Below are 115,343 nucleotides of genomic sequence, written 5' to 3'. Positions count from 1 at the left end.
GCTCGCCACGCTAGCCGGAAGCAGCAGGCCCCGTGTGGCGTTGACATGCAGTAGAAATAGGGCCGCTGGTCCGACGGGCGGACCGGCGTTCGCGCGTGGGTAGAATTCGTGTTGACGAAGGGGTATCAGGTGAAGGATCTGGTCGACACCACGGAGATGTATCTCCGTACCATCTACGACCTCGAGGAAGAGGGCGTGGTGCCGTTGCGGGCACGCATCGCCGAACGCCTCGAGCAGAGTGGTCCGACGGTGAGCCAGACGGTCGCGCGGATGGAGCGCGACGGCCTGTTGCTCGTCGCCGGCGACCGCCATCTCGAGCTCACCGACAAGGGCCGGTCCATGGCGGTGTCGGTGATGCGCAAGCACCGGCTCGCCGAGCGGTTGCTGGTCGACATCATCGGTTTGGACTGGGAGAACGTGCACGCCGAGGCGTGTCGCTGGGAGCACGTGATGAGCGAGGAGGTGGAGCGGCGCCTGATCGAGGTGCTCAACCACCCGACCACCTCGCCCTACGGCAACCCCATTCCCGGCCTGGACGAACTCGGCCTCACCGACGCTCCCGCCGCCGAGGAGAAGCTGATCCGGCTCTCCGATCTGCCGCACGGTGCCCTGCACGCGGTGGTCGTGCGCAGGCTCGCCGAGCACATCCAGACCGACCCCGAGGTCATCGGGCGGCTGCGCGAAGCGGGCGTGGTGCCCGATGCCCGCGTGACCGTGGAGACCAAGCCGGGTGCGGTGCTGATCACGGTGCCGGGGCACAACGGTTTCGAACTGTCCGAAGAGATGGCGCATGCCGTCCAGGTGAGGCTGGTCTGATTCGTGAAATACCTTGTCACCGGCGGTGCCGGCTATGTGGGTGGCGGCTGTGCCGCCGTGCTGCTCGAAGAAGGCCACGAGGTCGTCGTCGTCGACGACCTCTCGACCGGTAACGCCGACGGTGTCCCCGCCGGTGCCCGGTTCGTCGAGGGCGATATCGCGGTGGCGGCCCCCGATCTGCTGCGTGCCGAATCCTTCGACGGTGTCCTGCATTTCGCGGCGCAATCGCTGGTCGGCGAGTCGGTGGAGCAGCCGGACAAGTACTGGCAGGGCAATGTCGTGAAGACGCTGACCCTGCTCGAGGCGATCCGTGAGACCGCGACCCCGCGTCTGGTGTTCTCCTCCACCGCAGCGGTATACGGCGAACCGGAGCAGGTTCCGATCACCGAGGCCGCGCCCACTCGCCCCACCAACCCCTACGGTGCGAGCAAGCTGGCGATCGATCACGCCATCACCTCCTATGCGGCAGCCTACGATCTGGCCGCGACCAGCCTGCGCTACTTCAATGTGGCGGGCGCCTATGCCGGGCTCGGCGAGAACCGGGTCGTGGAAACACATTTGATCCCCCTCGTGTTGCAGGTGGCGCTGGGCCACCGCAAGGCCATTTCGGTGTACGGCACCGACTGGCCGACGCCGGACGGTACGTGTGTGCGCGACTACATCCACATCCGCGATCTGGCGCAAGCGCATCTGCTCGCGCTGTCGTCGTCGCAGCCGGGCACGCACCGGATCTGCAACCTCGGCTCTGGCACCGGTTTCTCGGTGCGCGAAGTGATCTCGGCGTGCGAGCGGGTCACCGGCCTGCCGATCGAGACGATCGACGCACCGCGTCGCGCGGGCGATCCGGCCGTCCTCGTCGCTTCCAGTGACCGCGCGGTGGCCGAACTGGGCTGGCGGCCCGAGCACAACGATCTCGACGAGATCGTCTCCGACGCTTGGGAATTCCTGCGTTCGCTCGGCACGAAGGCCCACAGCGCGCGCTGAATCGTCGACCGCGGCCGCTGAATCACCTGTCGCACCCGGCGATCGGGCCGATGTCGACACCGAGGTCGGCCGCGATCTGATGACCGCAGTGCGCGAGTCTGCGCAGCCGTTCGGGCCGCAACCCGGTCTGCAGCGAGGTCTCGAGGAGCACCGCCATCGCGTGCTCGGCGTCGGCTTCGACGGCGGCGGCGATCGCGACGCCGGCGAACGGTCCGTCACCGCGCAGGTAGGCGCTGAAACCGAGCAGGGCCGCCGCCTCGGCGCGGTCGCTGCCCGGTGTCGCCCTGGCCAGCTGCCCCCACAGCAGTTCGGCGGCTTCGGCGTGATCGCCCAGCGCCAGCCCATACATGGCGTCGCGGATCGGTCGGTCGCGCAGGGTCGCGGCCAGCCGGGCGAGTTCGCGTTCGGCGCGCGGTGCGCCGGAGGCGGTGTCGGCGATCTGCCACAGCACCCATTCCAGCGCCTGGCGCTGGTAGGCGGCTGCGTTCCCAGCCCGGGTCGCCGCGGTGAGCCCGGTGCGGTACCTGGCATCCGCCGCCTCGAGCTGGGCGCGCACCCGGGCACTGAGCAGGTCGTCGGGGATCATCACCGCGGTCATCTCCCGGCGAGAACCGCGAATCTGCTTGCCTTCCAGCACATGTGACACCGTGACGATCGAGGACGACGGGTCGGCGACCAGGCCGGTCGTGAACGTGTCGAACACGCTGCAGTAGCGCTCGCCCGCCGCGATCGCGGGCACCGACCAGGCGCCGCGTATCTCGATGCCCTCATCGGCCAGTACCTCGATCAGGTCCACCGCGCGCAGGACTTCCTCGCCGTCGAACTCGGCGCGGTCCTCGACGAGCACGGCGAGTACCCCGGTCGACTCCTCACGCAGGCAGATCGAGGTGAGGCAGGCGATGAACTGGTCGAACAGTCGGGTGTCGGTGGCCACGTCCAGGTCGAATCGCACCACCGCCTCGATCGCGTCGGCGGCCCCGCCCGCGATGTCGTGCAGCACGGCGATGACGAGGGATCGTTCGGGAACGAAGCCGAGCAGGGCGGGCAGGGCGGCGATCAGTGCACCGGGATCGTCGACGCGCAGCGGGGGGCGCCGGCGTTTGCCGGGATAGCCGGGGGTGGATTCAGCGCAGCCGAGTGCGCGAGGAAACGGTCCGGTGCGCTTGGCGCGGCGGGTGGAGTTCGTCGATGGCGTCATGGGTCCACCGTGCCCGTTGCCTATCGGGTCACCAGTTCGGCGACCTGGGCTTTCATCTGCCCTGTGCACAACGCCGAAGCTGTGGACAACCCCGGTTCCGGCGCTGCGCGACGGGTGAATCTGTCAGAGCCTCGTGATAGGCGCTTCAGCTACCGCGCACGGCGGCCACAGCGGTCGCGAACATTTCGTCCACGGCGGCCGTATCGGGTTGTCCCGCACCGAAAGTCATCGAGGTGACCGTGATGCGGACGTCGCCGATCTGCCCGATCGAGGTCTGCATGGTCTGGGTCAGTCCGGCACCGCCGACATCGGGAACCACGGTGCGCCGCAACGCTATCGCATCGTCGGTACCGGGAGGGACGGCCTGGTCGAGCACGGTCGTGACAGTCGATCCCGCACCCGCCCGCGAGACCTGGATCTGCCCGCAACCGCGGAGCTGATCGCGCAGTCGCGACACCAGTTCGGGGCTGCGTGCCAGTTCGACGGTGAGGGTCGCGCGGCTGGCATCGTCGGTGCCGACCGCGACCGCCGCGGATTCGCCGCCCGGTTCGACTTCGGGTGGGGCGCAGTGTGTGGGGCTCACGGTGTCGCCCATGCCGACCCCGTCGAGGTCGCCCGCGGCTGCCGTCGCCACCTGCGCGGGCAGCACCACGGCCGGATATCGCGCGGGAAACTGCGCGGGTGACGGCAGCAGCTCGGCCAGCGGACCGTCGATGTGCCGTACCGACACCGCACTCTCGGCGACCGGCGTCCCACTGACGCTCTCCGCGCACCCCGTCATGGCACACGTCACGGCCACCAACCCCAGCCACCAGCGGCGCAGGCCCGGATCACCCGCGCGGATCGGTGTCGCACGCGCCACATTCACACCGTCCACTGTGCCCCACCACCGCCGACTGCCCGGCCTTGCCACGCCGTGCGGGAATGCATCCATCGCGCAATACGACTGCCAGCGCAACGCCCTGTGGGAATGCATCCAGCGCCCAATACGACTGTCAGACCGCGGCCCTGCAACACCCGACGGGAATGCATCCAACGCCCAATACAACTGTCAGACCGCGGCCCTGCAACACCCGACGGGAATGCATCCAACGCCCACGCTGTTGCCTACCAGGACGAGCCGTCCCCGGCCGTGTGCGATGGCACTGCTCGCGTGGGGGACAATGGAGATCCGCTTCCCCACCCCGCGAGCGATGGTGGACCGCGCAGGAAGGAGAAACGCGATGGATGACCAGTCGCATATGTACGAACTGGAGTTCCCGGCACCGCAGTTGTCCTCGGACGACGGTGCGGGCCCCGTGCTGGTGCACGGCCTGGAAGGTTTCACCGACGCCGGCCACGCCGTGCGCCTGGCGACCACCCATCTGCGCGAGAGCCTCGAATCGGAGCTGGTGGCGTCGTTCGATGTCGACGAGCTGCTCGACTACCGTTCGCGCCGCCCGCTGATGACGTTCAAAACCGATCATTTCGCCGATTACGCCGAGCCGGAACTGAACCTGTGGGCGCTGCGCGACACCGCGGGCACCCCGTTCCTGCTGCTCTCGGGCCTGGAACCGGATCTGCGCTGGGAGAAGTTCACCACCGCGGTGCGGCTGCTGGCCGAACAGCTGGGCGTGCGCCGCACGATCGGCCTTTCGGCGATTCCGATGGCGATCCCGCACACCCGTCCGCTCGGTGTCACCGCGCATTCCTCGGACAGTTCGCTGATCGGCGAGCATCAGCGCTGGCCGGGCGAGCTCCAGGTGCCCGGTAGCGCGTCGTCGCTGCTCGAGTACCGGATGGCCCAGCACGGTCACGAGTCGGTCGGTTTCTCGGTCCATGTGCCGCATTACCTGGCTCAGACCGATTACCCCGAGGCCGCGCAGACCCTGCTGGAGAATCTCGCCGAGAACGCCGACCTCGATCTGCCGCTGTCGGCGCTGGGTGAGGCGGCCGCGCGGGTGCGTGAACAGGTCGCCGAGCACATCGCAGGCAACGAGGAGGTGGAGACGGTCGTCACGGCACTGGAACGCCAGTACGACAGCTTCGTCACCGCGCAGGAACGCCAGTCCAGCCTGCTGGCCGCCGATGGTGAGCTGCCCAGCGGCGAGGAGCTCGGCGCGGAGTTCGAGCGCTTCCTGGCCGAGCAGGGCGGTTACGACGACACCTCCGGCGACGGTAAGGACCGACCCGCCTGACCCACTAGGGTTGGCCGAGTGGATCTGACCGACCTGCTGGAAATTCCCGGAACCGACGCCGACGCACTCTACGAGTCGTTCGCGCTGTGGGCCGCCGAGCGGGGCACAACGCTGTACCCAGCGCAGGACGAGGCGTTGATGGAGTTGGCGTCGGGGTCCAATGTCATTCTGGCGACCCCGACCGGCTCCGGGAAGTCCCTCGTCGCGGTCGGCGCGCACCTGTTCGCCATGGCCAACGGTCAGCGCAGCTACTACACCGCGCCGATCAAGGCCCTGGTCAGCGAGAAGTTCTTCGCGCTGTGCGATGTGTTCGGCGCGGAGAACGTCGGCATGGTCACCGGTGACGCGGCGGTCAACGCCGACGCCCCGATCATCTGCGCCACCGCGGAGATCCTGGCGAACCTGGCCTTGCGCGAGGGCGCCGACGCCGAGGTCGGCCAGATCGTGATGGACGAGTTCCACTTCTACGCCGACCCCGATCGTGGCTGGGCGTGGCAGGTGCCGCTCATCGAACTCCCCCGTGCCCAATTCCTGCTGATGTCGGCGACTTTGGGTGAAGTGGACTTCTTCGCAGGCGATCTCGAGGCACGCACCGGCCGCTCCACCACAGTGGTCGCGGGCACCGAACGTCCTGTCCCGCTGACATTCTCGTACGTGCGCACCCCCATCACCGAAACCCTCGAAGAGCTGGTGACCACCCACCAGGCGCCGGTCTACGTCGTGCACTTCACCCAGGCCTCCGCTCTCGAACGGGCCCAAGCGCTGACCAGTGTGAACTTCGCCTCGAAGGCCGAGAAGGAGGCGATCGCCGCCGCCATCGGCGATTTCCGGTTCGCGACCGGCTTCGGCAAGACCCTCTCACGCCTGATCCGCCACGGCATCGGCGTGCACCATGCGGGCATGCTGCCCAAATACCGCCGCCTGGTGGAGAAACTCGCCCAGGACGGGCTGTTGAAGGTGGTGTGCGGCACCGACACCCTCGGCGTCGGCATCAACGTCCCGATCCGCACGGTCCTGCTGACCGGCCTCACCAAATACGACGGTGTGCGCACCCGCAGGCTCAAAGCCCGTGAGTTCCATCAGATCGCCGGTCGCGCGGGCCGCGCGGGCTACGACACCATGGGCACCGTGGTAGTCCAGGCGCCCGAGCACGAAGTCGAGAACACCCGCCTCATCGCCAAGGCGGGCGACGACCCGAAGAAGCAGCGAAAAGTGGTGCGCCGCAAGCCACCAGAGGGTTTCGTGTCGTGGAGCGAGGAGACCTTCGACCGTCTGATCAGCGCCCCGCCCGAGCCGATGGTGTCGCGCTTCGCGGTGACGAACTCGATGTTGCTCAACGTGATCGCCCGCCCCGGCAACTGTTTCTACGCCATGCGACACCTCCTCGAGGACAATCACGAGCCGCGCCCCGCGCAGCGAAAGCACATCCTGCGAGCCCTACGGCTCTACCGTTCGCTGCGCGATGCCGGTGTGGTGCAACAACTTTCCGAACCCGACGCCAAGGGCCGGATGGCGCGGCTCACCGTCGACCTGCAACGCGATTTCGCGCTCGATCAGCCCCTGTCGCCGTTCGCGCTGGCCGCCTTCGACCTCCTCGACCGCGAAAGCCCCACCTACACACTCGATGTCGTCTCGCTGATCGAGGCCACCCTCGAGGACCCGCGCCAGTTGCTGATGGCCCAGCAGCACAAGGCCCGTGGTGTCGCCGTCAACGAGATGAAGGCCGACGGCATCGAATACGAGGAGCGCATGGAGCTTCTCGAGGAAGTCACCTGGCCCAAACCCCTCGCCGAGCTGATCGATCCGATGTTCGAGACCTACCGGGCAGGCCACCCCTGGGTGTCGGAATTCGCGCCGTCACCGAAGTCGGTGGTGCGCGACATGATCGAACGCGCGATGACCTTCGCCGAACTGATCTCGCACTACGAACTCACCCGTTCCGAAGGCGTGGTCCTGCGCTATCTCGCCGACGCCTACCGCGCCCTGCGCCGCACCGTCCCCGACGCCGCCCGCACCGAGGACCTCGACGACATCACCGAATGGCTCGGCGAACTCATCCGCCAGGTCGACTCGAGCCTCCTCGATGAATGGGAACAGCTCACCAACCCCGGCGCCGAGAACGACACCGAGCAGATCGCCTTCGGCGCCGAAACGGTGCGCCCCATCACCGCCAACGAACGCGCCTTCCGGATCATGGTGCGCAACGCCATGTTCCGCCGCGTGGAGCTGGCCTCGCGGCGCCGCTGGTACGAACTCGACCAACTCGGCACCGGCCCCGACTGGGCCGAGGACTTCGCCCCCTACTTCGACGAGTACGCCACCATCGGCACCGGCCCCGACGCGCGCGGCCCCCAGCTGTTCCAGATCGAACAGCGACCCGGTTTCTGGCACGTGCGCCAGGTGATCGACGACCCGGCGGGCGACCACGGCTGGGCACTCACGGCGATCGTGGATCTCGAGGAGTCCGACGCCGCGGGCGAGGTCGTGTTCGACGAGGTCACAGTCACGGCGGGCTGAGTTATACCTGTTGCCTATGGCAAATATGACGGATGTTTGACGGATTCGTTGTTGGGTAGGCGCCGCTGATAGTCTCTCCCGGCCCCCGAGGAGAAAGTTCACCGTGCCCGATTCGCCGTACCTTGTCATCGACCCCGAGCGGGTACGTGCCAACTACCGAACCCTCGACGCCGCTGTCGCCGCAGGCACCAGGATCAGGTACGCGGTCAAGGCGGCACCGGTGGCGGAACTGATCACCCTCCTCGACGACGAGGGCGCCGAATTCGACGTCGCCAGCATCGGCGAGATCGAGCAATGCCTCGACCTCGGTGTGGCCCCCGAGCGGCTCTGCTACGGCAACCCGATCAAGAAGAGCGCCCACATCGCGCGCGCCTTCGCTCTCGGTGTGCGCCGCTACGCCTTCGACACCGAAGACGACCTCGACCGCATCGCCGAGCATGCCCCGGGCGCCGAGGTCGAATGCCGGTTCCTGTCGAGCGCCCCCGAATCACGCACCCCCTTCGGCACCAAGTTCGGCTGCGCGCCCACCGAGGCCCTTCGCTTGCTGGTCCGTGCCCGCGATCTCGGCCTCACGGTCGGCGGACCCTACTTCCACGTCGGCTCCCAGCAGCTCGACCCGGCCGCTTGGCGGATCGGCATCGAGCAGGCCGGTGCGATCGTGAAAGCCTTGGCGGACAAGGACATTCCGGTCGTCGCGGTGAACGTGGGCGGCGGCCTGCCGATCTCCTACGTCGACGCCGCCCCCGAACTCGACGCGATCGCGGCCGCCATCTCGAGCGCTGCCGCCGAGTTCCTGCCCGCGGCCACCGGCCTGATCGTGGAACCCGGCCGTGCGCTGGTGGGCAACGCGGGCACCATTCACGCCGAAGTAGTCGGCGTTCGTTTCGCGCCGGACGGTCGGCGCTGGGTGTATCTCGACATCGGCCGATACAACGGTATGGCCGAGACGGAGAACGAGTACATCGCCTACCGTTTCGTCACCGATCGCGACGGCGATCCGGTGGACGAGGCGGTGGTCGCGGGTCCGACCTGCGACGGCGACGATGTACTGTATCAACGCACGAAGGTCCTTCTGCCGACCACGTTGCGAGCCGGTGACCGGATTCAGATCCTGCACACCGGCGCCTATACCGCGAGTTATTCGTCGGTGTCCTTCAATGGTTTTCCGCCCTTGACCGTTCATGTCTCGGGCGCTGAGCGAGAGTGAGTTTGCCCATGACGGCGGAATTCACCGGTTGGCACGTGCTGGCCGAGTTCGGTGGCGTCGACACAGCCCTGTGTGACGATCTCGAACGACTCGAATCGGCGTTGCGAGAGTCTCTGATCGCGGCGGGCGTCACCATCTGCGAAGTCGTTCACAAAAAGTTCGATCCGCAGGGGGTGACCGTCCTCGCGCTGTTGTCGGAGTCTCACGCCTCGATTCACACTTATCCGGAGTCCGGCGACATCTTCGTCGACGTCTTCACCTGCGGCAGCATCGGTGCGGGCGCGACGAAAGCCGTCGAGCTGCTCCGAGACAAGTTGTCCCCCACCACAGTTCGGATGCAGACGGTCCAGCGTGGCCACGGCGCCGAGAAGATCTACGAACCGGTGGGCGACGGCCTGACCCGGATCTGGGATCTGCACGAGGTGATCGTCGACACCAACACCCCGTTCCAGCACATGGTGATCGCGCGCACCGATCAGGGCATCTCCCTATTCTCCGACGACGATCGTCAGTCCACCGAGTTCTCCCAGGTCACCTACCACGAGGCCATGATGGTCCCGGCGTTCGTGCTGGCGGAGAAGCTCGATCGGGTGCTGATCATCGGTTCCGGTGAGGGGGTGGCCTCGCAGATGTCGGTGGCGGCCGGGGCGACCCTGGTCGACCACGTCGACATCGATCAGCGCGAAGTGGAGCTGTGCGCGCAGCACCTGCCCTACGGCTACACCACCGAAGAGCTCACCGCCGCCGTCAAGCACGAGGGCCCGATCCACGTGCACTACGCCGACGGCTGGGACTTCCTGGCCAAGGCGCAGGAGGCGGGCACCCGCTACGACGTGATCGTCATCGATCTGCCCGACGAGCGCGTCGAGGACGCCCAGCACAACCGCCTCTACGAGTCGGAGTTCCTGTCCCGATGTAAGGCACTGCTGGCCCCCGGCGGCGTGCTGTCGGCCCAAGCGGGTTGCGCGACCATGTGGCGCAACGAGACGCTGAAGCGGTCGTGGGGACGTTTCCACGAGCAGTTCGACACCGTTGTCCCCTACGGCAGCGACGAGCACGAGTGGACCTTCCTGTTCGGCCTGAACGAGAAGATCGACGACCCGGTCCGCGGCATGCGCGACCGTCTCGCCCTGCTCCCCTACCGCGCCGAGACCATCGACGCGCGGGCACTGGAGCGCGGCGCGATCGAGCCGTACGCCTTGCGCGGCTGAGTGATCACGTAACGGGCCGGAACGCTGTCGAGCGTCCGGCCCGTTGCCGTTTCGCCCGGGTGCAGGACTTCGATACCCGTCGGTCGCGGATGTTTGGCACTATGCGAGGGTGCTCGACCCAACAGATTCGCCTTCGCCCACCCCGCTGCCTCCCCTGTCGGGGACCGGTTCAATGCCGGTAGGGCGACCGTCCGCCCATCGCCCGCGCCTGGATGCGTTGTCCGCCGCCGGCATTCCCGCGCTCGCGGAGATGTTCACCGCCGCGCCGGAGACCGTCGACTTCACCCACCTGACCGGCGATCTGGTGATGCGGACGTTCCCGGTGCCCGGCACCCGGGTCCTCGGGGCGCTGATGAAACGCCCCGGATACTTCTGGATGGGCAAGTCATTTCGTCACGTGGACGGCGGGATGGCCTACGGACACAACGTCTTACGTCTGCTCGGTGGGATGCGTGCACTGAATTTCGTTGCGACGGTGGGTGAGTCCGAGTTCGACGGCCGGGCGGTAGTGCGTCTGGACTACGCCGATCGCCGCGTGGGCACTCCCGGTCCCCTGCGCCGGGTCTACGACGAACTGCGCGAGATCGAACCGGGACTGTGGCTGGGCCCCACCTACGCCAAACGGGGCGACAAACTGAAGTCGATGGGCTGGTTCGCCCTCGACGCCTCGGTCGAATTCGACGGTCCACTCTGAAGTGACGCGCGGCCGCCACTGCCGAGCCATGGACGAACTGCCCACGGCTCGGCACCGGTGACTCAGCCCTGTGAGGCGTGCTTGGCCCGATACTCGGCGACGTTGAGCCCGCCCACACCCCAATCCGTCAGTGGCACTTCGTCGATCACCACAAAGGTGAGATTCGGGTCCTTACCGAGGACGTCGTACAGCAGATCGGTCACGCCCTTGATGAGCTGTGCCTTCTGCTCGACGGTGACCCCTTCATCGGTGACCTTGATATTCACGAACGGCATGAGCGTGTCCTTTCGATGGGTGCAGCTCTCACAGGATGACCGGAGCTCGGGCGGCTGCGGACCCGAATCCATTGGGTACGAGGACTTTTCGGTGTGTCAGGCCGCGCGGCCGGAAATGAACCCGCCGTCGACGGGCAGGATGTGGCCGGTGACGAACTCCGCGTCGGCCAGATACAGCACGGCCGCGGTGGTCTCGGTGACCTCGCCCAGCCTCTCGAGCAGGGCGAACCCACCGAACACCTCGGCATTGGCATCCTGCAGGAGCGGTGTGCGCACGAAGCCGGGTGCGACAGCGTTGACGCGGATCCGGTCGACTGCCAGTTCAGCTGCCAAACTGGTGGTCAGCGCGTGGATGGCGCCTTTGCTGGCCAACGGCGCGGAGGCGGGAATCGCGGCGATCGGGTGGGTGACGAGCACCGTGCCGATATTGACGATGCTGCCGCCGCGACCCTGCGCACGCAGCTGACGAACCACCGCCTGGGTGGTGAAGTAGGCGCCCTTCAGGTTGCCGTCGAGGTAGCCCGTCAGTTCTTCCTCGGTGACCTCGGTGAACGGCGTCGCCGCGAATGTGCCGGCGTTGTTGACGAGCACATCCACCCCACCGAACCGCTCGACCGCGGCCGCGACCAACGCCGAACCCGTTACGGGCGAACCGATATCGCCGACGACGGTCGCCGTGCGTTCCGGCGCGCCCAACTCCGCGGCCACCGCGGCGAGCTTGGCCTCGTCGCGCCCGTTGAGCACGACATTGTCGCCCCGTGCCACGACGGCACGGGCGACATCGCGCCCGATCCCGCTGGAGGATCCGGTCACGATGACCGTCTTGATGGTGGACATATTCGTCTTCCCTTTCGTTTGATACGACCGGTCGTCTTGGAATGAGCAGCGGACAACCGGGCGCTCCACCCGACCCGGATCAGGGCCGGAAGTAGTCGTCCAGCAGACGTTTCAAGCACTTGTGCAGCGGCTCGACGGTGCGCTGCAGCTTCATGCGGATCACAGCGCCCTCCCACGATTCGAGCAGCAGGTCGGCGAGGTCGACCGCGTCGATGTCGTCGCGCACCGACCCGGCGGCCTGTGCGGAGCGCAACGCCCCCGCGACACCGTCGCGCCAACCGGTCCAGGCAATCGAAAGTTCTTCGCGCAGTACGTCACTGCCCTCGAGTTCGGCGGCGAGATTGGCGAGCAGGCAGCCGCCCGTGAACTCGGTGCGCACGAACTCGGCGGTCTGGCGTTCGAAGAAGGTGCGCACGCCCGCCAGGGGGTCGTCGGTGGAGCCGAAAGCGTCGGCGAGGTTGCGCTGGATGCACAGGGCGTGATGCTCGATCACGGATTGCGCGAACGTCTCTTTGCTCTCGAAGTAGTTGTAGAACGAGCCTTTCGGCACGCCGACCTTGTCGAGCACCTGCTTGATGCCGGTGCCGTGATAGCCGTTGGCCAGCAGGTCGGCCGCGCCCTCCTCGATGAGAAGTGCGCGAGTGTCATCGCTGCGCCGTGGTCGTGCCATGCGACGAACTATACGACCGGTCGTCTAGGAATTGCAAGACATCGAGCGATCCTCCGGACGCCGACCCTCGATATCGGAGCCTGCGTGCCGACGTCAGTCATCGTCGACCCCCCGCGCAGCCAGCGCCTCGCCCATCGCGTCGGCGGTTCGCAACGCCCGCACCAGAACCGGGGTGACCAACGCCGTCGCCGACCATGACACCCCGCGGGCCCGCCGTGCCTCACCGACCTCGTGGACGATCTGCGCCAGCAATGGAACACACCGAATGGCCAGTGCGAGAAGAAGACTCACGCGCTCCGGGTTGACGCCGACTCGGCGCAGTGGGCCGAGTGCACGAGTCAGTGCGTCGAGCATGGCGGTGACCCGTGTGGTCACCGTGACCAGCGCCGCGAGCGCCACCGACACGAGCAACACCCCGCACACCACCACCGCTCGCGCGGGCGAGGTGGTGAGCAGCTGGAACACTCCGATGATCGCCGTCATCCACAGCACCGGCCGGATCTGCGCGAAGGCCACCCGCCAGGAGATACGGGCGAGCGCGAACAAGCCCGCGACCAGGGCCACGGCGATCAGCACGCCGAGCGGGCCGCGCACGAACACGGTCATCGCGAGGATCGCGACCACCAACAGCGCCAGCTTCACCCCGGCCGACATGCGGTGCAGCGGCGAGTCGCCGGGGCAGTACAGGCCGATCATTCGATCAATTGCCGATATGCGTCGATGGCGGGCACGGGCGGACCGTCGAAGACGACGGAACCGTTGTCCAGCACCACGACTCGATCGAAACCGTCGAGCAATCCGAGCTGGTGGGTCACCACGATCACCTGCTGATCGAGGGAGTTCAGCGCCTGCGACACCCGGCGCGCGTTGCGCAGATCGAGCAGCGTGGTCGGTTCGTCGGCGACGATCACCTCGGGTTCACGGATCAGCGCGGAACCGATGGCGAGTAGCTGTTTCTGGCCGCCGGAGAGCAGGTGCGCCGGATGGTCGGTGTGGGCCGCAAGGCCGAAGCGGTCGAGCATGCGCTGCACTCGTTCGGCGACCTCGGCCTTGCTGAGACCGCTGCGGCGCAGAGAGAAGGCGAGGTCTTCAGCGACCGTCGGCATCACGATCTGGGTGTCGGGGTCGGTGAACACGAACCCGACCTTGCGCCGCACCTGCGCGCCTTTGCGGGCGGAGTCGAGTCCGTCGACAGTGACCGTGCCGGTGGACGGCTTCAGCAGGCCGTTGAGCATCCGCGCCAGGGTCGATTTGCCCGACCCGTTGGCGCCGATGAACCCGACCCGACGTTCGGTGATCCGCAGATCGATCTCGCGCAGCACGGTGCGCTCACCGAAACGGTGACCGACCCCGCTGACGACGATCTCGCTCACGACGTCTTGGCGCCGATCAGTCCGGGGTACGCGCGGTGCACGCCCTTGGCGACGACAGTGGCGATCACGACCTTGGCCAGGTCGCCGGGCACGAACGCGAAGTTGGTCGACACCGCCGCCCACACCCCGAGATCGGTGCGCACCAGCAGGCCCGCGGTGCCGAACAGGTAGATGACCACGATGCCACCGAGGGCATTGATCAGCAGACCGAATGCCAGCGGATACTTGGGCAGGATCATGGCGGTCAGCAGCCCGATGACCAGCGTCGCCGGAATCCAGCCGATCAGGTAGCCCGCCGTCGGCGAGGCCAGCGCGGTGAGTCCGGTGCGGCCACCCGACAGCAGCGGCAGGCCGATCATGGTCAGCGCGATGAACACCGCCACCGCGGCCGTGCCCTTGCGGGCGCCGAGGATCGCGCCGGTGAGGATCACCCCGAGGGTCTGCAGGGTGATGGGGACACCGCTGAAGCCGACGGTGATCGCACCGGGCAGGCCCAGGGCGGCGATCAGCGCCGCGAACACCGCGATCTGCGCCAGATCCCTGGCGGCGAATCCGGTGGCCCGCTTCGGGGAGTTTTCGACTTCGGGCACGGCAGACATCCTTCACAGCAGAATTGAACGACGTTCAAAATAACAGGCGAGCTGCGCGGTCGCGCGGACGGAACAGCGACGTGCGCGCACGTGCGGCACCTTCGCGCGGGCACCGACGGCACCCACCTCAGCTCGGGTGCGGCGTCAGAAGGGGCGTTTGGAGCGGATGACGGCCGCCAGGAACTCATAATCGGCGGCACGTGCCGACGACGCGCGGAATGCCAGCCCGATCGTGCGGCCGGGCGCGGGGTCGGCGAAACGCGCGGTGTCGAGGGTGCCGCGCGCGGTCTCCGACGGCACCGCCATCTCCGGAATGAGTGTCACGCCGAGCCCGCCCGCCACGCACTGCACCACCGTGGTCAGCGAGGCGGCGCGGGTGTCGCCGACCGAACCGGGGTGAATATCGGCCGAGCGGCACAGATCGAGGGTCTGATCGCGCAGGCAGTGGCCTTCGTCCAGCAGCAGCAGCGGCAGGTCGGCCAGCGCAGGCGCGGCGAGGTCGGTGCGCCCGGCCAACTCGTGCCCACGCGGAGTGACGAGGACGAATTCCTCACTGTAGAGCGGGATTTCGACCAGTCCGCTCGCCTCGGTCGGCAGCGCGAGCAATGCCACATCGAGCACACCGGTGCGCAACCCGTCGAGTAGGCGCGAGGTCTGGTCCTCGACCACCTGCGGCACCACCCCGGGTAATTTCCGGCTCAATTCGGGCAGCAGCTCGGGCAGCACATAGGGCGCGACCGTCGGAATGATGCCGAGGCGCAGCGTGCCGCCGAGGGTGTCGCCGGTGGCCGAGGCGACGAATCGGTCCGCCGCTTCGAGGGTCGCCATGGCTTGCGGAAGCAGCCGCATTCCGGCCGCGGTGACCAGCACGCGCCGGGTGCTGCGCTCGATCAACTGCAGTCCGAGTCCGTTTTCCAGTGATGCCAGTGCCTGCGATAACGTGGGTTGACTCACAGTCAAACGCGCTGCGGCGGTGCCGAAATGCCGGTATTCGGCGACGGCCACGAACGCACGCAGCTGCGACAGGGTTGGCTGATAAGTCTGATCACTCACACCTATCAGTCTACGGGCAGCAATCGGCTTTACCTTTCAGTAGGCTGACACCAACCACACCACCAATGAGGAGACGAAGCATGGCTCTGCTGACCATCGGCGACCAGTTCCCGGCATACAACCTCAAGGCCGTCATCGGAGGCGATCTCTCCAAGGTCGACGCACAGCAGCCCGACGATTACTTCACCCAGATCACCAGCGACGACTACGCGGGCAAGTGGCGCATCGTGTTCTTCTGGCCCAAGGACTTCACCTTCGTGTGCCCGACCGAGATCGCCGCGTTCGGCAAGCTGAACGACGAGTTCGCCGACCGCGACACCCAGGTGCTCGGCGCCTCGGTGGACAACGAGTTCGTGCACTTCCAGTGGCGCGCCCAGCACGAGGACCTCAAGACCCTCCCGTTCCCGATGCTGTCGGACCTCAAGCGTGAACTGGCCACCGCCACCGGCGTGCTCAACGCCGACGGTGTCGCCGATCGCGCAACCTTCATCATCGACCCGAACAACGAGGTGCAGTTCGTCTCGGTGACCGCCGGTTCGGTCGGCCGCAATGTCGACGAGGTGCTGCGCGTGCTCGACGCCCTGCAGTCCGACGAGCTGTGCGCCTGCAACTGGAAGAAGGGCGACCCGACCATCGACGCGGGCGAACTCCTTTCCGCCAGCGTCTGATTCACCCTTTCCCACCGAAACACCCCAGAGGAGCCCCACTGTCATGAGCATCGAGAACCTGAAGAACTCTCTTCCCGAGTACGCCAAGGACCTCAAGCTCAATCTGTCCTCGCTGGCACGCACCACGGTGCTCAACGAGCAGCAACTGTGGGGCACCCTGCTGGCCTCGGCCGCCGCCACCCGTTCGGCCACCACCCTGCGCGAGATCGCCGAAGAGGCCGCCGATGTGCTGTCGGCCGAGGCGTACGACGCCGCGCTGGGCGCCGCGTCGATCATGGGCATGAACAACGTGTTCTACCGCGGTAAGGCGTTCCTGGACGGTCGTTACGACGACCTGCGCGCGGGTCTGCGGATGAACATCATCGGCAACCCTGGCGTCGACAAGGCCGATTTCGAGCTGTGGTCGTTCGCGGTCTCCTCGATCAACGGGTGCGCGCACTGCCTCGAGGCGCACGAGAAGACGCTGCGCGAGGCCGGTGTGTCGCGCGAGGTGATCTTCGAGTCGCTGCGGGCGGCCGCGATCGTCGCCGGTGTCGGCCAGGCGGTGGCGTCGACCGAGGCGCTGGCCTCGGCGGCTGTCTGATATTTCGCCGTAAAGCGGCCCCGATCCGGATCTTCCGGGTCGGGGCCGCTTTCGTCGCCGGAGTCGCTGCAGGGTTGCCCCGTGCCACCGGACGGCCGGTAGGCTCGCGATCATGAATGCACATGATGTGCCCGATGCCCCGGATATCCAGGTCGAGGTCGTCCGAGTGTTCACCGATCCGGCCGGAAATTTCGGCAATGCGCTGGGGGTTGCCCGCGCGGGCGATGTCGTCGCGTTGGACAAACAGGAGCTGGCCGCGCGACTCGGTTTCAGCGAGACCACAGTGGTCTCCGATCCCGTCGACGGCGTGGCCGATGTCCGCATCTACACACCCGCCGTCGAACTGCCCTTCGCCGGGCATCCCACCGTCGGCACCGCGTGGTGGCTGGACGTGCAGCGCACGCCGGTACACACACTGAACGTGCCCGCGGGGCCGGTGGCCGTCACCCAGACCGACGGTCTCACCTGGATCACCGCGCGTGCCGAGTGGGCGCCGAAATTCGACTTCCAGCAAGTGAGTTCGGTCGATGAACTCACCGCGCTCACGCCTGGCGACTTCACCGAAGGCCAGCACTATTTCTGGGCCTGGGTCGACGAAACGCGCGGCACGGTGCGTTCGCGGATGTTCGCGCCCGCGATGGGCATCGCCGAGGACGAGGCGACCGGGGCGGCCGCGGTCGCGCTCACCGCGCAGTTGCGGCGCGGACTGATCATCACCCAGGGGCAGGGCTCGCAGCTCTACACCGAATGGGACTCCGACGGTTGGGTCCGCCTCGGCGGGCGGGTCGCCGAAGACCACGTGGTGGTGCTCTAACTCTCCGAACCACCGCCGAAGCGGCGCAGCCAGGGCGGTCTGGCCGTCCAGTGGCCGCGCCGCGGCGGTGCGGCCCCCAGGTCTGCGAGGATGCGGGTTTCGAGATTGCGGGGCGGGGTGTGCTGGTCGTCGGCCGCCAACCGGGCGAGCACTTCGTGCACACCGCGCACGCGAGAGGCGAACTGCGACAGGCTGTTCGGGGTGGTGGCAGTGAGCTTCGCCTCGATGTGGTGCTGTTCGAGTTCGGCGACCGCGTCGAGTGCGTACGCGTCGGCCAGGGACAGGACCGAGCCTGGCGGGCACCAGGACTGCGTGGCTGTCCACCGGTCGATCCGCTGTTCAGCGAGGCGTTCGATGCCCTCGGCCAGCAGTCTGGTGACCATCGGCACGCGTAGGCCGAGTTCGCGACCGATGGCGCGGTAGGTGCGGCCGCCGTAATAGGCGAGGACGAAGATTTCGCAGCGGCTGTCGAGCGGGTCGTCGAAGCCGAGTCTGGCCGCGGCCGCCAGCCATGGCATGTCGTCGCCGCCGCGACGGTCCAGGCGGAGGCGCTGAACGGCGAGGCGGTGGATTTGGGCCAGTAGCCAGGATTGGTCGGGGGTGAATGCCGGGATGTCGGTGGCGGTGTGGCTCGTCCCGGGGAGCTCTGTGCCGGGATGACCCGTACTCGACCATTCGGCACCGAGGGGGCCGAAGCCCGGCGTGGCGATGTCCGGACGTTCCGCCCGCGTGCTGCCGTGATCAGCGCCGGGAGTCGCGGTTTCGATCAGGTCCGGCCGGGAAAGGCCGGAGTCAGCAGGGCCTCGGTGGTGGGGGCCGGGGTGGTCGTCGGCGCCGCCGTGGCGAAACTCCGGATAGCCGGCATCGAGAGAGCCCGGGTCGTGGGAACGCGGGTCGGCATCAGCGTGGTCGGCGGGCACGCGGGTGCCGTCGTGGGTGTAGACGACACCGCGGCCGAAGGCGATGTCCATCGAACCGTAGGTGGGGGTCACCAGATCGGAGCGCTGTTCGGTCGCGACGAATGCCGAACGGCCCCAGGGTGTCCCGAGGTCGGGACCAGGCCGCGATACCGGGTCCTGCGCGCGGTCTGGCGTGAATTCCGCCGGGCGGGAATCGGATTCGCGGTCGTCTTCGTCGACGATCCACTGTGCGTCTCTCGCCCGGCGATATCCTTCGCGGACAACATCTTCGGCGGCACCCCGACGGTGCAATACGCGCAGCGCCAAGCCGAACGCAGCGGCGCCGGTGGCGCGGTAGAGCTCGCGCATCTCCTCCCGATCGTCGGCGCCGATGTCGGGTGCGCGCGTGGCGGCACCGCGAACCCCCGGTATCGATCCGGGACCGCGCTGCCCGCTCATCGTCGAATTCCTGCCCGCACTAATGGAATTCGCAGCGCGAGCGGTTGTGGATCGGTATTCACCGGCCGATCGCGGCGATCAGCATGAACGCCGTCCCGATATCCATCACCACATGGGGCACCAGCGCCGAGGTCAGCGGGTGTGCGCCGGCCGGGTGGACGAAGCGGTGCCAGCCCGGTCCGTGACCGACGGTACCGAGCGCGAGCAGCGCGTCGAGGCCGAACAGCACCGCCAGCGCGACGGCGGGCCAGGTCGCCACGCCTTCTCCGTGCACTGCCCCGTGCCCGGTCATCGCGTAGAGCATCGCCGCGGCGGCGAGGGTGTGATAGCCCAGCGCGAGCACACCGTCGGGTCCGCTAAGCCACTGCACGGCCCGTTCGACGAGCAGGACGGCGAACGCGACGGTGAGGCCGGTGAGCAGCCCGCGCATCGCGTGCGGGTCGACGGCCGCGGGAAACACCAGCATGGCCAGCATCACCAGGCACATGAGCAGGTGCGCGCCCTCGGACGCCGCATCGACCCGCGAGGCGGGCGGTGGCCGCCTGGTCAGCCGGGTCGCCACGATCAGCGACGCCAGCACGAACGCGGCAACCACCGGCCACCGCACGAACGCATACTGCTCGACGAATTCGGCCACACCCCACCACTTCCGAGTCGACACCCGCTCGACCATGCTCGCACCCCCGCGATGCTCCCGGGTTGCTTTTCCGCGGTCGGACATGCCCGCTGACGTTCGCAAAGTCACACTGCCGTCGGTCGACCCGAGTCGACACCGACCCGCAAACTGGACCTATGACCGATAACCGAACCGCCGCGGTCGACCAGCTCCGCATGGTGGCCGATGATCTCTCAGGCACGGAGGTCCGCGCCCTGCTGGCCGCGCACCACGCGGAAATGGCGGACGCCTCCCCCGCCGAAAGCATGCACGCCCTCGACCTCACCGCGTTGCGCGATCCGGCAGTCACCGTGTGGAGCGCGTGGTCCGGCGAGGACCTCGTCGGGTGCGGTGCGCTGAAAGAACTCGACCCCGAACACGCCGAGATCAAGTCCATGCGCACCGCCGACGGGCACACCGGCCGCGGCGTCGCCGCCACCGTGCTCGCCCACCTGATCGCGGTCGGCCGAGAACGCGGCTATCGGCGGCTGAGCCTGGAAACCGGCACCCAGGATCTGTTCGCCCCGGCCCGCCGTCTCTACCTGCGCCACGGCTTCACCGAATGCGAACCCTTCGGCAGCTACTCCCTCGACCCGCTGAGCCAGTTCTTCACCCTGCCACTGGATCGTTGCTGACTCCCCGCGACATGATGTCGACATAGCCGCGCCGACTCCGACGTACCGGGTGAGGATGGGTCGACGGGACGCATCCGCGACGCTGTAGGGAGTCACGATGAAGTACGTGATCATGATCCATTCCAATCCGCAGCCGTGGGGTCACCCGACCGGTGACTACCTGCCCGAATTCCAGGCGCTGCCTGCCGAGCAGCGTGATCGGCTGAACGCGGATTTCGAGGCCTTGCTCGGCGAGCTGCACGAGCGGGGCGAGTTGCTGGGCGGTGAGGCGCTCGGCGCGCCGGAGTCGTCGCGGTTGTATCGGTGGAACGATGCGAAGCCCCTCGTCACCGACGGGCCCTATTCCGAGGCCAAGGAGCATCTGGCCGGGTTCTTCCTCATCGATGTCGAGAGCCGGGCGCGGGCCGAGGAGATCGCCGCGCAGTTCATCGGACCGGGTGAAACCGTGGAACTGCGCCCGACCATGCAGCTGGGCGAACACGACTGATGGACTCGCGAGCGGTCGAGGACGTGTGGCGGCAGGAGGCGCCGCACGTCCTGGCGGCTCTCCTGCGCAGGCACGGCGACCTGGGCGACTGCGAGGACGCGGCCCAGGAAGCGGCGGCCGCGGCGGCTACACAGTGGGCTCGGGACGGGTTGCCCGACAGTCCACGCGGCTGGCTCATCACGGTGGCCTCGCGACGACTGATCGACCGCGCCCGTGCCGACCACGCCCGCGCGGAACGCGAACAGGCGGTCGCGCTCGCCCAGCCCGCCGGCACCTACGTCGCGGCCGCCGCCGACGCAGCATCCGACGACGGCGACGACACCCTGCGACTGCTGCTCCTGTGCTGCCATCCGAGCCTGAGCCGCTCCTCCCAGGTCGCCTTGACCTTGCACGCCGTCGCCGGGCTGAGCACCGCCCAGATCGCCGCCGCCTACCTCGTCCCCGAACGGACGATGACCCAGCGATTGACCAGGGCTCGTTCGACATTGCGTTCGGCCGGTGCGGTTTTCGGGCTACCCGCTGACGCCGATCTACCCGCCCGGATCGTCGCCGTCCTCGATGTCTGCCACCTGATGTTCGCCGAGGGGCACACCCGCTCGGCCGGTGGCACGCTGGTCGAGGAGACCACGGCAGCCGAAGCCATCCGGCTGACCCGCCAACTCCACGCGGCGATTCCCGACCACGACGAAGTCGCCGGCGCCCTGGCGCTGATGCTGCTCACCCATGCCCGCTCCGCGTCCCGGATGCGCGACGGCGACCTGGTGCCACTGGCCGAACAGGACCGCACGCGCTGGGATCAATCGATGATCGCCGAGGGTGTTGGCCTGCTCGAGCGCGTCCTGCCTCGCGGTCACGTCGGCCGGTTCCAATTGCAGGCGGCGATCGCGGCGGTCCACGCGGAGGCTCCCACTTGGGCGAGCACCGACTGGCGTCAGATCACGATCCTCTATGCCATGCTCGACCGCGTTGCCCCCAGCCCGATCGTCACCCTCAACCGCGCGGTCGCCGTCGGTACCGCGTTCGGTCCGAAAGAAGGCCTGGCACTGGCGGATCCGCTACTCGACGACCCGGTGATGGTCCGCCACCATCGCACCCACGCGGTCCGCGCCCATCTGCTCGAACTGATCGGCGACAAACTCGCTGCCCTCGAAAGCTACCGCCGCGCAGCACAACTCACGGCCAGCATTCCCGAACAGCGCTACCTCAACACCCGCATCCGCCGCCTCACCGACACTGCCTGAAGCCTCGCGGCTCGCTCAGCGCAGGCGGAAGACCGGGCCCTTCGGGGTGAACGGGAGCGAGGCGTTCGCGGGGACAAGGAAGGCGTGTTCGCGGCGGATTCGTAGTGCGTCGCACTGGCCGTCGGTGATCACCAGGATCGGGCCTTCGGCGGGGAAGTCGTCGGCGCGTTCGAGCAGGCGGATACCGGGCTGCAGGACCGTGCCGCCGCGCCCGCGGACCCGCACACCGGCGGCGATTTCTTCCACCGGGAGGTAACCGGCGTCGTAGGCGGCGGCGTCGCAGTAGACAACCCTGGCTCGCGGCACGTCTCTGGCCAGCGCGTACGAGGCGATGGCACCGAGCCCTTTGCCGAGCAAGGTCACGTCCATGGAGCCCGAAGTATCGAGGACCACACCGAAAGTCGGTAGGCGCACGTTCTCTTCGGGCCGCACCCATGCCGGGCGCGGGATGTCGGGTGTCGAGGCCTGGCGGCGGGAGGCGCGCGCGTAACTGCGCCGTTTGTCGACGGTGGGGACGTGTTCGTCGAACCACTTGGCCAGTTGCGCGTCCCACGGCAGTGGGGGCTGGTCGAGGGCGCGGATCGCCTGTTCCAGGGCGGCGGGGACGTATCCGCGGCCGCTGTCGGTGTGGTACGCGAGCCCGGTCATCAGCGCGCTGCGGTAGTACTCGTCGAGGTCGATATAGCGGCCCGCGCTGCCGGGGTGTGGCAGCGGTTCGTCGAGGACATCGCCGAGGCCACGGCCGCGCAGGGTGGCGAGTTTGCGCAGTCGGCGCAGGTCGACGGCGATGCGGTCGTAGATCTCTTCGGCCGAACACCCTTTCAGCGCCGGGTCGTAGAGCAATCCTTCGGGCATCTCGCCGACACCCATCTCGACCAACCAACCGTTGACGACGTAGTCGCAGGCGATGTTGAACAGGTAGTGGTCACGCCACTGCGCGCGTTCACCGTGTCGCAGTGCGGCGTGCAGCATTTCGTGTGCGAGGACGAATCGCCACTGTTCCTCGCCGAGTCGGAGCAGCGGATTGACGTAGACCTCGGCGGCTTCGGCATTCACCGCGGCGACCGAAATGTCCCAGCTGCGTGCGAGATCGGCGTCCGCGACAACCGTCATGCCAGCGGCGAGGGCTCCGAGCAGCGGAAACGAGGACACGAACCAGCCGAGCGCACTGTCCCACGGCCCACGGTGACGCAGCACACCGTCGGCGCCGCGTTCCCCACCCGCGGTGGCCAGTGCCGCGCGGGCGGCGTCGGCGATGCCCTTCGCGAATCGGGCGGGCGCATCCACACGTTTCGCCGTCTCGGGCGAGGTGAGCAGGAAATCGGCGATCCCCGCGCGCGCGAACGCGTCCGGCACCGCGGTGTCGCGCCACCGGGCGGCAGCGGCGTGCTCGTCGGTCAGCGCAGGCGTCGGCGGGAAAGCGTCGGGCCTGGTGCCGATCTTCATCGTCGCCAGGTAGGTGTCGACGGCGGCACAGCAGGCGGCTCGATAGGCCGGATGTGGTGCGCGCGCCTCGGGCGAGTTCTCGGTGTCGCTGGAATCGAGGTCGATGATGTTGTCGGGCACCGTGTTTCGCGGGTCGAGGTGGCCGAACCCGGCGTGCAGCAGGCAGTGCGCGAACGCCCACACCCATTCCTGCGCGCTCGCACGACGTTTCGGGTGATAGTGCATGCCGGAGCCGGTCAGGCGCGCCCACACCTCGCGCGGGGTCCGCTCGTCGAGTCGGTACAGATAGGTGGTCACCGGCCCTGTGCTCGACGACCCGGTGATCAGTGGCTGCAATGCCGGATGGTCGCGCACCGACTTCCACCCGTCATCGATCGCCTGTTCCCACGGATCCACGGCAGTGCGGCGCTTGCGGGTGGCGGCCATAGTCAGCGCCGCGCTGCCAGGCGCGGGAGGTCCCGCGAGACCTCGACGAGAAACCACGACGGCAACAGTGGCACCCCGTCGGTGTCCGCGGCGATCACCAGTTGCGCACACTCCACCGAGATCTCGGCGAGTTCTATCAGCAGGGACTTGACACGCAGCACGAAGCGCTGCAGCGCGGGCGAGGTGTGCGCACGGTCGCCAGGGAGTTCCTTGATCAGCCGGGCGCGCATCGTTTCGGACAGGAAGTACAGCAGGTCACGGTCGGCCGGGTCGCGCGGCCATGAGGCATCACCCTTGATGACCGCGTCCAGGTCGTAGGCGTGGCGGATCGTTTTCACGAACGCCCGGAAACCGGAGCTGTGGCCGAGGGTGAGGGTGCCCGCGGCGAGGACCTGCAGGGTCGTGTCGTCGATGTCGTCGCCACAGGAGTGCAGGGCGTCGGAGAGCATGTGCCAGCCGCGCGGCGTGGAGAACGGGGCCTCGGTTTTGGGCGGGGCCGACCACAGGTGATCGGGGCGCTGGGTGAGGTAGCGGATGATCCAGGGGTGAATGTCGTTGGTGGCGGCCCACTTCAGCCAGTCGTCGACATCGGCGCGCAGGTGCAGATGCACCATGCGGTTGACCAGCGCGGATGCCATCGGCCGGGCGAGGGCGTTGTCGGTGGCGCGATTTCCCGCGCCGATCACGACCGAGCCCGCGGGCAGTTCGTAGGTGCCGATCCGGCGATCCAGGATCAGTGAGTAGAACGACTTCTGCACCTCGGGCGCGGCGGCATTGAGCTCGTCGAGGAACAGGCAGTACGGCTCCGGCCGCGCGATCATCTCCGGCGGCGCGAAGCGGCTGCGATCATCGACGATCTGCGGGACCCCGATCAGATCCTCGGGGGCGAGCTGGGTGCCGAGCAGGGTGACACAGTCGAGGCCGAGCGATTCGGCGAAGGTCCGCACCAGGGAGCTCTTGCCGATTCCCGGTGCGCCCCACAGGAATACCGGTCGCACCACCGCGACGTGCAGCAGCAACTCCGGCAGTTGATCCGGTGTCACGGTCACCGATGATTGCACGCAGGTCCTCCCCCTGTTCGATCAGAACAGAGCGAGGCTAGCCCGCACGACTCCGGGCCCGCCAGCGAGTTTCGCCGACAGGCCCGGTGCGTGGATCAGTGCTGCGGCTGGATCAGTCGAGCGCTCGAACGCTCGAGCAGATCAGTGTCCGAATCAGCCGAGAGCGCGGGCGAATCCGTCCGCCAGCTCAGCTACCTGGGCGTCGGTCATGACGAACGACGGCGAGATCTGCATGGCGCCCGCACCGGCGGCGCGGCCCGAGATGCCGTGTTCGCGAAGGGTTTTCACCAGCGCGGGGCCCTCGGAGGGGTCGGCCAGCTGGACGGCCGCCACCGCACCGAGGCCGCTGCGGACCTCCGCGACGCGGGGGTGGTCGGCCAGCGGGGCCAGGGCGGTGTGGAGGGTGGATTCGAGGCGGGCGGCTTCCTCGAGGAGTCCTTCGCGTTCGACGATGGCGAGGTTGGCCAGGGCCGCGGCGGCCGCACCGGCGTGGCCGCCGTAGGTGTAGCCGTGGCGGAACCAGGTGCCGCCCGCGTAGAAGGGTTCGGCGATGTGGGGGGCGATGAAAACCGCGCCCATCGGGAGGTAGCCGGAGGTGAGGCCCTTGGCGGTGGTCATCAGGTCGGGCCGCAGGTCGAAGCGGGTGGAGGCGAACCAGGAGCCGCCGATGCGCCCGAAACCGGTGACGACCTCGTCGGCGACGAACAGGATGTCGTGGTCGCGGCAGATCTGACGGACCTCGGCCAGGTAACCCTGCGGCGGCAGGTACACCCCGCCCGCGCCGATGATCGGTTCGCAGAACAACGCGGCGATCTTCTCGGCACCAACCTCTTCGATGAGGGCGAGCAGCGACTTGGCGTCGTTCCATTCGACGGTGCGGGTGTCCTCGACCAGCACGCCGTAGCCCTCTTTGTTCGGCGTCAGGCCGCCGAGCGCGGTGCTCGCGTAGTGCATGCCGTGGTAGGCCAGTCGGCGTCCGACCAGGATCTTCTTGTCGGGGCGGCCCTGCTCGTGCCAGTAGCGCCGGGCCAGCTTGGCCGCGGTCTCCACCGAGTCCGAACCACCGGAGGTGAAGAAGATCTTGCTGCCGGGAACGGGCGCGATCGACGACAGTTTCTCGGCGAGTTCCTGGGTGGGGGCTTCGGTGAGATCGCCGAAGTTGGAGTAGTGCGCGATGGTGCGCAGCTGGTCGGCGACCGCGTCGGCGATCTCGCCACGACCGTGGCCGACATTGGCGAACCACAGCCCGGCGGTGGCGTCGAGGTACCGCTTACCCGCGGTGTCGAAGACGTAGGCGCCCTCGCCGCGAGCCACAACGAACGCACCGTCACGATTGACGGCACCCATATCGGCGAATCCATGCCAGAGCGCATTCATGGGTCCACATTTACCCCACTCGGGCTACGGCGCGCGCATCGGGCCCACCGCTGTCTCACAGCGTGTCTGAAAACCGGGTGGTTTCAGACACCGCCCTTCTCGGGCGTCGTCGGTTCACGCCACCAGTGTGGCGTGGACCTCGGTTCCCGCGTCAACCGGGACGGTTTCACCGGCACACGTAGGGTGTCGGTCAGCGCCTTCCCGTCGGCGGACTTTGGTAACCCGGCCTCCTGCCCCGGCATGCCGTGTGAGCACGACAGTCTGATCGACCGTGGGGTCGAGGCAGTACCGGAATGTGGTGTGGCGGCTCATCATCGACGAGTGTGACACAGGGCACCGACATCAATTTCCGCGAACTCGCTGTGTCTATCCCCTCGGAGTCGTCGGCGCCATTCCGTTGAGACCTGGGGGCAGGCTCACGCTGTTGCTCGAAGGCTCGGAAGGGGTCGACCCATCACGGAGTTCTCAAACACGCTCTCAACCTTCGGACTTGCGTTCACGCCATCGGGCGGGCAGGTCGCCCAGCGAGGCCATGGCCACCGCGAGCACGACGAACACCACCAGCAACACCACCAGCCCGATCGCGAGCGACACATAGCCCTGAACGCGTGGGTCGATGAAGGGGTAGGGGTACCAGTCGACCATCGGGCCGCGGATCAGGCTGTAGACGCCGTAGGCGACCGGGAAGATCAGCCACAGGCCGACCAGTTCCGGGGTGGGGCGCAGGCGTTTCGCCATGGCGACGAACAGCCAGTCCAGGAGCAGGACCAGCGGGACGATGCGGTGCAGGACGTCGTTGATCCACTTGTCGGTGAGCATCACGTCGACGTCGGCCAGCAGGATGGCGTAGACGACCATCGTGATCAGCATGTAGAGGGTGACGGCGCCGCGGAAGGTCTGCCAGCGTTGGCTCTGTGGGGCGAGGGTGCCGCCGACGAGGAGCACGATCACCGACAGGACATTGGATTCGATGGTGAAGTAGCTCAGGTAGTTGGTGAGCGAGAAGGTCGCCGAATCGATGTTGCGGATCGGGATCCACACCAGGGCGAGAATCCCGAGCAACCCGAACGCGATCCGGTACGCCCTGATCCACCACGCCGTTCGTACCGATGTGCTCATGCTGCTCCCTTTCCGAACACTCGGACGCCGGCCGCGGTGACTCCTGTGCGCGTCGATCGCTTCGGCCTGCTGCGCGGTGACACTTCCACACGTCGGCGGCTCATGCCCGGATCTTCGCACGGCCCGACCCTGCTGACCAGGAGTTCAGGCTCGCACACCTTGTCGCGTCACGGGCAGCTGTGCGGACTCGCGGACCTCGACGGCCACGCGACACGGTGTGTCCTTGGTCTCCGCGAGAGCCCAAGGCAGCCGCACCGGGAAAAACCGGTAGCGCCCTTCGCTAGGCTGGTAGCCGCAATGACCAGGACATCCAGCACCGGAACCCGCGCCCTTCGCGATCGTTTGGCGGAGGTCTCGCTGCGCGACGAACATCGGCTCCGGCGCAAGCTCGACCGTGCGCGCCCCGACGACCTGCCCGCTCTCGAGGCCGAGATCGCCACCGCCGAGACCCGCGTGGACAATCGTCGCGCGGCGCTGCCGCGGATCACCTACCCCGAACAACTCCCGGTCTCCGCGCGCCGCGACGACATCGCCGCCGCCATCGCCGCCAACCAGGTCGTGATCGTGGCCGGTGAGACCGGTTCCGGCAAGACCACCCAGATCCCGAAGATCTGCCTCGAACTCGGTCGCGGCATTCGCGGCACCATCGGCCACACCCAGCCGCGCAGGCTCGCCGCGCGCACGGTGGCCGAGCGCATCGCCGAGGAACTGGGCACCGAACTGGGTGACGTGGTCGGCTATACGGTCCGCTTCACCGATCACGCGTCGGATCGCACGCTGGTCAAGCTCATGACCGACGGCATTCTGCTCGCCGAGATCCAGCGCGACCGGATGCTGCGCCGCTACGACACGATCATCATCGACGAGGCGCACGAACGCAGCCTCAATATCGACTTCCTGCTCGGCTACCTGAAGCAATTGCTGCCGCGGCGGCCCGATCTCAAGGTGATCATCACCTCGGCGACGATCGACCCGGAGCTGTTCGCCCGCCACTTCGCCGATGCGCAGGGCAAACCGGCGCCGATCGTGGAGGTGTCAGGGCGGTCGTATCCGGTGGAGTTGCGGTATCGGCCGCTGTCGCTGGAACTGCCGGGCGTCGACGACGACGAGGACACGCGCGTTGTCGACCGCGATCCCACCGACGCCATCGCCGACGGAGTCGTGGAACTGTTCGCCGAGGGCGACGGTGACGTGCTGGTGTTCCTGTCGGGCGAACGCGAGATCCGCGATACCGCCGACGCGCTGCGCGACCTGAAACTGCCCCGCACCGAGATCGTGCCGCTGTACGCGCGCTTGTCGGCGGCCGAGCAGCACAAGGTGTTCGCGCCGCATACCGGTCGCCGGGTGGTGCTGGCCACCAATGTCGCCGAGACCTCGCTGACCGTTCCTGGCATCCGCTACGTCATCGACCCTGGTACGGCCCGTATTTCGCGGTATTCGATGCGCACGAAGGTGCAGCGGCTGCCGATCGAGGAGGTTTCGCAGGCCTCCGCGCGACAGCGGTCCGGGCGCTGTGGTCGTGTCGCGGACGGTATCTGTATCCGGCTGTATTCCGAGGATGATTTCGAGGCGCGGCCGGCGTTCACCGAACCGGAGATCCTGCGCACCAACCTCGCCGCGGTCATTCTGCAGATGACGGCGCTGGGGCTGGGCGATATCGAGAGCTTCCCGTTCGTGGAGGCCCCCGATCGTCGCGCGATTCGCGACGGCATCGCACTGCTCGAGGAACTCGGTGCGCTGGCGCACGGGAGTTCGAAAACCATTGACGCCGAAGCGGATTCGGGTGGTCATCTCACGCTGACCCCGATCGGCCGGGAGATGGCCCAGCTGCCGGTGGATCCGCGGATGGCGCGGATGCTGGTGGAAGCGCAGCGCAACGGGTGTCTCGACGAGGTGTTGATCATTGTGGCGGCGCTGTCGATTCAGGATGTGCGCGAACGGCCCGTCGAACATCAGCAGGCCGCCGACACCCAGCATGCTCGGTTCGTGGTCGAGGGCTCGGATTTCCTGGCGTATCTGCGGCTGTGGGATTACCTGACCGAACAGCGGAAGTCGCTGTCTTCCAACCAGTTCCGGCGGATGTGCCGGGACGAGTTCCTGCACTATCTGCGGATCAGGGAGTGGCAGGACCTGCACGGCCAGTTACGCACGATCGCGCGCGGGATGGGCTGGAACGACGCGGGTGCGGGTCGCGGACAAGCGAATTCCGAGACCACTGGGCTCAGTGAGTCGGTCGGTTCCCGGCGCACCGGCGCTACCGACCGCTCGGCCGACGGTATCGGCGGCAATCGCGGACGCCGCGGTCGTGGACGCGGCAATTCCGCACGCCCGGCGGCCGCGTCGAGTACGGACTCGGTTGACATCCACAGCGCATCCGACGTGACGGACGCCGAGGACACCGGCTCGCACCAGACGCCCGACCGCTCTCGACGCAACGGCGGCAACGGCGGCAACGGCGGCAACGGCGGCAACGGCGGCAACGGCGGCAACGGCGGCAACGGCGGCAACGGCAAGCGTGGACAGCACGCGGCGGTTGCGAAAGCTGGTGGCGGGTCGCCGGATTCGGCTGACGACGACGCTATGCCGTGGCCGAGCACGCAGATCCATCAGTCGCTGCTGGCAGGCATGCTCTCGCATATCGGTGTGCGCGAGGCGGAGTCCCGGGAGTTCCTCGGGGCGCGCAATGCGAAGTTCATGATCTTCCCCGGGTCGTCGCTGGCCAAGAAGGCACCGCGCTGGGTGATGGCGGCGGAGCTGGTGGAGACCTCGCGGTTGTGGGGGCGGATCGCGGCGAAGGTGGAGCCGGAATGGGCCGAGCGCCTCGCCGGTGATCTGGTGAAACGTACCTATTCGGAACCACATTGGTCGGCCAAGCGTGGTTCGGCGCGCGCCTATGAGCGGGCCACGCTGTACGGGGTGCCGTTGGTGACCGGGCGGCCGGTGGACTTCGGACGGATCGACCCGGAGCTGTCGCGGGAGCTGTTCATCCGCCACGCCCTCGTCCAGGGGGAATGGCAGACGCGGCACGGGTTCTTCGCCCGCAACCGCGCCCTGATCGACGATGTCGCCGACCTCGAGCACCGCGCCCGACGGCGCGACATCCTCGTCGATGACGAAGTGCTGTTCGAGTTCTACGACAAGCGTGTGCCCGCCGACATCGTGTCGGTGCGCCATTTCGACAGCTGGTGGCGCAAGGCCGAACGCAAAGACCCTGCTCTGCTGGACTTCTCGACCGAGACCGTGGTCAATGCCGGTGTCGCCGCACTCGACCCGACCGACTTCCCCGACGCCTGGCGGCAGGGTGAACTCAGCTTCCCGCTGACCTACCAGTTCGAGCCGGGCCAGGACGACGACGGCGTCACCGCCCGCATCCCGGTGGAGCAGCTCGCGCATGTGCGGGCGGTCGGGTTCGACTGGCTGGTGCCGGGCATGCGCGAGGAACTGGCGGCCGCGTTCATCAAGACCCTCCCGAAAACGTTGCGGCGCGCGGTTGTTCCCGCACCCGACTTCGCGGCGGCCGCCCTGCGCGCGCTGACTCCGCGCGCCGAACCTCTGCGCACGGGGCTCTCGCGAGAACTGTCCCGGCTGGGGTCGGTCACCATCAGCGCCGACGATCTTCCCGCCACCGCGCTGCCGGATCACTTGCGGATGACTTTCGCCGCAGTCGACCAGCAGGGCAAGGTGCTCGCCAAGAGCAAGAGTCTGCAGCAGCTGAAAGCACAACTGGCCGAACAGGTTTCGGCCTCGGTCGCGCGGGCCACCGCTGGTGCCGAGCGCGCGCCCGCGATGGTGTGGACCTCGGAATCGCTCGGCTCGGTCGCACCGACGGTGAGTCGCGAGGTCGCCGGACAAACGGTGACCGGCTACCCGGCACTGGTTCCCGAGGGCGAAGGTGTGGCGGTGCGCGTGCTCAGCTCACCCGCCGAGCAGGCGGCCGCGATGCGCGCAGGTGTGCGCACGCTGCTACTCGCCGCGATCCCCACCTCGACCCGCGCGGTCACCGCCGGGCTGCCCGCCCGCGATCGGCTGGCCCTGAGCCAGAACCCCGATGGCTCCCTGGACAAGCTGGTCGAGGACTGCCGGGTCGCCGCCGCCGACGAACTCATCGCCAAGGCAGGCGGTCCGGTTCGCACACCGGCGGAGTTCGACAAGCTGGTCGCGGCTGTTCGACCGCAGCTGTCCACGGTGGTCGTCGCGCTGATCCGGGCGGTAGTGCCGGTTCTCGCCGCGGCACAGCAGGCACGTTCGGCGCTGTCGGACACCGTGGAGAAAGACATCGCCGACGATGTCCGCCAGCAGCTCGACGACCTGCTGTTCCCCGGTTTCGTCGCCGAGTGGGGGCGGGTGCGGCTGCGTGAGCTCCCCCGCTACCTGCTCGCCGCAGCGCAGCGGGTGGAATCGCTGCCCGGTTCAGCGGTGCGTGACCGGCAGGCGATGGTCGAGGTGGACCGGATGCTCGCCGCCTACGACAAGCTCGTCAGCGCGCTACCGCCCGGCCGCAAGAACGCCCGCGACGTCACCGAGATCTGGTGGATGATCGAGGAACTGCGCGTCAGCCTGTTCGCCCAGAAGCTGGGCACGCCTTATCCCGTGTCAGCCAAACGCATCGAGAAGGCCATCGGCTCGATCCGACGCTGAGACTGCTCAGTCGGCCGCGGCGACGGCGGCCGCGCGAGCCGCCCGCATCTCGGTGATCTCGCGTTCGAAATCGGCTGCGCTGGTGAAGGATCGGTAGACCGAGGCGAAGCGCAGGTAGGCCACCTCGTCGAGGTCGCGCAGGGGGCCCAGGATGGCGAGGCCGACCTCGTGGCTCGGAACCTCGGGAGAACCCTTGGCGCGCACCGCGTCTTCGACCTGCTGGGCCAGGAGGTTCAGGGCGTCGTCGTCGACTTCGCGGCCCTGGCAGGCGCGGCGCACACCGACGATCACCTTTTCCCGGCTGAACGGCTCGGTCACGCCACTGCGCTTGACCACCGACAGGATCGCGGTCTCGACCGTGGTGAACCGGCGCCCACAGCTCGGGCAGGAACGACGGCGACGGATCGCGGTGCCCTCCTCGGCTTCCCGCGAGTCGACGACGCGCGAGTCGGGGTGTCGGCAGTACGGGCAATGCATCCGAGGATTCCTTCGTCGATGCGCATTTCTATTCCATGGCTCTTGACAGGATACCGCTCAGGATGACACAACCTGCCACTGCGTAGTCAGGTCCGCGAGGACGGCGGGCAACCGGGTCAGCAGTCGGCCACGGTCGAGCTTGGCGGCGAACGGCTCGCGATACACCGTCGCCGACCGCGCGGTATCGGCGGCGAGCTCGAGGTGGCGGGGCAGCAGGTCGGCGGCGAGGTAGTCCCAGCGGGTGTCGCGGTCGGCCCAGTTGAACGCGGGCAGCGGCATCCGCAACCCCAGCGGGCGACCGGCGGCGACCGGCGACCACACCGTGACCGGGGCATACACGCCGGGCGCGCGGGTGCCGGGAACTGCGGGTTTGCCGGCGACCGTCGTGACATAGGTGAGCACCCGGCCCATCCCGTCGCGACCGTTCGCGGTCACATCCCACTGGTCGGCGACGATCTCGTTCTGTTCCCGATCGGCCATGGCGGTCAGCGCGTCGACGCGGCCCGCTTCGGTACCGCCGTCGATCCCCCGCCATGCCGCCCGCATGCGGTCGCCGATCACGCCGGCCGCATACATCTCGTCGATGGCTGCCATGCCCTCGGCGAGGTAGGCCTCGTGCATCGAGACCAGGTCGATGAAGATGTGCTTTTGCATGGTGATCAGCCGCGTCTGATACCAGGCCAGATCGGCGGCGGTCAGGCGTGGGCCGAGGGTCGCCAGGGCGGTGATGTCGGCGGGGACACCGGTGAGCAGTTCGGGCGGGGTGGCGCGGAGCAGGTCGGCGACCGTGTTGCCGAGTTGGTGGATGCCACCGACCGAGACGATGTCGCCGACATCGCCGACGTCGAAGAAGCCCGCGGCGAAGGAGGCGCCCGCGATGCCTGCCATGCCTGCCCAGTAGAGGTCGGAGCGGGTCGCGGCGAGGCGGAAGTAGTTCACGTACACCTGGTTGAAGGTGGCGGAGTTGGCGGCGGCGCCGCGCTCGGGCACCCACGCTTCGAGGTCGATGGCGGCGTTGTCGGTGGCCACGACGAGCCAATACTGGTGCAACAGGGTCGCGTACCGCGTCGGGTCGATGTCGTCGGCGCGTGCCTGGGTGAGTGCGTCGAGCAGGGGCGGCTGCGTCGAGGGAAGGTCCGGGTGTAGCCCGCCGCCGTATTCGCCGGCACCGTTGAGCGCGGGCAGGTCGAGGTATTCGGTATACGCGGGAGTCGCGTGCGCGGCGGGTGCCAGCAGGGCGCCGAGCACCACGCAGAGCAGTAGTGCGATCGAGCTGCGGCGCACCGAGACCTCGCCTCCGGGGTTGGCGTCGAGGCCCCCGCCCCGTCTCAGGCCACCGTAGCAACGTGTTCTAGTTTTGGGGTGCGATTCGTCGATACCGGCCACTGCGCACGCCGACCGACACTTCCCGAAAACGTTTGCGCACAGCTATTTTCAGCTCATCGGCCGGATTCGAACTGGGAGCCGGACGGGATACCCGCCTGCTCCGAGATTCCGGGGACGGTCGAGTCGACATGGTCGACGAAACTGCCCGCGCGTACGTGCGCGAGCCCGAGGAAAGCCACGACGATCAGCGCGGTCACCAGCGCCGTCACAGCTAAAGCGGCGAAGCCGACCTTGGCCTGTTCGACCCGGTGCAGCGGATGCACACCCTGCACACGGCCGACGCGCACCGGACCTCGGGCGTAGAGCGAGAGTTCGCTGTACGGCGCGCGGTGCTGCGGGCCGCGATCGGCCGACGGGCGAACGACCTCACGGGTTCGGCGCGCCGGTTCACTGCGGGGCACAGTCGCGAAAGCGAGATCGAGTTCGGCGTCGGTGAGTTCGATCCGCCGGGCGACGCGCACGATCTCGGCGGGTTCGCAGGCGGACCGACCGGGGGCGTTCAGCACCCCGGATCGGACGATACTGCGCGTCACATCCGCGATTCGACGGGACGAATCAGGGCTTGCGACGGTTGAGGTTTCGACCGGCCGCTGTTCGACGGCCGCGGGCTGAGAAGCCGGCCGGACCAAGGCGAAAGGCCGTGGGGCGCGGGCGGTCCGGCATCGGCGGAGCAGCGGCTCTGGGGCCGCGGCGGGGTCGAAGGAACGCAGGGCGCTGGTTGCTGTGCTCATCGGAAGAACCTCCGGGGTGGTGTGCTCCGCTGCTGCGAGAAAGTACTGGTGAGGCGACTACGCCTCGCGTTGTTCGAACACCTGTGCGACGAACTGATGTTCGATTTCTACCAGATTCCAGCGCGACTGTCAGCACGAAACGCCCGACATGCTCGAACAGATGTTTGATAGTTCGGCGTGGCCCGACTAGCCTCGAGATGGCGAATTCGACAACTCAGAAGGGCGGGACACGGTGACCCACACAGACGACACGGGTGACGAAAGCGGCACCGGCACCGTCACATCGGGATCCGGAACGGATCTCACCGTGCGTCAACGCACGGTCCTCGATGTCATCCGGTCCTCGGTGACCGAACGGGGCTATCCGCCCAGCATCCGCGAGATCGGCGACGCGGTCGGTCTCACCTCCACCTCCTCGGTGGCCCATCAGCTGCGCGCCCTCGAACGCAAGGGGTATCTACGCCGCGATCCGAATCGACCGCGCGCGGTGAACGTCCGCGGGCTCGACGAGGCGGTGCGCTCGGTCACGACGCTGCCCCAGCCCGACGAGGCCGACCCGAATCGCCCGACACCGACCTTCGTGCCGGTCCTGGGCCGGATCGCCGCCGGTGGCCCGATCCTGGCCGAACAGGCCGTGGAGGACGTGTTCCCGTTGCCGCGTGAGCTCGTCGGCGAGGGTTCGCTGTTCCTGCTCAAGGTCGTCGGCCAGTCGATGGTCGACGCGGCCATCTGCGACGGCGACTTCGTGGTGGTGCGTCAGCAGAACGTCGCCGAGGGTGGTGACATCGTCGCCGCGATGATCGACGGCGAAGCCACGGTGAAGACCTTCAAGCGCATCGGCAAGGACGTGTGGCTGATGCCGCACAACCCGCACTTCGAGCCGATCCCCGGCAACGACGCGCAAATCCTGGGCAAGGTCGTCACCGTCATCCGCAAGATCTAGCGGTCGCGGTCATCTCCCAGATCAGCAGCTCGGCGGCGGTCACGGCGGTGACGCGGTGGCCGCCGGTCGCGGTCAGGCGCACGGCATCGCCCTGTTCGAGGGTGCCGGAGCCCTCGTAGTCGACCGTGCCACGGGCAACGAAGACGTGGCCGTAGGGTGCGTCGGGGACCGTGATCGATTGACCGGGATCCAGTCGTGCGACGTGGAAGGCGGCATGGCGGTTGCCGATGCCGATCGCCGCCTCGCCGCGATGACGTGACATGCCGGATGCCACCAGGACCAGGGTGTTGCGGGCGAGTTCGCCCTCGATGTCGAGTTCCTGGTAACTCGGGGCGGCACCGATGGTGTCCGGCGGGATCCACATCTGTACGACGTGCAGGCGCTCGCGCTCCCGGTAGCCCGCCCCATTGCGCTCCGAATGCAGGATGCCCGTCCCCGCGCTCATCCGCTGGGCGAGGCCGGGGCGGATCAGGCCCGCGTGACCGGCCGAATCCTGGTGCACCACAGTGCCTTCCAGCACCCAGGTGAGGATCTCGGTATCGCGATGCTGGTGGGTGTCGAATCCCTCGCCGGGGTCGACGATGTCCTCGTTGTGCACGAGCAGCAGTCCGTGCGCGTGGTCCTCGAGCACGAAATTGCCGGTGACCGGGAACGACTGCCGCGAGTCGAGCCATTCGTTGCGCCAACGCCTGCGGTCGGCGCCGGGCATTACCTGCACCAGTTCCGTCATCGTCACCCTCTCATCATCCGGACCTCGGTCCGTATAATTGGGTAACGGAATCGGCGCCGCGGGCATTCCGTGACGCCGATCCAGCCGATCAGCGAGTGCCCGTCACCAGGGCAGGGCGTTGCGCAGGCGACCGACCAGGGTGCGGCCGGTGTCGCGTTCGCGTTCGTTGAACAGGAACTGCAGTTCTTCTTCGAGGCCCTTGCGCACCACGTCGCGCAGGTCGGCGGCGGCGCCGTCGAGGTCGTCGGCTTCCATCCACGGGGTGGGGTCGATGGGGGCGCCTGCGGAGAAGTAGAAGCGCTCCGGGCGGGGCAGCGGGGTGGGGCCGATGCCCTTGACCAGCGGCGGGCTCAGTTCGGGATTGATACCGAGCAGCCGGCAGGTCCAGCGCAACGGGGACATCACCGCGTGCTGGCCGTCGAAGACGATGTCGTAGGCGTCGTCGATGCCGATCATCGCCAGCGGCACGATCGGCACGCCCGCCTGGATCGCCATCCGCGCGAAACCGGTGCGGCCCTCCCACTTGAGTTCGTACTTCTCGCCCTTGCGGCGGATCGCCTCACGGCCACCGCCGGGGAACACCACCACCGCTTCGCCGCGTTCGAGCAGCGCCAGGCAGTTCGAACGGGTGCCGCGGACGGCGCCGAAGTGGTGCAGGAAGTCCCGCACGACGGGCACCATCAGCACGTGTTCGGCCAGACCGCGCACCAGCCTGCCGCGCTCGCGTAGGATCTCCGGCATGATCAGCGGGGCGTCGATCCCGCCGAGCAGATTGTGGTTGGCCACGATCAGCACCGGACCGTCGGCTGGAATGTTGTCCAGGCCGTAGAACTTCGGGCTGGTCCACGCCCGCAGCGGCGCGAGCACCGCCTCGAAGGCGCGGATGTCCCATTCGCTGGGCGCCGGGTTCAGCGGCGCACCGTCGGAAAGAACAGGGCCGCCGTCGGCAACCCTGTTCTCCGTCACATTTTCCGTACGTTGATGGTCGTTCGACATAACACCCTCCTGCTGTCGATATTCGACCATAGCGTCCGAAAATGCCTGTGTCGCATCAACAATTGTCCGCTATCGGCGGGCAAATCAGCAGAAAAGATCAGCTGTGCGCCGGTTCGGCGGGGCCGGAGTGGGCGTATTCGGACAGGGCCGCCGCCAAGGCGTGCGGCACCCGCGCGCGCACCCGCGTACCGCCCTCCTCGTGGTCGGCGGTGACGATCCGGCCGTCGGCGTGGATGCGGGCCAGCAGGTCGCCGCGGCTGTAGGGCAGCAGCACGCTGATGTCGACATCGAGTCCGCCGAGCACCTCCGACAGCCGCTCGCGCAGTTCCTCCACGCCCGCACCGGTGTGCGCGGAGACGAAGGCCGCGTTGGGCAGCATGCCGCGCAACCGGGTGAGCTCGTTCGGGTCGGCGGCGTCGATCTTGTTGACCACCAGCAGTTCCGGCGGCGCCTGCGTGCCCTGCTCCTTGATCACGTCGGTGATCACCTCGCGCACCGCCCTGATCTGCTCGAGCGGGAGCGGGTCGGCGCCGTCGACGACGTGCAGCAGCAGGTCGGCGCCGGTGACCTCTTCGAGGGTGGAGCGGAAGGCCTCGACCAGCTGGGTCGGCAGGTGGCGGACGAAGCCGACGGTATCGGTGAACACCATCTCGCGACCGTCGTCGAGGGCGGCCCGGCGGGTGGTCGGGTCGAGGGTGGCGAACAGCGCGTCCTGCACGAGCAGGCCCGCGCCGGTGAGCGAGTTCATCAGGCTGGACTTGCCCGCGTTGGTGTAGCCGACGATCGCGATCGAGGGCACACCGCTTTCGCTGCGGCGTGCGCGCATGGTGTCGCGAGCGGTTTTCATCTCCCGGATCTCGCGGCGCAGCTTGGCCATCCGCTCGCGGATGCGGCGACGGTCGGTTTCGATCTTGGTCTCACCGGGACCACGCGTACCGACACCGCCACCGGCGCCGCCCGCGCGACCACCGGCCTGACGCGACATCGACTCACCCCAACCACGCAGGCGCGGCAGCATGTATTCCATCTGCGCGAGCGCGACCTGGGCCTTGCCCTCGCGGGAGGTGGCGTGCTGGGCGAAGATGTCGAGGATCAGCGCGGTGCGGTCGATGACCTTCACCTTCACGACCTTCTCCAGCGCGGTGAGCTGCGCGGGGGTGAGTTCACCGTCGCAGATCACGGTGTCGGCGCCGGTGTCGAGGACGATCGTGCGCAGTTCCTCGGCCTTGCCGGAACCGATGTAGGTGGCCGAGTCGGGCTTGTCGCGGCGCTGGATCAGCGCCTCGAGGACTTCCGAGCCCGCCGTCTCGGCGAGTGCGGCCAACTCGACCATGCTCGCGTCGGCCTGGGCGGAGCTGCCGGTGGTCCAGACACCGACCAGCACCACGCGCTCGAGGCGCAGCTGGCGGTACTCGACCTCGGTGATGTCGGTGAGCTCGGTGGACAGCCCGGCGACGCGGCGCAGCGAGGAGCGCTCGTCGAGCTGCATCTCACCCTTGGTCGGTTCGGCCGCCCAACCGGGCTGTCTCATGCGGGCCGCGTGGCGGGCCAGCGCATCGTCGACGTCACCGCGCTCGGCGGCGACGTCGGGATCGGCCGCGTGGTTCTGCTCGGCCGATGTGGATTCTGTGGGTTCTACTGGTTTCGTCATACGTTCTCCATGCTGCCACGTCGGGGTGACAGCGTGCACGCGGTTATCGGTCCTACTGCGCGTCCCACCAGTCCCGCGACAGTGTTCCCGAGGCCAACAGCACCGAGGGACCACGCATCCAGGCCCTGCCCTGCACGATCGTGACGCGGACCTGACCGCCCGGCACCCGCACGGTGACCTCGCCGGTTTCGGTGGCGACCGACACACCCGCGGCAGTGAGTGCGGCGGCTGCGGTGGCGACGGTTCCGGTGCCGCAGGAACGGGTTTCGCCGACGCCGCGTTCGTAGACGCGCATGTCGACTGCGTTGTCGGCGTCGAGCGGGGTAAGGATTTCGACGTTCACACCGTGGGGGAAGAGGTCGGGGTCGAAGCCGGGTGACACGGTGAGGTCGAGTTTGGCGAGCGCCTCGGCGGTCAGGCTCTCGTCGACGCAGGCCAGGTGCGGATTGCCGACATCGATGCCGACACCGGCCAGCGCCCAGCCTGCCAGGGTGGCGGTGGAGGGGCCGAGTTCGCGAACGATGCCCATGTCCACGGTGACTTCGCCGGCGGTCCGGCCTGCCGCGTGCACGACCACCGGCCGGGCGCCCGCGCGGCTGCCGATGACGTACTCGGTGCGCGTTTCCAGGCCGTTGGCGTTGAGGTAGTGCGCAAAGACCCGGATGCCGTTGCCGCACATCTCGGCGATCGACCCGTCGGCGTTGCGGTAGTCCATGAACCAGTCATCGGCGCCGACACCGTCGGGCAGCACCTCGAGAACACCGGCGGCCAGCAGCGCACCCGCCTTCGCGACGCGCAGCACACCGTCGGCGCCGAGGCCACGCTGCCGGTCGCACAGTGCAGCGACGCGGTCGGCGGTCAGATCGAGGCGCACCTCGAGGTCGGGCAGCACCACGAAGTCGTTCTGCGTGCCGTGGCCCTTACTGAATTCGATGTCGGACACGCTCACCATTGTCCTCTGCGCCGCAGTCGGGTCCACTACCGGGCGAACGTGCGTCGCTGCCGGGCGATCTCGTAGAGGCTGATCGCCCCCGCCGAGGGCGCGCCCAGCGAGCTGGCGGTGCCGCCCATCGGGATGGTGACCAGGTCGTCGCAGGCCTCGGCCCAGGCCGAGCTCATGCCGGTGGTCTCGTTGCCGACGACCAGGATGGTGGCCTCGGTGAAGTCGTGGTCGTAGATGGTGCTCGGCGCGTGTTCGTCGGTGCCGACGATCCGGGTGGGGATGCCACGCGCCACCTGGCGGTCCCGAAATTCGAGAACCTGACCGGGGCCCGCCGCGCGCAGCACCGGCATGGCGAACAGGGAACCGGTGGAGGCGCGCACGGCTTGCGGGTCGAACTGGTCGGCGCCGTGACCGGTGACGATCACCCCGGACGCACCGAACGCGTCGGCCGAGCGGATCAGGGTGCCGAGGTTGCCGGGCGAGTTCGGGCGGTCGAACACGACGACGACCGGCGCGTCCTCCCCCGGTTCGCCGGGCTCGTAATCGGCCAGATCCGGCTGCTGCGACACCGCGACTGCCACGATCTCCGGCGCGCTCGCCGTCTTCTCCCCCAGCTCGGCCATGAGCTCCGGCACGAGACCGACCTGCGGCACGTCGGCGGTGTCGAGGATCTCGCGTGCCCAACTCGACAGTTCGGGGCCGCCGAGCCGGTACAGCAACGTTTCCAGGGGCCAGTCGTTGGCGACCGCCTGGGTGATCGGGCGCACGCCCTGCACGAGGAACCTGCCGTCACGAGACCGTTTGCTCCGGTTGTTGAGGTAGGCCTCCCACACCTGGACCGAGGCGTTGCGGGTACTCACTCGTCGCGTCACTGCGCTGTTGATCCTGTCTGTTCGGTGTTCGCTTCGCGGAGCTTGCCGAGCGCGGTCGCGGCGAGCGCGGGGTCGGCGCCGTCGAGCCAGGACACCCGGGGATCGCGGCGGAACCACGACCGCTGTCTGCGCACGTAGCGGCGGGTGCCGATCAGCGTGCGTTCGCGGGCGTGGTCGAGGTCGTATTCGCCGTCGAGGTAGGCCAGGACTTGGGCGTAACCGATTGCGCGGCGGGCGGTTTGGCCCTCGCGTAGGCCTACGGCCAGGAGTCCGCGGACCTCGTCGACCAGGCCGGTGTCGAACATGAGCGCGGTGCGCAGTTCGATGCGGGCGTCCAGGGCGGCGGTCTCGCGGTCGACGCCGAGGATCGCGGTGTTCCAGCGAGGGGTGCCGATGGTCGGGGCCGAAGCGGCGAACGGGCGTCCCGTCAGTTCGACGACCTCGAGCGCGCGCACCATGCGCCGTCCGTCGGTGGGCAGGATGGTGGCAGCGGCGACCGGGTCGGCTTTTTGCAGTGCCGCATGCAGTGCGCCCACGCCGCTTTCGTCGAGGAGTGCTTCCCAGCGGGCACGGATCTCGGGATCGGTGGCGGGGAAATCCCACTCGTCGAGCAGGGCCTGCACGTACATCATCGAGCCACCCACGATGACCGGGGTTTTCCCGCGCGCCATGATGTCCTCGACGATGGTGCGGGCCGAGTTCTGATAGGCGGCGACGGTGGCGGTTTCGGTGACATCCAGGACGTCGAGAAGGTGGTGGGCGATGCCGCGACGCTGGTCGGGCGGCAGTTTCGCGGTGCCGACATCCATCCCGCGATAGAGCTGCATCGCATCGATATTGACGATCTCGCCGTCGAGTTCCTGCGCCAGATCGAGGGCGAGATCGGACTTTCCGGTGGCGGTGGGACCGACGACCGCGATCGGTCTGGGAATCACTGGTCACCGTCCTCGGGTTGCCACACACTCACGTCATAACCGACGCCATAGGGTGCGCCTTGGTACAGCGTACGTACCCGCGGATCGGCCGAATCCGCCGCGAACAGCCCGCCGAGCACCTGGTAGGCGGCCCGCCCGTCGACGAGCAGTTCCGCGCACAACGGCGGGTCGAGCGCGGCCAATCCGGCCCGTGAACCTGCGTGCAAGGCGGCATCGATATCGTGCTGAACTGCGGGGGCCCGTTCGTCGAGGTAGCCCGGTGCCTTGACCGTCAAAGTGGCGGCACCATCCGCGACAACGAGTACCGCGCACGCCTCCCGCTCACTATCGAGCTCGGCTCGCAGTGCCGCGCCCGCCTCGGCGCACTCGGCGGCCGACGTATCGGCCGCGTACAGCCGGGCCTGCACCGAGATCCCCGGCGCGACCCGCTCCCGCAACCATCCGGCGACCAGTACCGGAAGCGGAAGCTGGGCGTCTGCTGGACCGGGATCGTCGCCCACCGGGCCGAGCCCGACGACGACATCGGCACCGAACCCACGAAACGTCCCCCGGGTCCCGGAACCGTAGATCCGGTCATGGCTGTCGACCCCGATGACGATCCACCGGTCGGCGGACGCGGCAAGGGTGGCCGCGGCGTCGAGAGCGGCCGCGCGCAGCACCACGATCGGATCGTCGGGATCGCTGCCGGACACCGGGACTCGCCCACACAGTTCGGGCACCAGCATCGGCGGCGACGGGACCAGGGCCGCTATCGAGAACACGCGGTAACCGTAGCGGCAGCGCGGGTACGCGCCGCATCCGGCGCGGCGCGGGCACGCGGGGACTCTGCGAGTGTCCGGCGTCGGGTTGCTCGCCGAGATTGCTAGTGTTTTCAGGTGCGACTACCCACGTCGTCCGGGACGAAATCCCAGGAAATCCGCTCTTCGATCCACCGGATCGATGGTTTCCGCGGCTCGAACCGGGTTCAATGGGATGTGCTAGGGCGTAACCAGGCAGCCGTGACGCGCGGCAGGGACGGAGAGCAATGACCGACAGCAACGGAACCGCGAAGCCCACCCCAGGTCCGGCTCCGCGACCGTCCGGTACCCCCAAGCCCGGCGGGAAAGCTCCGAAACCGCATGCCGTGAAACCGGCGCCGGGCCCCGATCAACCGCATCCGCACGCCGTGGTCGTGCCCGCCGTCACCGACCCCAGCAAGTGGGGTCGCGTCGACGAAGACGGCACCGCCTGGGTGCGCACCGCCGAGGGCGAACGCGTCGTCGGCTCCTGGCAGGCAGGCGACGTCACCGAGGGCCTTGCCCACTTCGGCCGCCGCTTCGACGATCTCGCGACCGAGGTCGCCCTGCTCGAAGCCAGGCTGGCCGCAGGCGCCGACGCCCGCAAGACCAAAGCCGCCGCGCTCGCACTGGCCGAAACGCTGCCGACCGCGGCCGTCATCGGCGATCTCGACGGTCTCGCGGCCCGCCTGCAGGCCATCGCCGAACATTCGGAGGAAGCCGCCGCGCACGCCAAGGAGGAGAAGGACCGCGCCCGGCACGAGCACACCGAGCGCAAGGAAGCCCTCGCCGCCGAGGCCGAGCAGATCGCCGCCGAGTCCACCCAGTGGAAGGCCGCGGGCGACCGGCTGCGCGAGATTCTCGACGAGTGGAAGTCGATCCGCGGGGTGGACCGCAAGGTCGACGATGCACTGTGGAAGCGCTACTCCAAGGCCCGCGAGGCGTTCAACCGCCGGCGTGGCGCTCACTTCGCCGATCTCGACCGCGAACGAGCCACCGCGAAGACGCGCAAGGAAGAGCTGTGCGTACGCGCCGAGGAACTGGCCGACTCCACCGACTGGACCGGCACCGCCGCGGTGTTCCGCGACCTGCTCTCGGAGTGGAAGGCCGCGGGCCGGGCACCGCGCGAGGCCGACGAGTCGCTGTGGCGGCGGTTCAAGAGCGCCCAGGACGTGTTCTTCGCCGCCCGCAACGCCGCCGTCTCCGAACGCGACGCCGAGTTCGATCAGAACGCCGCCGCCAAGCTGGAACTCCTGGCGGCCTACGAGCACATCGACCCGGCCAACGGCATGGACGCCGCCCGCAACGCTCTGCGTGAGCTGCAGGACAAGTGGGACGCCATCGGCAAGGTCCCGCGCGAGCGCATGCAGGAACTGGAAGCCAAGCTGCGCGCCATCGAGAAGCGCGTCCGCGACGCCGCCGACCAGCAGTGGCGCCGCTCCGATCCCGAGGCGGTCGCGCGGGCCGCGCAGTTCCGTGAGCGGGTCGCCCAGTTCGAGGAGCAGGCCGCCAAGGCCACCGCGGCGGGCAAGAAGCGTGATGCGGAGAAGGCCATGGAACAGGCTCAGCAGTGGCGCGAATGGGCCGAGGCCGCGGAAGGCGCCGTCAGCAATTTGTAATGCGAATCCCGACCCACGACAACTGGTTTCGCTAGAACATCGGTAACTCACCGGGTACGCCCAGAACTTACGTGGCAACCCCGGTGAGACCGGCGGCCGAGCCAGCCGCCTCCCTACGACCGGCAAAAGTCACGGGGAGGCGGGAGGGTCGGTGAGACGCTTGCGGTCGCGGTCCTCCGCTTCGCGGGCGGCATTCCGGCGCTGTTCTTCGGCGGCGAGTTGCACGGCGGTGCGGCTCCAGACGACGCGGATCCAGTGGAAGGTGAGCACCATGATCGCGATGGTGCCGAGGATCAGGCCGATGCCGGGGCCCGCGCCCACGTAGTTGCCGAGGCCGGGGGTCTGGCGGTGCCAGATCGACAGGACGCCGAACACGGAGCCGACAGCCGAGCCCGCGCAGGCGATCCAGGCCAGCACCCAGCGGCGAGTGGTCAGGGCCAGCAGCGAGAAGCCGACACCGAAGATGATGACCATCCACACGAAGATGCGCGACGGCAGACCGATGTGTTCGACACCCGCGGCTTCGGTGTTGAGCAGCACGTCGAAGCCGCGCGCGGAGCCCGCGGTCGGGAGGACGAGGGAGATCAGCAGCGCGAAGACCGCGCCCGCCACCACCAGCGCTCGCGCGCCGGGGTCGATCTCACCGGCGATGCGGCGTTCCACCGCGTCGAGTTCACCGCGGAATTGTTCGAAATCCTGGTCGTTGCGCGCCGGGTTCACCGCGTGTCCGCTCCTGTCCACAGGCTGATCGTTGGCGGGTCCCACTGTGCCATCACCGGACTTGCCGTCCGCATCCGACCCACTACGACCGGTAGTAGAGCCACTCACGACGAGCAGCCCGTCGAACAGCCGCTCTCGACCGTTTCGACGACCGGAGCGCCGATGCGCGGCAGGCCGAGCCCGACGCCGATCGGCGCGGTCTTGGGCGTGATGCCACGTTCGTGCGCGTCACCGGCGGCGGTCCGGCGATGCGACTTCACCGCACTGTCGGCGATGAGGTGGTGCGGCGCCGCCGCGGTGATGTCGACGGTGACGATGTCACCAGGTCGAATGCCCGTCACGTCACCGGGACGGAAATGCACCAGCCGACCGTCGCGCGCCCGTCCGCTCATCCGCGCGGTCACGGCGTTCTTCTTGCCCGCGCCGTCGGCGACGAGCAGTTCCACCTCGGTCCCGATGAGCGCCTGATTGTTCTCCCACGACACCTGGTCCTGCAGCGCGATCAGCCGTTCGAACCGTTCCTGCACGACCGCTTTGGGCAGCTGATCGGGCAGTTCGGCGGCCGGTGTGCCGGGACGCTTGGAGTACTGGAAGGTGTAAGCGCTGGTGAAGCGGGCGCGGCGGACCACGTCGAGGGTTTCGAGGAAGTCCTCCTCGGTCTCGCCGGGGAAGCCCACGATGATGTCGGTGGTGATCGAGGCGTGCGGCATCGCGGCGCGCACCTTGTCGATGATGCCGAGGAAGCGTTCCTTGCGGTAGGAGCGGCGCATCGCCTTGAGCACCCGATCCGAACCCGACTGCAGCGGCATGTGCAGCTGTGGGCAGACGTTCGGGGTACCTGCCATCGCCTCGATGACGTCGTCGGTGAACTCCGCGGGGTGCGGCGACGTGAATCTCACGCGCTCGAGGCCTTCGATCTGTCCGGTCGCGCGCAGCAGTTGCGCGAAGGCGCCCCGGTCGCGCGGCTGGTCGGGGTCGACGAAGTTCACGCCGTAGGAGTTCACGTTCTGACCGAGCAGCGTCACCTCGAGGACACCCTGGTCGACCAGGGCCTGCACCTCGGCGAGCACGTCACCGGGACGGCGGTCCACTTCTTTGCCGCGCAGGGCGGGCACGATGCAGAACGTGCAGGTGTTGTTGCAGCCCACCGAGATCGACACCCAACCCGCGTAGGCGGACTCCCGCTTGGCGGGCAGCGTCGACGGGAACGCCTCGAGCGATTCGAGGATCTCGACCTGGGCTTCGTCGTTGTGGCGGGCCCGCTCGAGCAGCACCGGCAGCGAACCGATGTTGTGGGTGCCGAACACCACGTCGACCCACGGCGCCTTGCGCACCACGGTCTCGCGGTCCTTCTGCGCGAGACAGCCGCCGACTGCGATCTGCATGCCGGGGCGTCCCTGCTTGACCGGGACGAGCTGGCCGAGGGTGCCGTAGAGCTTGTTGTCGGCGTTCTCGCGCACCGCGCAGGTGTTGAACACCATCAGATCGGGAGTCTCACCGGCCGCGGCCTTCGTGTAGCCGGCGTCCTCGAGCAAACCGGAGAGTCGTTCGGAGTCGTGCACGTTCATCTGGCAGCCGAATGTGCGAACCTCGTAGCTGCGCGTAGCCGCGTTCTCCGTCGCGTTCTGAACCGTCGAATCCACCCGTCCAGGGTACGGCCCGACCCACCTGTGACGCGCATCACGGTTGCGTTCGGGTAATAATACGCAAAGGTAACCGACTACCGCTGGGTTACCAGCAGGTGTCGTTTCGGCGTGCCGTGACGGCATGTCTCCGAAAGCCGGGCAATTCTCCAGATTGGACATAAGGTTTCTCACCATGACCGACGACGCCGCACCCGCGATGGGGAAAGCCGACGCCGCAGCCGCGACCGCTGCTGTGCCGATGATCTCGATGCGCAACGTGGAAAAGCACTTCGGTGATCTCCACGTCCTGCGCGATATCCACCTCGAAGTGCCCCGTGGGCAGGTAGTGATCGTCCTCGGCCCGTCGGGCTCGGGTAAATCGACCCTGTGCCGCACCATCAACCGCCTCGAACCGATCGACTCCGGTGACATCGCCATCGACGGCGTCGCACTGCCCGACGAGGGCAAAGCTCTCGCCGCGCTGCGCGCCGAGGTGGGCATGGTGTTCCAGTCGTTCAACCTGTTCGCGCACAAGACCATCCTCGAAAACGTCATGCTGGCGCCGACGAAGGTCCGCGGCAAGAAGAAGGACGAGGCCCGCAAGCACGCCCTCGCCTTGCTCGAGCGGGTCGGCATCGCCAACCAGGCCGACAAGTACCCGGCCCAGCTCTCCGGCGGTCAGCAGCAGCGCGTGGCCATCGCCCGCTCGCTGGCGATGGACCCCAAGGTCATGCTGTTCGACGAGCCCACCTCGGCGCTGGACCCGGAGATGGTCAACGAGGTGCTCGACGTGATGGTGGCACTCGCCAAGGAGGGCATGACCATGCTCGTGGTCACCCACGAGATGGGCTTCGCGCGCCGCGCAGGCGATCGCGTGCTGTTCATGGCCGACGGCGAGATCGTCGAAGACGCCGCACCCGAAGCATTCTTCACCGCACCGAAGTCCGAACGCGCCAGGGATTTCCTCGGCAAAATTCTCAGTCACTGACTCTTCGAGCATCATCGTCACAAGGAGAAGGAAACCAATGAGGATCAATCGTGCATTGCGCGTCGGGATCGGCGCTGCGGCACTGGCATTGGCTGCCACTGTCACCGCGGGTTGTGGTGGCGGCAGCGACAAGTCGGCCCTTGACAACGCCAAGGACGGCAAGCTGACCATCGGCATCAAGTTCGACCAGCCCGGCCTCGGGCTGCGCAACACCGACGGCACCTACAGCGGCTTCGATGTCGACGTCGCCAAGTACGTGGCCGACAAGCTCGGCGTGAAGCCGGAGAACATCACCTTCAAGGAAGCGCCGACCCCGCAGCGCGAGACGTTGATCGAGAACGGTCAGGTCGACTACATCGTCGGCACCTACTCGATCAACGACAAGCGCAAGGAAAAGATCGATTTCGCGGGCCCGTACTACATCGCGGGCCAGGACCTGCTGGTGCCTGCCGCCAACACCGATATCACCGGACCCGATTCCCTGGCGGGCAAGAAGGTCTGCTCGGTGAAGAGCTCCACTCCGGCTCAGAATATCGAGAAGAACTACCCGCAGGCACAGCTGCAGACCTACGACACCTACTCGCTGTGCATCGAGGCGATGCGCAGTGGTGCCATCGACGCGGTCACCACCGACAACGTGATCCTCGCCGGTTTCGCTGCCCAGGTCCCCGGCACCTTCAAGCTGGTGAACAAGACGTTCACCACCGAGAAGTACGGCATCGGTCTGAAGAAGGGCGACTCGGAGCTGCGTACCAAGGTCAACGACGCCATCCAGGCGATGATCGATGACGGTTCGTGGAAGGCCGCGCAGGAGAAGAACTTCGCGGGTACCGGTTTCGCGGTTCCGGCACCGCCGACCGTCGACCGCTACTGATCAACCACTGACCCTCGGTGGCCCGGATCTCTCCGGGCCACCGAGGCGGTGTTGTCCCGCTGACCTTTACACCGATCGGAGGACGCGCGTCCGTGTTCGACCTGATCTCGACGTATCAATCCCAAATCCTCGATGCGTTCTGGGTAACAATCAAACTCACCTTCTTCTCGGCGATCGGTGCGCTCGTCATCGGCACCGTCGTCGCCGGCATGCGCGTGTCCCCGATCCCGGTCGCGCGCTGGGTCGGCGCGGCGTATGTGTCCGTATTCCGCAACACCCCGCTCACGCTGATCCTGGTGTTCACCTCGATCGGCCTGTACACCACCCTCGGGTGGAAGCTGGGCAGCGACGATATCAAGATCATCAACTACCGCTGGGCCATCATCGGCCTCAGCATCTACACTGCGGCCTTCGTGTGCGAATCACTGCGCTCGGGCATCAACACCGTTGCGCTCGGCCAGTCCGAGGCGGGGCGATCGCTGGGCTTCGGGTTCGCACAGAACCTTCGGTTGATCGTGCTGCCCCAGGCGTTCCGCGCGGTGATCGCGCCGCTGGGTAGTGTGCTGATCGCGCTGACCAAGAACTCCACCGTCGCCTCGGTCATCGGTGTGGTCGAAGCGGCTTACCTGATGAACGACATGATCGAGAGCGAGGCCGCGCTACTCACCATCGGGGCGATCTTCGCGCTCGGCTTCGTTATCCTCACCCTGCCCACCGGTCTGTTCTTCGGCTGGCTGGCCAAGCGTTACGAGGTGGCACGATGAGCAGCGCTTCGGTTCTCTTCGACGCTCCCGGGCCCCGCGCGCGGCTGCGTCACAACCTGTACTCGGTCCTGGTTGTCCTGGTGCTCGTCGGCGCGGGCTGGTGGCTGTACGACGCGTTCGCCGACAAAGGCCAGTTCACCGCGGCCAAGTGGAAACCGTTCGTGGATTCCCAGGTCTGGGAAACGTATATCCTGCCCGGCCTGCAAGGAACCCTCACCGCGGCCGTGCTGTCGATCATCGGCTCGCTGATCTTCGGCATGATCTTCGGGATTCTGCGCCTGTCGGATCACGCGTGGGTTCGGGGGGCCGCCGGCACAGTCGTCGAACTCGCCAGGGCGATCCCGGTGCTGATTCTGATGATCTTCCTGTTCAAGGTTTTCGGCGTCTACGATCTGTTCCCGTCCGATCGGCTCGCACTCGCCGCGGTCGTTATCGCACTGATCATCTACAACTCCGCGGTCATCGCCGAGATCGTGCGGGCAGGCATCAAGTCGCTCCCCAGAGGACAGACCGAAGCCGCTGTCGCACTCGGTTTGCGGAAGAACCAGCTGATGCGGCTGATTCTGCTGCCGCAAGCCGTGACCGCGATGCTACCGGCGCTGGTGTCGCAGATGGTCGTTGTCCTCAAGGACACCGCGCTCGGCTACCAGATCACTTTTGTGGAGCTGGTGCGGTCCGGTGCGCAGATCGGCGCGTCGTTCTCGAACCCGATCCCCGCGCTGATCGTCGTCGCGGTGATCATGATCTCGCTCAACATGGCGCTGAGCTTGCTGGCCACCACGCTCGAGAAGAAGTTGCGCTCGCGCAAGAAGGGCGGCGGTACGGTGCTGGCCGCCGATTCGGTCCTCGCCGACGCCACGCCGGGCGTCGACATCACCAAGAAGTAGACATCCGAACAGAAAGAGGCCCGATCCGGTGCGGATCGGGCCTCTTTCTGTTGTCGAGCCAGTTGTCGGGGCGCACCTCGCTGGTACAGGTTGCCGCGGTGGATCAGCCCGCGGTGATCAGGCCCTCGGCGACCATCCAGTCGCGGGCGACGTCGGCGGGTTCGCGGCCGTCGATGTCGACCTGACGGTTGAGTTCGGTGATCACCTCGTTGGTGAGGCGGGCCGAGATCGGGGCCATCACCTCGGCGACCTTCGGGTGGGCGTCCGCGAAATCGCGGTGCATGACCAGGGCGGCGTTGTACTTCGGGAAGAAGGCCTTGTCGTCTTCGAGAAGTACCAATTCCAGGGCCGGGATGCGGCCGTCGGTGGCGGCGACCGAGCCGAAACGGCACTGCTTGGCATCGGCGGTGGCCTGGTAGACGAGCGCGTCCTGGACGATCTGGCGCTGTGACTTGCCGAGGTCGATCCCGTAGGCGGCGGCCAATCCGGGATAGCCGTCGGGGCGGACATTGAACTCGGTGCCGACGCAGGTGGCCGCGGCGCCAGGGTCTTTCGCGAGCAGGGCCGCGTAGTCCGACAGGGTGCGGACCCCGGTTTCCTCGGCGGTGCGTTTGCTCGTGACGAGGGCGTAGGTGTTGTTCATCGGCGCCATCGCCGCCCACACCATGTTGTGCTCGGCGAGGTCGGCGTCGCGGACCGCGTCGAACTGCGCCTGCTCGGTCGGGATCGGTTTCTCCTTGCCGAGGTAGTTGATCCAGCCGGTGCCGGTGTAGTCGTAGGCGATGTCGATCTGGCCGTGCAACTGGGCATCGCGCAAGCTGTTGGAGCCCTGGATATTGGTCAGGTCGCGCACGTTCGCACCGGCGGCGGTGAGCGCGAATTCGATCATGTAGCCCAGGATGTTGGCCTCGGTGAAGTCCTTGGAGCCGACCGTCACCGCGACGCCGTCGAGTTCGGGGACCGGCCCGATACTGCCGGGGCCGACGGGCAGCGGTACCGAACCACCCGACTGCAGTCCGCAGCTCGCGAGAACCAGCGCGCTCAGTACCGGGGCGACCCAGCGCAATCGTGCGGTGAACCTCAACGCAACCCCCTCGGGCCGAGGAACTGCTCGGCCAGCGCGCCGAGCCAGTCGACGAACAGTGCGAGGGCGACCGCGAGCACCGCGCCGAGGGTCAAGGTGACGGTGTCGCGCAGTTTGTAGCCGGTGTCGATGAGGATGCCGAGTCCACCCGCGCTCACCATGAACGAGAGGGTGGCGGTGCCGACGGCCAGCACCAGCGAGGTGCGCAAGCCCGCCAGGATATAGGGCACCGCGAGGGGAAACTCGATGCGGCGCAAGACGAGTCCCGCCGACATGCCCTGCCCCCGGCCCGCGTCGATCAGGGTCGGGTCGACCTGCTGGTAGCCCAGGATCGTATTGCGCAGCACGGGCAGCAGCGAACAGAACGCGATCGGCGCAACACCCACCCAGAACCCGGTGGTGCGAGTGACCAAGTAGCACAGCACGATCAGGCCGATCGCCGGCGCCGACGCCCCGATATTGGCGATGCCGACGAAAAACGGTGCGAGACGGCGGAATCGGGCCCGGGTGAGCAAGGTCCCGAGCGGCACGGCCAGCGCGACGACGATGAGCACCACCGCCGCCGTGATCAGGATGTGCTGCCAGGTCACCTCGGCGATATTGCCCACGGTGATGGTGGCCTGCTGGGTGACGGTGAGATCGCGCCGGAACGCCCACACCAGCACGCCGACGGTGAGGATCACCACGATCACCGGTTGGGCGAGCAGTCGGAGGTATTCGGCGCGGCGCTGGGTTGCGGGAGCGGCGGTCGCGGCGGGGACGTCGACGATCGAATGCGCGGCCGTCATGCCGGTGCCGTTTCGGTCGCGGCCAGGTGGCCGATCAGGGTGTCGACGGTGACTGTTCCGGCGTAGGTGCCGGTGTTGTCGACGACGACCGCGGAGGCGGTGCGTTCGGTGAGCAGCGCCGCGAGGGCGTCCTGGAGGGTGGCGTCGGCGGGGAGGGTGGTGCCGATCGGGGTGCCGAGGTCGCGCAGTGAATCCGCGTGGGCGAGTTCGTCTGTCGAGACCCGTCGGAGCGGGCGGCGCTGCGGGTCGAGGACGATGCCCCAGGTGCGGTCCGCATCGCGCAGGGCGGTGGTCAGTGTTGCCGGGGCGGCGTCCTCGGCGACGGTGACGCCCTGGTCGAGGTCCATGTCGGCGAGGACTGCCAGTCCGAGGCGGTCGATGGTGGCGGTGGCGCCGACGAAGCCGGCGACCGTCTTGTCGGCGGGGGCCGCCAGGATCGCGGCGGGGGTGTCGTACTGCAGGATGCGGGAGCGGTTGCCGAGGACGGCGATGCGGTCACCCAGCTTCACCGCCTCACCGAAATCGTGGGTGACGAACACGATGGTCTTGCCCAGTTCGCTTTGCAGACGGAGCAATTCGTCCTGCAGCAGGGCACGGGTGATCGGGTCGACGGCGCCGAACGGCTCGTCCATCAGCAGGACCGGCGGGTCGGCCGCCAGCGCCCTCGCCACCCCGACGCGCTGCTGCTGGCCGCCGGAGAGCTGGCGGGGGTAGCGGTTGCGGTAGGTGTCGGGGTCGAGGCCGACGAGGGTGAGCATCTCGTCGGTGCGTTCGGAGATGCGGCGGCGGTCCCAGCCGAGCAGGCCGGGGACGGTGGCGATGTTCTTGGCGACGGTCATGTGCGGGAACAGTCCGGCCTGCTGGATCGAATAGCCGATGCCGCGCCGCAATTCGTCGGCGTCCATCGCACCGGCATCACGGCCGCCGATGGTGACGGTGCCGGAGGTGGGTTCGATCAGGCGGTTGATCATCCGCATGGTGGTGGTCTTGCCGCAGCCGGACGGGCCGACCAGCACCACGATCTCCCCGGCCGGAATGGTCATGGAGACCTCTTCGACTGCGGGTTCTGGCTGTTCGGGATAGCGCTTGGTGACCCGGTCGAGGACGATCTCCTCCCCGGAGACCGCGGACGCCGTTGTCGCCTTGGTGGTTTCGATGTCAGTCACGAATTCCCCTCGGAATAGTGAGCCGTCCGAGCAGAACAAGGACGCCGTCGAGTGCGAGCGCCAGCACGACGATGAGAACGGTGGCGGTGAGCGCCTGCGGGATCGCGTTCGGGCTGCCGAGGCGCCCGAGCCCAGAGATGATCAGGTTGCCCAGACCGGGGCCCTTCGCATACGCCGCCAGTGCCAGGATGCCCATGATCATCTGGGTGCTGACCCGCATGCCGGTGAGAATGGACGGCCACGCCAAGGGCAGTTCGATCTTGGTCAGCAGCCGCAACCGGTTCATCCCGACACCGCGCGCGGCATCGGTCACCGCCGGATCCACCGACGACAACCCGAGCACGGTATTACGCAGGATCGGCAGCAGCGCGTACAGCACCAGCGCGACGATCGTCGGCGCGACACCCAGCCCGAGGAACGGAATCAGCAGTCCGAGCAGCGCGAACGACGGCACGGTGAGAATCGCCCCCGCCGTAGCGGTAGCAGCGGCGGACCCGAGCGGACTCCGATACACCAGTACCCCGAGCGCCACCGCGATCACCGTCGCGACCACCAGCGACTGCACCACCGCCGACACATGCAGATAAGAATCGACCAGCAGCTGTTCTCGCCGGTTCACCACAAACGACCACAACGCGTCCAGGATGCCCTCCCCCGTCGTTCGGCAGCCACATCGGCTCTGTCCGCAAGGGTGCCCACTCCGACAACGGGTGAAACGCCCTTCCCCACACCCGCACCATCACCACGGCCCGCGAATCCATCTGCGCGAAAGCACATTTCACTGGTGCCGAAGTCATCCTACGCGCTGGGCCAACCCCCGCGCGGCACTTCGGAACTCACCACCCGCTCCCCTGGTGCGAGCTCATCCGGCAGCGATCACCGCGTCGCCGCCGCTCCCCTCGAACGGATCCATCGGCGCGTACTGACGCCATACCCCGCCCCGGACCATCCACACCTGAAAGCAGATGTCGTCCTGGTCCATGAGGAACAGCTGGACCGTATCGGGCTCCAGCCAAGCGAATTCGGCCACCTTGGCCAAGAGTGCCGGAATATCCGCGTGGTTCAAGGCGCCCGCCCACACCGTGCACTCGGGCATCTTCCGTCCGCCCCACCGCGCTTCGTCGCTGGTGAGGTCACGGAGATAGCCACATCCCCGCAATGTCGATCCGTGCGGGCCGCCATGCGACCGCAACCAGTCACTGAGCTCGACAACCAGCGGCTCGTCCTCGAACGAGACAGACAGCATCATGTTCGTCACCCAGCTCATCGATCAGCCTCGGCCAGTTCGGCTTTCACCACAGCGAAGGCAATGGCCGGGCTGTAACCGCGACGGGCGAGCATATCGACCAGGCGGCGGGTGAGCTTGACGCGGTCCAGATCGGTGGGCATGGCGCGGAGTTTACGGCGAACCAGGTCGACAGCGGCTTGTTCGTCGCCGGGCGTCGGTCTGCGTGACAGGTAGCCAGGAGCAGGTTCCGGTTCTGCTGAGTCGCTGGAGCTTTCACCGGCGATCTCTGATCGGTCCGCGTCCCCGACGTCGCGCTCCGAACCCTTGACGCGGGCCGCCCGCGTCGCGGACGACGTGCGTTCGAACCCGGCGTCGTCCAGTTCGGCGGTGACGACGGCGAAGGCGGTGGATTGGTCGTAGCCGCGGCGGGCGAGCATGCCGACGAGGCGGCGGACTGCTTTGTCGCGGTCCAGGGCGGCGGGCAGGGTGCGGAGTTTGCGGCGCACGAGGTCGGCGGCGCGGGTGTGTTCGGCGTCGTCGGTGATCATCGACAGTGCCTGTTCGGCATCACCGGGGGCGACGCCCTTTTCACGCAACTCACGTTGAAGTGCCTTCTTGCCACGGCCGGAGTAGGTGTGGCGTTCGTGTACCCACTGTTCGGCGAAGGAGGCGTCGTTGATCAGGCCCACTTCGGTGAATCGTTCGAGCGCGGCCTCGATCACCTCGAGGCGGAACCCCTTCTCGCCGAGGCGCTTGGCCAGTTCGGCACGGCTGCGCGCACGCACCGAGAGCAGGCGTAGGCACGCGTCCTTGGCCTGTTCCAGGGTCGCATCGGGACGGTCGCCCGGGGCGAGCCGGCGTGTGCCGGCCCGCCTGTCGGGCTCTCCCGGCTGGGATCCGGCCGCCACCGGATCCGCCTGCCGTCCGTCGTCACCACCGACGACGGTCGACAGGGAGACTTCGTCGCGCCGCGCGGACTTGCGTTCGCGTCGGGCGCCGCGGGGTCGTCGCCGACCCGCACTCCCCCACTCTTCATGATCATCACCAACTCGCGCAGCGAAATGCGATGGTTTGTCACTATCGGCGAATCCGGTCGGGTGCGCGCGCTGCGGATCGCCCGCACCCGACCGAATCCCCTCCGCGTCCTGGCCTGCTCGTTTGTCGCGAGCCGACCGGACGAGTCCATCGGCCGTACCCCGGCCGCGCCGCACCACGGGCGCGGTCAACGGTTCCGGTTCGACCTCGATCCCGAGGCGAGCCAGTTGCCTGCGCATCTGTTCGACCGGGTCGGCCGAATCGTGGTGGCCGCCGGGGTTCGGCGTGGTCATCGGCTCAGAAGTCGGCGGGTGCGTCGGCCTCGGCGGTGAGTACGGCGCCGATGCCCAGCTTCTCCTTGATCTTCTTCTCGATCTCGTTGCACACGTCGGTGTTCTCCAGCAGGAACTTGCGGGCGTTCTCCTTGCCCTGGCCCAGCTGGTCGCCCTCGTAGGTGTACCAGGAGCCCGACTTGCGGACGAAACCGTGCTCGACACCCATGTCGATGAGCGAGCCCTCCCTGGAGATGCCGTGACCGTAGAGGATGTCGAACTCGGCCTGCTTGAACGGCGGGGCGACCTTGTTCTTGACGACCTTCACGCGGGTGCGGTTGCCGACCGCGTCGCTGCCGTCCTTGAGGGTTTCGATGCGGCGCACATCGAGGCGCACGGAGGCGTAGAACTTCAGCGCCTTACCACCGGTGGTGGTCTCGGGCGAGCCGAACATGACGCCGATCTTCTCGCGCAGCTGGTTGATGAAGATGGCGGTGGTGTTGGAGTTGCTGAGCGCACCGGTCATCTTGCGCAGCGCCTGGCTCATGAGGCGGGCCTGCAGGCCGACGTGGCTGTCGCCCATCTCGCCTTCGATTTCCGCGCGCGGCACCAGGGCGGCGACGGAGTCGATGACGAGGATGTCGATGGCGCCGGAGCGCACCAGCATGTCGGCGATCTCCAGTGCCTGCTCACCGGTGTCGGGCTGGGAGACCAGCAGCGCGTCGGTGTCGACGCCCAGCTTGCGGGCGTAATCGGGGTCGAGGGCGTGCTCGGCGTCGATGAAGGCGGCGACACCGCCCGCGGCCTGGGCATTGGCGACGGCGTGCAGCGCGACGGTGGTCTTACCCGAGGATTCCGGGCCGTAGATCTCCACGACGCGACCGCGCGGCAACCCGCCGATTCCCAGCGCGACGTCGAGTGCGATGGACCCGGTGGGGATGACGGCGATCGGCTGACGGGTCTCTTCGCCAAGGCGCATGACCGCGCCCTTGCCGAAGCTCTTCTCCACCTGCGCCAGTGCCAGTTCCAGCGCTTTGTCGCGATCGTAGGCCTGCGGTGCCATGATGTGTGCCCCTTCTCGAGGTGAGTGTCTCTCTGGTTGGCGCCCACAGTAGAGGCCGGCACCGACAAGTTCTGGCGCCCAGGTTAGTCGAACACCCATTCGAGTCAAGCGACGCGCCCACCGACACGCGAACCGCCCGCTCAGACCGGCAATCCGGCAGCGAAGCGGCGCGTCAGTGTTGCGGCAGCACCGAGTCGTCGCCCTCGGCACGCGGCCCGAAGATCCGCCGTTGCGACTCGTCGATGCGCACATCGTTGATGCTGGCTTCGCGCCGCGCCATCCGACCGTCCGCCGCGAACTCCCACTGCTCGTTGCCGTAGCTGCGCCACCACTGCCCCGACTCGTCGTGCCATTCGTACTGGAAGCGCACGGCGATGCGGTTGTCGTGGAAGGCCCACAGGTCCTTGCGCAGCGCGTAGCCGTTCTCGGCCGACCACTTGCGGGTCAGGAACTCGACGATCGCGGCGTGACCGGTGAAGAACTCGTCGCGGTTACGCCAGACCGAATCCTCGGTGTACGCGGCGGCGACCCGCTCGGGATCCCTGGTGTTCCAGGCGTTTTCGGCGGCCAGGACTTTCGCGCGCGCGGAGTCGAGGCCGAAGGGTGGCAGCGGAGGTCGCATGGGACAAGCCTTTCGAGTCGGATCAGGGGTTGTTCGGGGAGAGTTCGGGTGGTCCCCAGCGCACCGCGAGCGCGCCGGGGCGTTCGATCACTTCTTCGACGGTGAAGTCGACGGCACACTGCGCACCTGCGGTGAACACGGCTGTATCCCAGACCAATTCGGCACGGCCGGTGATCTGAAGGAGTGCGCCGGTCGACCAGTCGGCGACGAGTAACCCGCAGCGCGGTTGCACCACGAGATTGCCCAGCGTCATGAACATCGAATTGCCGCGATAGTCCGGCCAGCGCAGATGCGTCGGCGAAAGTACTTGCAGGAAGCCGGGATTGCCGCCGCGATGGGAGGCGTCGGCGTGCCCGTCCACGTCGGAGGTGGCGATGAAGAAGGTGTCGGCGGCGGCGATCATCTCGACCGCCGAGGCGCTGAGTGCCGCACCGCGGCGCACCGGGCCGGGGGAACCAGGCGTAGACACCTCACGAATCTGCCTGCGCGAGATGTACTTCGGGCAGTTCGCGTAGACCTGTTCGGCGGTGATGCGCAGCCCGCCGTCGCGCATCGCCGAGGTGCCGTTGACGCGCATCCGACGGCGGCGTTGCGGTTGCAGGGCGATCAGCCCGACTTCCACGTCGCCCGTCAGCGCCACGGCCAGCGGATCGGCGTCATCGGGCCGTGTGTCGATGTCGACGGTCATGGCATCGACCGCATGCACGAACCCGGCGGGACCGGTGAGCGGACCGGCCCACAGCCGCCCCGCCGGATCGGCGGCACCGAGCACCACCATCGACTGCTCGGCCAGGAAGGACGCGGCGACCGCCGGGATCTCGGCACGGATCGACCGGCCGACGCGAGCAGCCACCTCGGCCTGCCCCATGCGTTGCTGTACTGCCTGTTCTCCGGAGTGGAACATCCTCGCGCCTTCCTGGTCGATCACGGGAATCAGCTGGGATCAGAAGAATCCGCAGGTCGGGGCAGGTCCGGCCGGGGCAGGTGCGGGGTCGGCGCCGAGCGGGGCGAAGACCTCGAGCCGGATGCCGTCGGGGTCGGCGAAGAAGATGCCGCCCGACGACGCGCCCTCACCGTGGGCGACGACACCGTCGTGGAAGAACTCGGCGTCGAGCGCACGCAACGCCGATTCGACGACGCGCACCGTCTCGACATCGTCGACCTGGAACGACAGGTGGTGCAGACCCGGTGTGCTGGTGGAGAATTCGCCGCTGCTCTGCTGCCACAGCGTGAGCACCAGCGCACCCTCACGACCGAGGAAGGCCCAGCGGCGGTCACCGTCGGCGCCGGTGCCGAGCTGTTCGAAGCCCAGGCCTCGGCGATAGAAGTCGACGGAGCGGTCGAGGTCGGCGACATTGAGTCCGATGTGACCGGTGGTGAGCACGGGTGCGGCGACGGTGGTCATGGGTTCCTCCCGGAATGTTTAACTGTCTATCGGTTGTTGAACAGTTAGAACATAGAATGAGCGCACCACCCTCGTCAACCCTTGAAATACTTTTAGACAGTTAGGAGGATCGTGTTGGTAACCTCGGGCATGCGCGATCCCCGTCCGCACACCGGCGAACCCCCCGCTCTCGACCTGCTCAACACCCGGTGGGCCGGCGCCGAACCCGGTGATCTGCTCGCCGATCTCGACGGGTTGCGCACGTGGCTGGAACTCCTCGGGCTCGCCGAGCGCGTACCCGTCGACGAGCACTCCCTCACCGCGCTGCACACCGCGCGCGATGCCGTGCACGACGCCGTCACCCGCGCCGATCACCGCGCCCTGAATCAGGTACTCGACCACGGCCGCATCCGCCGCGAACTCACCGACGAAGGCCCACGCGACATCCCCGAGGTCGACGACCCGGCGTGGTTACCCGGTTGGCTCGCCGCCGACAATCTGCTGCATCTGATCGCGCAGGCACCCCAGCGGATCCGCCAGTGCGCGCACCCCGACTGCGTACTGTTCTTCTACGACACGTCCAAGAACGGCACCCGCCGCTGGCATTCGATGGCGACGTGCGGCAATCGCACCAAGGCCGCGCGGCACTACGCCAAGATCACCTGAGCGCGTGCGTCAGAACAATTCGTCGAGCAGCCGGTAGTAGTCGAGCTTCGTGCGATCGGGTTCGGTCAGGCCGTAGGCGGTGTAGAAGGCCTCGACCGCCTCGGTGCCGAAGTCTTCGGCCAGATCGCGTTCGGCCAGCGCCAGGTCGCGATAGCGGTCGCCGCGGCCCAGTGCCGCGACATCGATGAGCAGGCCACCGGTGAGCACATTGCCGGGCGTGAAATCCCCGTGCGTGACGACCAGGTCTTCGTCGGCCGGACGCTGCTCCCGCAGTCGCGCGAGCACTGCGGCGGGTGAGAGATCGCGGTGGTCGTCGTCGAAATCGCCTGTGTCGACGAAACCTTCGACCACATTGCGGTACGCCCTGGCCAGGGTCACGTCGAGGCAGGCGTCGAAGGGGCAATCCGCCACCGGGAGGTCGTGCAGCGCGCGCAGGGCCAGGCCCATCCGCGTGCCGGCCTCGACCGGGTCCTCGTGACCGGCCAGCGAGCTGCCCGCATCGGCGAGAACGAGGACGTCCTCGTCGAACGCGGCCACCGCGGGCACGGCGATCGCGTTGTCGCGCAACCACATCAGTCGCGCGTGCTCGGCCACCGCGCGCGGCCCACGCTTGATCCAGAACCCGCCCGACCGCACCAGGTTCCCCTCGCGGCCCTCGTGATCGTCGGACCACGCGGGCACCGGTCCGAGCAGCCGCTCGATCACCGGCGGCAGCGGCAGGGCCAGCTCGTCGAGGTGGTCCAGCGCCGCGCGGGTGGATTCGATGAGTTCGGGTTCGCCGTCGGCCACCCGCAGTCGCATCGCCTCGATGAGCAGTTGGCGCGCCTCGGCCGGGCGGTGCTGTTCGGCGAGGGATTTGCCCAGGTGGTGGGCGGCGAAGGAGACGAGGTCGGGGTCGAGCGCGTGGCTGGCTTCCAGGGCCCGGCGGTAGAGGATCTCGGCGCGCGCCGGTTCGCCCTGATATCGGTAGACATCGGCCAGGTTGATCCAGACGGTGATCCGGCGACGCTCGGTATCGGCCAGTTCCAGGGCCTGATCGAGGCGATCCAGGGCCTCGTCGTGACGGCCGAGCAACATCAACGCGATGCCGAGCCTGCGAAATCCGGGGAAATCGTGCGGGTCGGCCAGCGCCACCCGCACCGCGAGGGTCTCGGGATCGACCGGGACCATCCGCAACCGCTCGTCGAACCGATACGGTCGCAACTCTGCGGGTTGGAGCTCCGGGTTCTGCGCTGTCACGGCCATGGCCTGGTCACCACCGATTCGGGGGTACGTCGAAGTCGGCACACAATGCCCGCCACACATCACGCGGGTCGACGCCGTTATCGATCGCCACCGCCCCCGTGCGCCCCAGCTGGGGTATCACGTGATCGGTCAGCATGGCGTCGGCGCGCGCCACGCCGAACTCGGTGTGCATCAGCTCCTGGAATTCGGTCAATCGCACGTTGCCCAAGATACTCGCGCTGAGTGACACCCGACAGTTCCCCGCTCAGTCCCACCTCCACCGCACCCGACAACGCCCAGGATTGTCGGAGTGCCCGGGATGATGTGCGATTGGTCGACCACCGCAATGCCCACCGGCAGGCCCGCCGTGACGGACCGCCGCTCGGCGGCGTCGCGACAAACCGGGTCCACGTCCTCGACGTCATCGAGTCCAGCAAAGCCGGCCTGCCCGGTGTCCACAGGCGACCCAGTACCCCACCAGGCAACGCACCGCGCGAACCGGGTGCGGGCGACTACCGCTTCGCCGCGTCGTGACAGATCTGGACCGGGTCTTCGACGTCTGCCAGACCGGCGGCGGCGTGGCGAGCGGCTTCGGCGTAGGTGGGGTCGTCGAGGACCTGCCGGACTGCGGCGCCGACCGCCTCGGGGGTGAGCGGACGCACCAGCACCGAACTACCTTGTCGCACTGCACGATTGGCGAGTTCCCACTGGTCGCCGCCGCCAGGGACGGTGACCACGGGCACGCCTGCCGACAGGGATTTGGCGAGCAGGCCGTGTCCACCACCGCCGACGACGACCGCGGCGTGGGTGAGGAGTTCGTCCTGGCGGCCGAGGCCCGCGGTGGCCCACTCCGGCAGGTCCACGGGTGGGGTGTCCAGGGTCGAAATGGCCGCGCGCACACCGAGTCCGGCCAAACCGGACAAGACCACGTCGACCATGTCGGCGACGCCGGTGTGCGCGGTCGACGGCGCCACCATCACCAGCGGGGCGTCGCCGGGCGGCAATGGCAGGACGGCGTCGGTGGGTTCCCACAGCAGCGGGCCGACGACGTGGGTGTCGGCGGGCCAGTCGGGGCGGTCCATTTCGAGCGCGGGCAGGGTGGCGACCAGGCGTGCGGTGGGGCCGGGGTCCTCGGCGGGCAGGCCGATGGTTTCGCGAGCCGCGGAGCGCTGCCGGTGGCCGGTGCGGACCGCGCGCGCGGTCATCGTGCGCAGGACCCCGTCACGCATGCGACCACGCACGCCCTCCCCCGGCGCCAGGCCACTGCCGATCGGCGGCAACGCTTTCGAGGGCAGGTAGAGCGGGTGCGGTGACAGTTCCACCCACGGCAGTCCCAGCCGTTCGGCCGCCATGCCGCCGCCCGCGGTGAGGACGTCCGAGACGATCAGGTCCGGCAGCATCGCGCTGAGTTCGGGCAGGTTCTCGGTGGCGATGTGGGCGGCGCGCTCGTGGATCCGGGCGCCCGCGTCGGTGTCGTCGTCGGTGGGGCGCGGCGCGAGTCCCCTGAGCTTGCGCACGCTGATGCCCGCGGCTCGGGCCTGGTCGAGCCATCTCGGCCCGGTGAACAACACGGGCTCGTCCCCCGCTGCCAGCAATCGCAGACACAACGCGATCGCGGGAAACGCGTGCCCTGGGTCGGGGCCGGCCACCACAGCTATTCGCATCCGCCCAGCCTGCCATATCCCCAGGCCGCGCCCACCTCGGACAACCGAACAGCGGTTTCCGCGCTATCTCGAGCGCCGCACCACAGCGTCGAGCGAAGCCGGAAGGAGCGATCATATGCTCGTGGAAGCCTCACGGATCACTCCGATCGACTCCGTCGACGCCCTGTTCGCACTCCTCGACCAGTGCGCCGACGCCTGGGACACCCCGGACCGCAGCGGCGACCCGGTCGACATCCTCGATCACGACCGCCAATGCGCCGAGCTACTCCGCCGCGACTTCCCCGACGACGAAGAACTTCAGGTCGCGGGCCTACTGCACGACATCGGCCACGTCCTGGTCCCCGGCGACGACGCGGGCCACGGCACACACGGCGCCGCAGCCGTGCGCGGATTACTCGGCGCCCGAGTGGCCCGCCTGGTGGGACTGCACGTCACCGCGAAACGTTTTCTGGTAGCGACTGATTCGACCCATGCCGCGGCCCTGTCGGCGTCGAGTCAGCGCACGCTCATCGCCCAGGGCGGCCCGATGACACCCGCCGAGGTCGAAACGTTCCGCGCCGACCCCGATTTCAGCGCAGCCCTCGCGCTGCGCAGGGCCGACGACGCAGGCAAAATCATCGGGCTATCCGTTGCGCCACTTCAGGACTGGCGACCTACAGTCACCCGCGTCGCGGCGTCGGCGCGGATCAGCCGGCGAAGGTGAACAGTTCGAAACCGACCGCGTGCGCTGCGGGGAACCCTTCCTTGGGACCCGTTGCGAACGTGACGATGTCGCGCACCTGCTCCTCCACTGGCACCGAACTCAGCACCTGCAGATAACGCCGATGCGCCGACAGTGACGCCCGCGCCTGCTCCAAGTGCGCGCTCACGTCGACAGCGTGGGTGGCAACCGGGCCGACGACGGCCGCCCAGTGCGCCGACCACGGTGGCAGATCAGCGATTTCGGGGAAAATCCATTCGTTGCCCGCGTCGGAGATCGCGTCCATCGCCGATCGCCCGACAGCCCGGTGATCAGCACTGTTGACCACTCCCGGCGCCCAGGTGTCGCCGAAGTTGAACAGCACCACCATTTCCGGGCGATGCCGACGCAACGCGGCGGCCAGTTCCCGGCGCAGGGTGAGGCCTTCCTCGATGCGGCCGTCGGGGTGGTCGAGGAATTCGACGGTGTGTACGCCGACCTCGCGCGCTCCCGAGATCTCCTCGATCTCCCGCAACGGCGCGGCCTGCGCGGGCGGCATCCCGGCGATTCCCGCCTCGCCGCGGGTGACCAGCAGATAGCGAATGTCCTTGCCCTGCCCCGTCCATCGCGCCACCGCCGCCGCGGCGCCGTATTCGATGTCGTCGGGGTGCGCGACGATCACCAGGCCGCGCTGCCAGTCCTCAGGTACCTGTTCCACGCCGCCATGCTATCCACACTCGGCTAGCTGATCGGGGTCTTGTCGCTGCCCGAGACCGCCTTGTAGAGCAGGTACACGCCGGTGCCGATCGCCCCGATCACCAGGATGGGCAGCAGCGCCTCGATCAGCGCGCCGAGAATCCAGAACGCGATCACCGCGACCACCACGATGCCGATGACTTTCAAGACCATGATGACTCCTCGTCTCCTCGCACCGCCGTCCAGCGATCCGACACCTTCGATGCTCCCACTCTCCGCGCAGTAAATCACCAGGTCAGCGCCGATATCCGGGTAGAGATCAGGGTTCACCCTTAGACGGGGTTACCGTGATCGCATGGACTACCTGGCGTTGCTCTGCGCGAAGCTCACCGCGTTCGGCGAACTCATCACCCCCGACACCGATCTCACCGCGCCGGTGCCCTCGTGTGGCGACTGGACCTTCTACGACCTGGTCGATCATGTCGGTCGCGGCAATACCTGGGTGGTCACCGCGGTGACCGAACTGCGCGGCGACGACGAAGGCCTGCCCGCGCCGAAAGATCCCGTGGCCCTGCGCGAGTGGTACGAATCGACCGCGGACGCGCTGGCGACCACCCTGTCGGCCGACGAGAGCCAGGAGGCCTGGACCTTCACCAAGACCATGCCGCGCACCGTCGGCTTCTGGCGTCGCCGCCGCGCCCACGAGACCCTCATGCACCTGTGGGACGGTCAGAACGCCCTCGGCGAGGCCGACCCGTTCGACCCCGATCTCGCCGTCGACGGCATCGACGAGGTGTTCGAACTGTTCGCACCCCGGATGATCCACCGCGGTCTCGCCGTCGAACCGGACGTGGCGCTGCGGGTGCGCGCCACCGACACCGGCAACACCTGGACCTACGGGCCGGGCGAGCCGGTCGCCGAACTCGCGGGCACCACATCGGACCTGCTGTTGACCCTGTGGGCGCGCAAATCCGGCACCGACCCGGAACTCGGCTGGGACGGCGATCGGACCGCAGGCGAGCGCGTGCTGGCCGGGCCGCTCGTTCCGTAGGCAAACGACTGACGGCGAGCCGGACAAGCGTCCATAATCGAGGTCACTGCGTAGGAGGACTTCCATGGAACCCATCGTCACGATCGCGAGCGGCGCCATCCGCGGCCGCACCGAAGCCGGTGTCACCCGCTTTCTCGGGGTGCCGTTCGCGGCGGCGCCGGTCGGGCCGAAACGCTTCCAGCTCCCCGAGCCCGCCCCGGCGTGGGACGGGGTGCGCGAGGCGACCGAGAACGGCGCGACCTGCGCGCAGACGCCCTACCCCGCGCCGATCCACGCCCTGATCGGCAGCGACGGCATCCCCGGCGACGAGTACCTCAACGCGAATGTGTGGACACCCGATCCCGGCGCCGAGGGCCTACCGGTGCTGGTGTGGATTCACGGTGGCGCGTTCGCGCGCGGGTCCAACGCCCGGGCGATCTACGACGGGACCGCGTTCGCGCGCGACGGTGTGGTCATGGTGGGAATCAACTACCGTCTCGGAATCTCCGGTTTCGCCGAGCTGGAGGGCGCGCCGTCCAATCGTGGTCTGCACGACCAGATCTTCGCGTTGCGGTGGGTACGCGAGAACATCGCCCCCTTCGGTGGCGACCCCGACAATGTGACGATCTTCGGCGAGTCCGCGGGCGCGATGAGTGTGGCGTCGTTGATCGCCGCACCGCAGACGGCCGGATTGTTCCGTCGGGCGATCATGCAGAGCGGCAACGGTGCGGTCGCCGCTGATGCCGACGATGCCCGCAAGGTGTCGGCCGAGCTGGCCGCGACACTCGGGATCTCGCCCACCGCAGCGGATTTCGGCAAACTCGGCCCCGACGAGTTGCGTACCGCGCAGAACGCCGTCGCGCTGGCGCTGATGCAGGATCCCGATCCGCAGCGGTGGGGTGCGTCGGTGATCCAGAACGGCGGCGGTCTCATGTGCCTGTTCCCGGTGATCGACAACGACATCGTCGAGGGCCCACCGACCGAGGTCCTGCGCACCCATCCCGACCGCGCGGTTCCCCTGATCGCGGGCACCACCGCCGACGAGTTCCGGTTCTTCACGGTCCCCGCAGGTCTCGCCGCCGCGATCACGGCCGACGCCCTGCCCTTCGTGCTGACCCGCTACGGCATCGATCCCGCTGTGGCGCAGACGTATTCGACGCAGCGCCCCGATGCCACCCCCGCCGAGGTCTTCAACGCGATCATGACCGACCTGAGCTTCCGCGCGGGCACCTTCGACTTCGCCGAAGCCAACGCCACCACCGAACCCACCCACGTCTACGAATTCGCCTGGCCCACAGATCTTCCCGACCTGGGCGCCTGCCACGTGCTGGAAGTCCCCTTTGTGTTCGACGCACTCGCGCACGCCCACTCCATCACCGGCCCGACCCCGCCCCAAGCGCTCGCGGACGAAATCCACGCCGCCTGGGTCGGTTTCGCCACCGACGGCACCACGGGGTGGCCGCAGTTCACCGCGGCGGAGAAGAACGTCCGCATCTTCGATTCCCCCGAATCCACCACGGTCACCGATCCCCGCGCCGACGAGCTGGCCGCACTGCGCCAGTCTTTCACCCGCGCCTGACGAAGTTCGGTCGGCACGCTACTACCGGCGTGCCGACCGTACCCGGCGCGCAGAGAACGTCACCGCGAGAAGGATCAGCGGGTCGAATCTGTTGGGCCGGGGAACAATTCGGCACCGGGATCGACCAGTTCGGTGAGCGCTTGAGCCCAGCCGTCGAGGCGGTCGGCGGCCTCACGCAGGTCCGCGACGATGCCGTTGAACTGATAGGCGACCACGTTGTCCTCGGGAACCGCGAGAATCCGGGCCGCGGCCGCGACGAGCTGTTCGTATTCGACGACGCCGGTTTCCAACCGGGTGAGCACACCGACGACGGTGGTCTTCAGCGCCGCGACAGTGTCGGGATTGGCCCGGCCGACAGTGTCGGCGGCCTGTTCCATGGCCACCACGTCGGCGGCGAGCGCGTGCAGTGCTCCCGCACCGGAGCGGGCCGTTTCCAACAGATCGCGCAGTTCGTCCTCGGGAAGCCGACGCGTACGCCCGATCTGGGCACCGAGGTCGTACAGGGCCCGTTCGGCGCGGATCAGGCGCTGAATGGGCGCCCGCGCGGCCGAACGCAAGCCGGGCGATTTGCGGGCGACGAAGGCCGCCTGCGGCAGGGGCTTGTTGCGCAACTCGAGGTAGCGGCGCGCACTGAGCGCGGTCCCGGTGACGAAGGCGATGGCCCCACCACCGATCACGACAACCGCCCAGGCGGGCGCCGAGATCACCGCAAGGCCGACAGCACCGACCGTGGTGATACCGGAGGCGGTACCGAGCTGAAAACTGCGCCTGCGTGCCCTTCGGCGCCGTCGCAGCTCACGCTCACGCGGGTCGGCCCAACGCCGCACGGCGACGAGCGCCTGCTCACCGACCCCACGCAGGGTCGCGGGCACCGAGCCGGGCTGCGCCATCGTCGCCGGATCCACGATCTCGGCACGTACACGCCGCATTTTCCCGCTCATCGCCTGTCCTTCCCCCGTGTGCCGGTCGAAACCGTTGATGGCGCGGCCACCGGGCGTTGCCGCCGGTCTCCGCGCCGTCGCCGGACCTCTGCTTACTGCTGGGTCGCCTGACCCTTGTTGATGTTCGGCGCAGGCGCGGCTTGCGGCTGCGCCGGGTTGATCGCCGAGTTGGTGTTGCCGGTGGGCAACGCGTCACCGCGCATGGAGGCGCGGATCTGCTCGAGCTTGCTGTGCCCGGCCATCTGGACGCTGGCCTGCTGCACCTCCATCATGCGACCCTGCACCGTGTTCTGCGCCAGCTCGGCCGAACCGAGAGCATTGGCGTAGCGACGTTCGATCTTGTCGCGCACGGCGTCCAGGCTGGGCGTGGAGCCCGGCGCGGACAGGGTGGAGTCCATCTGCTGCAGCGAGGCCGAGACCTGCTCCTGCATCTTGGCCTGCTCGAGCTGGCTGAGCAGCTTGGTGCGCTCGGCGACCTTCTGCTGCAACATCATCGCGTTCTGCTCGACCGCCTTCTTGGCCTGTGCGGCGGCCTGCAGGGACTGATCGTGCAGCACCTTGAGGTCTTCCACCGACTGCTCGGCGGTGACCAGCTGGGCGGCGAACGCCTCGGCGGCGTTGGTGTACTGGATCGCCTTCTCGGTGTCGCCCGCCGCCTGCGCCTGATCGGCCAGCGTGACGGCCTGACGGGCGTTGGCATTGAGCTTCTCGACCTCGTCGAGCTGACGGTTCAGCTTCATCTCCAGCTGACGCTGGTTGCCGATCACCGATGCCGCCTGCTGCGACAGCGCCTGATGCTGACGCTGCGCCTCCTCGATAGCCTGCTGAATCTGGACCTTCGGATCCGCATGCTCTTCGATCTTGGAGTCGAAGAGGGCCATCATGTACTTCCAGGCCTTCACGAACGGATTAGCCATCGATTGATCCCGCCTCCATCTGTGCGTCGCTCGTGCGACTGGTGGTACGCGACCGTCACGCACCAGATACGTGCTCATCCTTCACCATGCGGCACCCGGACCGACAGTGGCCGGACCGATCGACGCCTGATGAGAATCTATCCGTTCTCACCAGCGGTGTGCAGCGTCTCGCGCGCCGGGCGCAGGGTTCGCCGCGTCACATTCCCTTCACCAGTACCAGCATCTCGGCTCGCGGAGCCGGGATGACGATGCGAGTGTCTTCGGCGATACCGATCCGCGCGGCCTGTTCGGCGGCGGCGCTCGCCTCGCCGGCGGCGGGTTCGGCGGGCTCGTCCGTGGCGGGTTCGCGCTCGACGGCGGGGCCGGTCAGCGCGGGTTCGCGCGGCGCGGAGCCGTCGGCGCCCGCCATCAGGGTGCTCACGTCCCACAGCACGCGCGAGAGCGGCACATCGAGCGCCTCGCAGATGCTGGCGAGCAGTTCACTGGAGGCTTCCTTGCGGCCGCGCTCCACTTCCGACAGATAGCCAAGGCTCACGCGCGCCGAGGTCGACACCTCGCGCAGCGTTCGATGCTGGGCGAGACGCGCACGCCGCAGACTGTCCCCGATTGCCTCCCGCAGCAGCGTCATCTCGTTCTCCTCCACCTCGTGTCACCGCCGTAGCGGTGCTCACCTCTTTCTGGCACAACGTCGAGCATGGACCGGTGGTTCCCGAACCGGGCTACTTCACACACTTACACAGCGCAGCAACTCCCGCACCGCACTGTGCACCGCACCGAGTCTGATCGTCCACCGGTCTCCGTGCAGTTTCAACCGGACCACTTCGCTGTGCTGTGGACCGGCCAACCCGAGGTATACCGTGCCGACGGGATGCCCGTCCTGGGAATCGGGTCCGGCGACCCCGGTCAATCCCACGCCCCAGTCCGCGCCGCACTGCCTGCGCGCCCCCACGGCGAGCTGTTCGGCGGTCGAGGCGGCGACCGGTCCGTCGGTGCGGAGCAGCTCGTCGTCGACACAGGCCAGCCTGCTTTTGAGGTCGGTGGCGTAGACGATCACGCCGCCCCGCAGCACCGCGCTCGCGCCAGGAACGCCCGCCACCGTGGCGGCCAGCAGGCCCGCGGTGAGCGATTCGGCGGTGGCCACGGTCTGACCTGCCGCGTTCAGGGCCCTGACCAGTTCGGCCACCGGCGCACCGTCGACCAGCGGGTCGATCACGAGCGCGCCCGTCCACCCGCCAGCCACACCCGCGCCGCCTGCCCCACGTAATCCAGGCCGGTGATCACCGTCAGCGCCACGGCCAGATACATCAGCCACATGCCCGCGGTGGCGAAGGCGCCCGAGAGCGGCAGCACCAGCAGCGCGATCGCGAACGACTGCACCAGCGTCTTGAGCTTGCCGCCGCGTCCGGCCGGGATCACTCCGCGCCGCACGACCACCAGTCGCAGCAGCGTGATGCCGATTTCGCGGCCGCAGATCACCAGGGTGATCCACCACGGCAGATCGCCGAGAACCGAGAGCCCGATCAGCGCGGCTCCGATCAGCGCCTTGTCCGCGATGGGGTCGAGGAGCTTCCCGAAATCGGTGACAAGTCCGTATTTGCGGGCGAGTTGCCCGTCGAAACGATCGGTGATCGCGGCCAGGCCGAACACCGCCGCGGCGATGACCCGCCAGCGCGTGTCGTGGCCGCCTTCGGCGAACAGTGCCAGCACGAACAGCGGCACCAGCACGATGCGCGCGATCGTCAGAATGTTGGCGATATTGAGCAGGGGAACCTGGTTCTCCGAAACCCCGGGTAATGGTGCGGCCGTACTCGACCCACGATCGATCTCTTCGGGTCGCACGCTCATGCCCCGCCCTCTCGGCACTCACCGGCGATGCGCCGAAATCCAACGGTTTCGCGAGTTGTTTGCTCGCACGATTCATGCCGCGCGGTCCGGTCGCGGGGCCCGGCGCGATGCGAAGAGCGGACGGACAGGATGTGCGGCACACGTTCAGACTATCGGTAACCCGGCCGACTACTGTGCACCCATGACCTCACGGGGACCCTTGAGCGGTCCGACCAGCGACGCGCATACTGTCGCGCCCCCTGTGGCGCCTGCAACCGGTGTGGTCGTGCGACGAGCGCGAACCTCCGATGTCCCCGAGATCAAGCGCCTGGTCGACGAGTACGCGGGCCGCATCCTGCTGGAGAAGAACCTGGTCACGCTGTACGAATCGGTCCAGGAATTCTGGGTTGCCGAGCTCGACGGGCAGGTCGTGGGCTGCGGCGCGTTGCACGTGCTGTGGGCCGATCTGGGCGAAGTACGCACTGTCGCAGTCGATCCCGTCGTGAAGGGTCGCGGAGTCGGCGGCGCGGTGGTCGAGCACCTGGTGACCGTCGCCCGCGAGCTGCAGTTGCAACGTGTGTTCGTGCTCACGTTCGAGGTGGACTTCTTCGGCAGGCACGGGTTCGTCGAGATCGACGGCACCCCCGTCACCGCCGAGGTGTACGCGGAGATGTGCCGCTCCTACGACACCGGTGTCGCCGAATTCCTCGACCTCAGCTTCGTCAAACCCAACACCCTCGGCAACACCCGCATGCTGCTCACCCTGTAGAAAATCCCTCGTCAGAAAGTGATCGACTGTGCCGATCTTCGCTGTCCACTACACCTATACGGATGCCACCGCGGCCGACCGCGCGACCAACCGCCCCGAGCATCGCGGCTGGTTGAACGCCCTCGTCGACGCGGGCACCGTGCTCAGTAGCGGCCCGTACCCGGACGGTTCGGGTGCGCTGCTGCTGTTCCGCTACGAGGACGCGTCGTCGCTGACCGAGCTGCTGAGCAACGACCCGTTCGCGAAGCTGGGTCTGATCGAGGCCGTGCGCGTGGTCGAGTGGCTGCCGGTGATGGGCGCCTTCGCCGAATAGCCGACCCCGGGCACAGCACTGCCCGCAACCTCTGTGGTTGCGGGCAGTGTCGTGTCTGTCAGGCCTTGTCGGTGTGTCTGGTGCGCAGCAGGCTCGCCACCGTCGCGATGACCAGAATGCCGATGATCACGCTCAGCGAGAGCGCCGTGGAGATCTCCGGGACGTTCACGTGCTCACCGCCGTTGATGAACGACAGCGTGTTCTCGTGCAGCGCGTGCAGCACCAGCTTGACGCCGATGAACGCCAGAATCGCGGACAACCCGTAGGACAGGTACACCAGGCGATCGAGCAGCCCACCGATGAGGAAGTACAGCTGACGCAGACCCATCAGCGCGAAGGCGTTGGCGGTGAACACCAGGTACGGCTGCTCGGTGAGGCCGTAGATCGCCGGAATCGAGTCCAGCGCGAACAGCAGGTCGGCGAAACCGATGGCCAACAGCGCGAGCAACAGCGGGGTCACCACACGTTTGCCGTTGATCTTGGTGATCAGCTTGTCGCCGTCGTACTCGTCGGTGGTGGGCAGCACGCGTTTGGCCAGCGAGACGATGAAGCTGTCACGCTTCTGCTCGTGCTCGGCCTCGTGCCCGCTCTCGCGCAGCAGGTTGATCGCGGTGTAGATCAGGAACGCGCCGAACAGGTAGAACACCCAGCTGTAGGCGCTGATCGCGGCCGCGCCGATCGCGATGAACACACCGCGCATCACCAGCGCGAGCACGATGCCGATCAGCAGCACCTTCTGCTGGTAGATCCGTGGCACGGCGAAGGTGCTCATGATGATGAGGAAGATGAACAGGTTGTCGACCGAGAGCGCTTTCTCGGTGACGAAACCCGCGTAGTACTCCCCCGCGAAGGTCCCGCCCCATTTCCAGGCGACGAACAGGCCGAACAGCAGCGCCAGGCTGATGTAGACGGCCGACCAGATGCCCGATTCCTTGAAGGTGGGCTCGTGCGGGGTGCGCACGTGGGCGAAGAAGTCGAAGACGAACAGGCCGAGGATCACCAGTCCGGTGATCACCCACTCGAGCGTGGTCACCTGCATATGGTGGTCCGATCGATGAAGTTCATGTCGTCCATCATGCCCGAATTGTCCGTTTCAGTCGGCTTTGCGGAACGCTTGCCCGCCATGATTTCACACACATCGGCGACCAACGTACCCGCCGCGCGCACGGAAAAGCACTGTCGCCCGGTTCATCACCGCTGCTACCGTCACCGCATACCCCGACTACCGCCCCGAGAGGAGCGAGCCGTGTACGAATCCACCGCGCAGATCCAGCGCCCCACCGCGATGCACCGGCTCAGCCCCGGTGCCATGAAGTCGGCTACCCGCCTCGCGCGCGCCTGCTTCACCGCCTGACAGGCGATTCCCGCCCGACCAGGGCCGTTCCCGACCACGAGCCGTGCCAGGTCCCTCCTCGTTCGTCGCCGCCTGCTTCCGGCACGGTCAGAGCAAACCGGGAACGGCGTTACTCGTCCTCGGACGCACCGGGATCGCCGCCACGGATCGACCACAGCAACCCGTCCAATTCGTCCGGCTTGATGAGCACGTCCCGCGCCTTGGAGCCCTCGCTGGGCCCGACCACACCGCGCGTCTCCATCAGGTCCATCAACCGGCCCGCCTTGGCGAAGCCGACCCGCAGCTTGCGCTGCAGCATCGAGGTCGAACCGAACTGCGAGGTGACCACCAGCTCCACCGCTTGCAGCAGCACGTCCATGTCGTCGCCGATATCGGGGTCGACATCCTTGACCTCACCGGCCTTGGCGGCGGTGACGCCCTCCTGGTACTCGGGTTCTGCCTGGGTCTTGCTGAACTCGACGACCGCCTGGATCTCCTCGTCGGAGATGAACGCACCCTGCAGGCGGGTCGGTTTGCCCTGGCCCATCGGCAGGAACAACCCGTCGCCCATGCCGATCAGCTTCTCCGCGCCCGGCTGATCCAGGATGACCCGGGAGTCGGTGAGCGAGGAGGTAGCGAAGGCGAGCCGCGAGGGCACATTGGTCTTGATCAGGCCGGTCACCACGTCCACCGAGGGGCGCTGGGTGGCCAGCACCAGGTGGATACCGGCGGCGCGGGCCTTCTGGGTGATGCGCACGATCGCGTCCTCGACGTCGCGCGGCGCGGTCATCATCAGGTCTGCGAGCTCGTCGACGATGGCCAGGATGTACGGATACGGCCGGTAGACCCGTTCACTACCCAGCGGGGCGGTGATCTTGCCCGAGCGGACGTTCTTGTTGAAATCGTCGATGTGGCGGACCTTGTTGGCCTGCATGTCCTGGTAGCGCTGTTCCATCTCCTCGACCAGCCAGGCCAGCGCGGCGGCGGCCTTCTTGGGCTGGGTGATGATGGGCGTGATCAGGTGCGGAATGCCCTCGTAGGGGGTGAGCTCTACCATCTTCGGGTCGATCAGGATCATCCTGACCTCTTCGGGGGTGGCCCGGTGCAGCAGCGAGATCAGCATCGAGTTCACGAAACTCGACTTACCCGAACCGGTGGAACCGGCCACGAGCAGGTGCGGCATCTTGGCCAGGTTCGCCGAGACGAACTCGCCCTCGATGTTCTTGCCGAGGCCGATCACCAGGGGATGGTGGTCGTTGCGGGTGTGCGGCGACTTGAGGACGTCGGCCAGGCGCACCAATTCGCGGTCGGCATTGGGCACTTCGATGCCAACGGCCGATTTACCGGGGATGGGCGCGAGCAGGCGCACATTCTCGGTGGCGACGGCGTAGGCGAGGTTGCGGGCCAGCGCGGTGATCTTCTCGACCTTGACGCCGGGGCCCAGTTCCACCTCGTACCGGGTGACCGTCGGGCCGCGCACGAACCCGGTCACGGCGGCATCGATCTTGAACTGCACCAGCACCTCGGTGATCGCCTCGATCATCGATTCGTTGGCCGCCGAACGCTTCTTCGGCGGGTCACCGTCGAGCAGCAGGGTCAGCGGGGGCAGCGTGTAGTCGCCGTCGACGACGCGGTCGGTGACGAACTCCGGTTCCGGCGGGGGCGGCGGGGTCTGGTCGACCGGCGTGACCGCGGGCCGTTTGCGCGCCGGTTTCGGCGCGGGTGCTGCCGGTTTCGGCGCGACCGCTCCGGGTTCCTCGATCGGTTTGGCATCGCGCAGCGGCGGTTCGCCTGCCGCCTCGGATCCGCCGAACTCGTCGGGCGCGAAAAGGCCCTCGGGGTCGCGGCTGCCGCGACGGGTTCGGTTGCGGTGCACCGGGAATCCGTCGGCGTCATAGTTGGCCGGGTCGTAAGGGTCTGCGTCGTCGGCATATTCGCCGAGACCGAAGTATTCGCGAAGCCGGGTCGGCACCTCGCGCACGGTGGTGCCGGTGAGCAGCAACACACCGAACATCATGGCCAGCAACAGAATCGGCAACGCCAGCCACGGCGTGAGCCCCTGCCCGAGCGGTCCACCGATCGCGTAGCCCAGCGCGCCCGCCGCCGTGGCACGACCGTCCGCGTCGGTCGGGGAACCGGCCGCAAGATGCCACACCCCGAGCGCGGGAAGCACGACGAGCAGGCTGCCGAGAACCAGCCGTGGCCGGACCTCCGGGTGCGGTTCGGTGCGCATCAGCACCACCGCGAGCCCGACAAGCAGAATCGGTGCCAGTACGGCCGCGGAACCGGCGATCGCCCGCACGACGTCTTCGAGGAACCGGCCGACCGGCCCGCCCGCCGAAAGCCACATCGCGGCGGCGATGATCACGCTCAACGCGATGAGCGCCAACCCGATTCCGTCGCGACGGTGCCCGTGGTCGAGTTCGCCCGCCCGGCTCAGCGTGCGGGTGGTGGCGCCGACACCGCGTGCCAACATCGTCCAACTGCTGCCGATACCGCGTCCGATGACTGCCAGTGGTGCGGTGTTGGACGTGCGTTTGACCGGCCTGCGAGCGGGTGTGGTGCGCCCACGCGGAGCCGGCGTCGCGCGCGGTGTCGCCGAACGAGACCGCGCCGCAGGCGTGCGCCCCCTGGTCGATCCCGCCCGCGCACGAGAGGTCGTGGTGCTGCGGGACTTACCTGCCATGACCTCAGGCTAGCCGCTCGAGCACCTCCGAGACCATCCGCAACACTGGTCCCACCCCGCTCGCCGCGCCGATCCGAGGTGGATGCGCAGGTCGCAGCGCCCCGGTCAGCGCGGGGAAAACTCGCCGGGAACCGCGTTTCACGGGCCCGAACTTACGGAATCCTTGCCGTTTTCCTCTGTTTCGGCGCCGATGGCCCCGCCACGGCTGGCGCTGGGACCGCACCGCTCGGTACTTTGACAGCGCTCTATCGGGTCGTCGACCCGTGCTTATGAAGGGGAAGCCACAAGTGAAGAGATTGCTCACCAGCGCGACTGTGCTGGTTGCCGCCACCGTCGCCATGTTCGCGGGGCACATCGCGCCGGCACACGCGCAGGCCGACAACTACGGCGCACTCGCGCTCTCGCGCAACGGTGCGTCCAGCATCACCGCCAACTACGACAGCTACGCCGAGGCGGAGTCGGCGGCCATCGCCGGCTGCGAACGCAGCGGCGGACGGGGTGGCTGCGATGTGAAGGTTTCGTGGCGCAACGGATGTGGCGCGCTCGCGGAGTCGCGCCGTTCCTACAGCTGGGCCTCGGCGCCGTCGCTGCGCCAGGCCAAGCGCGACGCGGTCAACGCCAACCGCGGCGGTTCCGCTGTGATCATCAACTGGAACTGCACCTCCGGCTACTCGGTCTGATTCGCCCGCCCGCCGGAGGGTCTCTTCGGCGCCATTCTTGGAGAGAGATTTTCAGTGAACAACCGCATGTTCCAGACGGTGGCCGCCCTGTCGGTGGCCGCCGCCGCACTCGGTCTGACCGCGTGCTCCAGCAGCAGTGAGCCGGCCTCGGCGGCTCCGACGACCACCGCAGGCGCCGGGTTCGAGGGTGGCAAGAAGGTGGACGGCACCCAGGAGGGTGACGCACCGCTGACCACCACCGTGCCGAACCTGCCCGCGCCGACGGTGGACGAGCTCAATGCCCGCCTCGACAAGGCCCTCGCGGGCCAGCTGACCGACGACGAGAAGGCCACCTTCATCGAGGACGCCGAGCGCGACCCCGATCTGGTCGACAAGTTCGTCCAGGCGGCGAAAGAGAACAATGTCAAGGCCAAGATCACCGCAGTGGAAGCCCCGGCCGACGGCAAGCTGAAGGCACCGGCCGATGTCACCATCGACGGCAAGCCGGTCGAGGGTGCGACGGTGGAATTCGTCGCGTCCGAATCAGGCTGGCGCGTGTCGCACGTGTTCACCTGCAACATCGTGAAGTCGGCCAAGCTCGACTCCGCGGCCTGCCAGGCCTGACCCGAACACACGAAAACCGCTGGGCGACACTGTCACCCAGCGGTTTTCGCGTTCAGCAGATCAGACGGCGACGACCGTCGGCACGATCATCGGGCGACGACGGTAGACGTCGGCGACCCAGCGGCCGACCACCCGGCGCACGCCCTGGGCGATGCGGTGGGTGTCGGTGATGCCCTCACCGGCCAGGCGCAGCAACTCCGCCTCGACCAGTTCGTTGGCGCCGTCGAGCGCGTTGCGGTCGTCGGAGAAGCCGCGGCCGTTGAGCTCGGGCGTGCTCACCGTCTTGCCGGTGGTCGAGTCGATGACGATGGTGATCGAGATGAAACCACCCTCGCCCAGCACCAGACGGTCCGACAGGGTCGATTCGCCCACGTCACCGACCGAGAGGCCGTCGACGTAGACGTGCCCGACCGGCACCCGGCCGACGATGGAGGCGATGCCGTCGACCAGGTCGACCACCACGCCGTCCTCGGCCAGCATGACTCGCTCCTCGGGCACACCGGTCGCGATCGCCAGTGCGGCGTTGGCGCGCAGGTGGCGCCATTCGCCGTGCACGGGCATCGCGTTGGTCGGGCGCACCGCGTTGTACAGGTACAGCAGCTCACCGGCGGAGGCGTGGCCGGAGACGTGCACCTTCGCGTTCTGCTGGGTGATCACGGTGGCGCCGAGCCGGGCCAGGCCGTTGACCACGGCGAACACCGAGTTCTCGTTACCGGGGATCAGCGAGGACGCCAGCACCACCAGGTCGTCGGCGCGGATGTTGATCTGACGGTGCTCGCCACGGGCCATCCGCGACAGCGCCGACAGCGGCTCACCCTGCGAACCGGTGGAGATGAGCACCAGGCGGTTGCCGGGCAGGTTCGCCGCCTGATCGAGGGTCACCACGACATTGTCGGGAACCGTCAGGTAGCCGAGATCCTGCGCGATCTCCATGTTGCGGACCATCGAACGGCCGACGAAGCACACCTTGCGGTTGTACTTCTGCGCGACGTCGACGACCTGCTGGATGCGGTGCACGTGGCTGGCGAACGAGGCCACGATGACGCGGTTGGTGGCCTTGCCGATCACATTGTCGAGCACCCCACCGATCTCACGCTCGGGGGTGACGAAGCCGGGGACCTCGGCGTTGGTGGAGTCGACCAGGAACAGGTCGACGCCTTCGTCGCCCAGGCGCGAGAATCCGGCCAGGTCGGTGAGCCGACCATCCAGTGGCAGCTGGTCGAGCTTGATGTCACCGGTGTGCAGCACCACGCCCGCGGGGGTGCGGATGGCGACGGCGAGCGCGTCGGGGATCGAGTGGTTCACCGCGAAGTACTCGAGCTCGAACGGGCCGTGCACGGTGGTCTCGCCCTCGGCCACCTCGCGCAGCTTGGGCTGCAGGCGGTGTTCACGCGCCTTGGCCGCGACCAGGGCGAGGGTGAACTTGGCGCCGATCACCGGGATGTCCTGGCGCAGGCGCAGCAGGAACGGCACGGCACCGATGTGGTCCTCGTGGCCGTGGGTGAGCACGATCGCCTCGACGTCGGCCATCCGGTCCTCGATGGGCCCGAAGTCCGGCAGGATCAGGTCGACGCCGGGCTGCTGGTCCTCGGGGAACAGCACACCGCAGTCGACGATCAGCAGCTTGCCGCCGTATTCGAAGACGGTCATGTTGCGGCCGATTTCGCCGATACCGCCCAGTGCGAACAGTCGCAGACCGTTCTTCGGCAGCTTCGGCGGCGGGCCCAGCTTGTCGTGGGCGGCCTTCTCGCGCGGCTCGGCGACCGATGCGGCGCCACGTCCGCGGCCACCGCCCTGCCTGCCACGACCGCCGCCACGGGACTGCTCGGCGGCGGGCTTGCTCTTGGGTTCGGTCTTGGCCTTGGGTTCGGTCTTGGCCTCGGTGGCCGGCTTGGTCCTGGCGCGACGCGGCGCGGTCTTCTTGGCGGTCACGCGTTCTTCGGCGACGCTGAGCAGGTCGGTGCCCACTTCGGCCTGACCGGCCAGGTCGGCCTCGGCGGCGACCACGGCGATCGGTTCGGCGATCGCCGGTTCCTGCTCGGCGGGGGCCGCCTTCGGCGCCACCACCTTGTTCACCGCGGCCTGCACACTCTCCACAGGCGTAGGTTCGGGCGCGCCTGCGGCACGAGATGCCGAACGGCGACGGGCCTTACGTGCGACGGGTTCGGTCATGCCGACACCCCCGCGGCTTGCAGATCGAGCATCAATTCCTCCAGTTGCGCCTGGGTGGGCATCAGCTGGGGCAAACGAGGCTCGCCTACATCGATGCCGAGCAAGCGGAGTCCTCCCTTACACATCGCCACACCTCCCAGGCGGGTCATGGCCGCGTACAGCGGCAGTAGTGTCGCGTTGATCTCTCGCGCCCTGGCAACGTCACCGTTGGTGTAGGCCTGGTGGATCTCGCGCAGTCGTTCCGGCACGAGGTGGCCGATGACGCTGATGAACCCGACCGCACCCACCGAGAGCCAGGGCAGGTTCAAGCCGTCGTCACCGGAATAGAAATCCAGATCGGTGGTCGCGATGAGATCGGCTCCGGAGACGAGATCGCCCTTGGCATCCTTCACCGCGACGATGTTGGGATGCTCGGCAAGGCGCCGGATCGTGTCGATGGCGATAGGCACCACCGACCTCGGTGGAATGTCGTAGAGGGTGATCGGCAGCGCAGTGGCGTCGGCGACCGCGGTGAAATGCGCGATCAGACCTTCCTGGGTGGGCCGCGAGTAATACGGCGTCACGACGAGCAGACCGTGCGCGCCCGCGTTCTCCGCGGCACGCGCCAGTTCGATCGAGTGCGCGGTGTCGTAAGTACCCGCGCCCGCGACCACCGTGGCCCGGTCACCGACACCGTCGACGACCGCGCGCAGCAGATCGTGCTTCTCGGTTTCGCTGGTGGTCGGTGACTCACCGGTGGTCCCCGAGATGATCAGCAGGTCGACCCCGCGGTCGACCAGGTGTGCCGCCAATGCGACACCGGCATCGACGTCGAGCTTGCCCGCAGCGCTGAAGGGGGTCACCATCGCGACACCGACCGTGCCGGACGCGCGCAGCTCCGTTGGCGTCGATTCACCGTTCGTCATGGTCAGAAAGGTTACCCGGTCCCCGGTTGCGTCTCGACACCCTAGCGGCCGAAGCGGCTGCCGGTGGCAGCATTTGGCCTTGCGTGATGTCATATATGACGTCACACTGATGTCATGGATCTGAACGCTCATACCGCGCGGTTGCGCGAGGAACTGATCGCCGCCGCAGCGCTCGGCGACGAGAAAACGCAGGCCACCGCCGCCGCCCTCGCCGCAGCGGTGGAGAGTTCGAGCCGACTGGTGCTGTTGTCGGCGCTGTCGGAACTGGCCGCCGAGATCAGCACCGAGCTCGGTGACCGCACCGTGCACGTGCGACTCGACGGCACCGAGGCGGTCGCCGACGTGCGCAAGAACACGCCCCCCGAGGACGATCAACCGCAGACTTTCGAGGAGATGACCGGCGATATCAGCCGGGTGACCCTGCGTTTGGTCGAGCAGTTGAAGTCGAAGGCCGAAGAGGCGGCCCAGCAGAACGGTCAGTCGCTGAACTCGTGGCTGTCCGGTGCGGTCAGCGGCGCGCTGAAGGATCAGATGCGCGGTTACGGCGGCAAGGGCTGGTGATCACAGCAGCGGGGCCAGGTCGCCGCGTTCGCCGATAACGACTTCGTCGAGTTCGAGCCAGTCCGCCATTTCCCGCAGCGCCCCGCGTAAGGCCTGGGCGGTTTCGGCCGTCGCGTAGCCGGGCTCGGCGAACGCGCCGGGGGCGAGCAGTCGCCCGGTGGCGCGTTCGGCGCGCAGATCCACCCGGCCGACCAGCTTGCCGTCCACGAGCAGCGGGAAGACGTAATACCCGTGCACCCGTTTGGGTTCGGGGGTGTAGATCTCGATCCGGTAGTGGAAGTCGAAGACCCGCTGGGTGCGCGGGCGGAAGAAGATCAGCGGATCGAACGGACACAGCAGCGCGGTCCCGCTGATCCGGCGCGGGGTGGCGGCCTCCGGGTGCAGGTAGGCGGGCGCGTCCCAGCCGTCGACGTCGACCGGGATCAGTTCGCCCGCGTCGACCAGGTCGGCGACGGCCGGTGCGCTCTGCCTGCGGGCCAGGCGGTAGTAGTCGCGCAGGTCGGTCTCGGTGCCGATGCCGAGCGCCCGGCCGGCCCGGCGGATCAACTCGCGGACGGCGTCCTCCTCGCCGATCCGCCGATCCAGGACATCGGCGGGGACCACGCGTTCGGTGAGGTCGTAGTGCCGGGTGAACCCGACCCGGCACGCGGTGGACAGCTCGCCCGCGGCGAAGAGCTGTTCACAGATCATCTTGGTATCGCTGAGGTTCCACCACGTCCCCTTCGCCCGTGGCTTGTCCAGCTCGAGATGGCGTTCGATCTCCCCCGCGCTCGCCGCACCCACCTCGGTGACCACGTCGAGAATGTCCTTGCCCAGCGTCGGATTGCGCTCGACGACCTTGCGCATCCCCGCCCAACGACCGTGCTGGTACTCCGTCATCCGCCACCGCATCAACGGCCAGTCGGCGACGGGGATCAACGCGGCCTCGTGCGCCCAGTACTCCACCAGTCCCCGCCGCGCCTTGGCGCTGTCGCTCCAGGCGGCGCCGTCGAGCAGGCTGCGATCGTAGGGTCCGATCCGGCTGAACACCGGCGCGTAGTGCGCCCGCACCACCGCCGACACCGAATCTATTTGCAGCAGACGGGTTCTGGCGACCACATCGAGGATCGCCCGACGCTTGGGGTTGGTCGGCCTTCGCTTGCCGAAGCCCTGCGCGGCCAGTGCCGTTCGACGAGCCTGGGCCGCATTCATCCGCTGCATTTCCTCAGCCTGACACAGGGGTCCGACAAGTAATCGGGGCTCAGGTGGAGACCTGGACCTCGCCCGCGGTGTCGATCTCGGTCCGTCGATCCCCGCACGGCGTGGCGGCCAGCACGGTCGCCACCCAGCGTCTGCCGACCGGCAGCACCCGCACGGTCACCGAACCCGCTGCGGCCATGTCGAGTTCGGCCGCGGCAGCCTCGATCACGTTGTGGCGCACCCATTCCGGTACTCCCCGAAAGCCGCCGTCGTCGAGCAGGGTCACCTCGACGCCGCGCGCTCGCGCCCCACGTGCCGCGGCGCTGAGCTTCTCGGTGACCAGTTCCGGTGCCCGCAGTCCGTCGCGCAGTTCCGCTTCCAGGAGCCTGCACTGTTCGCGTTCGGTGTCGGTGAGTTCGATGCCGGCGGCGATTCGGGTGAGCAGCGGTCCCGCCACCCGGTCCAGTGCCCCGAGCTGACGGTCCCGCTCGGCGTTGGCGGCGGCCAGCGCGGCCTCCGTCGCGGCCCGGCGATTGGCCTCGCCGCGCAGCTCCCGCAGCGACCGCTGGGTGGGCCGCACGATCGCCATGAACACCGTCACCGCGCCGACGGTGGCCACCGGAGTCAGTGCGCGGACCACGGTTTCGGGATGCCAGCTGGTGAACGCGCCCATCGCGATCAGCACCGTCGCGGCGGCCGCCACCCCCAGCCAGGCCGAGGTGATCCGCCCGCGCAACACCAGCATCGCCAGCAGATACGACGTCGGATAGGCGGTCCACAGCTGGTGGGCGAACCCCGTCGCGTCCTCGAGCCACGGCACGGTCAGCGCCATCGCCGCTGGCCCCGCGCACGCCACGAAGATCGTGGCGGGCCACGGCAGCGGGTCCAGCGGGAACACCAGCACCACCAGCGCCGCCACCGTCATCAGCACCAGCGCGCCCGCCGCGGCCGCGGGCGGGGCGATGTCGAAATTCACCCGCAGATACATCACGATGGTGGCTTCGAAGATCACCACGAACAGCCATGCGGTGCCGTCGCTGAGCCCGAACAGATCGCGCATCGCGAACGGTAGATCCCGATCGACCATCAACTACCCCACACCAGAGTCACCACGGTTCCCGCGCCGGGCGCCGATTCCACGAATGCCGCGCCACCGGCGAGCGCGCGCATCCGGCCGAGGATGCTGCCCGCGATCCCCATCCGGTCGGCCGACACCCGGGCCGGGTCGAACCCGGCGCCGTCATCGGCGAGTACCACCCGGATCCCGCCGGTCGCGATGGTGACCGACACACTGCGCCGCACCGTCCGACCGGCGACATCGGCATGGCGCAAGCTGTTGCGCACCGCTTCCGACAGTGCCGCCCCGAGCACCTGCGCGGCCTCGATCGGCAGGCACAGGTCCGCCGCGCGCCGCGAGGACACCTGCACCGGAACGTCGGCCTCTGCCTCGCGCACGGCTTCGCGCAGGAATTCGACCGCCGCGGCGGCGTCGAGGTGGTCGATCTCGGGCGCGGTCCGTGACAGTTCGAGCTGTTCGAGGGTGCGCGCGGCCTGATTGCGCAGCACCGACGAGGACTGTTGGGCCCGTGAGGCTTCCAGCAGCGTGGACAGGACCGCGTCGTGGATGAGCGCCGCGAACCGCGCGCCCTCGCGTTCCCTGGCCGAGGTCGCCGCGACGGCCGCCGCGCGACTGCGCTGGCGGACCGCTTCCCGGTCCACCCGTTCGGCGGCGGCGCGCGCGTACACCACACACCACAGGAACAGCGCCGCCACCCCGAGCCCCCTGGTGATGTCGCCGAACAGCGCCCACATCGAACTGTCCGGCACCACAAGGGCATTCGAGACGCTGGTCGCCACCGCGAGCGCGGCGCCGTACACGGCCGCGCCCCGGCGCGACCACGCGAGTCCCGCGGCCATCACGCCGACGGCGAGCCCGCGATAGGGCCACGACGCGAACGAACCGTTGTGCACCACCGAATACACCAGCGGCGTTGCCACGGTCGCCGTGAGGTAACACGCCGCGGCCACGGCGGCGGTGCGGCGGATCGCGGCGACGGGGCCGCGCACCGACACGATCGCCAGCACCCCGAACATCAGATACGCCGACGCCAGGTGCAGTTCCGGCCACACCGACATATCGACCGGCTGCACCAGTATCGAGGGCAGTTCCAGCGCCATCACGATCATCGCGCCGGTGCCGATGCACAGCCCGAGCCTGCGCAGGATCTGGTCGGTCGCCGCCCGCGAGAACTCGACGTCGCCGACCGGTGCGGACGCCGTCGCGACCGCGCGATCACTCACGTGTGCTGCTGCCTTTCCGGCACGGGCAGCCACCCGTCCTCGACGGCCCGTTTGTACAGATCGGTCTTGGTGGGTGCCGGGCGTCCCGCGTCGGCGTATTTCTGCCGGATGCGGCCCAGGTAGTCGTTGACGGTCTGTTCGGACAGTCCGGTCAGCCGGGCCACCCGCGAGGCCTTCTCCCCCGAGGCGTACAGCATCAGCACTTCCTCCTGACGCGGGCTGAGCCCGACGTCGGAGAGTTTCGGATCACCGTCGATGGCGGCGGCCCAATCGGTGGTCACCACCTGCTCGCCCGACGCTGCCCGCCGCACCGCCTCGACCACCGTCGCCACGCTCTCGGACTTGCGCAGCACCCCCAGCACACCCGCCTTGGCGGCGGAGCGGACCAGGAAGGCGTTGTCGGCGCCGGTGAACACCAGCACCTCGATGCCGCGTTCGCGCAGCGCCGTGACATTGTCCTCGGGCGTCGAGCCGTCGGGCAGGCGCAGATCGAGGACGACCAGATCGAGGTCGGTGGTCTCGGCGAGCAACCCGGCCACCGATTCGGCCACCGCCACCAGTTCCAGGTCGGGTTCGGGGCCAAGCATGGCGCCGAGCCCGATCGCCACCGACTCGTGGTCCTCGACCAGCCCGACCCGTCGCACCGTGCGCGTCTGTTCCAACTCGACCACTCCACATCCTCGAACACCCACCGCGGCCAGCCCGCAACACTTCGATCTCGAGTTCTACCGCATCCCGAGCCGACGTGTCAGCCCACCAATATTCGGGGCGGGGGTGTCTCAGTGCATCAGACCAGCGGCGATAGTGGCACCGAGTTCCCAGCATCTCGCCAGATCCGCCTTGCTCGGCGGCCCCGAGACCACCACCGCGGCGGCGGCGCGCTGCCACCCCAACCCCGTGGTGATCCGCTCCACGCTGGTTTCGGCGCCTTCGGTTCCCTCGTTCCCGTGCAGATACAGCCCGTAGGGGCGCCCGCCGGTCGAGTCCAGGCACGGGTAGTAGATGGTGTCGAAGGCGTGTTTGAGCGCGCCGCTCATGTAGCCGAGGTTGGCCGGGGTGCCGAGGAGGTAGCCGTCGGCTTCGAGGACGTCGACGGCGGTCACGGCCAGTGCGGCGCGGCGCACCACCTCCACGCCCTCGATCTCCGGGTCGTTCGCCCCGGCCAGGACCGCTTCGAACATCGCCTGGGTGTGTGGCGACGGGGTGTGGTGGATGATCAGCAACCGGGGCATGGGCTCGCTACTCTCCTGGGTCGCGTTCCAGTTTTTCCAGTGCCACCGCGCGGCGCATGGTGTCGCGGGCGCGGCCGCGGTCGCCGGCGTAGTCGTAGGCGCGGGCCAGCCGGTAGGAGGAGCGCCAGTTGTCCGGGTCGGCTTCCCATTCGGTCTTGATCCGGTCGAACAGGGCGTCGGCGGCGTCGCGTTCGATCCGGCCGGAGGGGCGGCGGGGCAGGTCAGAGGTGTCGACCTCGAGGTCTTCCTCGTGGATGCGCCGGGCCAGCCGTTGGTGATCGAAGGCCGCCGTGAGAGTTGCCCACAGGATCCAGGCGCCGACCACCGGCAGCAGCAGCATGCCGATGCCGATCGCGATCCCCGCGAACCCGCCGTCAGCGATGAAGGCGATGGCGAGGCCGCCGAGCCGGACGAAGTAGAACAGCAGCGCGACGACCAGAAAGACCACGACCGCAACGATTTTCATGACCTGTCGGTCGGGTCGCTGCGCGGCGGAGCTGCTCACAGATCCAGGAACGGGTCGAGCCCGACGGTCAGACCCGGCCGTCCGCCGATCTCGCGCACGCCGAGCAGCACGCCCGGCGCGAACGAGGACCGGTCGATGGAGTCGTGGCGGATGGTGAGGGTCTCGCCCTGGGTACCGAACAGCACCTCCTGGTGGGCGACGAGCCCGGCCAGGCGCACCGAATGCACCCGCACCCCGTCGACGTCGGCGCCGCGCGCACCCTCGAGTTCGGCGGTGGTCGCATCGGGGCTGATCCCGACGCCCGCTTCAGCTCGGGCCGCGGCGATGACCGCGGCGGTGCGGTAGGCGGTGCCCGAGGGCGCGTCGGCCTTGTTCGGGTGGTGCAGTTCGATGACCTCGACCGAGTCGAAGAACCGGGCCGCCTGCTCGGCGAAACGCATCGACAGCACGGCGCCGATGGCGAAGTTCGGCGCGATCAGCACGCCTACCTCGGGTCGCTGCGCCAGCTGCCCACGCACTTCGGCGAGGCGGACCTCGTCGAAACCGGTGGTGCCGACGACCGCGTGGATGCCGTTCTCGATCAGGAATTTCAGGTTGCCCATCACCACGTCGGGGTGGGTGAAGTCGACGACCACCTGGGTGCCCGTCTCGGTGAACGTCTCGAGCGCGTCACCCTTGTCGACCTGCGCCACCAGCTCCAGATCGGGCGCCGCCTCCACCGCCGCGCAGATCGCCTGCCCGACCTTGCCGCGTGCTCCGAGCACTCCGACCCGAATGGTCACCGCATCTCCTCGTCTCGACTCCGCTTGCTCCTCGAAGCCTATCGAGCAGCGGCAACCGGCCCGGCGCCGACCACCATCAGTGGTGTGAGGTGTCAGTCGAAGACGATGACCTGCCGCAGTGCCGCGCCTGCCGCGAGGTCGTCCATCGCCTGGTTCACCTGGTCGAGGCCGATGCGCGAGGACACCAGGCGTTCCAGCGGCAGCTTGCCCTCGCGCCACATCCGGACATATTCGGGGATGTCGCGGTCGGGAACGGCCGAGCCGAGGTAACTGCCGATGATGGTGCGCCCCTGCGCGACCAGGGTCAGCGGGGAGATCGTGGCGGTGGCGGTCGGTGCGGGCAGGCCGACCGTCACGGTGACACCACCGGGCGCTGTTGCGGCAACGGCGGTTTCGAACGCGCGCACATTGCCCGCCGCCTCGATCACCACGTCGGCCACCACGCCCTGCTCGGCGATCTCGGCAGGCGTACAAGCCACTGTCGCACCGAATTCGCGTGCGAGCGCGAGCTTTTCGGGCACCGTGTCGACGGCGATCACCTCACCGACTCCCAGCGAGACCGCCACGAGCACGGCCGCCATCCCCACGCCACCGAGCCCGACCACCATGATCCGGTCTCCCGCACCGGGTTCGGCCGCATTGAGCAAGGCACCACCACCGGTGAGCACCGCACAGCCGAGCACCGCCGCCACCTCGGGCGGCACATCGTCGTCGACCGGAACCACCGACCGCCGATCCACCACCGCGTGCGTGGCGAACCCCGAAACGCCCAGGTGGTGCTGCACGACTTCACCGTCGCGGGTGAGCCGCCGCCCACCGCCGAGCAGTTCACCCGCATTGTTGGCGACACTGCCCGGCCCACACGGCGTCCGCCCGTTGCTCGCGCACCCCGCACAGTCACCGCAGCGCGGCAGAAAAGTCATCACGACCCGCTGCCCGACCGTCACGTCGGTGACCCCGTCACCCACCGATTCGACGATCCCCGCGGCCTCATGACCGAGCAGCATCGGCACCGGCCGCACCCGATTGCCGTCCACCACAGACAGATCCGAATGGCACAGCCCGGCCGCTTCGATCCGCACCAGCAATTCGCCCGCCCCCGGTTCACCCAATTCCAGGTCGCACACGGTGATCGGTTGCGAATCGGCGAACGGCGCCGGGTCGGCGATCCGTTCCAGAACGGCTCCACGAATCTTCATGCTCGCGAACCTACCGCGAGCACCCTTTACAGGTTCCGGGATCTGTCGCTAATCTCGATCTCGGTGATGGTGCTCCTGTCGGCCGCCTCGTACCGAGCCCAGGGTCGGTGCCATCACGAAACCAAGGAGAAATCCCCTGTCAGTGCAGTTCAATCACACCATTGTCGGATGTCACGATAATCGGGAGACCGCCGAGTTCTGGGCGGACATCCTCGGGTTGGACATAGGAAAACAATGGGGGCCGTTCATTCCGATCGCCCTCGATCACGGTGCGGCCTTCGATTTCGCGAACATGCCGCCCACCGTTTCCGAGATCCAACCCCAGCACTACGCATTCCTGGTCTCCGAGGCCGAGTTCGACGCGGCCTACGCCAAGATCCAGCGCTACAAGCTGGACCATTGGGCCGACCCGCAACAACACGGGGTCAACGAGATCAATCACAACGACGGCGGTCGCGGAGTCTATTTCCTCGACCCCAACGGCCACTTCCTGGAACTGATCACCGTTCCGTACGGCGGTTGGCCGAAGTAGAACCAGACAGGCCGGTCCCCACACCAAGGGACCGGCCTGTTTCGTCGACTATGTCGGTTTCGCGGCGGCTCGCGTCCCACGCATGCCCAACACCGCGGCGACCACGCACGCCACCGACACGATGACGATGAACCAAGGGAACACTGTCGTCAGGCCCCAGGTGGTGGCCGCCCAGCCCGCCACCAGGGTCGGAAGCGCCAGCGCCGAGTAGGCCAGCAGATAGAACGCCGACATGGTCTCGCCGCGGCGATGCGGCGGCACCACTTCGGACAGGTGCCGCAGCGAACCGCCGAAACCGAGCCCGAAGGTGGCACCGAGTACCACGCCCGCCGCGATCACCACCGCGGGCTGTTTCGTGGCCAGCGCCGGGATGGTGAGCAGCAGCGACGCGGCCATGCCGAGGTCGCCGATCACCGCGGCGCGCCGGGCCGGAATGCGCGTGGCGAACAACTGCGACAGCGCCGCGGCCAGCGCCGTGCCGGCGACCACGACGCCACCGAACACCAGGTTGTGCACCCCGGTCTCGGCCGCGGCCAGCGACGGATACAGCGACAGCAGCACGCCGAGTACCGACCAGGCGGCCATCACACCGATCGCGGAGAACCAGAAGTCGGCCTTGATCTCGTGCGGAACCGAAGGTCTGGCGATGGTGATGCGCGCCTTCACCCGGGCGGTGTGCGGCTCACGCAGCGCGAGAATGCCCGCACCGGCCGCGATACACACCACCGTGATCACCACATACGGCGTGCGCAGCGGCGACGGCGCGTACTGCGCGAGCACCGCGGTGCCGAGGACCGCGACCGCGATGCCGACATTGAACGCCACCCCGGTGAGCTGTCCGGATCGCGCGCCACGCTCGGGTCGCAGATCCAGCAGCGCCGCCGCACCGGCCACCACGGTGGCCCCGACCGCGGCCCCGTGTAATGCCCTGGCCAGCAACAACATCGGCACCGAGTCGGCGAGCAGGAACACCACCAGCCCCACGATCATGGTGGCGAACGCGCCGATCATCACCGGCTTGCGCCCGATCACATCGGAGATCCGCCCCGACACCAGCACCGCGGCGAGGGCGGCGAAGGCGTACACGGCGAACACCAGGGTCGTGGTCAGCGGCGACAGGTGCCACTCGGTCTCGTAGATGCCGTAGAGCGGGGCGGGCGCCCCGGAAACCCCGAGTGCCACCGCACTCGCGGCCAGGACGAGCCCGTACGCCCAGCGCTGCCCGGTCTCGACCGGTGTCATCGTTGTCGCCACCACAGCGGCCCCCGTCAGCAGAGTTTGATCACCATCGAACCAGGCCAAGGGTACGCCTAGTATGATGACTATCAAACCCCTGAGTGAGGTAATTCATGACACAGGCTAACAATCTGCCTCCGGCGCCGGTCTGCCCCGTCGCCGCGCTGCCGACTGTCCTTGGCGCCTTACACGATCCCGTCCGGCTGGAAATGGTCCGCCGCCTGAGCAATGCCGCCGCCCCCATCCGCTGCGCAGCCCTCTACGACGCGATCAACAAATCCACCGCCACGCACCATTTCAAGATCCTGCGCGAAGCGGGCCTGATCGAACGCCTGACCATCGACGGTCAGACCTTCCAGAACCTGCGTGTCGACGCCATCGAGCACGCCCTCCCCGGCCTGCTCCCCTCGATCGTCGCCGCCGCCAACCGCGCCGATGCCACCGTCGACGACGATCAGGCCATCAGCTGATCGGTCGAATTGTTCAGCGCTCGACGAGCTTTCGCACCGAAGCCGGGAGGTCGCGGGTGCGCTGGTACGGCCCCGACACCGCCGCACCGTAGGGACGGGCGAGCAGCGTGCGGGCGATCTCGCTGACTTCGTCGGTGGTGACGGCGTCGATGCGCGCCAGCGTCGCCGAGACGCTGCGGTGATTGCCGTAGCTGAGTTCGCTGCGGCCGATCCGGTTCATCCTGGAGGCCGAATCCTCGAGGCCGAGCACCAGTCCACCGCGCAAAGATCCCTTGGCCCTGGCACATTCGGCGTCGGTGACACCGTTGGCGGCGACCTCGTCGAGCACGTCGCGCGCCAAAGTGGTGACCTGGCCGAGGTTTTCGGGCTGGCAGCCGAGCGAGACGGAGAACGAACCGGTGTCGGCGAAGGTGTCGACGCTCGAGTACACCGAGTACGCGAGGCCGCGCTCTTCCCGGATGCGTTGGAACAGACGGGAACTCAGACCACCACCGACGATGGTGTTGAGGATCGACAGCGGCCACCGCTGCTGACCTTCGTGTCTGCCGAAGGCCCGCACACCGAAGGCGAGGTGGGTCTGTTCGCTGTCGCGGTTGATTCTGATGAGCCCCGGCGCGCCCTGCGCCCGGAACTTCCCTTCGCGGCGCGGCGCGGGTTCGGCGGCGGTATCCAGATGCGGTTCGAACGCGCGATGCACCAACTCCACCACGCGATCGTGCTCGACGTTGCCCGCGACCGCCACCACCATGCGTTCGGGCCGGTAGCGGCGCTGGTGGAAGCCGCGCAGCTGGGTGGCCTGCATGTCTTCGATCGATTCGACGCTGCCGATCACCGGTCGCCCGATGGGGTGGTCGCCGAACATGGCGGTGAGGTAGGAGTCGGCGACCAGGTCCTCGGGGTCGTCGTCGCGCATCGCGATCTCTTCCAGGACCACCTGGCGCTCCACGTCGACGTCGACCGCGCGGCACAGCCCGTTGAGCACCACGTCGGAGACGAGGTCGACCGCCAGTGGCAGGTCCTCGTCGATGACGTGGGCGTAGTAGCAGGTCTGCTCTTTGGCGGTGAACGCGTTGAGCTCGCCGCCGACCGCGTCCATGGCCTGGGCGATGTCGAGGGCGCTGCGCGTGGGCGTCGCCTTGAACAGCAGGTGTTCGAGGAAGTGCGCGGCGCCTGCCACGGTGGGGCCTTCGTCGCGGGAACCGACACCGACCCAGACCCCGATGGAGGCCGAGCGCACGCCGGGCACGTGTTCGGTGACCACGCGCAGCCCGCCGGGTAGCACGGTGCGGCGCACCCCACCGTCGGTGGAGACGTCGTCAGCGGATTCGGTACTCGACTCGGTCAACTTCGGCTTCGTCACCCGATCTCACCGGAGAGCTGTGCTGGCATGGTTCCTCAACCTCTCGAAAACGGGAGCTGGCGACGCGCGAGTATGTCTCGTGGTGCAGACAGCTGGCACGACGGCCGGCTCCGCGATTCTATGCGCCCACCGCCCCCGCTCGTGCATCGGCCCTCGTCGCCGATGACCCGTGCGCACCGGCTTCGGTCCCGTCGAGGACCTGCGCGATGCGAGCCAGCGCGGCCTCGCTCGCCATCGCCCAGTGCGTGGCGGCGATGCCGTACCGGTGGACCGCGCCACCGACCACGCCTGCCCAACCGGCCGCGCCGCGCGATCCACTGGGGTCGTCGACGGTGGCGGCGAAGTAGTGCAGGTCGCCGTCGAAGCGGCGCGGACGGTAGTCGTCGACCATCGCCATCGAGGCCGTGGCGGCGTCGATGATGCGGGCGATGCGGGCGCGGTCGAGCCCGGCCAGTGGACCGCCGATACCCGCGGCTGCGGCGGCGAGACCGTCGGTGTCGAAGGCGAGGTCGTCACCGGCCAGGCCTCCTAGGAGGTCGCCGACGGTGGGCATCGGGGTCTGTTCGGGTCCGTCGCCGAGCCAGCTGTCCATCATCGCCAGCTGCGCCACCTGCTCGCCCTCGGCTTGCAGGCCGGTGGCGACGGCGTGGGCCAGCAGCCCACCCAGCGACCAGCCGAGCAGGTGGTACGGCCCTTCCGGTTGCACCTCGCGGATGGCCGCGATGTAGCGCTGCGCCCAGGCGTCGATGGTGGCGGGCAGCGGTTCGTCGGCGGTGAGGGCGGGCGACTGCAGGCCGTAGATCGGGCGCTGCGGGTCGAGGTGGCGGGTCAGGCCGGCGAACGACCAGGACACACCGCCCACCGGGTGGATGCAGAACAGTGGTGCGCCGGTGCCGCTCGCGCGCAGCGGCAGCAGGACCGCGAACGCGTCTTCGCTCGAATCGTCTTCGGCGCGTAGGCGTTCCACGACGACGGCGGGTGTGGGGTCGGTGAAGAACCACGCCACCGGCACCGTGGTCTGCAGCGCTTCGCCCAATCGCGAGGACAGCTGGACCGCGGTGAGCGAGTTGCCGCCGAGGTCGAAGAAGTTGTCGTCCATGCCGATTCGATCCAGGCCGAGCACCCGGGCGAACGCACCGGCGACGAGCTGCTCGGTCTCGGTGATCGGCGCCCGGTAGGTGGCCTGGCGAAGTTCCGGGCGCGGGAGGGCGTTGCGGTCGAGCTTGCCGGAAGTGTTGACCGGCAACGCATTCAGCTCGAGCACCACCGCGGGGACGAGGTAGCCGGGCAGCTCTGCGGCGAGTGCCGCCCGCAGCGCCGCCACCTCGATGCCACCGCCTTCGACACGCTCGAACTCCGCGTTGCGCGCGGCGACGACGTAGGCGACGAGGCGATCCGCGCCGGCCCCGGACACCACGGCGGCCGCGGCCTGCGCGACTCCCGGCTGCCGTCCGAGCGCGGCTTCCACTTCGCCTAGTTCGATGCGCTGACCGTTGAGCTTCACCTGCAGATCGGCACGACCGACGTATTCCAGTGCGGGAGTGTCCCTTCCGGCCAGCCGAACGAGGTCGCCGGTGCGATACATGCGCGAACCGGGCGCGCCGAGTGGATCCGGCACGAATCGTTCCGCAGTGCGGTCAGCCGACCCGATGTACCCGTGCGCGAGCTGCGCCCCGCCCACATACAGTTCGCCGGTCACGCCCGGCGGCACCGGCCGCAGCCGGGCATCGAGCACGTAGAGCCCGGTATTCCACACCGGCGCCCCGATCGGCACCGTGACGGTGTCGTCGTCGGTCACGACGTGGGTGCTCACCTGCACCGCGGTCTCGGTGGGCCCGTACAGGTTCACCACCTGCGCACCGGTCAGCGCTCGGGTCTGCTGCGCCAGCGCGGCGGGCAACGCCTCGCCACCCGCGAACACCCGCCGTAGCGACCCGTGCACGACGCCGTTGCGGGCCACAACAGCCGCACCTTCGACACCGTGGTGAGCGTTCTGTTCCGCGAATCCGGACTCGATTGCCAGGAGACGCTCCCGTTCACCGTCGCCGCGATCGGAGGGCGCCTGATGCAGGTGCGCGACATACGCCGCGAGCAGGGTCGGCGCGAATTGCACTGTGTCGATGCGGTGTTCGGCGATCAGCGCGGCCAGGTAGGCGGGATCGCCGTGCCCACCGGGTCGTGCGATGACCGTTCGCGCACCGACTCGCTGCGGTAGCAGCAGTTCCCAGATCGACGCGTCGAACGTAGTCGGTGTCTTGTGCAGCACGGTGTCACCGGCAGCGAACGCGAAACGCTGTGCGAGCCAGTCGAGTTGGTTGACGATCGCACGGTGCGGTACGCCGACACCCTTGGGCAAGCCGGTGGATCCGGACGTGAAGATCACGTACGCGGTGTGTTCCGGCAGCAGCGGCTGCAATCGCTCGGCATCGTGGATCGGTTCCGCCGAGTAGGCGGCGAGATCCACCCCATCGAGCGAAACCACATCGACCCCGGACACCGAGAGGTCGGTGGCATCGCGGCCGGTGGTGAGCACACAGACCGGCTGCGCGATCCGCAGGATCCGGCTGATCCGCTCGGCCGGATGATCCGGGTCGATCGGCACATAGGTACCACCGGCGGCCAGCACCGCGTACACGCCGACGAGCAGCTCGGCCGAACGCCGAACACCCACCGCCACCGCATCGTCCGGCCCGACACCGAGCTCGATCAGATGACGTGCGAGCCGGTTGACCCGTGCCGAGAACTCGGCGTAGGTAAGCGTGGTGCCGCCGTCGACGAGCGCGACGGCATCCGGTGTCGCGGCGGCCTGACGGTCGAACGCCGTCGGCAGAACACCTCCCGCGCCCGAATGCCCGGTGTCGCACCAACTGGCGAGCAGTCGGCGGTCGTCCTCGGTGAGTAGGTCGATATCGCCGACCGCACCGTCCGGGTTCGCCGTGACCGCATCCAGGACTCGCACGTAACCGTCGGCGATGCGGGCTGCGGTGTCGGCGTCGAACAGGTCGGTGGCGTAGGTCAGGCTCACCGCGCAGCCGCCGTCGGGGGTGTCGGCGAGGACCAGGTCGAGGTCGAACTTGGCGACGGCGGCGTCGGCTTCCAGGCCGGTGACGGTGAGGTCGGGCAGGACTACCTCGACCGGTGCGGCGACCAGGTTCTGGAAGGCCAGCATCACCTGGAACAGCGGGCTGTGCGCGGTGGAGCGGGTCGGGTCGAGCACGTCGACGAGGCGTTCGAACGGCACCTCCGCGTTCTCGAACGCGTCCAGGTCAACCCGCCTGGCCTCGCGGAGCAGTGCGGTGAACGAGTCACCGGTGTCGACGCCGGTTCGCAGCACCAGGGTGTTGACGAACATGCCGACGAGATCATCGAGGGCTTGCTCACCGCGCCCCGCCACCGGGGTGCCGATCGCGATGTCGGCGGCACCGCTCAGGCGCGCCAGCAGAGCGGCCAGCGCGGCATGGGCGACCATGAACTCACTGGCGTCGGCGCGACGCGCCAACTGACGCACCCGCTGCCAGACCTGCTGCGGCACAGTGGCTTCGACACCCGCACCCCGGTGCGAGGCGACTGCCGGACGCGGCCGATCGACAGGCAGCTCGAGCAGACCGGACATGCCATCCAGTTCGCCGCGCCAGAATCGTAGCTGCCGTGCGGCGACCGACTCGGCGTCGTCCTCGCTGCCGAGCACCGCCCGCTGCCACAGCGTGTAGTCGGCGTACTGCACTTCCAGTGGCGCCCAACCGGGTTCGGTTCCCGCGCGGCGCGCCAGGTAGGCGGCGGTGGTGTCGCGCAGCAGCGGCCCGGCGGAGAATCCGTCGGCGCTGATGTGATGGATCACCACCACCAGCACGACTTCGTCACTCGCACACCGCAACACGCGCGCCCGCACGGGCGGGGCGACAGTCACATCGAATCCGCGTCCGATCTCGGCTGCGACGATCGCCGGTACCGCGATCGGATCGACGGTCTCCACCACCGGCGTCGGCACGAACTCCCACACCGCCTGGTGCCCGATGCCGTCGACGGCCGGGTAGGCCGTGCGCAGCACTTCGTGCCGGTCGAGGACGTCGGTGACCGCGGCGGCGAGCGCGGCGGCGTCGACGTCGCCGGTGAGCCGCACCGCGATCGGGATGTTGTAGGCGGCGGAGTCGGGATCGAGCCGGTTGAGCAGCCACATGCGCTGCTGGGCGGCCGACAACGGAATCCTGGCTGGTCGCGGCCCCGCCGTCAGCGCGATCCCCGCACCGCTACCGACCCGCGCCGCGAGCACGGCGGCCAGATCGACCACGGTGGTCGCTTCGAACAGGGTTCGCACCGGCACCTTGGTCGACAGTGCCGCACCGAGTCGAGCCGCGACCCGCGTGGCGATGAGGGAGTTGCCGCCGAGTTCGAAGAAGTCGTCGTCGAGTCCGACCTGTTCACGCCCGAGCACGTCACCGAACACCTCGGCCACCGCCCGCTGCGCCGCACTGGTCGGCGCCCGGAACGGTTTCGCCACGAATTCCGGTGCGGGAAGGGCTTTTCGGTCTAGTTTTCCGGAGGTGTTGAGCGGGAACGCGTCGAGCACCACGATCACCGACGGCACCATGTACGACGGCAGCACCGACCCGACCGCCGACCGCAGGGCCGCCGGTTCCAGCTCGACGCCCGGAGTGGGCACCGCGTAGCCGACGAGGCGATCGCCGGTCGCACTCGCCGAGACCACCGCCGCCGCCTGACTGACCCCGTCGAGGCCCCGCAGCGCGGTCTCGATCTCGCCGAGTTCGATGCGCTGACCACGGAATTTCACTTGGAAGTCGATGCGGTCCAGGTAGACGAGCACGCCCTCACGAGTCCATTTCACCAGGTCACCGGTGCGGTACATGCGCCCGACATCGGGACCGGCGCCTGCCACCCCGGCCCGGATGTGGGCCACGTCGGGACCGGAGTCCGCGCCGACGAAGGGGTCGGCGACGAATCTGTCCGCCGTCAGGTCGGCGCGGCCGAGGTACCCGCGCGCGAGTTGATCACCGGCCAGGTACAGCTCACCGGCGACGCCAGGGGCGACCGGCCGCAACCGCTCGTCGAGCACGTACACGCGGGTATTCCATTCGGGCACACCGATGGGCACGGTCTGTCCGGTCGCGTCGTCGGCGGGCCACGCGGTCACCGACACGGCCGCTTCGGTCGGTCCGTACAGGTTGTGCACCGCCGCAGCGGATTTCGCCCGCAGCGCACCGACTGTTTCGGGTGTGAGCGCTTCACCGATCGCGAGGACCAGGCGCAGGCTCGTCAACTGCTCGGAGTCGGCGTGCGCGGCGAACATCGCCAGCATCGACGGCACGAAGTCGACGATGGTGATGTGCTGCGCGGCAACGAGTTCGGCGAGGTACAGCGGATCGCGGTGCCCGTCCGGTGTGGCGAGCATCAATGTCGCCCCGGCGGCGAGCGGAGCGAAGAACCCCCACACCGACAGGTCGAACCCGGCCGCCGACTTCTGCAGGTACACATCGCCGCCGCCCAGACCGTACTGCTCGATCAGCCACGCGATCTGATTGCGCACGCCGACATGGCTCATCGCCACACCCTTGGGCTTGCCGGTCGACCCCGACGTGAACAGCACGTAGGCGAGGTTCGAATCCCGCAGTGGTCCAAGGAGTTCGGACTCCGCTACCGGATTGCTCGAGTAGCGGGCAGTGTCGACCACATCGAGTACAACGACACTGGTCGGCGAGCCTGCCGCCGAAACACTCGGACCGTCGACTCCCGGCATCGGCGATTGCCGATCGTCGCCCAACAGCTGGACCGCCTCCGGTGCGCCACTTGCCACTGGTGGCCAGTCGAATTCGTCCCCGGCGGTGGTGAGGACCAGGTGCGGTCGCGCGGTGTCGAGGATCTGGGCGATGCGGTCGGTCGGGTGGTCCGGGTCGATCGGCACGTACACGCCGCCCGCCGTGAGCACCGCGTACATGGCGACCACGAGGTCGATGGAGCGCCGGATGGCAAGTGCCACCGGCACATCCGGTCCGACGCCTTCGCCGATCAGGTATCGGGCCAGACGGTTGACCTGGGCGTCCAGTTCCGCGTAGGTCAGCTCCGCGCCCTCGAAGACGAGCGCGGTCGCCTCGGGGCGAGCCAGGACCTGGGCGCGGAACGGCGTGAGCAGCGTTGCGGTGCTGTCGATCTCATGGTCGGTAGCGTTCCACTCGGCGAGAATGCGGGTCCGCTCCGCGGGTTCGAGCACGTCCACGCCATCGAGCGGCGTGTGCGGCGAGGCGGCTACAGCCTCGAGCAGCCGTTCCAGCCTGCCCGCGATGGCGACCGCGGTCTCGGTGTCGAACACGTCGTGGGCGTAGGTGAGGACGCCGGTGACGCCCGCGGCCACGCCGTCGGTGTACTCGTCGCTGACGATGAGGTGCAGGTCGAACTGCGACAGCTCGTTCTCGGTGTCCAGTCCCGACACCGTGATCCCGGGCAGCGCCAGTTCGGCTCGCTCGAAGTTCTGGAACGAGAACCCGACCTGGAACAGCGGGTGCCGGGCGGTGGAGCGGGTCGGATCGAGCACCTCGACGAGGCGTTCGAACGGCACCTCGGCGTTGGCGTAGACCGCGAGGTCGGTGGCGCGCTGCCGAAACAGCAACTGCTGGAACGACTCTCCCGCCCGCAGGCGAGTGCGGAAGACCAGCGTGTTGACGAACATGCCGATCAGGTCCTCGAGCGCGGCCTCCCCGCGCCCGGCGACCGGCGTGCCCACGGTGATGTCGGCACTGCCCGAGAGGCGACCGAGCAGCGTCGCGAACGCGGTATGCACGACCATGAACAGTGTGGCCCCGGATTCGCGGGCCAGCGCGGTGAGCCGGGCGTGGGTGTCCGCGTCCAGGGTGACCGGCACGGTCCCACCGGCGAGGGTGCGCACGGCAGGGCGCGGCCGATCCAGCGGCAACGCCAGCTCATCGGGCAGATCGGCGAGTTCGCCGCGCCAGAAGTCGAGCTGGCGGGCGGACAGGGAGTCGGGGTCGGCTTCGTCGCCGAGCACCGCACGCTGCCACAGCGCGTAGTCGGCGTACTGCACCGGCAGCGGCGTCCACTGCGGTGCCGCCCCATCGCGGCGGGCGAGGTAGGCCGTCATCAGGTCACGCACCAGCGGCGGCATCGACGAACCGTCGGCGCTGATGTGGTGCACGACCAGGGCGAGCACGGCCTCGTCGGCGGTGATCCGATACAGCACCACCTGCCACGGGACGCCTGCCGTCACATCGAAGGTGGTGGCGGCCAGCGCCGTCACCTCGGCCACGATCTGTGTCGCGTCGACATCGCGAACCTGCAGTGCCACACCGGCTTCGGCGGCAGTCAGGATTCGCTGGATCGGCCCCTCGGCTGTCTCAGGGTAGTAGGTGCGCAGTACTTCGTGCCGGTCGACGAGGTCGCCCACCGCCGCGGCGAGCGCGTCGAGGTCGAGCACACCGCTCAGACGCACCGCGATCGGCACGTTGTACCCAGCCGAATCCGGATCGAACCGGTTCAGGAACCACATGCGCTGCTGCGCGGGCGAGAGCGGAATCGAAGCGGGCCGCTCCCCCGCCACCAGCGCCAGGCGTGCGGTGCCTGCCTCGGCGTCGAGCGCGGCGGCCAACGCGGCCACCACCGGCGCCTCGAAGATCCGCGCCACCGGCACCTGCCTGCTCAATGCCGCCCCGAGTCGCGCGGCGACCCTGGTCGCGATCAGCGAGTTGCCGCCCAGATCGAAGAAGTCGTCATCGGCACCGACCGGTTCGACACCGAGCACCTCGGCGACCACGCCGGCTACCAGCTGCTCCGACGGCGTCGCCGGGGCCCGGAATTCGCGCGCGACCAGCTCCGGTGCGGGCAGAGCGCGCCGATCGAGCTTGCCGGAAGCATTCACCGGCAGCGCACCGAGCAGCACAAAGGCACTCGGCACCATGTAGGCCGGAAGCGCCTGTTGCAGAGCCGCTTTCATGCCATCGAGATCGAGCGACGGAACATCCGCTACGACGCCGTGGCGTCGGTCGCGGTCGACAGGACCAGCCGCGCCGTCATCTGCGGCGTCCGCGCCAGTCGCCGCGCGGCTCGCTTCCGCGGGGACCACGTAGGCGGTGAGGTAGTCGCCGGTGCCGTCGTCGCGGACGGTGACCACTGCGCGTTCGACGGCGTCGAGGCCGCCGAGCACCGCTTCGATTTCGCCGAGTTCGATGCGCAGGCCGCGCAGTTTCACCTGGAAGTCGGTGCGGCCCAGGTATTCCAGTTCGCCCGAGCGGGTGCGGACCACGAGGTCGCCGGTGCGGTACATGCGGTCGCCGGGGGCGCCGAGCGGGTTGGCGACGAAGCGGTCGGCGGACAGGTCGGGGCGGGCGAGGTACCCGCGCGCCAGTTGAACGCCGGCCAGGTACAGCTCACCCGGAGTGCCGACCGGGACGGGGCGCAGACGCGCGTCGAGCACGTGCAGGGCGGTGTTGGCGACCGGGGCACCGATCGGCACGGTGACCGTGTCGGCGTCGGTGACCTCGTGGAAGCTGACGTCGACAGCGGCCTCGGTGGGCCCGTACAGATTGTGCACGGCGACACCGGGAATCAGCGCGCGCAGGCGCTGAGCATCAGCGGCGGGCAGCGCCTCACCGGAGGCGAACACCTGACGCAGCGAAACACACTCGGCGGCAGCAGGTTCGGCGAGGAACGCGGCCAGCATCGACGGCACGAAGTGGGCAATACCCACACCCGTGCGAGTGATGACCTCGGCCAGGTACGCGGGGTCGCGTTGCCCGTCCGGGCGTGCGATCACCAGCGTGGCCCCGATCTGCAAGGGCCAGAACAGTTCCCACACCGACACGTCGAAGGTGATCGGCGTCTTCTGCAGGACGACGTCGGACGCATCGAGCCGGTAGGCGCCCTGCATCCAGACCAGGCGGTTGACGATCGCGGTGTGAGATACCGCGACCCCCTTGGGCTTACCGGTCGAACCCGACGTGAACAGTACGTACGCCAGGTCCGCGCCACGTAACGGCCGGATCCGCTCGGCATCGGTCACCGGGGCCGCAGCGAACCCGGACAGATCGAGCGTGGCGGGATCGACAACGCGCGTGACGCGCGCGTCATTGGGTGTGTGGGAAACGCCCGCGACCGGGTGGACGAGGTCCGGGGTGGACAGGTCGGGTCGGCCTGTGGATGCACCGGCTTCGGGGAAACCCGCGGCAGCCAGCACACAGACCGGTGTCGCGGTCGCCAGAACATCGGCGATCCGGTCGGCCGGGTGGTCAGGGTCCAGCGGCAGGTATGCGGCGCCCGCGGCTTGGACGGCGTAGATGGCGACCAGCAGGTCGATGCCGCGCCGCAGCCCGACACCGACGATCGCGCCGGGCCCGACCTGCTCGGCGATCAGCCACCGTGCCAGCCGGGCGACCCGAACAGCGAACTCGCCGTAAGTGATCCGCTGTCCCTCGAACTCGAGGGCATCCGCGTCGGGAGTACGCGCGGCCTGCGCGACGAACAGCGAGACCAGCGTCGCGTCGACGTCGAGCGGGGCGGCGGTGTCGTTCCAGGCCGCGAGCTGGGCGGTCTCGGCGGCATCGAGGAGGTCGATCTCACCGACCGCGACGCTGTCATCGGCGACAACAGCGCTCAGCACCCGCACGAACCGCGCGCCGAAGGCAGCCACCGTGTCGGCGTCGAACAGGTCGGTGGCGTAGCGCAACCACCCGCGCATCCCGGATTCCCCTGCGGTACCGACGGTCTCGTTGATCGCCAGGGACAGGTCGAACTGGGTTGTCGCCGCGGGCATGGCGAATTCGTCGATCCGCAGGCCGGGCAGTTCGATGACGGTGTCGTCGTGGTGTTCGAAGGCGAGCATCACCTGCACGATCGGCGAATACGCGGTGGAGCGTGCGGGATTCAGCTCGTCGACGAGCCGCTCGAACGGCAGATCCGCGTGCGCGAAGGCCCGCAGGTCGGCGGCCCGCACCTCGGCGAGCAGCTCGCCGAACCGGGCACCGGTATCGACGGCGGTCCGCAGCACGAGGGTGTTGACGAACATGCCGACCAGATCGTCGAGCGCGGCATCCGCCCGCCCGGCGACCGGCGTACCGACGAGAACATCCGCACCCGCACCCTGCCTGGACAGCAGCACCGCGAACGCCGCGTGCACCACCATGAACGTGGACACCCCGTGCCGACGGGCCAGGTCCTCGATCCCGGCGACCACCTCGGCGGGCACATCGAATCCGACAGCACCACCCGAACCCGTGCGCACAGCGGGCCGAGGCCGATCCGTCGCCAATTCGAGAACCGGTGCGACTCCGGCCAATTCGTCACGCCAGTGGCCCAGTTGCCGCGCCAGCCGCGACTCCGGGTCCGCGGCATCGCCGAGCACCGCGTGCTGCCACAGGGTGAAGTCCAGATACTGCACCGGCAACGGCTCCCACACCGGAGCGATCCCCGCAGCGCGCGCGGCATAGGCAGCGATCAGGTCACGCGCCAGCGGTGTCGTGGACACACCGTCGGCCGCGATGTGATGCACCGCGAGCACCAGCACATGCTCTGTCTCGTCCGAACCTGTGACATCCGCACCAGTGCCGACTGTGGCAACGATCTTCCCCGCCACAGCGTCGCCGACTTCGTCCCCGGTCACCGGGTCTGTTGCCGCGACAACGCGACGTGCGAACAGGTCAGCCGCAACAGAGACATCATCGGTCACCGCGAGACCGGTTCCGAGCTCGTCGGACCGGCGTACAGGTTCGACCCGCTCCACGCGGCGCAGCAGGGCGGCCCGCAGCGGGGGCTGAGTGGTCAGGTCGTAGCCCTCACCGATGAGGGTGCGCACGGCGTCGGCCAGCTCGGCCTCGGCTACTTCGCGCACGACCGTGGCGGGCAACACGGCGTCGACCGGCAGGACCACCTGGGTCGGGCCGTCGGCGTCCTCGGGGAAGACGGTGCGCAGCGATTCGTGCCGGTCGAGGACGTCGGCGAGCGCGGCCCACAGCGCATCGGTGTCGAGGTCGCCGGTCAGGCGCAAGGCGATGGGCAGGGTGTAGACGGCGGAATCGGGGTCGATCCGGTTCAGCAACCACAGGCGAGTCTGGGCCAGCGACAACGGGATTCGATCCGGACGCGGACGCACCACGGTCAGCGCGGGCAGCTGTTCGCCCTTGGCCCCCGCACGTTCGGCGAGTCCCGCGACGGTCGGAGCGTCGAACACATCGCGCACGTCCAGCGCACTGCCGAGGGCCGCGTTGGCGCGCGCGACCAGCCGCATCGCGAGCAGCGAATTGCCGCCCACGGCGAAGAAGTCGTCGTCGGCACCGACGCGCGCCACCCCGAGCAATTCGCTGATCACCCCTGCGAGCGCGGTCTGCGCACCCGGTCGCGGCGCCACGTACGCGGTGGTGGCGGACAGATCGGCGGCGGGCAGCGCGGCCCGGTCGAGCTTGCCCGCGGAGTTGAGCGGCACGGTGTCGAGCACCACCAGGTGTGCGGGCACCATGTACGCGGGCACCCGACCCGCGACATGCGCACGCACCGCCGTGCTGTCGACCTCGCCCGCGACGTAGCCGACGAGACACTGTCGACCGGCATCGTCGGTGGCGGGCAGCACGGTCGCGTGGGTGACCCCGGGTGCGTCACCGAGGGCGGCCTCGATCTCACCCAGCTCGATCCGAAGTCCACGAATCTTCACCTGGAAGTCGTTGCGGCCCAGGTACACCAGCGCGCCCGTGCGATCGCGACGGACGAGGTCACCCGTGCGGTACATGCGCGCACCCTCGGCCCCGAACGGATCGGCGACGAAACGGTCGGCGGTCAGGTCGGGCTTGCCGAGGTAGCCGCGAGCCAACTGGTCGCCCGCGAGATACAGCTCGCCCGCGACACCGCCGGGCACCGGGTGCAGGCGCTCGTCGAGCACGTAGGCGCGCACGTTCCAGGTGGGCCTGCCGATGGGCAGCTCGGTCTGCTCGACCGGCGCCGTGATCTGCTGGAAGGTGCTGGTGATCGCCACTTCGGTCGGGCCGTACGTGTTGTGCAGCTCGCAAGCAACACTGGCGAGCACGGTGGCCGCCAGCGGGGCGGGCAGTTCCTCGCCGCCCACGTGCAGCATCCGCAGCCCGCTCAGCGCGTCGCCGAGCCCCTCGGCCAGCATCGCGGCCAGCACCGACGGCACGATCTCCATGATGGTGATGCCCTGCTCGCGCACCACGCGCGCCTGATATTCCAGGTCGAGGTGACCCCCGGGCCGCAGCAGCACCAGCGGGGCGCCGAGAAGGGCGGGTGCGAGGAGTTCCCAGAGCGAGACGTCGAAGGTCAGCGGCGCGCGCTGCAGGAACCGATCCGCCGCGCTCATCGCGTATTCGCCACGCAGCCAGCAGAGTTCGTTGACCACGGCGCGATGCGAGATCAGCACACCCTTCGGCGTACCGGTGGAGCCGGACGTGAACAGCACATACGCCGGGTGCTCCGGGTGCAGCGGCGCGAGGCGTTCGGCGTCGGTGAGCGGTGCGCCTGACACCGCGCCCTCGAGCTCGGCGACGGTCAGCACCGCGAACCCCGAGCGGGAAGCAGCCGCGAAATGCACTGACGCCGTGGCGGATCGGATGCCGCTGTCCACATGGTCGAGGTCGCCGGCGGACGCGACGACGACGAGTCGCGGCGCGGCCGTCGCCAGCACATGCCCGATGCGGTCGGCGGGCTGAGCCGGATCGATCGGCACGTACACCCCGCCGGCGGCGAGCACGCCGTGCAACACCACCAGCAGTTCGATACTGCGCGGAACAGCAACGGCCACCGCTGTTTCCGGGCCCACACCGCAGTCGATCAACCTGCGCGCGAGCCGGTTGGCTCGGGCGGCGAGCGCACCGTAGGTGATCTCGGCGCCTTCGAAAATCGCCGCCACGGCGTGCGGGTCGCGGGCGGCCGCGGCATCGAGCAGGTGCGCGGCGAGCGGGGCACGCACGCCCAGTTCGGCCAGCTCAGCATCGAGGGGCACGACGTCACCGTGGTGGCTCGCGAGGATCTCGGCACGGTCGGTGTCGGCGAGCAACGCGAGATCGCCCACGGCGGTGCCTGGTTCGGCAACGGCGCCCTGTAGCACCCGCTCGAGCATGCCGACCATGGTCGTGACGGTGTCGGCGTCGAAAAGGTCGATGGCGTAGCGCAGTTCGAGGTCGAGACCGTCGGGTGAGCCGTCGGGCGCGAAACGGTCGACGAAGGTGAAGTCCAGATCCACCTCGATCGGCGCATCCGGCAGCGTCAGCCCCGACAGTGTGAGGCCGGGCAGTTCGAACGCGGTCCTGCGCTGGTTCTGCAATGCGAGGGAGATCTGATACAGCGGCGAATACCCCTGCGAGCGCTCGGGATTCAGCGCGTCGACGAGGCTTTCGAACGGCACGTCGGCGTTGTCGAACGCATCGAGATCACCCGCGCGGACCTCGTCGAGCAGGTCGGCGAAGCGGGCATCGGTCTCGACCCGCGCACGCAGCACGAGGGTGTTGACGAACATGCCGACGATGTCGTCGAGCTCGCGATGACCGCGGCCGGCGACCGGTGTGCCGACGACGATGTCGGAACCGGCCGAGAGGCGGGCCAGCAGCACCGAAAGCCCGGCGTGCAAAACCATGAACGGACTCGCCCGGTGTGCGCGGGCCAGCTCCTCGATCCCGCGATGCAGGTCCGCGCCGAGGGTGGTGGTGAGGGTCGCGCCCCGGTTGGAGGCGATCAGCGGCCTGCGCCGGTCGGCGGGCAGGGTCAGGACATCGGGCAAACCCGCGAGCCGGTCGGTCCAGTAGCCGAGCTGACGGGCCAGCGGCGCGTCCGGGTCGTCGACACTGCCGAGCCCCTCGGTCTGCCACAGCGCGTAATCGGCGTAGTGCACGGCCAGCGCGGGCAACTGTGGTTGCGCGCCCGCGGTGCGAGCCGCGTAGGCGGTGACGAGGTCGCGGGTCAGCGGACCCATCGACCACCCGTCCGCCGCGATGTGATGCACCACGAGCACCAGCACGTGCTCGGTCGCCGTGACCCGCAGCAGGGCGGCGCGCACCGGCACCTCGGTCGTGATGTCGAAACCACCGGCGAGGACCTCGACCACCGCGGCGGGCACGTCCTCGGCCGCGACATCGACCACGGCGAGGTCGGGCACGAACGCCGCGCCGACGAGTTGTGTTGCCTGACCGTCGAATTCGGGATAGGTCGTGCGTAGCGTCTCGTGCCGAGCGATCAGATCACCCAGCGCCCCACGCAGCGCGGCGGTATCGAGCTCGCCACTGAGCCGGATCGCGACCGGAATGTGGTACGCGGCCGAGTCCGGATCGAAGCGATGCAGGAACCACATCCGCTGCTGCGCGGGCGAGAGCGGAATCCGTTGCGGCCGTTGACCTGCCACGGGTCCACGCCTGCTGCCGGTGCCGCGCAGGGCGTCCAGCCGCACGGCGAGGCCGTCGACGGTACTCGCCTCGAACAGTTCCCGCACCGGCACCCGAGCATCCAGGGCCGCACCGAGCCGCGCCGCCACCTGAGTGGCCAGCAGGGAGTTGCCGCCGAGTGCGAAGAAGTCGTCACCGGCACCGACCCGGTCGAGGTCGAGCACCCCCGCGAAGGTCGCGGCGACGATCCGCTCGGTGGCGGTGGCCGGCTCGCGGTATTCGCGCTGCTGCGATTGTGGCGCGGGCAGTGCCCGGCGATCGAGCTTGCCGGAAGCGTTGACGGGCAACTCGTCGAGGAAGACGTAGGCGCCCGGAATCATGTAGGAGGGCAACACGGCGGCGATCGCGGCGTCGAGATCGGCGGGTTCCAGAACTTCTCCGGCGACATAGGCGACCAGCTGGTCGGGCCGGCCTTCGTCGGAGCGGACCAGGACGGCGACCCGGCTGACACCGGGAACCGAGGCGATGGCGGCTTCGATTTCGGCCGGTTCGATGCGCAAGCCGCGCAGTTTCACCTGGAAGTCGGTGCGGCCCAGGTAATGGAGTGCGGGGCCGGCGGCGCCGGTGCGCCAGGCGACCAGGTCGCCGGTGCGGTAGAGGCGTTCGCCGGTGCCGAAGGGGTCGGCGACGAACCGTTCGGCCGTGAGGTCGGCGCGGCCGTGGTAGCCGTCGGCGAGCTGGGCGCCCGCGACATAGAGCTCGCCCGGGACACCCGCGGGCACCGGGTGCAGGCGCGAATCCAGCACGTACACACGGGTTCCGGCGACCGGAGCGCCGATCGGCACCGCCGCGCCCTGTTCGTCGCGCACTTCATGGGTGGTGACCTGGATGGCGGTCTCGGTGGGCCCGTACAGGTTCACCACGGTCGCGCCGGTGCTTTCGCGCACCCGCAGCGCCAGGTCTGTCGTCAGCGCTTCGCCACCCGCGAACACCAATCGCAACGAATCCGCGTGCGCCGAAACAGGTTCTGCCACCACGGCGGCGAGCACCGACGGCACGTACTGGACCACGCTCACCCGATGGCGCGCAGTGGCCGCCGCCAGGTAGGCCGGATCGCGATGCCCATCAGCGGTGGCGAGCACAAGTCGCGCACCGACCTGCAAGGGCCACAACAGTTCCCACACCGAAGCGTCGAAGGTGAACGGCGTCTTCTGCAGCACCACATCGTCGACACCGAGCGGGTATTCCCGCTGCAGCCAACGCAATTGGTGCACCACAGCCTTGTGCGGCACCGCCACACCCTTAGGCCTGCCGGTGGAACCCGACGTGAACAGCACGTAGGCGAGATGCTCCGGACGCAGCGGAACCACCCGCTCGTAGTCGGTGATCGGCTCGCCGGACAGGGCCGACAGGTCGAGCGCATCGACGTCCAGCACCGACTCCCCCACCGCCACACCACTTCCGGCAACAGTCAGAACACAGACCGGTGCCGTCTGGGCGAGCACGTCGGCCGTCCGCTCGACCGGATGATCGGGATCCACCGGCACATACGCCGCACCAGCGGCCAGCACCGCGTGCACCGCGACCAACTGCTCCACACCACGACGCATCGCCACCGCGACCAGCGAACCCGGCCCCGCTCCGAGCCCGATCAGATGCCGGGCCAGTCGCGCGACCCGCCCGCTGAATTCCGCGTACGAAAGCTCCACCACCGCAGGGGAATCCCCGGCGCCACGCGTAGCCGCACCCCCGGTGCGGTGCGCGGCGATCGCATCGACCGCGGCGTATTCGAGCCTGGAAATCGCGCTCGAGGACACCACGGCAGCCGGAGAAGTCGGCACGTCGCCGGTGGCAGGGTCCGCATCAACCACCACGGCGATCGCGTGGGGCGTAGCGGCAGCTTGTGCGGCGCAAAGCGCGGCGAGAGTCGCGGTGCGGTCCGACTCGGTCGCGGTGTCGTTCCACGTCGTCAGGAGTTCGGTCTGCTCGGCCGGATCGAGGATTCCGATGTCACCGACGGGTCGGGTCGGGTCGGCGAGGACGGCCGTGAACAGGCGGTGCAGGCGGGTGGCGAAACCGGCGACAGTGGCGGCTTCGAACAGGTCGGTGGCGTACAGGAACGCGCCGGAAATGCCGGCGGGAGTGCCGCTTTCGTCGCGGTGTTCGGTGAGGGTGAGTTCGAGGTCGAACTTGGCGACACCGGTGGCCAGGTCGAATCCGGCGACAGTGAGGCCGGGGAGGGCGAGTTCGCTCGGGGTGTCCTCGTTGAGCGACAGCATCACCTGGAACAGCGGGTTGCGGGCGGTGGAGCGCACCGGGTCCAGGATCTCGACCAGCCGCTCGAACGGCACGTCCGCATGACCGAAGGCAGCGAGATCGGTGTCGCGAACCCGGGCGATCAGCTCGGTGAACGGCATCGCGGGCGCTACCTCGGTGCGCAGGACCAAGGTGTTGACGAACATGCCGACCAGATCGTCGAGCGCGCGTTCACCACGCCCCGACACCGGGGTGCCGATCGCGATGTCGGTGGTCGCCGACAACCGCGCCAACAGCACCGCGAAAACCGCGTGCGCGGCCATGAACACCGTAATACCCTGCGCGCGAGCGAATTCCGTCAGCGCCCGATGGGTGTCGGCGTCGATCTCGATGCCGTGCATCCCACCGCGCCGGGAAGCGACCGCCGGGCGGGTCCGGTCGGCGGGCAGTTCCAACTGCTCCGGGATCCCGGTCAGCGCGTCACGCCAGAACGAGAGCTGCTTCACTACAACCGATTCCGGATCGGCCACATCGCCGAGCACCGCGTGCTGCCAGACGGCGTAGTCGGCGTACTGCACGGCCAACGGCGTCCAACTCGGGACTTCACCGACGGCTCGCGCGCTGTAGGCCGTGAGCACGTCCCGGATCAACGGACCGAACGAGAACCCATCGGCCGCAACGTGGTGCAACACGATGACCAACACATACTCGGCGTCGCCTCGCACGGTGGCACTCGCACGCACCACTTCCGATTCGCGTTCGGCGTGGCGCGAACCGACAGACTTCGCCAGGTCCGCCGAGTCGAGGGCGCCACCCGAGGCCCGAACCGGCGAGCCGACTCGATCTGCCTCCGCAAGAATGTGAGCGGGAGCCACAGATACCGAATCATTGTCCAGCGCTTCACCCTTCGGGGACACGCGGAGCAATGTCGCGCGGATGGGGGCATCCAGCGTGAGGTCGAAGCCGATCGACGCGAAGGTGCGCACGGCGTCGGACAGGTCGGCCGCGGCCACGATCTGGGGGTGCACCTCGGGCAGCAATCCGGTGGCCGGAAGGATCTCGGCGATGGCGTTGCCGTCTAGTTCCGGGTAGCGGGTGCGCAGCACCTCGTGCCGGTCCAGCACGTCGACGATCGCCGCCTGCAGTGCGGCGATGTCGAGGGTGCCGGTGAGGCGGACCGCCAGGGGGATGTTGTCGGTGGCCGAGCCTGGATCGAAGCGGTTGAGGAACCACATGCGCTGCTGCGCGGGTGAGAGCGGAATGGGATCGGGGCGGTTTCCCGCCACCAGCGCGGGGCCGGTGCCGGTGCCGCGCAGACGATCGGCGGCCGCGGCCAGCGTCAGCACCGTGGAGGTGTCGAAGAGCTGGCGGACGGGGATGCGGATGTCGAGATCGGTGCCGATGCGCGCCATCAACCTGGTGGCGAGCAGGGAGTTGCCGCCCAGGTCGAAGAAGTCGTCGTCACGGCCGACCCGGTCGAGTCCGAGAACCTCGGCGAAGGCGGCGGCCACGACCTGCTCGGCAGCCGTTTCCGGCGCCCGGTAGGCGGCGGCTTCGAAGACGGGCGCGGGCAATGCGGCGCGGTCGAGCTTGCCGACCGGGGTCAGCGGCACCGCGTCGAGGGCGACGATCGCCGACGGCACCATGTGCGCGGGCAGGTGTGCGGCGGTGTGCGCGACGAGTGTCGCGGTATCGACCGTGGCACCGGCGACCGGCACGACATACGACACCAGCAGCGTGGCGCCCGCCTCGGTGCGATGACCGATGGTGGCCGCGAAGTCGACGGTGTCGTGCCGGGCGAGGACCGCGTCGATCTCCCCCAGCTCGATCCGGAAGCCGCGCACCTTCACCTGGAAGTCGTTGCGGCCCAGGTATTCCAGATCGAACGAGCCGTCGCGCTGAACCCAGCGCACGGTGTCACCTGTGCGGTACATCCGCTCGCCGGGCTCGCCGAAGGGATTGGTGACGAACCGTCCGGCGGTCAGCGCGGGCCTGCGGTGGTAGCCGAGCGCGAGCTGCGGGCCGGCGATGTACAGCTCACCGACGACACCGGCGGGCACCGGCTGCAACCGCTCGTCGAGCACCAGTTCGGTGGTGCCCTCGACGGGCGCGCCGAGCGTGACAGGCGTTGTGGCACTGAGCGGTTCGCTGATATTGGTGACGATGGTCGCCTCGGTCGGCCCGTACCCGTTGCGGAAGATCAGCCCCGGAATCGCGGCGGTCCACCGCGCGACCAGCTCTGCCGGGCACGCCTCACCGCCGACAACGACCACCCGTAGCGCATCCAGGCCCTCCGGGTTCACCGTCGCCAGCGCCGACGGCGTGATGATCACATGGGTCACCCGCTCGACCCGCAACAACTCCCCCAGCTCCGCCCCACCGAACACCCCCACGGGCGCGACAACCATCGTCGCCCCCTCGGTCACGGTGAGCAGCAACTCGGCCACGGAGATATCGAACGACGGCGACGCCACATGCAGCACCCGCGCATCCGCCGACGCCAGATACCGCCCCGCCTGCACCGGCAGATACGCCGCGACCGCACCCTGCCCAATCACCACACCCTTCGGCAGACCGGTGGTGCCGGACGTGTAGATGACGTACGCGGGATCCAACGGATCCACCGCCCGCCTTCCAACCGCACCACCCGCCGTGGCGCCATCCGCCACGCTGCCGCCGGCCGTGATACCGCCTGCGGTGTCCGCCCGCGAGGCCCCGACCGAAGTGCTTTTCGCAGCACTCCCGAAAATGTTCACATCGTGCACATTTTCGGCACCGTTCGAAAAAACATGTCCTCCCGCAGAGACCACGACGCCGTCGCCACCATCGGCGAGCGATGCTGCGCCTGCAGCAGATGTCACGCGGTCGAGCACCAGCCAGTTCACTGTGGCCGGCAGGTCCGCCGGCACCGCGTCGACGGTGATGCCGACGGCCGCACCGGAATCGGCGAGCATGTGGGCGATGCGGTCAGCGGGGTAGGTCGGGTCGACCGGGAGAAAACCCGCTCCGGACTTCACGACGGCCCAGATGGCGGTGACCGAGTCCGCTGAGCGCGGGATGCTCACGGCGACAAGGTCTCCCGCGCCGATGCCGAGGTCGACCAGGCGGGCGGCCAGGAGGGTGGCGGCGGTGTCGAGTTCGCCGTAGGTGAGGGTGCGGGCGCCGTCGCGGATCGCGATCGCGCCGGGGTCGGCGGCGGCGCGGGCCAGTACTTCCGGCAGCAGCGGAGCGGGGGTCGACGGGCCACCGGTGCGGGTGGTCAGGTCGGCGAGTTCGGTGTCGATCAGCAGGGGCAGATCGGCAACCGGTGTCTGCGGGGCGGCGGCGATCGCGGTGAGCAGGCCGGTGAAGCGCGATACCATGTTCGCGACCGTCGGCTCGTCGAACAGATCTGTGGCGTAGGAGAACTCGCCGGACAGACCGCCGGCGGAATCACGCACCGTCACCGAGAGATCGAACTTCTCGATGTCGTAGGGCAGGTCGACGGCGGCGGCACGCAGACCGGGAAGTTCGAAGCTCGTCGGCGGCAGGTTCTGCAGCGACAGCGCCACCTGGAACAGCGGATGACGACCGACCGAACGCGGCGGCGCGAGTACCTCCACGAGACGCTCGAACGGCAGGGTGGTGTGGTCGAAGGCGGCCAGGTCCCCGGTCCGAACGCGGCCGAGCAGCTCGGCGAACGGTTCGGCGCCACGCACCCGGGTGCGCAGCACGGCGGTGTTGACGAACATGCCGATGACGTCGTCGAGTTCGGCGGCTCCACGCCCGGCGACCGGCGTGCCGATCGCCACATCGGCATTGCCCGACAGGCGAGCGATCAGCGCCGACAGCGCCGCGTGCAGCACCATGAACAGCGTCGCACCTTGCTCTGCGGCAACAGCATTCAGCGCCGCGACCACGTCGGCATCGAGCTCGAACGAGACCCGGCGACCCCGCATCGACGCCGTGGCGGGGCGCGGCCGGTCGGTCGGCAAGCTGGACTCGTCCGGCAGTCCGGCCAGCGAGTCACGCCAGAACGCGATCTCCCGCCCGGCCTGCGAATCGGCATCGTCCTCCGCGCCGAGGATCGCACGCTGCCACAGGGTGTAATCGGCGTACTGCACTGGCAACGGATTCCACTGCGGCGCAGCACCTTCGGTCCGCGCGCAATAGGCGGCCATCGTGTCGCGCACCAGCGGTCCGGCCGACCAACCATCGGAGGCGATGTGGTGCACCACCAGCACCAAGACGTGATCACCGTCGACCTCGAACAGCCTCGCCCGCACCGGCGGCGCAACGGTGACATCGAATCCGTGCAGGATCACCCGGGCCAAGACATCCGGAAGCTCCTGCGCGCCAACGCTGATCGGGTCGAGCAGCATCGACACGGCCGACGGAATCGAACCGCCGGCACCATGGTCCCGCTGACTCACATCAGCAGTGCCGCTCCCCACCCTCGCACCCGCATGAGGGCCATCAGCGCCAACAGCGACGCTGACCGACCTGTCGACGCCATCAGCACCAACGCCGACAACCGCCGAGTTCGATTCGGCGACAAGCATTTCGAGCGCGGCGACTGGCGTGAGCACCCGCTGCGTCCCCACCCCGTCGACCTCGGGATACACCGTCCGCAACACCTCGTGCCGCGCGATCAGGTCCCCGACCGCCGCCCGCAGAGCATCCAGATCCAAGACCCCGGATAACCGCACCGCGATCGGAATGTTGTACGCCCCGGTTTCCGGATCGAACCGGTTCAGGAACCACATCCGCTGCTGCGCAGGCGACAACGGCAACACCGCAGGACGCGGACCCGCGACCAGCGCGGGCCGATCATCGACCGCCCCACCCTCGATCAGCTTCGCCAGCACAGCCACGGTCGGACTGTCGAAGAAGTCGCGAACATCCACCCGCACACCGAAATTCGCCTGCAACCGGCCGATCGCACGGGTGGCGATCAGTGAATTGCCACCGAGGCGGAAGAAGTCGTCGTCCAACCCGACGGTCTCCACGTCGAGCAGCTCGGCGAACAGCGCGGCGACGGAACGTTCGGTCGCCGTACGCGGCTCGCGGAACTCGGCAGCCGCGACCCGGAAATCGGGCTGCGGCAACGCTTTACGATCCAGCTTGCCACTGGCGTTGATCGGCATCGCGTCCAGCTGCACCAGCAGCGACGGCACCATGTACTCCGGCATCGACGCCTTGGCATGCGCGACGAGCTCCGCCTCGTCGAGCACCGCACCGTCGACGCTCACCACATAGCCGACCAGCGCCTCACCAGCGGCATGCCGATGCAGCACCACCGCCGCGTTGCCGACCCGAGGATGCGCGGCCAGCACAGCCTCGATCTCGCCCAGCTCGATCCGCAGGCCGCGCAGCTTCACCTGAAAGTCGGTGCGCCCCAGGTATTCCAGCTCGCCGCGCACCGAACGCACCAGGTCACCGGTGCGATACATCCGCTCACCGGCCACCCCGTACGGGTTCGCGACGAACCGGTCCGCCGTCAGACCCGGCCGCGCCACATACCCGCGCGCCAACTGCACACCCGACAGATACAGCTCACCCACCACCCCGACGGGCACCCGGTCGAGGTTCTCGTCGAGGACCAGCAGCCCGGTGTCGTCGGCCGGACCGCCGATCGGCACCGACACCTCGTCGGCGGCGCTCACCTCGTGCGCGGTGACATCGACCGCCGCCTCGGTCGGCCCGTACAGGTTGTGCAGCGCGGTCGACGACAGGGCGCGCAGCCGTGCGGCGGTAGCGGCGGGCAGCGCCTCACCGGAGGCGAACACCATCCGCAACGACGACAGATCCGCCTCGGAGCTCACGTCACCGACGAACGCGGCCAGCATCGACGGCACGAAGTGCGTCACCGTCGCCCGGTGCTCGGCGATCAACGCCGCCAGATACGCGGGATCACCGTGTCGACCGGGTTCGGCGACAACCAGTCGCGCACCGACCTGCAAGGGCCAGAACAGCTCCCACACCGACACGTCGAAGGTGAACGGCGTCTTCTGCAACACCACATCGGCATCGGTCATGCCGTAGCAGCGCTGCCGCCAGTCCAGGTTCGCCACGATCGCCCCGTGGGTCACCGCCACGCCCTTCGGCCGACCCGTCGACCCGGAGGTGAAGATGACGTAGGCCGTATTGTCGGCCCGCGCCCCGGACGCCACCTCGCCGGGCACCGCGTCCCAGTCGATGTCGTCGGTGCGCAGTACCGGCGCACCGTTCAGATCCGGCTCATCGCAAGTACGCGTCACGACCACGACCGGCCGCGCCACCTCGAGCACATAGTGCAACCGGTCCACCGGATGATCGGGGTCCAGGGGCACATACGCACCTCCGGCCCGCACGATCGCGTGCACCGCGACGATCAACTCGACACTGCGCCGCAGCGCGAGCCCGACCAGCGACTCCGGCCCCACACCGAGCTCGACCAGCCGCCCGGCGAGCACCCGCACCCTGGCATCGAATTCCGTATAGGTCAGCGTCTGCGCACCGAACTGCACCGCGACAGCGTCGGGGGTCCGCGCCAACTGCTCGGCGAACCGGTCGACAAGCGTCGAACCGACAACCGCCGCCTCGACCCCGAGCACTGCCATCGCATCCACACCCAGCGATTCCAACAGCACACCGAAGGTCCCCTCGGCCGCGTCGACCACCCCGGGGAACAGCTCGGCGAGCACGACCTGCACCAGCGTCTCCGCGTCCAACGCCCCGCCGGTGAGCTCGGCCATCGTCACGAGCTGCGCATCGAGCTCGCCGTAGGACACCGCGCTACCGTCGAACTCGACCGCGATCCGCCCCGGATCGATCGCCGCGACCGTCGCCACCAGCGCTGCCAGCTGTTCTGTTTCCGCGCGCGCCGGAGTGGGGTTGGTCATCGCAACACTGCCTTCCATTACCGGCCGCGGGTAACGCCACGCGGCCGCACAAACACTCGGAACTCCCCGGCCCAACCGGGGGGACGGGATCGGCGCGAGGGTGGCCAACCTCGGGCACCCTGCCCGAAATCCACCCGCTCACACCGGATTCAGTGCGATCGGCTATGACACGATCGCGGCCATCCGGCTCGCCGCCATGCAACCAGCAATGACTCGGCTATCTCCCGACCTCCATCATCGACCCCGACACCAGAACGCGTCCGCAGACGATGAGAAGCGTATTCGTTTCGGTAATAAACCGGACCAGTTTCCGTCAAAATATCGATACCGGCCAGTAATCGCTGTGCCCGCCCACACTATGTGAAACAAGGTTGCATCAACGTTGCATCAACGTGACCCGGGTCACGACCGCATCAGGGACGACAAAACCCCCGCCGTTCGCACGGGCGGGGGTTTCGGCAGTCAGGTGGAACAGCGACGCTTACTCAGCGACGACGGTCTCCTCGACGGCAGCAGGCTCGGCGGCAGCGGCGGCCTCGTCCTCGACCGGGACGAGCGAGATCTTGCCGCGGTTGTCGATATCGGCGATCTCCACGCGCAGCTTGTCGCCGACGTTGACCACGTCTTCGACCTTGGCCACGCGCTTGCCGTTGCCCAGCTTGGAGATGTGCACCAGCCCGTCACGGCCCGGCAGGAGCGACACGAACGCGCCGAAGGCGGTGGTCTTGACGACCGTGCCCAGGAAACGCTCGCCGACCTTGGGCAGCTGCGGGTTGGCGATGGCGTTGATCATGTCGATCGCGGCCTGGGCGGACGGCCCATCGGTCGCACCGACGAAAACAGTGCCGTCATCTTCGATCGAGATGTTGGCGCCGGTTTCCTCGGTGATCTGGTTGATCATCTTGCCCTTGGGCCCGATGACCTCGCCGATCTTGTCGACCGGGATCTTGATGGCCGTCACGCGCGGGGCGTAGGGGCTCATCTCGTCGGGGTCGGTGATGGCCTCGGCCATCACGTCCAAGATGGTGGTGCGGGCGTCGTGCGCCTGGTTCAGCGCACCTGCGAGGACCTGCGAGGGGATACCGTCGAGCTTGGTGTCGAGCTGCAGGGCGGTGACGAAGTCACGGGTACCGGCAACCTTGAAGTCCATGTCGCCGAAGGCATCCTCGGCGCCGAGGATGTCGGTGAGCGCGACGTAGCGGACCTCTTCGACACCCTTG

Annotated in this window: 93 protein-coding genes and 3 pseudogenes (1 of these 96 cut by a window edge); 32 read left to right on the top strand and 64 right to left on the bottom strand. The window is 68.4% G+C overall.

Annotated features, from left to right (window positions below; translation table 11 throughout):
- Nucleotides 1–129 precede the first annotated feature (129 nt).
- Together ACFWUP_RS08075 and galE are read left to right on the top strand one after the other, a co-directional pair.
- Nucleotides 130–816 carry an iron dependent repressor, metal binding and dimerization domain protein gene (locus ACFWUP_RS08075; protein ID WP_379231992.1) on the top strand — a complete coding sequence of 229 codons (687 nt, stop codon included), beginning with the start codon at nt 130–132 and terminating at the stop codon, nt 814–816.
- 3 nt (nt 817–819) lie between these two features.
- Nucleotides 820–1,800, top strand: a complete 981-nt coding sequence (gene galE / locus ACFWUP_RS08070) for a UDP-glucose 4-epimerase GalE (RefSeq protein WP_379231990.1) — start codon at nt 820–822, stop codon at nt 1,798–1,800.
- A 22-nt stretch (nt 1,801–1,822) separates the two neighbouring features.
- On the opposite strand, the gene ACFWUP_RS08065 is transcribed toward galE, so the two are convergent.
- Both ACFWUP_RS08065 and ACFWUP_RS08060 read right to left on the bottom strand, forming a co-directional pair.
- A complete protein-coding gene (locus ACFWUP_RS08065) occupies nt 1,823–2,998 on the bottom strand; it encodes a DUF4192 domain-containing protein (RefSeq protein ID WP_379231988.1) in 1,176 nt (391 codons plus the stop codon).
- A gap of 145 nt (nt 2,999–3,143) precedes the next feature.
- Nucleotides 3,144–3,866, bottom strand: a complete 723-nt coding sequence (locus ACFWUP_RS08060) for a sensor domain-containing protein (RefSeq protein ID WP_379231986.1) — start codon at nt 3,864–3,866, stop codon at nt 3,144–3,146.
- A gap of 355 nt (nt 3,867–4,221) precedes the next feature.
- On the opposite strand from ACFWUP_RS08060, the gene ACFWUP_RS08055 reads away from it, so the two are divergent.
- From ACFWUP_RS08055 to ACFWUP_RS08035, 5 genes are all read left to right on the top strand, one after another.
- A complete protein-coding gene (locus ACFWUP_RS08055; RefSeq protein WP_379231984.1) occupies nt 4,222–5,175 on the top strand; it encodes a proteasome assembly chaperone family protein in 954 nt (317 codons plus the stop codon).
- Nucleotides 5,176–5,193: 18 nt separating this feature from the next.
- On the top strand, nt 5,194–7,692 hold the full coding sequence (locus tag ACFWUP_RS08050; RefSeq protein WP_379231982.1) for a DEAD/DEAH box helicase: 2,499 nt from the start codon (nt 5,194–5,196) through the stop codon (nt 7,690–7,692).
- A 103-nt stretch (nt 7,693–7,795) separates the two neighbouring features.
- Nucleotides 7,796–8,899, top strand: coding sequence for a type III PLP-dependent enzyme (locus tag ACFWUP_RS08045; RefSeq protein WP_379231980.1), 1,104 nt, complete (start codon nt 7,796–7,798; stop codon nt 8,897–8,899).
- Between the two features lie 8 nt (nt 8,900–8,907).
- Complete coding sequence (gene speD / locus ACFWUP_RS08040) at nt 8,908–10,110, top strand: adenosylmethionine decarboxylase (RefSeq protein WP_379231979.1); 1,203 nt, start codon at nt 8,908–8,910, stop codon at nt 10,108–10,110.
- Nucleotides 10,111–10,282: 172 nt separating this feature from the next.
- A complete protein-coding gene (locus tag ACFWUP_RS08035; RefSeq protein ID WP_379231977.1) occupies nt 10,283–10,804 on the top strand; it encodes a hypothetical protein in 522 nt (173 codons plus the stop codon).
- A gap of 62 nt (nt 10,805–10,866) precedes the next feature.
- Here the strand turns inward: ACFWUP_RS08035 and ACFWUP_RS08030 are convergent, their stop codons facing one another.
- The 7 genes from ACFWUP_RS08030 to ACFWUP_RS08000 form a co-directional block, all read right to left on the bottom strand.
- Nucleotides 10,867–11,079 (bottom strand): 4-oxalocrotonate tautomerase family protein, encoded by a 213-nt coding sequence (locus ACFWUP_RS08030; RefSeq protein ID WP_379231975.1) that lies wholly within the window; start codon nt 11,077–11,079, stop codon nt 10,867–10,869.
- A gap of 96 nt (nt 11,080–11,175) precedes the next feature.
- Nucleotides 11,176–11,916, bottom strand: coding sequence for an SDR family NAD(P)-dependent oxidoreductase (locus ACFWUP_RS08025; protein ID WP_379231973.1), 741 nt, complete (start codon nt 11,914–11,916; stop codon nt 11,176–11,178).
- A 79-nt stretch (nt 11,917–11,995) separates the two neighbouring features.
- On the bottom strand, nt 11,996–12,586 hold the full coding sequence (locus ACFWUP_RS08020; protein WP_379231971.1) for a TetR family transcriptional regulator C-terminal domain-containing protein: 591 nt from the start codon (nt 12,584–12,586) through the stop codon (nt 11,996–11,998).
- Between the two features lie 93 nt (nt 12,587–12,679).
- Nucleotides 12,680–13,282, bottom strand: a complete 603-nt coding sequence (locus ACFWUP_RS08015; protein ID WP_379231969.1) for an energy-coupling factor transporter transmembrane component T family protein — start codon at nt 13,280–13,282, stop codon at nt 12,680–12,682.
- Nucleotides 13,279–13,959 (bottom strand): energy-coupling factor ABC transporter ATP-binding protein, encoded by a 681-nt coding sequence (locus tag ACFWUP_RS08010; protein WP_379231968.1) that lies wholly within the window; start codon nt 13,957–13,959, stop codon nt 13,279–13,281. The genes ACFWUP_RS08015 and ACFWUP_RS08010 overlap by 4 nt, the downstream gene beginning before the upstream one ends.
- A complete protein-coding gene (locus ACFWUP_RS08005; protein WP_379231966.1) occupies nt 13,956–14,558 on the bottom strand; it encodes a biotin transporter BioY in 603 nt (200 codons plus the stop codon). The genes ACFWUP_RS08010 and ACFWUP_RS08005 overlap by 4 nt, the downstream gene beginning before the upstream one ends.
- 135 nt (nt 14,559–14,693) lie before the next feature.
- Nucleotides 14,694–15,602, bottom strand: coding sequence for a LysR substrate-binding domain-containing protein (locus ACFWUP_RS08000; RefSeq protein WP_379231965.1), 909 nt, complete (start codon nt 15,600–15,602; stop codon nt 14,694–14,696).
- 80 nt (nt 15,603–15,682) lie between these two features.
- On the opposite strand from ACFWUP_RS08000, the gene ACFWUP_RS07995 reads away from it, so the two are divergent.
- The 3 genes from ACFWUP_RS07995 (at nt 15,683) to ACFWUP_RS07985 (ending at nt 17,667) form a co-directional block, all read left to right on the top strand.
- Nucleotides 15,683–16,270: a peroxiredoxin gene (locus tag ACFWUP_RS07995; protein ID WP_379231963.1), complete on the top strand. Its 588-nt coding sequence runs from the start codon at nt 15,683–15,685 to the stop codon at nt 16,268–16,270.
- Between the two features lie 43 nt (nt 16,271–16,313).
- On the top strand, nt 16,314–16,853 hold the full coding sequence (locus ACFWUP_RS07990) for a carboxymuconolactone decarboxylase family protein (protein WP_378905620.1): 540 nt from the start codon (nt 16,314–16,316) through the stop codon (nt 16,851–16,853).
- 112 nt (nt 16,854–16,965) lie between these two features.
- Entirely contained in the window at nt 16,966–17,667 is a 702-nt protein-coding gene (locus tag ACFWUP_RS07985; RefSeq protein WP_379231961.1) for a PhzF family phenazine biosynthesis protein, read from the top strand.
- Here the strand turns inward: ACFWUP_RS07985 and ACFWUP_RS07980 are convergent.
- Nucleotides 17,664–19,025 (bottom strand): hypothetical protein, encoded by a 1,362-nt coding sequence (locus ACFWUP_RS07980; RefSeq protein WP_379231959.1) that lies wholly within the window; start codon nt 19,023–19,025, stop codon nt 17,664–17,666. The two genes, ACFWUP_RS07985 and ACFWUP_RS07980, sit on opposite strands and share 4 nt — an antisense overlap.
- A 58-nt stretch (nt 19,026–19,083) precedes the next feature.
- Nucleotides 19,084–19,686, bottom strand: coding sequence for a DUF5134 domain-containing protein (locus ACFWUP_RS07975; protein WP_379231957.1), 603 nt, complete (start codon nt 19,684–19,686; stop codon nt 19,084–19,086).
- A gap of 131 nt (nt 19,687–19,817) precedes the next feature.
- Between ACFWUP_RS07975 and ACFWUP_RS07970 the strand changes: the two genes are divergently transcribed.
- The 3 genes from ACFWUP_RS07970 (at nt 19,818) to ACFWUP_RS07960 (ending at nt 22,043) form a co-directional block, all read left to right on the top strand.
- On the top strand, nt 19,818–20,315 hold the full coding sequence (locus tag ACFWUP_RS07970) for a GNAT family N-acetyltransferase (RefSeq protein WP_379231955.1): 498 nt from the start codon (nt 19,818–19,820) through the stop codon (nt 20,313–20,315).
- 97 nt (nt 20,316–20,412) lie between these two features.
- Nucleotides 20,413–20,802: a YciI family protein gene (locus tag ACFWUP_RS07965; RefSeq protein WP_379231953.1), complete on the top strand. Its 390-nt coding sequence runs from the start codon at nt 20,413–20,415 to the stop codon at nt 20,800–20,802.
- Entirely contained in the window at nt 20,802–22,043 is a 1,242-nt protein-coding gene (locus ACFWUP_RS07960; RefSeq protein ID WP_379231951.1) for an RNA polymerase sigma factor, read from the top strand. The genes ACFWUP_RS07965 and ACFWUP_RS07960 overlap by 1 nt, the downstream gene beginning before the upstream one ends.
- Nucleotides 22,044–22,058: 15 nt before the next feature.
- Here the strand turns inward: ACFWUP_RS07960 and ACFWUP_RS07955 are convergent, their stop codons facing one another.
- The 4 genes from ACFWUP_RS07955 to ACFWUP_RS07940 form a co-directional block, all read right to left on the bottom strand.
- Nucleotides 22,059–23,972, bottom strand: a complete 1,914-nt coding sequence (locus ACFWUP_RS07955; protein ID WP_379231950.1) for a hypothetical protein — start codon at nt 23,970–23,972, stop codon at nt 22,059–22,061.
- The gene (locus tag ACFWUP_RS07950) at nt 23,918–24,976 is read right to left on the bottom strand and encodes an AAA family ATPase (RefSeq protein ID WP_379231948.1); all 1,059 of its coding nucleotides are present in this window, start codon (nt 24,974–24,976) and stop codon (nt 23,918–23,920) included. Before ACFWUP_RS07950 ends, ACFWUP_RS07955 begins: the two co-directional genes overlap by 55 nt.
- A 153-nt stretch (nt 24,977–25,129) precedes the next feature.
- Nucleotides 25,130–26,353 carry an aspartate aminotransferase family protein gene (locus ACFWUP_RS07945; RefSeq protein WP_379231946.1) on the bottom strand — a complete coding sequence of 408 codons (1,224 nt, stop codon included), beginning with the start codon at nt 26,351–26,353 and terminating at the stop codon, nt 25,130–25,132.
- Nucleotides 26,354–26,830: 477 nt separating this feature from the next.
- Nucleotides 26,831–27,472, bottom strand: coding sequence for a Pr6Pr family membrane protein (locus tag ACFWUP_RS07940; protein ID WP_379231945.1), 642 nt, complete (start codon nt 27,470–27,472; stop codon nt 26,831–26,833).
- 297 nt (nt 27,473–27,769) lie between these two features.
- On the opposite strand from ACFWUP_RS07940, the gene hrpA reads away from it, so the two are divergent.
- Nucleotides 27,770–32,110, top strand: a complete 4,341-nt coding sequence (gene hrpA / locus ACFWUP_RS07935; protein ID WP_379231943.1) for an ATP-dependent RNA helicase HrpA — start codon at nt 27,770–27,772, stop codon at nt 32,108–32,110.
- Nucleotides 32,111–32,116: 6 nt separating this feature from the next.
- On the opposite strand, the gene nrdR is transcribed toward hrpA, so the two are convergent.
- From nrdR to ACFWUP_RS07920, 3 genes are all read right to left on the bottom strand, one after another.
- On the bottom strand, nt 32,117–32,587 hold the full coding sequence (gene nrdR, locus ACFWUP_RS07930; protein WP_379231941.1) for a transcriptional regulator NrdR: 471 nt from the start codon (nt 32,585–32,587) through the stop codon (nt 32,117–32,119).
- Between the two features lie 57 nt (nt 32,588–32,644).
- Nucleotides 32,645–33,871 carry a hypothetical protein gene (locus tag ACFWUP_RS07925; protein WP_379231939.1) on the bottom strand — a complete coding sequence of 409 codons (1,227 nt, stop codon included), beginning with the start codon at nt 33,869–33,871 and terminating at the stop codon, nt 32,645–32,647.
- A 155-nt stretch (nt 33,872–34,026) separates the two neighbouring features.
- A complete protein-coding gene (locus ACFWUP_RS07920; RefSeq protein ID WP_379231937.1) occupies nt 34,027–34,506 on the bottom strand; it encodes a hypothetical protein in 480 nt (159 codons plus the stop codon).
- 505 nt (nt 34,507–35,011) lie between these two features.
- Between ACFWUP_RS07920 and lexA the strand changes: the two genes are divergently transcribed.
- Nucleotides 35,012–35,647, top strand: a complete 636-nt coding sequence (lexA, locus tag ACFWUP_RS07915) for a transcriptional repressor LexA (protein ID WP_379232322.1) — start codon at nt 35,012–35,014, stop codon at nt 35,645–35,647.
- Here the strand turns inward: lexA and ACFWUP_RS07910 are convergent.
- From ACFWUP_RS07910 to ACFWUP_RS07880, 7 genes are all read right to left on the bottom strand, one after another.
- Entirely contained in the window at nt 35,631–36,377 is a 747-nt protein-coding gene (locus tag ACFWUP_RS07910) for a pirin family protein (protein ID WP_379232320.1), read from the bottom strand. The genes lexA and ACFWUP_RS07910 overlap by 17 nt on opposite strands.
- Before the next feature lie 102 nt (nt 36,378–36,479).
- Entirely contained in the window at nt 36,480–37,373 is an 894-nt protein-coding gene (locus ACFWUP_RS07905; RefSeq protein WP_379231935.1) for a lysophospholipid acyltransferase family protein, read from the bottom strand.
- A gap of 97 nt (nt 37,374–37,470) precedes the next feature.
- Nucleotides 37,471–38,904 (bottom strand): GTPase HflX, encoded by a 1,434-nt coding sequence (hflX, locus tag ACFWUP_RS07900; RefSeq protein WP_379232318.1) that lies wholly within the window; start codon nt 38,902–38,904, stop codon nt 37,471–37,473.
- A 172-nt stretch (nt 38,905–39,076) separates the two neighbouring features.
- Nucleotides 39,077–39,958 (bottom strand): diaminopimelate epimerase, encoded by an 882-nt coding sequence (gene dapF, locus ACFWUP_RS07895; RefSeq protein WP_379232316.1) that lies wholly within the window; start codon nt 39,956–39,958, stop codon nt 39,077–39,079.
- A 44-nt stretch (nt 39,959–40,002) separates the two neighbouring features.
- Nucleotides 40,003–40,839 carry a TrmH family RNA methyltransferase gene (locus ACFWUP_RS07890; protein ID WP_379231933.1) on the bottom strand — a complete coding sequence of 279 codons (837 nt, stop codon included), beginning with the start codon at nt 40,837–40,839 and terminating at the stop codon, nt 40,003–40,005.
- On the bottom strand, nt 40,836–41,774 hold the full coding sequence (gene miaA, locus ACFWUP_RS07885; protein ID WP_379231931.1) for a tRNA (adenosine(37)-N6)-dimethylallyltransferase MiaA: 939 nt from the start codon (nt 41,772–41,774) through the stop codon (nt 40,836–40,838). The genes ACFWUP_RS07890 and miaA overlap by 4 nt, the downstream gene beginning before the upstream one ends.
- A complete protein-coding gene (locus ACFWUP_RS07880; RefSeq protein WP_379231929.1) occupies nt 41,771–42,535 on the bottom strand; it encodes a hypothetical protein in 765 nt (254 codons plus the stop codon). Before ACFWUP_RS07880 ends, miaA begins: the two co-directional genes overlap by 4 nt.
- Before the next feature lie 263 nt (nt 42,536–42,798).
- On the opposite strand from ACFWUP_RS07880, the gene ACFWUP_RS07875 reads away from it, so the two are divergent.
- A complete protein-coding gene (locus tag ACFWUP_RS07875) occupies nt 42,799–44,169 on the top strand; it encodes a DUF349 domain-containing protein (RefSeq protein ID WP_379231928.1) in 1,371 nt (456 codons plus the stop codon).
- 129 nt (nt 44,170–44,298) lie between these two features.
- Here the strand turns inward: ACFWUP_RS07875 and ACFWUP_RS07870 are convergent, their stop codons facing one another.
- A complete protein-coding gene (locus tag ACFWUP_RS07870) occupies nt 44,299–44,910 on the bottom strand; it encodes a hypothetical protein (protein ID WP_379231926.1) in 612 nt (203 codons plus the stop codon).
- Nucleotides 44,911–44,993: 83 nt separating this feature from the next.
- A complete protein-coding gene (miaB, locus tag ACFWUP_RS07865; RefSeq protein WP_379231924.1) occupies nt 44,994–46,532 on the bottom strand; it encodes a tRNA (N6-isopentenyl adenosine(37)-C2)-methylthiotransferase MiaB in 1,539 nt (512 codons plus the stop codon).
- A gap of 241 nt (nt 46,533–46,773) precedes the next feature.
- Between miaB and ACFWUP_RS07860 the strand changes: the two genes are divergently transcribed.
- The 4 genes from ACFWUP_RS07860 to ACFWUP_RS07845 all read left to right on the top strand — a co-directional run bounded on the left by ACFWUP_RS07860 (nt 46,774) and on the right by ACFWUP_RS07845 (nt 50,027).
- Nucleotides 46,774–47,502, top strand: coding sequence for an amino acid ABC transporter ATP-binding protein (locus ACFWUP_RS07860; protein ID WP_379232314.1), 729 nt, complete (start codon nt 46,774–46,776; stop codon nt 47,500–47,502).
- Nucleotides 47,503–47,539: 37 nt separating this feature from the next.
- The gene (locus ACFWUP_RS07855) at nt 47,540–48,376 is read left to right on the top strand and encodes a glutamate ABC transporter substrate-binding protein (RefSeq protein ID WP_379231922.1); all 837 of its coding nucleotides are present in this window, start codon (nt 47,540–47,542) and stop codon (nt 48,374–48,376) included.
- A 92-nt stretch (nt 48,377–48,468) separates the two neighbouring features.
- Nucleotides 48,469–49,140, top strand: coding sequence for an amino acid ABC transporter permease (locus ACFWUP_RS07850; RefSeq protein WP_379231920.1), 672 nt, complete (start codon nt 48,469–48,471; stop codon nt 49,138–49,140).
- Nucleotides 49,137–50,027, top strand: coding sequence for an amino acid ABC transporter permease (locus ACFWUP_RS07845; RefSeq protein WP_379231918.1), 891 nt, complete (start codon nt 49,137–49,139; stop codon nt 50,025–50,027). The genes ACFWUP_RS07850 and ACFWUP_RS07845 overlap by 4 nt, the downstream gene beginning before the upstream one ends.
- Before the next feature lie 103 nt (nt 50,028–50,130).
- Here ACFWUP_RS07845 and ACFWUP_RS07840 read toward each other — a convergent pair whose 3' ends face one another.
- The 11 genes and pseudogenes from ACFWUP_RS07840 to ACFWUP_RS07790 all read right to left on the bottom strand — a co-directional run bounded on the left by ACFWUP_RS07840 (nt 50,131) and on the right by ACFWUP_RS07790 (nt 58,690).
- Nucleotides 50,131–51,111: a glycine betaine ABC transporter substrate-binding protein gene (locus ACFWUP_RS07840; protein ID WP_379231916.1), complete on the bottom strand. Its 981-nt coding sequence runs from the start codon at nt 51,109–51,111 to the stop codon at nt 50,131–50,133.
- Nucleotides 51,108–51,899 carry an ABC transporter permease gene (locus tag ACFWUP_RS07835; RefSeq protein ID WP_379231914.1) on the bottom strand — a complete coding sequence of 264 codons (792 nt, stop codon included), beginning with the start codon at nt 51,897–51,899 and terminating at the stop codon, nt 51,108–51,110. Before ACFWUP_RS07835 ends, ACFWUP_RS07840 begins: the two co-directional genes overlap by 4 nt.
- A complete protein-coding gene (locus ACFWUP_RS07830) occupies nt 51,896–53,065 on the bottom strand; it encodes an ABC transporter ATP-binding protein (protein ID WP_379231912.1) in 1,170 nt (389 codons plus the stop codon). Before ACFWUP_RS07830 ends, ACFWUP_RS07835 begins: the two co-directional genes overlap by 4 nt.
- Nucleotides 53,058–53,708, bottom strand: a complete 651-nt coding sequence (locus ACFWUP_RS07825; RefSeq protein ID WP_379232312.1) for an ABC transporter permease — start codon at nt 53,706–53,708, stop codon at nt 53,058–53,060. Before ACFWUP_RS07825 ends, ACFWUP_RS07830 begins: the two co-directional genes overlap by 8 nt.
- Before the next feature lie 219 nt (nt 53,709–53,927).
- Nucleotides 53,928–54,332, bottom strand: a complete 405-nt coding sequence (locus ACFWUP_RS07820) for a squamosa promoter-binding protein 15 (protein WP_379231910.1) — start codon at nt 54,330–54,332, stop codon at nt 53,928–53,930.
- Nucleotides 54,329–54,487: pseudogene (locus ACFWUP_RS07815) on the bottom strand (recombination regulator RecX); the annotation flags it as partial. The gene ACFWUP_RS07820 and the pseudogene ACFWUP_RS07815, both read right to left, overlap by 4 nt.
- Before the next feature lie 174 nt (nt 54,488–54,661).
- Nucleotides 54,662–55,201 (bottom strand): annotated as a pseudogene (locus ACFWUP_RS07810) (regulatory protein RecX); the annotation flags it as partial.
- A gap of 424 nt (nt 55,202–55,625) precedes the next feature.
- Nucleotides 55,626–56,663: a recombinase RecA gene (recA, locus tag ACFWUP_RS07805; RefSeq protein WP_379231908.1), complete on the bottom strand. Its 1,038-nt coding sequence runs from the start codon at nt 56,661–56,663 to the stop codon at nt 55,626–55,628.
- Nucleotides 56,664–56,835: 172 nt separating this feature from the next.
- Entirely contained in the window at nt 56,836–57,285 is a 450-nt protein-coding gene (locus tag ACFWUP_RS07800; RefSeq protein WP_379231906.1) for a nuclear transport factor 2 family protein, read from the bottom strand.
- A 22-nt stretch (nt 57,286–57,307) separates the two neighbouring features.
- On the bottom strand, nt 57,308–58,189 hold the full coding sequence (locus tag ACFWUP_RS07795) for a pyridoxamine 5'-phosphate oxidase family protein (RefSeq protein WP_379231904.1): 882 nt from the start codon (nt 58,187–58,189) through the stop codon (nt 57,308–57,310).
- 39 nt (nt 58,190–58,228) lie between these two features.
- A complete protein-coding gene (locus tag ACFWUP_RS07790) occupies nt 58,229–58,690 on the bottom strand; it encodes a VOC family protein (RefSeq protein WP_379231902.1) in 462 nt (153 codons plus the stop codon).
- A gap of 129 nt (nt 58,691–58,819) precedes the next feature.
- Between ACFWUP_RS07790 and ACFWUP_RS07785 the strand changes: the two genes are divergently transcribed.
- Nucleotides 58,820–59,335 carry a CGNR zinc finger domain-containing protein gene (locus tag ACFWUP_RS07785; protein WP_379232310.1) on the top strand — a complete coding sequence of 172 codons (516 nt, stop codon included), beginning with the start codon at nt 58,820–58,822 and terminating at the stop codon, nt 59,333–59,335.
- A gap of 9 nt (nt 59,336–59,344) precedes the next feature.
- Here the strand turns inward: ACFWUP_RS07785 and ACFWUP_RS07780 are convergent, their stop codons facing one another.
- Together ACFWUP_RS07780 and ACFWUP_RS07775 are read right to left on the bottom strand one after the other, a co-directional pair.
- A complete protein-coding gene (locus ACFWUP_RS07780) occupies nt 59,345–60,580 on the bottom strand; it encodes a tetratricopeptide repeat protein (protein ID WP_379231900.1) in 1,236 nt (411 codons plus the stop codon).
- Nucleotides 60,581–60,587: 7 nt separating this feature from the next.
- A complete protein-coding gene (locus ACFWUP_RS07775; RefSeq protein WP_062988054.1) occupies nt 60,588–60,779 on the bottom strand; it encodes a DUF3046 domain-containing protein in 192 nt (63 codons plus the stop codon).
- 23 nt (nt 60,780–60,802) lie between these two features.
- Here ACFWUP_RS07775 and ACFWUP_RS07770 point away from each other — a divergent pair, with 23 nt between their 5' ends.
- A complete protein-coding gene (locus ACFWUP_RS07770; protein WP_379231898.1) occupies nt 60,803–61,093 on the top strand; it encodes a hypothetical protein in 291 nt (96 codons plus the stop codon).
- Here ACFWUP_RS07770 and ACFWUP_RS07765 read toward each other — a convergent pair.
- The gene (locus ACFWUP_RS07765) at nt 61,072–62,223 is read right to left on the bottom strand and encodes a glycosyltransferase (protein WP_379231897.1); all 1,152 of its coding nucleotides are present in this window, start codon (nt 62,221–62,223) and stop codon (nt 61,072–61,074) included. The genes ACFWUP_RS07770 and ACFWUP_RS07765 overlap by 22 nt on opposite strands.
- Here ACFWUP_RS07765 and ACFWUP_RS07760 point away from each other — a divergent pair.
- A complete protein-coding gene (locus tag ACFWUP_RS07760) occupies nt 62,120–62,926 on the top strand; it encodes an HD domain-containing protein (RefSeq protein ID WP_379231895.1) in 807 nt (268 codons plus the stop codon). The genes ACFWUP_RS07765 and ACFWUP_RS07760 overlap by 104 nt on opposite strands.
- Here ACFWUP_RS07760 and ACFWUP_RS07755 read toward each other — a convergent pair.
- Nucleotides 62,910–63,620 (bottom strand): PIG-L deacetylase family protein, encoded by a 711-nt coding sequence (locus tag ACFWUP_RS07755; RefSeq protein WP_379231893.1) that lies wholly within the window; start codon nt 63,618–63,620, stop codon nt 62,910–62,912. The two genes, ACFWUP_RS07760 and ACFWUP_RS07755, sit on opposite strands and share 17 nt — an antisense overlap.
- A 23-nt stretch (nt 63,621–63,643) precedes the next feature.
- Complete coding sequence (locus ACFWUP_RS07750) at nt 63,644–63,811, bottom strand: hypothetical protein (protein ID WP_379231891.1); 168 nt, start codon at nt 63,809–63,811, stop codon at nt 63,644–63,646.
- A 142-nt stretch (nt 63,812–63,953) separates the two neighbouring features.
- Between ACFWUP_RS07750 and ACFWUP_RS07745 the strand changes: the two genes are divergently transcribed.
- Nucleotides 63,954–64,649, top strand: coding sequence for a maleylpyruvate isomerase family mycothiol-dependent enzyme (locus tag ACFWUP_RS07745; protein WP_379231889.1), 696 nt, complete (start codon nt 63,954–63,956; stop codon nt 64,647–64,649).
- Nucleotides 64,650–64,713: 64 nt separating this feature from the next.
- Complete coding sequence (locus ACFWUP_RS07740) at nt 64,714–66,207, top strand: carboxylesterase/lipase family protein (protein WP_379231887.1); 1,494 nt, start codon at nt 64,714–64,716, stop codon at nt 66,205–66,207.
- 74 nt (nt 66,208–66,281) lie between these two features.
- Here the strand turns inward: ACFWUP_RS07740 and ACFWUP_RS07735 are convergent, their stop codons facing one another.
- The 5 genes from ACFWUP_RS07735 to pgsA all read right to left on the bottom strand — a co-directional run bounded on the left by ACFWUP_RS07735 (nt 66,282) and on the right by pgsA (nt 69,910).
- Nucleotides 66,282–67,136: a hypothetical protein gene (locus tag ACFWUP_RS07735; protein WP_379231885.1), complete on the bottom strand. Its 855-nt coding sequence runs from the start codon at nt 67,134–67,136 to the stop codon at nt 66,282–66,284.
- Nucleotides 67,137–67,240: 104 nt separating this feature from the next.
- Nucleotides 67,241–68,065 (bottom strand): phage shock protein PspA, encoded by an 825-nt coding sequence (gene pspA, locus ACFWUP_RS07730; RefSeq protein WP_379231884.1) that lies wholly within the window; start codon nt 68,063–68,065, stop codon nt 67,241–67,243.
- A 196-nt stretch (nt 68,066–68,261) separates the two neighbouring features.
- Nucleotides 68,262–68,693, bottom strand: a complete 432-nt coding sequence (locus ACFWUP_RS07725; RefSeq protein ID WP_379231882.1) for a helix-turn-helix domain-containing protein — start codon at nt 68,691–68,693, stop codon at nt 68,262–68,264.
- A 96-nt stretch (nt 68,694–68,789) separates the two neighbouring features.
- Nucleotides 68,790–69,278, bottom strand: coding sequence for a CinA family protein (locus ACFWUP_RS07720; protein WP_379231880.1), 489 nt, complete (start codon nt 69,276–69,278; stop codon nt 68,790–68,792).
- Nucleotides 69,275–69,910 carry a CDP-diacylglycerol--glycerol-3-phosphate 3-phosphatidyltransferase gene (pgsA, locus tag ACFWUP_RS07715; protein ID WP_379231878.1) on the bottom strand — a complete coding sequence of 212 codons (636 nt, stop codon included), beginning with the start codon at nt 69,908–69,910 and terminating at the stop codon, nt 69,275–69,277. The genes ACFWUP_RS07720 and pgsA overlap by 4 nt, the downstream gene beginning before the upstream one ends.
- Nucleotides 69,911–70,091: 181 nt before the next feature.
- On the opposite strand from pgsA, the gene ACFWUP_RS07710 reads away from it, so the two are divergent.
- Together ACFWUP_RS07710 and ACFWUP_RS07705 are read left to right on the top strand one after the other, a co-directional pair.
- Complete coding sequence (locus tag ACFWUP_RS07710) at nt 70,092–70,658, top strand: amino-acid N-acetyltransferase (RefSeq protein ID WP_379231876.1); 567 nt, start codon at nt 70,092–70,094, stop codon at nt 70,656–70,658.
- Nucleotides 70,659–70,686: 28 nt separating this feature from the next.
- A complete protein-coding gene (locus ACFWUP_RS07705; protein WP_379231874.1) occupies nt 70,687–70,971 on the top strand; it encodes a YciI family protein in 285 nt (94 codons plus the stop codon).
- A 58-nt stretch (nt 70,972–71,029) separates the two neighbouring features.
- On the opposite strand, the gene ACFWUP_RS07700 is transcribed toward ACFWUP_RS07705, so the two are convergent.
- Both ACFWUP_RS07700 and ACFWUP_RS07695 read right to left on the bottom strand, forming a co-directional pair.
- A complete protein-coding gene (locus tag ACFWUP_RS07700) occupies nt 71,030–72,010 on the bottom strand; it encodes a TerC family protein (RefSeq protein ID WP_379231872.1) in 981 nt (326 codons plus the stop codon).
- 424 nt (nt 72,011–72,434) lie between these two features.
- Nucleotides 72,435–74,990 carry a DNA translocase FtsK 4TM domain-containing protein gene (locus ACFWUP_RS07695; RefSeq protein ID WP_379231870.1) on the bottom strand — a complete coding sequence of 852 codons (2,556 nt, stop codon included), beginning with the start codon at nt 74,988–74,990 and terminating at the stop codon, nt 72,435–72,437.
- A gap of 287 nt (nt 74,991–75,277) precedes the next feature.
- On the opposite strand from ACFWUP_RS07695, the gene ACFWUP_RS07690 reads away from it, so the two are divergent.
- Together ACFWUP_RS07690 and ACFWUP_RS07685 are read left to right on the top strand one after the other, a co-directional pair.
- A complete protein-coding gene (locus tag ACFWUP_RS07690) occupies nt 75,278–75,670 on the top strand; it encodes a DUF4189 domain-containing protein (RefSeq protein ID WP_379231868.1) in 393 nt (130 codons plus the stop codon).
- A gap of 54 nt (nt 75,671–75,724) precedes the next feature.
- Nucleotides 75,725–76,273, top strand: coding sequence for a hypothetical protein (locus tag ACFWUP_RS07685; RefSeq protein WP_379231866.1), 549 nt, complete (start codon nt 75,725–75,727; stop codon nt 76,271–76,273).
- A gap of 60 nt (nt 76,274–76,333) precedes the next feature.
- On the opposite strand, the gene ACFWUP_RS07680 is transcribed toward ACFWUP_RS07685, so the two are convergent.
- Nucleotides 76,334–78,445 carry an RNase J family beta-CASP ribonuclease gene (locus ACFWUP_RS07680; RefSeq protein ID WP_379231864.1) on the bottom strand — a complete coding sequence of 704 codons (2,112 nt, stop codon included), beginning with the start codon at nt 78,443–78,445 and terminating at the stop codon, nt 76,334–76,336.
- On the bottom strand, nt 78,442–79,350 hold the full coding sequence (dapA, locus tag ACFWUP_RS07675) for a 4-hydroxy-tetrahydrodipicolinate synthase (RefSeq protein WP_379231862.1): 909 nt from the start codon (nt 79,348–79,350) through the stop codon (nt 78,442–78,444). The genes ACFWUP_RS07680 and dapA overlap by 4 nt, the downstream gene beginning before the upstream one ends.
- Nucleotides 79,351–79,464: 114 nt before the next feature.
- Here dapA and ACFWUP_RS07670 point away from each other — a divergent pair, with 114 nt between their 5' ends.
- Nucleotides 79,465–79,911, top strand: coding sequence for a hypothetical protein (locus ACFWUP_RS07670; RefSeq protein WP_379231860.1), 447 nt, complete (start codon nt 79,465–79,467; stop codon nt 79,909–79,911).
- Here ACFWUP_RS07670 and ACFWUP_RS07665 read toward each other — a convergent pair whose 3' ends face one another.
- From ACFWUP_RS07665 to ACFWUP_RS07630, 8 genes are all read right to left on the bottom strand, one after another.
- The gene (locus ACFWUP_RS07665; RefSeq protein ID WP_379231859.1) at nt 79,912–81,111 is read right to left on the bottom strand and encodes a winged helix-turn-helix domain-containing protein; all 1,200 of its coding nucleotides are present in this window, start codon (nt 81,109–81,111) and stop codon (nt 79,912–79,914) included.
- A gap of 40 nt (nt 81,112–81,151) precedes the next feature.
- Entirely contained in the window at nt 81,152–82,150 is a 999-nt protein-coding gene (locus ACFWUP_RS07660; RefSeq protein ID WP_379231857.1) for a hypothetical protein, read from the bottom strand.
- A gap of 26 nt (nt 82,151–82,176) precedes the next feature.
- Nucleotides 82,177–83,391 carry a sensor histidine kinase gene (locus ACFWUP_RS07655; protein WP_379231855.1) on the bottom strand — a complete coding sequence of 405 codons (1,215 nt, stop codon included), beginning with the start codon at nt 83,389–83,391 and terminating at the stop codon, nt 82,177–82,179.
- A complete protein-coding gene (locus tag ACFWUP_RS07650; protein ID WP_379231853.1) occupies nt 83,388–84,062 on the bottom strand; it encodes a response regulator in 675 nt (224 codons plus the stop codon). Before ACFWUP_RS07650 ends, ACFWUP_RS07655 begins: the two co-directional genes overlap by 4 nt.
- Before the next feature lie 108 nt (nt 84,063–84,170).
- Nucleotides 84,171–84,623, bottom strand: coding sequence for a flavodoxin family protein (locus ACFWUP_RS07645; protein ID WP_379231851.1), 453 nt, complete (start codon nt 84,621–84,623; stop codon nt 84,171–84,173).
- Nucleotides 84,624–84,630: 7 nt separating this feature from the next.
- Nucleotides 84,631–85,089 (bottom strand): hypothetical protein, encoded by a 459-nt coding sequence (locus ACFWUP_RS07640; RefSeq protein WP_379231849.1) that lies wholly within the window; start codon nt 85,087–85,089, stop codon nt 84,631–84,633.
- 35 nt (nt 85,090–85,124) lie between these two features.
- A complete protein-coding gene (gene dapB / locus ACFWUP_RS07635; protein WP_379231847.1) occupies nt 85,125–85,871 on the bottom strand; it encodes a 4-hydroxy-tetrahydrodipicolinate reductase in 747 nt (248 codons plus the stop codon).
- Nucleotides 85,872–85,963: 92 nt separating this feature from the next.
- Nucleotides 85,964–87,070 carry an alcohol dehydrogenase catalytic domain-containing protein gene (locus ACFWUP_RS07630; RefSeq protein ID WP_379231845.1) on the bottom strand — a complete coding sequence of 369 codons (1,107 nt, stop codon included), beginning with the start codon at nt 87,068–87,070 and terminating at the stop codon, nt 85,964–85,966.
- Between the two features lie 136 nt (nt 87,071–87,206).
- Here ACFWUP_RS07630 and ACFWUP_RS07625 point away from each other — a divergent pair, with 136 nt between their 5' ends.
- Nucleotides 87,207–87,602, top strand: coding sequence for a VOC family protein (locus ACFWUP_RS07625; protein WP_379232309.1), 396 nt, complete (start codon nt 87,207–87,209; stop codon nt 87,600–87,602).
- Nucleotides 87,603–87,650: 48 nt separating this feature from the next.
- Here the strand turns inward: ACFWUP_RS07625 and ACFWUP_RS07620 are convergent, their stop codons facing one another.
- On the bottom strand, nt 87,651–88,844 hold the full coding sequence (locus ACFWUP_RS07620; RefSeq protein ID WP_379231843.1) for an MFS transporter: 1,194 nt from the start codon (nt 88,842–88,844) through the stop codon (nt 87,651–87,653).
- A 107-nt stretch (nt 88,845–88,951) separates the two neighbouring features.
- Here ACFWUP_RS07620 and ACFWUP_RS07615 point away from each other — a divergent pair, with 107 nt between their 5' ends.
- Nucleotides 88,952–89,308 carry an ArsR/SmtB family transcription factor gene (locus ACFWUP_RS07615; RefSeq protein ID WP_379231841.1) on the top strand — a complete coding sequence of 119 codons (357 nt, stop codon included), beginning with the start codon at nt 88,952–88,954 and terminating at the stop codon, nt 89,306–89,308.
- Nucleotides 89,309–89,321: 13 nt separating this feature from the next.
- Here the strand turns inward: ACFWUP_RS07615 and ACFWUP_RS07610 are convergent, their stop codons facing one another.
- The 3 genes and pseudogenes from ACFWUP_RS07610 to ACFWUP_RS07600 all read right to left on the bottom strand — a co-directional run.
- A complete protein-coding gene (locus tag ACFWUP_RS07610) occupies nt 89,322–90,653 on the bottom strand; it encodes a M16 family metallopeptidase (protein WP_379232307.1) in 1,332 nt (443 codons plus the stop codon).
- Between the two features lie 247 nt (nt 90,654–90,900).
- Nucleotides 90,901–114,123: pseudogene (locus ACFWUP_RS07605) on the bottom strand (non-ribosomal peptide synthase/polyketide synthase); the annotation flags it as partial.
- A 481-nt stretch (nt 114,124–114,604) separates the two neighbouring features.
- Nucleotides 114,605–115,343: the 3' portion of a polyribonucleotide nucleotidyltransferase gene (locus tag ACFWUP_RS07600; protein WP_379231839.1), read on the bottom strand. 1,538 nt of this gene lie beyond the right edge of the window; 739 of the gene's 2,277 nt are visible here — the last part of the coding sequence; its start codon lies beyond the right edge, outside the window; it ends in the stop codon at nt 114,605–114,607.

It is taken from the genome of Nocardia sp. NPDC058658, from assembly GCF_042716665.1.
Taxonomy (GTDB): Bacteria; Actinomycetota; Actinomycetes; order Mycobacteriales; family Mycobacteriaceae; genus Nocardia.
Note: the sequence above shows the minus strand (reverse complement) of the source record. Positions and strands in the feature narration are given on the sequence as shown.

Coding starts and splice junctions, on each gene's coding strand:
- ACFWUP_RS08065 (WP_379231988.1), bottom strand. CDS start 2,998: ATGACGCCATCGACGAACTCCACCCGCCGCGCCAAGCGCACCGGACCG.
- ACFWUP_RS08055 (WP_379231984.1), top strand. CDS start 4,222: ATGGATGACCAGTCGCATATGTACGAACTGGAGTTCCCGGCACCGCAG.
- speD (WP_379231979.1), top strand. CDS start 8,908: ATGACGGCGGAATTCACCGGTTGGCACGTGCTGGCCGAGTTCGGTGGC.
- ACFWUP_RS08035 (WP_379231977.1), top strand. CDS start 10,283: ATGCCGGTAGGGCGACCGTCCGCCCATCGCCCGCGCCTGGATGCGTTG.
- ACFWUP_RS08030 (WP_379231975.1), bottom strand. CDS start 11,079: ATGCCGTTCGTGAATATCAAGGTCACCGATGAAGGGGTCACCGTCGAG.
- ACFWUP_RS08025 (WP_379231973.1), bottom strand. CDS start 11,916: ATGTCCACCATCAAGACGGTCATCGTGACCGGATCCTCCAGCGGGATC.
- ACFWUP_RS08020 (WP_379231971.1), bottom strand. CDS start 12,586: ATGGCACGACCACGGCGCAGCGATGACACTCGCGCACTTCTCATCGAG.
- ACFWUP_RS08015 (WP_379231969.1), bottom strand. CDS start 13,282: ATGATCGGCCTGTACTGCCCCGGCGACTCGCCGCTGCACCGCATGTCG.
- ACFWUP_RS08005 (WP_379231966.1), bottom strand. CDS start 14,558: ATGTCTGCCGTGCCCGAAGTCGAAAACTCCCCGAAGCGGGCCACCGGA.
- ACFWUP_RS07995 (WP_379231963.1), top strand. CDS start 15,683: ATGGCTCTGCTGACCATCGGCGACCAGTTCCCGGCATACAACCTCAAG.
- ACFWUP_RS07990 (WP_378905620.1), top strand. CDS start 16,314: ATGAGCATCGAGAACCTGAAGAACTCTCTTCCCGAGTACGCCAAGGAC.
- ACFWUP_RS07985 (WP_379231961.1), top strand. CDS start 16,966: ATGAATGCACATGATGTGCCCGATGCCCCGGATATCCAGGTCGAGGTC.
- ACFWUP_RS07980 (WP_379231959.1), bottom strand. CDS start 19,025: ATGAGCGGGCAGCGCGGTCCCGGATCGATACCGGGGGTTCGCGGTGCC.
- ACFWUP_RS07970 (WP_379231955.1), top strand. CDS start 19,818: ATGACCGATAACCGAACCGCCGCGGTCGACCAGCTCCGCATGGTGGCC.
- ACFWUP_RS07965 (WP_379231953.1), top strand. CDS start 20,413: ATGAAGTACGTGATCATGATCCATTCCAATCCGCAGCCGTGGGGTCAC.
- ACFWUP_RS07960 (WP_379231951.1), top strand. CDS start 20,802: ATGGACTCGCGAGCGGTCGAGGACGTGTGGCGGCAGGAGGCGCCGCAC.
- ACFWUP_RS07945 (WP_379231946.1), bottom strand. CDS start 26,353: ATGAATGCGCTCTGGCATGGATTCGCCGATATGGGTGCCGTCAATCGT.
- ACFWUP_RS07940 (WP_379231945.1), bottom strand. CDS start 27,472: ATGAGCACATCGGTACGAACGGCGTGGTGGATCAGGGCGTACCGGATC.
- hrpA (WP_379231943.1), top strand. CDS start 27,770: ATGACCAGGACATCCAGCACCGGAACCCGCGCCCTTCGCGATCGTTTG.
- nrdR (WP_379231941.1), bottom strand. CDS start 32,587: ATGCATTGCCCGTACTGCCGACACCCCGACTCGCGCGTCGTCGACTCG.
- ACFWUP_RS07910 (WP_379232320.1), bottom strand. CDS start 36,377: ATGACGGAACTGGTGCAGGTAATGCCCGGCGCCGACCGCAGGCGTTGG.
- ACFWUP_RS07905 (WP_379231935.1), bottom strand. CDS start 37,373: ATGTCGAACGACCATCAACGTACGGAAAATGTGACGGAGAACAGGGTT.
- hflX (WP_379232318.1), bottom strand. CDS start 38,904: ATGAGACAGCCCGGTTGGGCGGCCGAACCGACCAAGGGTGAGATGCAG.
- ACFWUP_RS07875 (WP_379231928.1), top strand. CDS start 42,799: ATGACCGACAGCAACGGAACCGCGAAGCCCACCCCAGGTCCGGCTCCG.
- ACFWUP_RS07860 (WP_379232314.1), top strand. CDS start 46,774: ATGATCTCGATGCGCAACGTGGAAAAGCACTTCGGTGATCTCCACGTC.
- ACFWUP_RS07855 (WP_379231922.1), top strand. CDS start 47,540: ATGAGGATCAATCGTGCATTGCGCGTCGGGATCGGCGCTGCGGCACTG.
- ACFWUP_RS07845 (WP_379231918.1), top strand. CDS start 49,137: ATGAGCAGCGCTTCGGTTCTCTTCGACGCTCCCGGGCCCCGCGCGCGG.
- ACFWUP_RS07835 (WP_379231914.1), bottom strand. CDS start 51,899: ATGACGGCCGCGCATTCGATCGTCGACGTCCCCGCCGCGACCGCCGCT.
- ACFWUP_RS07820 (WP_379231910.1), bottom strand. CDS start 54,332: ATGAGCTGGGTGACGAACATGATGCTGTCTGTCTCGTTCGAGGACGAG.
- recA (WP_379231908.1), bottom strand. CDS start 56,663: ATGGCACCGCAGGCCTACGATCGCGACAAAGCGCTGGAACTGGCACTG.
- ACFWUP_RS07800 (WP_379231906.1), bottom strand. CDS start 57,285: ATGCGACCTCCGCTGCCACCCTTCGGCCTCGACTCCGCGCGCGCGAAA.
- ACFWUP_RS07795 (WP_379231904.1), bottom strand. CDS start 58,189: ATGTTCCACTCCGGAGAACAGGCAGTACAGCAACGCATGGGGCAGGCC.
- ACFWUP_RS07790 (WP_379231902.1), bottom strand. CDS start 58,690: ATGACCACCGTCGCCGCACCCGTGCTCACCACCGGTCACATCGGACTC.
- ACFWUP_RS07785 (WP_379232310.1), top strand. CDS start 58,820: ATGCGCGATCCCCGTCCGCACACCGGCGAACCCCCCGCTCTCGACCTG.
- ACFWUP_RS07780 (WP_379231900.1), bottom strand. CDS start 60,580: ATGGCCGTGACAGCGCAGAACCCGGAGCTCCAACCCGCAGAGTTGCGA.
- ACFWUP_RS07765 (WP_379231897.1), bottom strand. CDS start 62,223: ATGCGAATAGCTGTGGTGGCCGGCCCCGACCCAGGGCACGCGTTTCCC.
- ACFWUP_RS07750 (WP_379231891.1), bottom strand. CDS start 63,811: ATGGTCTTGAAAGTCATCGGCATCGTGGTGGTCGCGGTGATCGCGTTC.
- ACFWUP_RS07745 (WP_379231889.1), top strand. CDS start 63,954: ATGGACTACCTGGCGTTGCTCTGCGCGAAGCTCACCGCGTTCGGCGAA.
- ACFWUP_RS07740 (WP_379231887.1), top strand. CDS start 64,714: ATGGAACCCATCGTCACGATCGCGAGCGGCGCCATCCGCGGCCGCACC.
- ACFWUP_RS07735 (WP_379231885.1), bottom strand. CDS start 67,136: ATGCGGCGTGTACGTGCCGAGATCGTGGATCCGGCGACGATGGCGCAG.
- pspA (WP_379231884.1), bottom strand. CDS start 68,065: ATGGCTAATCCGTTCGTGAAGGCCTGGAAGTACATGATGGCCCTCTTC.
- ACFWUP_RS07725 (WP_379231882.1), bottom strand. CDS start 68,693: ATGACGCTGCTGCGGGAGGCAATCGGGGACAGTCTGCGGCGTGCGCGT.
- pgsA (WP_379231878.1), bottom strand. CDS start 69,910: ATGAGCGTGCGACCCGAAGAGATCGATCGTGGGTCGAGTACGGCCGCA.
- ACFWUP_RS07710 (WP_379231876.1), top strand. CDS start 70,092: ATGACCTCACGGGGACCCTTGAGCGGTCCGACCAGCGACGCGCATACT.
- ACFWUP_RS07700 (WP_379231872.1), bottom strand. CDS start 72,010: ATGCAGGTGACCACGCTCGAGTGGGTGATCACCGGACTGGTGATCCTC.
- ACFWUP_RS07695 (WP_379231870.1), bottom strand. CDS start 74,990: ATGGCAGGTAAGTCCCGCAGCACCACGACCTCTCGTGCGCGGGCGGGA.
- ACFWUP_RS07680 (WP_379231864.1), bottom strand. CDS start 78,445: ATGACCGAACCCGTCGCACGTAAGGCCCGTCGCCGTTCGGCATCTCGT.
- dapA (WP_379231862.1), bottom strand. CDS start 79,350: ATGACGAACGGTGAATCGACGCCAACGGAGCTGCGCGCGTCCGGCACG.
- ACFWUP_RS07670 (WP_379231860.1), top strand. CDS start 79,465: ATGGATCTGAACGCTCATACCGCGCGGTTGCGCGAGGAACTGATCGCC.
- ACFWUP_RS07665 (WP_379231859.1), bottom strand. CDS start 81,111: ATGCAGCGGATGAATGCGGCCCAGGCTCGTCGAACGGCACTGGCCGCG.
- ACFWUP_RS07660 (WP_379231857.1), bottom strand. CDS start 82,150: ATGCGCGATCTGTTCGGGCTCAGCGACGGCACCGCATGGCTGTTCGTG.
- ACFWUP_RS07645 (WP_379231851.1), bottom strand. CDS start 84,623: ATGCCCCGGTTGCTGATCATCCACCACACCCCGTCGCCACACACCCAG.
- ACFWUP_RS07640 (WP_379231849.1), bottom strand. CDS start 85,089: ATGAAAATCGTTGCGGTCGTGGTCTTTCTGGTCGTCGCGCTGCTGTTC.
- ACFWUP_RS07630 (WP_379231845.1), bottom strand. CDS start 87,070: ATGAAGATTCGTGGAGCCGTTCTGGAACGGATCGCCGACCCGGCGCCG.
- ACFWUP_RS07620 (WP_379231843.1), bottom strand. CDS start 88,844: ATGACACCGGTCGAGACCGGGCAGCGCTGGGCGTACGGGCTCGTCCTG.
- ACFWUP_RS07615 (WP_379231841.1), top strand. CDS start 88,952: ATGACACAGGCTAACAATCTGCCTCCGGCGCCGGTCTGCCCCGTCGCC.